Origin of the sequence: Streptomyces nanshensis, from assembly GCF_001751255.1 — a bacterium.
Classification (GTDB): Bacteria; Actinomycetota; Actinomycetes; order Streptomycetales; family Streptomycetaceae; genus Streptomyces; species Streptomyces nanshensis_A.
In genome coordinates, this window is sequence record NZ_LJGW01000111.1 from 1 (window position 1) to 115343 (window position 115343).

Annotated in this window: 90 protein-coding genes, 1 tRNA gene and 4 pseudogenes; 46 read left to right on the forward strand and 49 right to left on the reverse strand. The window is 69.3% G+C overall.

The genetic code is table 11. The annotated features are described in order from the left end of the window. Positions 1-892 (forward strand): sensor histidine kinase (locus AN218_RS06125; RefSeq protein ID WP_107421371.1); only part of this gene is annotated, 892 nt, incomplete at its 5' end. Between the two features lie 127 nt (positions 893-1019). Here AN218_RS06125 and AN218_RS06130 read toward each other — a convergent pair. Beyond that, positions 1020-2051 (reverse strand): NAD-dependent epimerase/dehydratase family protein, encoded by a 1032-nt coding sequence (locus AN218_RS06130; protein WP_070015754.1) that lies wholly within the window; start codon positions 2049-2051, stop codon positions 1020-1022. A gap of 165 nt (positions 2052-2216) precedes the next feature. Between AN218_RS06130 and AN218_RS06135 the strand changes: the two genes are divergently transcribed. Next, positions 2217-3533, forward strand: coding sequence for a 4-hydroxybenzoate 3-monooxygenase (locus tag AN218_RS06135; protein ID WP_070015595.1), 1317 nt, complete (start codon positions 2217-2219; stop codon positions 3531-3533). Between the two features lie 45 nt (positions 3534-3578). Here AN218_RS06135 and AN218_RS06140 read toward each other — a convergent pair whose 3' ends face one another. The 3 genes from AN218_RS06140 to AN218_RS06150 all read right to left on the reverse strand — a co-directional run bounded on the left by AN218_RS06140 (position 3579) and on the right by AN218_RS06150 (position 6371). Continuing rightward, on the reverse strand, positions 3579-4649 hold the full coding sequence (locus AN218_RS06140; protein WP_070015596.1) for a glycosyltransferase family 2 protein: 1071 nt from the start codon (positions 4647-4649) through the stop codon (positions 3579-3581). Continuing rightward, positions 4628-4861 (reverse strand): hypothetical protein, encoded by a 234-nt coding sequence (locus AN218_RS06145; protein ID WP_070015597.1) that lies wholly within the window; start codon positions 4859-4861, stop codon positions 4628-4630. The genes AN218_RS06140 and AN218_RS06145 overlap by 22 nt, the downstream gene beginning before the upstream one ends. A gap of 136 nt (positions 4862-4997) precedes the next feature. Further along, positions 4998-6371: an NAD(P)/FAD-dependent oxidoreductase gene (locus AN218_RS06150; protein ID WP_079131865.1), complete on the reverse strand. Its 1374-nt coding sequence runs from the start codon at positions 6369-6371 to the stop codon at positions 4998-5000. Positions 6372-6568: 197 nt separating this feature from the next. Between AN218_RS06150 and AN218_RS06155 the strand changes: the two genes are divergently transcribed. Further along, positions 6569-6642 (forward strand) — tRNA-Pro (locus tag AN218_RS06155). 221 nt (positions 6643-6863) lie between these two features. Here AN218_RS06155 and AN218_RS06160 read toward each other — a convergent pair. After that, positions 6864-8336, reverse strand: coding sequence for an alpha/beta hydrolase (locus AN218_RS06160; protein WP_070015598.1), 1473 nt, complete (start codon positions 8334-8336; stop codon positions 6864-6866). 191 nt (positions 8337-8527) lie between these two features. On the opposite strand from AN218_RS06160, the gene AN218_RS06165 reads away from it, so the two are divergent. Both AN218_RS06165 and AN218_RS06170 read left to right on the forward strand, forming a co-directional pair. Then, entirely contained in the window at positions 8528-9721 is a 1194-nt protein-coding gene (locus AN218_RS06165; RefSeq protein ID WP_070015599.1) for a sensor histidine kinase, read from the forward strand. Next, entirely contained in the window at positions 9722-10399 is a 678-nt protein-coding gene (locus AN218_RS06170) for a response regulator (protein WP_070015600.1), read from the forward strand. Positions 10400-10483: 84 nt separating this feature from the next. On the opposite strand, the gene AN218_RS36445 is transcribed toward AN218_RS06170, so the two are convergent. Next, complete coding sequence (locus tag AN218_RS36445) at positions 10484-10624, reverse strand: hypothetical protein (protein ID WP_171908615.1); 141 nt, start codon at positions 10622-10624, stop codon at positions 10484-10486. Between the two features lie 63 nt (positions 10625-10687). Next, positions 10688-11275, reverse strand: coding sequence for a GMC family oxidoreductase N-terminal domain-containing protein (locus AN218_RS06175; RefSeq protein ID WP_079131866.1), 588 nt, complete (start codon positions 11273-11275; stop codon positions 10688-10690). Positions 11276-11402: 127 nt separating this feature from the next. Here AN218_RS06175 and AN218_RS37900 point away from each other — a divergent pair, with 127 nt between their 5' ends. Both AN218_RS37900 and AN218_RS37905 read left to right on the forward strand, forming a co-directional pair. Continuing rightward, positions 11403-11729 (forward strand): GNAT family N-acetyltransferase, encoded by a 327-nt coding sequence (locus tag AN218_RS37900; RefSeq protein WP_070015602.1) that lies wholly within the window; start codon positions 11403-11405, stop codon positions 11727-11729. 77 nt (positions 11730-11806) lie between these two features. Further along, positions 11807-12283: a RipA family octameric membrane protein gene (locus AN218_RS37905; RefSeq protein WP_244900311.1), complete on the forward strand. Its 477-nt coding sequence runs from the start codon at positions 11807-11809 to the stop codon at positions 12281-12283. 424 nt (positions 12284-12707) lie between these two features. Here AN218_RS37905 and AN218_RS06190 read toward each other — a convergent pair. Then, positions 12708-12962, reverse strand: a pseudogene (locus tag AN218_RS06190) (bifunctional D-altronate/D-mannonate dehydratase); the annotation flags it as partial. 266 nt (positions 12963-13228) lie between these two features. On the opposite strand from AN218_RS06190, the gene AN218_RS06195 reads away from it, so the two are divergent. Continuing rightward, complete coding sequence (locus AN218_RS06195; protein ID WP_070015605.1) at positions 13229-14710, forward strand: MFS transporter; 1482 nt, start codon at positions 13229-13231, stop codon at positions 14708-14710. Between the two features lie 238 nt (positions 14711-14948). Here the strand turns inward: AN218_RS06195 and AN218_RS37910 are convergent. Together AN218_RS37910 and AN218_RS06200 are read right to left on the reverse strand one after the other, a co-directional pair. Further along, positions 14949-15110: pseudogene (locus tag AN218_RS37910) on the reverse strand (IS5/IS1182 family transposase); the annotation flags it as partial. A 177-nt stretch (positions 15111-15287) separates the two neighbouring features. Continuing rightward, the gene (locus AN218_RS06200) at positions 15288-16160 is read right to left on the reverse strand and encodes a LysR family transcriptional regulator (RefSeq protein ID WP_244900315.1); all 873 of its coding nucleotides are present in this window, start codon (positions 16158-16160) and stop codon (positions 15288-15290) included. 179 nt (positions 16161-16339) lie between these two features. Here AN218_RS06200 and AN218_RS06205 point away from each other — a divergent pair, with 179 nt between their 5' ends. The 8 genes from AN218_RS06205 to AN218_RS06235 all read left to right on the forward strand — a co-directional run bounded on the left by AN218_RS06205 (position 16340) and on the right by AN218_RS06235 (position 25202). Further along, on the forward strand, positions 16340-17272 hold the full coding sequence (locus AN218_RS06205; protein WP_141747489.1) for an ABC transporter substrate-binding protein: 933 nt from the start codon (positions 16340-16342) through the stop codon (positions 17270-17272). Further along, positions 17259-18197: an amino acid ABC transporter permease gene (locus AN218_RS06210; RefSeq protein ID WP_070015609.1), complete on the forward strand. Its 939-nt coding sequence runs from the start codon at positions 17259-17261 to the stop codon at positions 18195-18197. Before AN218_RS06205 ends, AN218_RS06210 begins: the two co-directional genes overlap by 14 nt. Continuing rightward, entirely contained in the window at positions 18190-18960 is a 771-nt protein-coding gene (locus tag AN218_RS06215) for an amino acid ABC transporter ATP-binding protein (protein WP_070015611.1), read from the forward strand. The genes AN218_RS06210 and AN218_RS06215 overlap by 8 nt, the downstream gene beginning before the upstream one ends. Continuing rightward, positions 18960-20144: a MalY/PatB family protein gene (locus AN218_RS06220; RefSeq protein ID WP_070015613.1), complete on the forward strand. Its 1185-nt coding sequence runs from the start codon at positions 18960-18962 to the stop codon at positions 20142-20144. The genes AN218_RS06215 and AN218_RS06220 overlap by 1 nt, the downstream gene beginning before the upstream one ends. 59 nt (positions 20145-20203) lie before the next feature. Then, on the forward strand, positions 20204-21388 hold the full coding sequence (locus AN218_RS06225) for an NAD(P)/FAD-dependent oxidoreductase (RefSeq protein ID WP_070015615.1): 1185 nt from the start codon (positions 20204-20206) through the stop codon (positions 21386-21388). 150 nt (positions 21389-21538) lie between these two features. Further along, entirely contained in the window at positions 21539-21688 is a 150-nt protein-coding gene (locus tag AN218_RS36450) for a hypothetical protein (protein WP_171908617.1), read from the forward strand. Further along, a complete protein-coding gene (locus AN218_RS06230; protein WP_141747490.1) occupies positions 21685-23475 on the forward strand; it encodes an ABC transporter ATP-binding protein in 1791 nt (596 codons plus the stop codon). The genes AN218_RS36450 and AN218_RS06230 overlap by 4 nt, the downstream gene beginning before the upstream one ends. Then, positions 23472-25202, forward strand: a complete 1731-nt coding sequence (locus tag AN218_RS06235; protein ID WP_070015616.1) for an ABC transporter ATP-binding protein — start codon at positions 23472-23474, stop codon at positions 25200-25202. Before AN218_RS06230 ends, AN218_RS06235 begins: the two co-directional genes overlap by 4 nt. A 60-nt stretch (positions 25203-25262) precedes the next feature. Here AN218_RS06235 and AN218_RS06240 read toward each other — a convergent pair whose 3' ends face one another. Genes AN218_RS06240 through AN218_RS06275 form a run of 8 tightly spaced genes read right to left on the reverse strand, consistent with a single transcriptional unit; the run spans position 25263 to position 46825 of the window. Next, positions 25263-26858 (reverse strand): (2,3-dihydroxybenzoyl)adenylate synthase, encoded by a 1596-nt coding sequence (locus tag AN218_RS06240; RefSeq protein ID WP_070015619.1) that lies wholly within the window; start codon positions 26856-26858, stop codon positions 25263-25265. Positions 26859-26860: 2 nt separating this feature from the next. Continuing rightward, positions 26861-28210, reverse strand: coding sequence for a salicylate synthase (locus AN218_RS06245; RefSeq protein WP_070015621.1), 1350 nt, complete (start codon positions 28208-28210; stop codon positions 26861-26863). Between the two features lie 21 nt (positions 28211-28231). Beyond that, a complete protein-coding gene (locus tag AN218_RS06250; protein WP_070015623.1) occupies positions 28232-33682 on the reverse strand; it encodes a non-ribosomal peptide synthetase in 5451 nt (1816 codons plus the stop codon). Then, entirely contained in the window at positions 33679-35079 is a 1401-nt protein-coding gene (locus tag AN218_RS06255) for an FAD-binding oxidoreductase (RefSeq protein ID WP_070015625.1), read from the reverse strand. The genes AN218_RS06250 and AN218_RS06255 overlap by 4 nt, the downstream gene beginning before the upstream one ends. 2 nt (positions 35080-35081) lie before the next feature. Next, entirely contained in the window at positions 35082-35786 is a 705-nt protein-coding gene (locus tag AN218_RS06260) for a VOC family protein (RefSeq protein WP_079131867.1), read from the reverse strand. A gap of 19 nt (positions 35787-35805) precedes the next feature. Beyond that, positions 35806-38097, reverse strand: coding sequence for a bifunctional Gfo/Idh/MocA family oxidoreductase/class I SAM-dependent methyltransferase (locus AN218_RS06265; protein ID WP_070015626.1), 2292 nt, complete (start codon positions 38095-38097; stop codon positions 35806-35808). Further along, positions 38094-39194, reverse strand: a complete 1101-nt coding sequence (locus AN218_RS06270) for a saccharopine dehydrogenase NADP-binding domain-containing protein (RefSeq protein WP_070015628.1) — start codon at positions 39192-39194, stop codon at positions 38094-38096. Before AN218_RS06270 ends, AN218_RS06265 begins: the two co-directional genes overlap by 4 nt. Then, entirely contained in the window at positions 39191-46825 is a 7635-nt protein-coding gene (locus AN218_RS06275; RefSeq protein ID WP_070015630.1) for a non-ribosomal peptide synthetase, read from the reverse strand. The genes AN218_RS06270 and AN218_RS06275 overlap by 4 nt, the downstream gene beginning before the upstream one ends. Positions 46826-46953: 128 nt before the next feature. On the opposite strand from AN218_RS06275, the gene AN218_RS06280 reads away from it, so the two are divergent. Further along, a complete protein-coding gene (locus AN218_RS06280) occupies positions 46954-48618 on the forward strand; it encodes an MFS transporter (protein WP_070015632.1) in 1665 nt (554 codons plus the stop codon). 170 nt (positions 48619-48788) lie between these two features. Here AN218_RS06280 and AN218_RS06285 read toward each other — a convergent pair whose 3' ends face one another. Beyond that, positions 48789-49640 carry a thioesterase II family protein gene (locus AN218_RS06285; protein ID WP_216311724.1) on the reverse strand — a complete coding sequence of 284 codons (852 nt, stop codon included), beginning with the start codon at positions 49638-49640 and terminating at the stop codon, positions 48789-48791. Between the two features lie 646 nt (positions 49641-50286). On the opposite strand from AN218_RS06285, the gene AN218_RS06290 reads away from it, so the two are divergent. From AN218_RS06290 to AN218_RS06300, 3 genes are read left to right on the forward strand one after another with little or no spacing between them, the layout of a single operon-like run. Beyond that, the gene (locus AN218_RS06290; protein WP_070015636.1) at positions 50287-51864 is read left to right on the forward strand and encodes an ABC transporter substrate-binding protein; all 1578 of its coding nucleotides are present in this window, start codon (positions 50287-50289) and stop codon (positions 51862-51864) included. Between the two features lie 56 nt (positions 51865-51920). Continuing rightward, the gene (locus AN218_RS06295; RefSeq protein ID WP_079131870.1) at positions 51921-52904 is read left to right on the forward strand and encodes an ABC transporter permease; all 984 of its coding nucleotides are present in this window, start codon (positions 51921-51923) and stop codon (positions 52902-52904) included. Next, on the forward strand, positions 52901-55477 hold the full coding sequence (locus AN218_RS06300; protein WP_079131871.1) for an ABC transporter ATP-binding protein/permease: 2577 nt from the start codon (positions 52901-52903) through the stop codon (positions 55475-55477). The genes AN218_RS06295 and AN218_RS06300 overlap by 4 nt, the downstream gene beginning before the upstream one ends. Positions 55478-55553: 76 nt before the next feature. On the opposite strand, the gene AN218_RS06305 is transcribed toward AN218_RS06300, so the two are convergent. Together AN218_RS06305 and AN218_RS06310 are read right to left on the reverse strand one after the other, a co-directional pair. Then, a complete protein-coding gene (locus AN218_RS06305) occupies positions 55554-56747 on the reverse strand; it encodes a GTP-binding protein (protein WP_244900312.1) in 1194 nt (397 codons plus the stop codon). A gap of 13 nt (positions 56748-56760) precedes the next feature. After that, positions 56761-57141 (reverse strand): hypothetical protein, encoded by a 381-nt coding sequence (locus AN218_RS06310; protein ID WP_070015638.1) that lies wholly within the window; start codon positions 57139-57141, stop codon positions 56761-56763. Positions 57142-57490: 349 nt separating this feature from the next. Here AN218_RS06310 and AN218_RS06315 point away from each other — a divergent pair, with 349 nt between their 5' ends. The 4 genes and pseudogenes from AN218_RS06315 to AN218_RS37915 all read left to right on the forward strand — a co-directional run. Then, positions 57491-57907, forward strand: coding sequence for a Fur family transcriptional regulator (locus AN218_RS06315; protein ID WP_079131872.1), 417 nt, complete (start codon positions 57491-57493; stop codon positions 57905-57907). A gap of 196 nt (positions 57908-58103) precedes the next feature. Beyond that, entirely contained in the window at positions 58104-59105 is a 1002-nt protein-coding gene (locus tag AN218_RS06320; RefSeq protein WP_070015641.1) for an ABC transporter substrate-binding protein, read from the forward strand. Next, complete coding sequence (locus tag AN218_RS06325; protein ID WP_079131873.1) at positions 59095-60267, forward strand: FecCD family ABC transporter permease; 1173 nt, start codon at positions 59095-59097, stop codon at positions 60265-60267. Before AN218_RS06320 ends, AN218_RS06325 begins: the two co-directional genes overlap by 11 nt. Beyond that, positions 60264-60704: pseudogene (locus AN218_RS37915) on the forward strand (ABC transporter ATP-binding protein); the annotation flags it as partial. The gene AN218_RS06325 and the pseudogene AN218_RS37915, both read left to right, overlap by 4 nt. A 324-nt stretch (positions 60705-61028) precedes the next feature. Here the strand turns inward: AN218_RS37915 and AN218_RS06335 are convergent. From AN218_RS06335 to AN218_RS06350, 4 genes are all read right to left on the reverse strand, one after another. Beyond that, on the reverse strand, positions 61029-61910 hold the full coding sequence (locus tag AN218_RS06335; RefSeq protein ID WP_070015643.1) for a metal ABC transporter permease: 882 nt from the start codon (positions 61908-61910) through the stop codon (positions 61029-61031). Further along, positions 61907-62713, reverse strand: a complete 807-nt coding sequence (locus AN218_RS06340) for a metal ABC transporter ATP-binding protein (protein WP_079131874.1) — start codon at positions 62711-62713, stop codon at positions 61907-61909. The genes AN218_RS06335 and AN218_RS06340 overlap by 4 nt, the downstream gene beginning before the upstream one ends. A 47-nt stretch (positions 62714-62760) precedes the next feature. Next, positions 62761-63699, reverse strand: a complete 939-nt coding sequence (locus AN218_RS06345) for a metal ABC transporter solute-binding protein, Zn/Mn family (protein WP_070015646.1) — start codon at positions 63697-63699, stop codon at positions 62761-62763. A 177-nt stretch (positions 63700-63876) separates the two neighbouring features. Next, positions 63877-65475, reverse strand: a complete 1599-nt coding sequence (locus tag AN218_RS06350; RefSeq protein WP_244900313.1) for an FAD-dependent oxidoreductase — start codon at positions 65473-65475, stop codon at positions 63877-63879. A 54-nt stretch (positions 65476-65529) separates the two neighbouring features. On the opposite strand from AN218_RS06350, the gene AN218_RS06355 reads away from it, so the two are divergent. From AN218_RS06355 to AN218_RS37920, 4 genes and pseudogenes are all read left to right on the forward strand, one after another. Further along, the gene (locus tag AN218_RS06355) at positions 65530-65991 is read left to right on the forward strand and encodes a MerR family transcriptional regulator (RefSeq protein WP_070015648.1); all 462 of its coding nucleotides are present in this window, start codon (positions 65530-65532) and stop codon (positions 65989-65991) included. A 683-nt stretch (positions 65992-66674) separates the two neighbouring features. Next, entirely contained in the window at positions 66675-67112 is a 438-nt protein-coding gene (locus AN218_RS06360; RefSeq protein ID WP_070015655.1) for an SRPBCC family protein, read from the forward strand. A 33-nt stretch (positions 67113-67145) separates the two neighbouring features. Continuing rightward, positions 67146-67343, forward strand: coding sequence for a hypothetical protein (locus AN218_RS37415; RefSeq protein ID WP_070015657.1), 198 nt, complete (start codon positions 67146-67148; stop codon positions 67341-67343). Positions 67344-67718: 375 nt separating this feature from the next. After that, positions 67719-68095, forward strand: a pseudogene (locus tag AN218_RS37920) (MmyB family transcriptional regulator). Positions 68096-68173: 78 nt separating this feature from the next. On the opposite strand, the gene AN218_RS06375 reads toward AN218_RS37920, so the two are convergent. Both AN218_RS06375 and AN218_RS06380 read right to left on the reverse strand, forming a co-directional pair. Beyond that, positions 68174-68611: a VOC family protein gene (locus tag AN218_RS06375; RefSeq protein ID WP_070015784.1), complete on the reverse strand. Its 438-nt coding sequence runs from the start codon at positions 68609-68611 to the stop codon at positions 68174-68176. A 93-nt stretch (positions 68612-68704) separates the two neighbouring features. After that, complete coding sequence (locus tag AN218_RS06380) at positions 68705-69238, reverse strand: DUF3995 domain-containing protein (RefSeq protein WP_141747491.1); 534 nt, start codon at positions 69236-69238, stop codon at positions 68705-68707. Between the two features lie 740 nt (positions 69239-69978). Here AN218_RS06380 and AN218_RS06385 point away from each other — a divergent pair. Together AN218_RS06385 and AN218_RS06390 are read left to right on the forward strand one after the other, a co-directional pair. Then, the gene (locus AN218_RS06385) at positions 69979-70926 is read left to right on the forward strand and encodes a glycoside hydrolase family 16 protein (protein WP_244900314.1); all 948 of its coding nucleotides are present in this window, start codon (positions 69979-69981) and stop codon (positions 70924-70926) included. 294 nt (positions 70927-71220) lie between these two features. Then, a complete protein-coding gene (locus AN218_RS06390) occupies positions 71221-72117 on the forward strand; it encodes a GH25 family lysozyme (RefSeq protein WP_070015660.1) in 897 nt (298 codons plus the stop codon). 137 nt (positions 72118-72254) lie between these two features. Here AN218_RS06390 and AN218_RS06395 read toward each other — a convergent pair whose 3' ends face one another. Continuing rightward, positions 72255-72443: a hypothetical protein gene (locus tag AN218_RS06395; RefSeq protein ID WP_070015662.1), complete on the reverse strand. Its 189-nt coding sequence runs from the start codon at positions 72441-72443 to the stop codon at positions 72255-72257. Between the two features lie 164 nt (positions 72444-72607). Here AN218_RS06395 and AN218_RS06400 point away from each other — a divergent pair, with 164 nt between their 5' ends. Continuing rightward, on the forward strand, positions 72608-73582 hold the full coding sequence (locus tag AN218_RS06400) for a ketopantoate reductase family protein (protein WP_070015663.1): 975 nt from the start codon (positions 72608-72610) through the stop codon (positions 73580-73582). A gap of 43 nt (positions 73583-73625) precedes the next feature. On the opposite strand, the gene AN218_RS06405 is transcribed toward AN218_RS06400, so the two are convergent. Together AN218_RS06405 and AN218_RS06410 are read right to left on the reverse strand one after the other, a co-directional pair. Next, entirely contained in the window at positions 73626-74714 is a 1089-nt protein-coding gene (locus AN218_RS06405) for an LLM class flavin-dependent oxidoreductase (protein ID WP_070015667.1), read from the reverse strand. A gap of 16 nt (positions 74715-74730) precedes the next feature. Further along, positions 74731-75786 carry an amino acid ABC transporter permease gene (locus AN218_RS06410; protein WP_079131876.1) on the reverse strand — a complete coding sequence of 352 codons (1056 nt, stop codon included), beginning with the start codon at positions 75784-75786 and terminating at the stop codon, positions 74731-74733. Positions 75787-76564: 778 nt separating this feature from the next. Between AN218_RS06410 and AN218_RS06415 the strand changes: the two genes are divergently transcribed. The 6 genes from AN218_RS06415 (at position 76565) to AN218_RS06440 (ending at position 82207) form a co-directional block, all read left to right on the forward strand. Then, positions 76565-77725, forward strand: coding sequence for an LLM class flavin-dependent oxidoreductase (locus AN218_RS06415; RefSeq protein WP_070015669.1), 1161 nt, complete (start codon positions 76565-76567; stop codon positions 77723-77725). Further along, positions 77722-78240, forward strand: coding sequence for a GNAT family N-acetyltransferase (locus AN218_RS06420; protein ID WP_070015672.1), 519 nt, complete (start codon positions 77722-77724; stop codon positions 78238-78240). The genes AN218_RS06415 and AN218_RS06420 overlap by 4 nt, the downstream gene beginning before the upstream one ends. Before the next feature lie 2 nt (positions 78241-78242). Continuing rightward, positions 78243-79259, forward strand: a complete 1017-nt coding sequence (locus tag AN218_RS06425) for an ABC transporter substrate-binding protein (RefSeq protein ID WP_079131877.1) — start codon at positions 78243-78245, stop codon at positions 79257-79259. 17 nt (positions 79260-79276) lie between these two features. Continuing rightward, positions 79277-80362 carry an amino acid ABC transporter permease gene (locus AN218_RS06430; RefSeq protein WP_070015674.1) on the forward strand — a complete coding sequence of 362 codons (1086 nt, stop codon included), beginning with the start codon at positions 79277-79279 and terminating at the stop codon, positions 80360-80362. After that, positions 80359-81132 (forward strand): amino acid ABC transporter ATP-binding protein, encoded by a 774-nt coding sequence (locus AN218_RS06435; RefSeq protein ID WP_275936957.1) that lies wholly within the window; start codon positions 80359-80361, stop codon positions 81130-81132. Before AN218_RS06430 ends, AN218_RS06435 begins: the two co-directional genes overlap by 4 nt. Before the next feature lie 82 nt (positions 81133-81214). Beyond that, positions 81215-82207 carry an ABC transporter substrate-binding protein gene (locus tag AN218_RS06440; protein ID WP_070015676.1) on the forward strand — a complete coding sequence of 331 codons (993 nt, stop codon included), beginning with the start codon at positions 81215-81217 and terminating at the stop codon, positions 82205-82207. Between the two features lie 37 nt (positions 82208-82244). Here AN218_RS06440 and AN218_RS06445 read toward each other — a convergent pair whose 3' ends face one another. Continuing rightward, positions 82245-83327 (reverse strand): FAD-dependent oxidoreductase, encoded by a 1083-nt coding sequence (locus AN218_RS06445; RefSeq protein WP_070015678.1) that lies wholly within the window; start codon positions 83325-83327, stop codon positions 82245-82247. A 95-nt stretch (positions 83328-83422) separates the two neighbouring features. Between AN218_RS06445 and AN218_RS06450 the strand changes: the two genes are divergently transcribed. After that, positions 83423-83872, forward strand: coding sequence for a MarR family winged helix-turn-helix transcriptional regulator (locus AN218_RS06450; RefSeq protein ID WP_070015681.1), 450 nt, complete (start codon positions 83423-83425; stop codon positions 83870-83872). Positions 83873-83952: 80 nt separating this feature from the next. Here the strand turns inward: AN218_RS06450 and AN218_RS06455 are convergent, their stop codons facing one another. The 6 genes from AN218_RS06455 to AN218_RS06480 form a co-directional block, all read right to left on the reverse strand. Beyond that, positions 83953-84768 (reverse strand): ABC transporter ATP-binding protein, encoded by an 816-nt coding sequence (locus AN218_RS06455; protein WP_070015684.1) that lies wholly within the window; start codon positions 84766-84768, stop codon positions 83953-83955. Continuing rightward, on the reverse strand, positions 84765-85817 hold the full coding sequence (locus AN218_RS06460) for an ABC transporter substrate-binding protein (protein WP_070015687.1): 1053 nt from the start codon (positions 85815-85817) through the stop codon (positions 84765-84767). Before AN218_RS06460 ends, AN218_RS06455 begins: the two co-directional genes overlap by 4 nt. 146 nt (positions 85818-85963) lie before the next feature. After that, entirely contained in the window at positions 85964-86860 is an 897-nt protein-coding gene (locus AN218_RS06465; RefSeq protein ID WP_216311725.1) for an ABC transporter permease, read from the reverse strand. Then, a complete protein-coding gene (locus AN218_RS06470; protein WP_070015689.1) occupies positions 86857-87768 on the reverse strand; it encodes a sulfurtransferase in 912 nt (303 codons plus the stop codon). The genes AN218_RS06465 and AN218_RS06470 overlap by 4 nt, the downstream gene beginning before the upstream one ends. An 8-nt stretch (positions 87769-87776) precedes the next feature. Further along, positions 87777-89162: an NtaA/DmoA family FMN-dependent monooxygenase gene (locus AN218_RS06475; protein ID WP_070015691.1), complete on the reverse strand. Its 1386-nt coding sequence runs from the start codon at positions 89160-89162 to the stop codon at positions 87777-87779. Positions 89163-89834: 672 nt separating this feature from the next. Beyond that, positions 89835-90533 (reverse strand): GntR family transcriptional regulator, encoded by a 699-nt coding sequence (locus tag AN218_RS06480; protein WP_216311727.1) that lies wholly within the window; start codon positions 90531-90533, stop codon positions 89835-89837. A gap of 334 nt (positions 90534-90867) precedes the next feature. Here AN218_RS06480 and AN218_RS06485 point away from each other — a divergent pair, with 334 nt between their 5' ends. Both AN218_RS06485 and AN218_RS06490 read left to right on the forward strand, forming a co-directional pair. Then, positions 90868-92109: an ATP-grasp domain-containing protein gene (locus AN218_RS06485; protein ID WP_070015693.1), complete on the forward strand. Its 1242-nt coding sequence runs from the start codon at positions 90868-90870 to the stop codon at positions 92107-92109. Positions 92110-92150: 41 nt separating this feature from the next. Next, on the forward strand, positions 92151-94205 hold the full coding sequence (locus AN218_RS06490; protein ID WP_070015696.1) for a hypothetical protein: 2055 nt from the start codon (positions 92151-92153) through the stop codon (positions 94203-94205). Between the two features lie 152 nt (positions 94206-94357). On the opposite strand, the gene AN218_RS06495 is transcribed toward AN218_RS06490, so the two are convergent. The 10 genes from AN218_RS06495 to AN218_RS06540 all read right to left on the reverse strand — a co-directional run bounded on the left by AN218_RS06495 (position 94358) and on the right by AN218_RS06540 (position 108062). Continuing rightward, positions 94358-96967, reverse strand: a complete 2610-nt coding sequence (locus AN218_RS06495) for an ABC transporter permease/substrate binding protein (protein WP_070015697.1) — start codon at positions 96965-96967, stop codon at positions 94358-94360. Then, positions 96960-98027, reverse strand: coding sequence for a quaternary amine ABC transporter ATP-binding protein (locus tag AN218_RS06500; protein WP_070015794.1), 1068 nt, complete (start codon positions 98025-98027; stop codon positions 96960-96962). The genes AN218_RS06495 and AN218_RS06500 overlap by 8 nt, the downstream gene beginning before the upstream one ends. Positions 98028-98443: 416 nt before the next feature. Further along, positions 98444-100396, reverse strand: a complete 1953-nt coding sequence (locus AN218_RS06505) for a S53 family peptidase (protein WP_070015796.1) — start codon at positions 100394-100396, stop codon at positions 98444-98446. A 282-nt stretch (positions 100397-100678) separates the two neighbouring features. Continuing rightward, the gene (locus tag AN218_RS06510) at positions 100679-101572 is read right to left on the reverse strand and encodes an N-formylglutamate amidohydrolase (RefSeq protein WP_079131879.1); all 894 of its coding nucleotides are present in this window, start codon (positions 101570-101572) and stop codon (positions 100679-100681) included. Further along, on the reverse strand, positions 101566-102564 hold the full coding sequence (locus AN218_RS06515) for an aldo/keto reductase (RefSeq protein WP_079131880.1): 999 nt from the start codon (positions 102562-102564) through the stop codon (positions 101566-101568). Before AN218_RS06515 ends, AN218_RS06510 begins: the two co-directional genes overlap by 7 nt. Before the next feature lies 1 nt (position 102565). Next, positions 102566-103720, reverse strand: coding sequence for an N-methyl-L-tryptophan oxidase (solA, locus tag AN218_RS06520; RefSeq protein ID WP_070015698.1), 1155 nt, complete (start codon positions 103718-103720; stop codon positions 102566-102568). Between the two features lie 14 nt (positions 103721-103734). After that, a complete protein-coding gene (locus AN218_RS06525; protein ID WP_070015699.1) occupies positions 103735-104502 on the reverse strand; it encodes an amino acid ABC transporter ATP-binding protein in 768 nt (255 codons plus the stop codon). Then, positions 104499-105473 carry an amino acid ABC transporter permease gene (locus AN218_RS06530; protein WP_079131881.1) on the reverse strand — a complete coding sequence of 325 codons (975 nt, stop codon included), beginning with the start codon at positions 105471-105473 and terminating at the stop codon, positions 104499-104501. The genes AN218_RS06525 and AN218_RS06530 overlap by 4 nt, the downstream gene beginning before the upstream one ends. A 3-nt stretch (positions 105474-105476) precedes the next feature. Beyond that, positions 105477-106526, reverse strand: coding sequence for an ABC transporter substrate-binding protein (locus AN218_RS06535; RefSeq protein WP_079131882.1), 1050 nt, complete (start codon positions 106524-106526; stop codon positions 105477-105479). 180 nt (positions 106527-106706) lie between these two features. After that, positions 106707-108062, reverse strand: coding sequence for a lyase family protein (locus AN218_RS06540; RefSeq protein ID WP_171908618.1), 1356 nt, complete (start codon positions 108060-108062; stop codon positions 106707-106709). A 56-nt stretch (positions 108063-108118) separates the two neighbouring features. Between AN218_RS06540 and AN218_RS06545 the strand changes: the two genes are divergently transcribed. Together AN218_RS06545 and AN218_RS06550 are read left to right on the forward strand one after the other, a co-directional pair. Next, positions 108119-108886: a FadR/GntR family transcriptional regulator gene (locus AN218_RS06545; protein WP_070015701.1), complete on the forward strand. Its 768-nt coding sequence runs from the start codon at positions 108119-108121 to the stop codon at positions 108884-108886. A 16-nt stretch (positions 108887-108902) separates the two neighbouring features. Then, entirely contained in the window at positions 108903-109724 is an 822-nt protein-coding gene (locus AN218_RS06550) for a BPL-N domain-containing protein (protein WP_079131884.1), read from the forward strand. A 99-nt stretch (positions 109725-109823) separates the two neighbouring features. Here the strand turns inward: AN218_RS06550 and AN218_RS06555 are convergent, their stop codons facing one another. Further along, positions 109824-111362: an FAD-dependent oxidoreductase gene (locus AN218_RS06555; RefSeq protein ID WP_070015705.1), complete on the reverse strand. Its 1539-nt coding sequence runs from the start codon at positions 111360-111362 to the stop codon at positions 109824-109826. A gap of 25 nt (positions 111363-111387) precedes the next feature. Next, entirely contained in the window at positions 111388-112302 is a 915-nt protein-coding gene (locus AN218_RS06560) for an AurF N-oxygenase family protein (protein ID WP_070015707.1), read from the reverse strand. Between the two features lie 362 nt (positions 112303-112664). Between AN218_RS06560 and AN218_RS06565 the strand changes: the two genes are divergently transcribed. The 4 genes from AN218_RS06565 (at position 112665) to AN218_RS06580 (ending at position 114587) form a co-directional block, all read left to right on the forward strand. Next, entirely contained in the window at positions 112665-112844 is a 180-nt protein-coding gene (locus AN218_RS06565) for a ribbon-helix-helix protein, CopG family (protein WP_070015709.1), read from the forward strand. Between the two features lies 1 nt (position 112845). Continuing rightward, positions 112846-113190, forward strand: coding sequence for a VOC family protein (locus AN218_RS06570; RefSeq protein ID WP_070015711.1), 345 nt, complete (start codon positions 112846-112848; stop codon positions 113188-113190). Between the two features lie 87 nt (positions 113191-113277). Then, positions 113278-114141, forward strand: a complete 864-nt coding sequence (locus AN218_RS06575; RefSeq protein WP_070015713.1) for a class I SAM-dependent methyltransferase — start codon at positions 113278-113280, stop codon at positions 114139-114141. A 239-nt stretch (positions 114142-114380) separates the two neighbouring features. Then, the gene (locus AN218_RS06580) at positions 114381-114587 is read left to right on the forward strand and encodes a hypothetical protein (protein WP_070015716.1); all 207 of its coding nucleotides are present in this window, start codon (positions 114381-114383) and stop codon (positions 114585-114587) included. Positions 114588-115343 lie beyond the last annotated feature (756 nt).

Consider the following 115343-nt stretch of genomic DNA (forward strand, 5'->3'; position numbering starts at 1 on the left):
AGGGCACGGCCCCGGGGACGCGGCACCGGCAGGCGCCAACGGCCGGGCGGGGAACGGGTCCGCCGCCGACGCGGAACCTCCGGGCGGCGGGCTGTCGGCCGCCGGTGGCGGCGGCTTCATAGAGCCCACGACCCCGATGCCGGCCGAACTCGCCTCGCTCTCCCGCCAGTTGGCCCGTACGAGCGAGCACCTCGCCGCCTCCCGCGAACGGGAACGGGCCCTGGAAGCCTCCCGCCGCGAACTGGTGGCCTGGATCTCGCACGATCTGCGCTCACCCCTCGCGGGGCTGCGCGCGATGGCCGAGGCGCTGGAGGACGGCATCGCCGAGGACCCGGCCCGCTACCACCGGCAGATACGCGGCGAGGTCGAACGGCTCTCCGGAATGGTCGGCGATCTCTTCGAACTCTCCCGTATCCAGGCCGGTTCCCTCGCCCTCTCCCCCACGCGCGTCTCCGCGTACGACCTCGTCAGCGACGCCATCGCCGGCGCGGACGCCCTCGCGGGCGAGCGGGGCGTGCGCCTCGCCGACGAGGGCGTGGAACAGGTGCCGGTGGAGGTCGACGGCAAGGAGATGTCACGCGTCCTGGCCAACCTCCTGGTCAACGCCATCCACCGCACACCCGCCGACGGCACGGTCGCGGTGGCCGCGACGCGGCGCGAGGACGCGGTGGTGCTCTCGGTCACCGACGGCTGCGGCGGCATCCCGGCGCAGGACCTCCCGCGGGTCTTCGACACCGGCTGGCGCGGCACCGATGCCCGTACGCCGCCTGGCGGCGCAGGACTTGGGCTCGCCATCGTGCGCGGCATCGTCGAGGCCCACCAGGGACGGGCCGCCGTACGGAACGTCCCGGGCGGCTGCCGATTCGAGGTCACACTCCCGGCTGCCCACTGAGCGACGGGACGGAACTGGGCGAGCCAGGTTCGGGACCTATGCCCAGCGAGCAGGCACCAGACGCACCGCCCGGGAGCGCTTGTCAGAAGCCCCGCAGGGCGAGAACTTCCGCACAGGAGCCCGTCGTTCAGATGACGGGGGCGCGGACGGGAGCGAGTTCGTCCTTCGCGAAGCGGGCCATCCCCTCCGCGAACGGCACCTTCGCGCTCCACCCCAGCTCACGGCGCAACCGCTCGGAGGACGCCGTGATGTGCCGTACGTCCCCGAGGCGGTACTCCCCCGTCACGACCGGCTCGGGCCCGCCGAACGCCTCGGCCAGCGCACCGGCCATCTCCCCCACGGTGTGCGGCTCGCCGCTTCCGGTGTTGTACGCGCGGAGCCCGCCGACGGGCAGCCCGTCGAGCGCCTCCAGCACGGTGACGTTGGCGGCCGCCACATCGTCGACGTGGACGAAGTCCCGCCGCTGTGCCCCGTCTTCGTACACACGGGGCGCCTCGCCCCGCTCCAGCGCGGAACGGAAGAACGAGGCCACGCCCGCGTACGGGGTGTCCCGTGGCATGCCGTCGCCGTAGACGTTGTGGTAGCGGAGGCTGACGGCCCGCCCACCGGTGGCACGTGCCCACGCGGCGGCCAGATGCTCCTGGGCGAGCTTCGTCGTGGCGTAGACGTTCCGGGGGTCGACCGGGGCGTCCTCGCCGACGAGTTCGGGTGCCAGCGCGGCGCCGCACCGGGGGCAGGGCGGCTCGAAGCGGAAGCCGTCCAGGTCCGGAACGGACCGTGGACCGGGCCGTACCTCCCCGTGGACAGGACAGCTATACCGCCCCTCGCCGTACACCACCATCGAGCCGGCCAGGGCCAGCCGGTGTACTCCGGCCTCGGCCATCTCCTCCAGCAGCGTCGCGGTGCCGAGGTCGTTGTTGCCGACGTACGAGGACGCGTCGGCGAACCCCTTGCCCAGCCCCACCATCGCGGCCTGGTGACAGACGGCGTCGGTCCCCCTGAGCGCCCCCCGTACCGCCACCGGGTCCCGTACATCGCCGCGGATTCCCCCGTCTCCGGCTGCCGTGTCGAAGACTACGGGCTCGTGTCCCGCCGCCTCCAGTCCGGTCACGATGTGAGACCCGATGAATCCCGAGCCGCCTGTCACCAGTACGCGCATGACCGCCACATTACGGCCGTGAAGTCCTCCCTCACGCCCAACCAGGACGTATGTCAGCGTTCCGTAAGGTCTGGCCAGCCGACGGCACCGTTGAGACGATCACCGCATGTGCCCCAACGCTGCGCCGACGTCCCTGCCTTGCCCCGCGTCTCACGGAGTCCGGCGGTGACCGGGGGAACCGCCGGACCGCCCGCCGGAGGCGTCCCGGAGGAGACCACCGTCGGCATCATCGGCGGCGGCCCTGCCGGGCTGCTGCTCTCCCGCCTCCTGCACCGCTCCGGCATCCCCAGCGTGGTGCTGGAGTGCCGTGACCGCTCGTACGTGGAGCAGCGGCAACGGGCAGGAATGCTGGAGCAGACCACGGTGGACGTGCTCCGCGGCTGCGGCGCCGGTGCCCGCATGGACCGCGAGGGCCTCGTGCACGACGGCATCGAGCTGCGCTTCGACGGCCGCTCGCAGCACATCGACTTCCCCGGTCTGACGGACGGCCGCCGCGTGACGATCTACGCCCAGACCGAAATCGTCAAAGACCTCATCTCCCTTCAGCTCTCCGAACTCTCCGACGGCGCACCGCTGCTCTTCGGCGCGGAGGTGCACTCCGTCTCGGGCCTCGGCCCCGCCCCGGAATCGGAACCGGCGCACGGACACGGGCACTTGCATGGGCACGGCCACGGGCCGGAACCGCTCGATCCCGAGTCGGAGCGGCCGGTGCTCCACTACACCCACGAGGGGCGTGAGCGGACACTGCGGTGCGACTTCGTCGTGGGATGCGACGGCTTCCACGGCGTCTCCCGCAGCGCTCTCCCCGCGTCCGTCGTCCGCACCTACGAGCGCGAATATCCCTACTCCTGGCTCGGCATCCTCGCCGAAGCACCTCCCTCCTGCGACGAGTTGATCTACGCGCACTCACCGCGCGGCTTCGCCCTGCACAGCATGCGGTCGCCCTCGGTCAGCCGCCTCTACCTCCAGGTGCCGAACGGAACCGACCCAGCCGAGTGGCCCGACGAACGGATCTGGGACGAACTCGACGCCCGCTTCGCCCTCCGCGACGCCCCCGGCTGGCGGGTCAACCGGGGGCCCGTCACGTCCAAGGCGGTGCTGCCCATGCGCAGCAGCGTCACCGAACCCATGCGTCACGGGCGTCTGTTCCTCGCCGGCGACGCGGCGCACATCGTGCCGCCCACCGGAGCCAAGGGCCTCAACCTCGCCGTCGCCGACGTCGCCGTCCTGGCCCGCGCGTTCGCCCGGTACCACGGCACCGGAGACACCGCGGCTCTCGACAGCTACGGCGCGGACCGGCTCCGGCGGGTGTGGCGGGCCGAGCACTTCTCCTACTTCATGACCACGACGCTGCACACCTCCCCCGACCAGTCGCCCTTCGACACCCGGCTTCAGCTCGCGCAGCTCGACCGCATCGCCACCTCCCGCACGGCGGCGACCGAACTCGCCGAGAACTACGCGGGGTTGGCCCTCCTGGACTGAGCCCCCAGGCTCCCGGCTCTGGCACGGGCCGCTGGAGCCTCCGCCTCAGACGGCCACCGCCGGCCCCCTTCCCTTCTCGTAGACGGTCAGGCCGCGGGAGAGCCGCAGCGGCACGAGCACCAGCTCGACGACGACCGCCTTCCAGGCGTAGAGCAGATTGACGATCTTCGCCGGATAGACGCAGGGGATGTTCAACAGCACGCGTCCCAGGGGCAATCGGCGTCTGCGGGCCGCGTACACCAGCGGAGGCAGCGTGAAGATCAGCTCCGCGCCCAGCCACCACAGGACGGTGGACAGCACCGGACGCCCGAGGCCGAGCGTGAGGACGAAGGGCGCGCTCCACCACAGAGGCGCGGTGAGGATCTCCAGTATCGCCAGCAGCACCCACACCGCGAGCATGGGTTTGCGCCGCAGCAACTGCCCCGTGTGCAGGCGTACGTTCTGGCAGAACCCGGCCATCCACCGCCACACCTGCTTGCGCAGGTAGAGCAGCGTCTCCGGGTCGGCGGCCCAGGCGACGGCGTCGCCGACGTACCGTGCCCGGCGCCCGGCGATCTGCTGTGACCAGGTGAAGTCCATGTCCTCGACGATCGTGCGCTCCGGGAAGCCGCCGAAGTCGACCAGGAGTCGTCTGCGGAAGACCGAGCAGCAGCCGGAGCACACCATGGGGCTGCCGGCGCGCTGCTGGATCGGCCGGTGCCAGTGGAAGCCGAAGAGATACTCCACGGAACGTCCGCGCTCCCAGACCGTCCGCGCGAAACGCGTCTGCACATTGCCCGCCGCGACGGCCACGCCGGGGTCGTCGAACGCGGGCAGGATCTGCTCGATGTAGTCGGGCGCCAGCACCGTGTCGGCGTCGACCGCGAGCACCAGCTCGGTCGAGCAGTGCGGCAGCGCGTAGTTCTGCGCACGTGCCTTGCTGCCCAGATTCCGCGGCGGACGCAGCACGGTCACCCCGTAGCCGCGGGCCACTTCGCCGGTGCGGTCGCGCGAGGCGTCGTCGACGACGATCACCTGCCGCGGCGGCACCGACTGCCCGAGCACGGACTCCAGCGTGGCCGGAAGCCCCGCCTCCTCGTCATGCGCGGGGATGATCACCGTGACGTCGGACGCCATGTCCCCACCCCCTGCCCGCTCACGACGGCAGCGGCGGCGGTCCGTGCTGCGCCGGTGCCGCCCGCGCCCGCCACGACGGGCCGTACGAGTCGCCGCCGTCCCGCGGGCCGCAGCCCGAGGCACCGCCGCGCAGCCTCGCGCGCTATGACGACCGCCCCCACGATCCCGTACACCAGCACGCTGACACCGATGAACGGCAGCCCCCCGTGCATGGGCTCCTCCTCTTCGCATTCGGCTCCGGCGCCTCTCGCCGGACACGAAGACAAGCTAGCCCGCCACCGTCACTCTCGGTATCCGAGCGCTACGCTCTGTGGATGCAGCGGCAGTTGTGGAGAAAACGCTCACTCGTCAGTGGTCACGGTCCGAGCCGTCCGAGTCGTCGGAGCGCTGCGAGGAGACCGCGCCCGCCGGCGAGTGCGCCAGCTCGGGCGACGACGACTCCAGCGGCACCGACCACGACCTGACCAGCCCCAACTGCACGCCCTGGCGCGGAAGTACGGCGTCCAGCAGCCAGTCCGCCGCGACCCGTACGCGGTTCCCGGGCAGCGCCGCCAGGTGGTAGGCACGCATCACGGCGTTCGCCAGCGGCCCGGACAACGGCACGTGCAGCGGATTCGCGGCGGCCTGCACCCCGCCGAGATCCACGGTGAACCCCAGGTCACTGTGCTTGTACGGCTGTGCCTGTCCGTACCCGTACGACGCCGCCACGTTGCGCGCCAGCGTCTTGCCCTGCCGTACCGCGTGCTGCCCGGTCATCGGCGTGTACTGGCCGGGATGCGTCAGATCGGGCACCGCGGCCGCGTCCCCGCACGAGTACACCTCGGGGTGGCCGGGGACGCGCAGATACTCGTCGACGCACAACCGGCCCTTCTCCGACCGCAGTCCGGTCTCCTGCACCAGCGGATCGGGCCGTACGCCGACGCACCAGATCAGCGACTGGGTGTCGATGAACTCCCCGTCGTCCAGGAGGACTCCGTCCTGTGTCGCCTCCTTCACGGACATGCCCGTACGCACCTCGACGCCGCGCTTGGCCAGCACCCGGTGCGCGGTCCTGGACAGGCGCTCGTCCAGTTCGGGCAGCACACGCGGTGCGATGTCCAGGAGCATCCAGCGCGGCAGACGGTCGCCGCGCAGACCGTTGCCGGCCCGCCGGTGCTGCTTGGCGAGCGCATCGGTGAACAGCTTTCCGTGCGCGGCGACTTCGGTACCGGTGTAGCCCGCGCCGACGACGACGAACGTGCAGCGCGCGTCGCTCTCGACCGGGTCCTCGCTCGACGCGGCCATCTCGATCTGCCGGGTGATGTGATCACGCAGATACAGCGCCTCGGGTATGCCGCGGAAACCGTGCGCGTGCTCGGCGACGCCGGGGATGGGCAGCAGCTTGTTGACGCTGCCCACGGTCAGCACCAGCCGGTCGTAGCTCAGCTCCCCCGCCTCGCCCTCGGGATCCACGTACGTGATCTTGCGTTCCCCGAGATCGACTCCGTCCACCTCGCCGAGCACGAGCCGTACGCCGCGCAGCGTGCCCGGCAGGGAGACGGTCACCCGGCGGGGTTCGAGGACGCCAGCGGAGACTTCGGGGAGCAGCGGCAGGTAGAGGAAGTAGTCGTTCGGGTTCACTAGCACGATCTCCGCCTCTCCGCGGAGTGTGCGTGACAGTGTCCTCGCTGCCTTGTATCCGGCGAATCCAGCTCCGACGATGACTATGCGGGACCGGCTCACGAGAAGAGCTCCAGACCTCGGGACCTTCGCGGACCCTGCCCGCAGTTCCCGCGGCTCCGGTGCCCAAACCCAGGCCACCGGGCTCGTACCGGCCCCGTACCTGCCCCGGAAGGGGTGCGCGGGCACCCTCGTACGTCATGTATTGTTCTTCGTGCGCGAGCGGCGCGGGAACACCAGTCCCGGGCCGGATCGGGCACCGGGACGTGGCGCAGTTTGGTAGCGCACTTGACTGGGGGTCAAGGGGTCGTGGGTTCAAATCCCGCCGTCCCGACAACATGGTGAAGCCCGCTGGCGGAGAGTGATTCTCCAGGCCAGCGGGCTTCTTTTCGTCGCTGCCGCTCCGTACCCGCGCGCCGCGAGCTCCTCCCCTGTGCAGACCCCGACGCAACGGACGCCCGCCCCATGTGTGTTCGGTGCCCGGCGCGGTGGCTGCGGGTGCCGCGCCGGGGCGGCACCGTCCGTGCCGCTCCGGCGATCATGGCCCGGCTGATGTCACTTGTCCGTCCCGGCCGGGCAGGAGACGTCACGGGCCGGGCGCTTCCCGGTGGTCAGGAACTTGGTCGTGGCGTCGTTGGCGCAGGTGTTGGCGTTGAACGGGTAGACGCCGTGGCCCCCTTGGTCGGCCGTCACCATCCGGACCCGCTCGCCGAGCGCCCGGCGCAGCTTCCGCGCCCCGGCGAGCGGCGTGCCCGGGTCGCGCTCGTTCTGCACCATGAGCATGGTGGACGGGCCCCGGTCGCCGATCCGCACCGGCGGCTCGATCCCCTTCCGCGGCCAGTACGCGCACGGGGTGATGCTCCCGGTGGTCCCGCCCAGCATCGGGTACCTGAACCGGTCCACCGCGGCGGCCCGTTGGTAGTCCCGTATTTTCCGCGGCCAGCGGGAGTCGGCACAGAGCACGTAGTGGCGGTCGGCGAGGGAGTTCTCGACGTCGCCCGCCGGCGGCTCGGACGGCATCGGCTCGCCCCGGCCGAGTGCCTGCCAGCCCTTGGCCAGCGTGGGCAAGCCGGCGTCGCTGTAGAGGTGTTCGAAGGTGATTCCGCGGAACGCCGTGCCGTCGACGCCGTGCACCGGTTCGGCGTCCAGCTTCTCGACGAGCCGGTCGTACGTGGCCTTCACCTGCCCCGGGGTGGTGCCGAGCCCGTACCCGGGGTGGCGTGCCGCGAACTCGGCGAAGTCCGGGAAGCGTTCCTCCATTCCGCGGGCGAGCATCCGGAAGGCGGTGACGTCGTAGCCGCCGGGGCCCAGGCTGCTGTCCAGCACGATCCGGTCGCCGCGTCGGGGGAACAACGTGGCGTACACGGCGCCGAGTTGGGTCCCGTACGAGGCGCCGAGGTAGGAGATCCGGGACTCGCCCAGGGCCGCCCGTATCCGGTCCATGTCGCGCGCGGTGTTCGCGGTCGTGGTGTGCGGCAGCATCCACGCGCTCCGGGAACCGGCGCACTGGCGGGCGACGGTCCGTGCGTACGCCGCCTCCCGCGTGACGTCGGCGCCGGTGTGCGCGTAGGGCGGGAAGTTGCCGCGCTGCTGCTGCCGTTCCGTCAGGTCACAGGTCACCGGTGCGCTCCGGCCCGCCCCGCGGGGGTCGAAGCCGATGAGGTCGTAGGAGTCGAGCACGTCCTGCGGCAGCCCGGAGGACGCGAGTACGGCGGGGTACCCGAGACCCGGGACGCCGGGGCCGCCCGGGTTGGTCAGCAGCACGCCGCGGCGCTGCGACGGCTTCTTGCTCGCCAGCCGGGAGACGGCGATCTTGATCGTGCGGCCGTCCGGTTCGCGGTAGTCCAGCGGCACCTTGAGCGTGGCGCACTGCAGACGGGGCGCGGCCCCGGCCTTCTTCGTGCACGGGCCCCAGTGCAGCGGGTCGGGCGTGGCCGCCGTCCCCGCCGTGCCGGCCGACGCCCCGGTGAGCGCCGTCGCCGCGACCGCCGTCACGGCAAGGGCGAGCGACAGGGTCCTCTTACGCATCCGATGTCCTCCTCAGCGGCGCACGGGGCGCCGGTCGATGGGACGACCGTCTCCCGTGCGCGCCGGCCCGCGCGTCGTCCCGGCGGCCGGAGCCCTGGCCGACCACGGGCGGGGCCGGGTTCGACCCTGGTCGGGGGTGCCTCGGCCTCCGGGCCGAGGCGAGGCCCCCGGACGCGCGGGACAATGACCGGGTGAAGAGTGAGCTCGCGCCGCGCCTGGCCAGTTGGCGGCAGGCATGGCAGCAGATCTGGCGGCTGGCGGCAGCCGCTGCCGTGGGCCTACCGATCTGGCTCGCCGTCGGAGTGGTGCTCCACCGGGGGCACGGGACGGAGACCGGCATCTGGTTCTTCGTCGCCGATCCGCTGGTGGCGCTCACCTGCCTGACGCTGCTGTGGTGGAGGCGGCGGTTCCCGCTGACCGTCGCCATGACGGTCGCCGTCGCCTCCACCGTCTCGGCGCTCGCCACCGGCGCCGCGCTGCTCGCCCTGGTCTCGCTCGCCACGCGGCGCCGTCCGGTGGAGACCGGGGCCGTCGCGCTGGCGTACGTCGTCGCATCCTGGGCCGCGCCCGGGATCTACGACACCTCCAGTTCGCCGGACTCCTGGTGGATCCGGCTCGCGATCCCGGCACTGACCGCGGGCATCGCCGTCGCCGCGGGCGCGGCCATCGGCGCGCGCCGCGTCGAGGTGCGCTCCCTGCGCGAGCGGGCGCTGAGCGCCGAGCGGGAACAGGCCGCCCGCGCGGCACAGGCCCGTGCCACCGAACGCAACCGGATCGCCCGCGAGATGCACGACGTGCTCGCCCACCGGATCTCCCTGGTCGCCATGCAGGCATCGGTGCTGGACCACCGCCCCGACCTCGCCGCCGAGGAGAGCCGCATGCTGGTCCGCGGCGTCGCCGACGGCTCCCACCAGGCGCTGGAGGAACTGCGCGACGTCCTCGGCGTGCTGCGCGCCGCCCCGGACCGCCCGGAGGCACCGCAGCCCTCCCTCGACGGGATTCCCGAACTGGCCGCCGACGCCCGCGCGTCCGGGCTGGACGTCACCCTCAGCACCACCGTGACCGGCACCCCGTCCGAGACCGCCGGACGGACCTGCTACCGCATCGTCCAGGAAGGGCTGACCAACGCCGCCAAGCACGCACCGGGCGCCCGCGTACGCGTCACGCTCAACGGCGAGGCGGGCCGCACCCTGGACGTCAGCGTCGTCAACTCCGCCGCCACCGCGGCCCCTACGAGACCACCGGCCTCCGGGTTCGGCCTGCTCGGCCTCGGTGAGCGCGTCACCCTGGCCGGCGGGGAACTCACCCATCACCCCACGCCCGGCGACGGCTACCGCCTCGCCGCCCAACTGCCCTGGCCGCGCGACGCCGAGAAGAGAACCTGAGTGGAGAGCAGGACGGAACCGGTACGCGTCCTCGTCGTCGACGACGAGCAACTCGTACGGATGGCGCTGCGGTTGGTCATCGACGGCGAGGAGGATCTGACCGTCGTGGCCGAGGCCGCCGACGGGGACGCCGCGATCACAGCGGTCGATCAACACCGGCCGGACGTCGTACTGATGGACGTGCGGATGCCCGGCCGTGACGGTCTCGCCGTGACCCGCGAACTCCTCGCCCGGCCGTCGCCGCCCCGGGTGCTCATGCTGACCACGTTCGACTCCGACGACCTGGTGCTCGGCGCACTGCGCGCCGGGGCGCTCGGATTCGTCCTCAAGGACACCCCGCCGCCTCAGATCTGCCACGCGGTGCGCACCGTCGCGGACGGACGGCCCGCGCTCTCCCCGGCGGCCACGGCCCGGGTGATCGCCGCGGCCACCGCTCCGGACTCCCCGCACACCCGCGACCTCTCCCGCGAGGCCGCCCGTACGAAGCTGTCCGTCCTCACCGAGCGCGAACGCGAGACGGCACGGGCCGTGGCGGACGGACTGGACAACCCGGAGATCGCGGAGCGCCTCGACATCAGCGTCGCCACCGTCAAGGCGCACACCAGCAGCCTCTTCGCCAAGCTGGCCGTCCGCAACCGGGTACAGATCGCCCTGCTGGTGCACGACGCGGAGCGGTGAGCGGCCGGGAGGTCCTTCTTGCCGACGACCCGGCGCTCCTCGGGCCGCAGGTCTGCGGCGTCGACGGGCAGTCCCTGTACGCGATCAGACCTTGACGCACTCCTCCCGCTCCTCTTCGTACGTGGCGCAGCCGGCGAGGACGGGCGCGGCGGCTGCCGCGGCGGTCAGGAGACGCAAGAGTGACGAACAGGTCTTCACCCTCGCCGAAGGCAGCATCTCCAGCACCGCGCCACTGTCACGGAGCCCGGTGAGAACCCGATGACCCGGTCCTCGCTCGGTGGCGGTGGCTCAACCGCACCTGGAACCCAACGCCAGCCGAGCCCGGTACCGGCGATCACGGTCCAGCAGGGGATCACCGCCCCCGGCGGCCGACACGTACAACGGACCGCGCGCACCGCGCAGTTCGGAGGCGCCGAGCCGGTGGTCCTCGATCGCCGTGAAGACCGGGAGCATGTCGTTCCAGCCCCTTTCCGGGTCGCCGAGACCGGCCAGCGCGTCGTAGTCGGCACGGCTGCCGCGGCTGGGCACCATGCCGTTGACCGCACTCGGCCCACCGAGGGTCTTGCCTCGCACCCAGTACTCGGTCTGCCGGGCGGGCCCGGACGGGCGGGTCGGACAGTGCCACGCGGCGGTGGGATCGAAGATCGGAGAAGCCGGGACGGCATACCGCACCTGCGTTTCTCGGCGGCCTCGCTCGATACCTGCGTCCGGTGCGCGGGCCATGGGAGCCAGTTCTGTGTGCGCCGCCAGGGGACCTGCCTCTGCCAGGTTTATCCAATCCACAACCAACTCGGAGTAGTAGTTGGGTAGTTGCGGTATCGATAGGTTGGGCCGCTCAGTTCGCGACGGCACGAGTGGGGGGAGTGGGTCGAGCATGGGGATGGAGCCACAGGACGAGCAGGTCGAAGTCGTGCGGGCGACGCCCGAGTACCTGCAGCAGATCGCCCAGCTCGCGAAGTCACGGAGCCTGAACGAGTAGGACGGAGCACATGAGTCCGCAGCGGTGGAGAGCGGCTTCCTGGTGTCCGCGTACGAGGAGGCGGACTACCGTGCCCGCCTGGACACCGCCGAACACTTCTACGTGGCTATCAAGGGCAAGGATGTGCTCGGATTTCTGCTGGCCTACACCTCGGATCAGGTTCAACGGGACGAGTGGCTGAACCGGCGGATCAAGACCACCCTCGGCGATTTCCTTGTGATCAAACAAGTCTGTGTGGCTCGAAATGCTGCACGTAGCGGCATAGGGTCCATGCTCTACTATCACTTGCTGGAGAAGTGGACGGAAAGTCCCGTGATCGCTGCAGTAGTAAACCACCCACCCGCCCAATGAGGCGTCCGCCGGTTTTCACCGCAAAGCTGGGATTCCAGGAACTGACTCGCCTCACACCTCCGGATGGCATGCCACGTGTGGTGTGGATATGGCGCAAGCCACGCGAATCGATGCTGCAGACCCAGTATTCCGTTTCGGTGGACTTATACAAGCATGAGGACAGTACCAACTGGCAGAAGCTGAACAACTTCTTCTACATCACGGTCAGTCTCACGGCTGCCGCTGCGTTCTCGGTCGGGAAGGAGGGCGCAGGAGGCAACCTGGGGGTGTCTCTGGCGCTCATCATCTCGTTCATCGGACTCTGTGTATCCGTGGGATTCTCCCAGATGCTGCACTTCGGGACCAAGTATTTACTCGCCCGCAAATCCGCGTTAGTCGAGATCGAGGAGTACATGGCCTGGCACGGCGGTCAGCCAATTGTGACCTGGCATTCCTCCAATCCCGGTGACCGTCACTTGAGGAAATCACCCACCGGACTCATCATGGTGCTGCTGCCGATTCTGGTCGCGATAGGCTGGGCAGGAATGCTCGGTGCTCTGATTTATACATTTTGACCCCTGGGCTCATCGGCTCGCCCGTCGACGCGAAAAGCGAGGCGACTTCGCTCGCCGCGAGCGGCGCGGTATTGAGGCACAGGTCGCCGTCACGAGCGGCACCGGTCCAGGGCATGCGCGTTACTCAAGCAGGAACCCAGGCTTGGCCCTCCCCGGGTCCCGCAGATGCGCAAGGTATTCCCGGCGCCGCTGGTCGGCACAGCGGTTCCGCGTCTCTGCGGTCGGCCCACGACTCGTCACGATGAGGAATGGTTCAGGCTGACGTTCACCTTGCAGGGCACACTCCCCGTGGACTGACGCCCGGTCAAGGTCGCCCTCGCGAGCGGCTGCTACGCCGGTTCCGATAGCCCACGGGCTCCAGGAACAGTGCGGTGTCGGTCGATGAGCGCAGATCGGTGAGGCTGCAATCGCGCCGAAAGTAGTCGCCGCCGGTGTGGGTGACGGCGGAGCGTACGTAGTCGATCAGCCGCTCACTGAGCAGCGTCGTGTAGTCGTGCACCGAGTTGAAGACCTCGCCGATCGCCAGCGGCGTGGTGGTGTGCTGCCGGATGAGGCGCAGCGCCGCCTGGATCAGCATCATCCGGTGATGCCCGTCGTGCAGCAGCGGCAGCTCCGGCTCGAACTCCTCGCGTACGGCCTCGAAGACGCCCGGCACATGCCGCAGATACGCCCGGGTGTCCCCCACCGGCGGGTGATTCGTTGAGGGCGCACCGCGAAGGTCGGAGGATAAATCGCTGTTGCCACAGGATTGAAGTTTGGAGTGACCGCCGATACCGCCCAGGGTTCGGTATCGATGATGGAAGGGTCCAGTGGGCACCAGTGGGTATTCACTGACTGGCCTCGATCGGGTGACTTCAGCAGCCGCGCCTGACGGGCGACTGGTGATATGGATTCACAATCGTGAATAGGCGCTCAAAATTCTGCTGACGAGGGAGAAGCCGACCTATGTTCAAGGGGCCGTTGGCTGGCCGCTACCCCGTGGTGTCGGCGATGGTTGTTTTCGCCTTGGTGCCCTATCTGGCTCTCTCCGCGGCACTGGGACCGATCACGCCGATCATCGCCGACGACCTGGACATGAGCCTTCGGACGCTCAACGTGACGACAGGCTTGGCCAACGCCGGCTACGCGGTCGGAACGATCCTGGCGGTGCAGTTCGCCCAGCACCTCCCGCAACGGCGGATGCTGATCATCTACGGCTCCCTGCTCGTGATCGGCTCGGTACTCACCGCGTCGGCGGTGAACGCTGGGATATTCGTCGTCGGGCACATCGTGCAGGGCCTGTGCACCAGTCTGCTGTTGATCGCAGCCGTACCGCCGCTGATCACTGGATATCCGCAGGCTCGGCTGCGCGAGACTGTCGTGATCTTGAACATGTGCATCTTCGGCGCCGTCGCCCTCGGCCCGGTGTTCGCCGGCATCCAAGCCAACTCCAACGGATGGCGGCCGCTGTTCTGGGTGGTCGCCGGAATCGCCACGGCGGCGCTCGTGTTGTCCGTTCTGACCTTCGAGTACACCCCGCCGGCCAGCAAGGGCACGAGTATCGACTTCGTCGCACTCGGGCTGGCCAGTGTCGGCTGTGTGGCGGGATTCTTCGGCGCCTCGCAACTGCTCACTCACAGCTTCTCCGAAGTCAGGGCATGGGCGCCGTTGATCGGCGGGCTCCTTCTGATCGTCATCCTCTTCATCCACGAGTACACGGCCAAGCATCCGCTGCTGTGTGTGCGCAGCCTCTTCAGTACGTTCCCCGTCGCCGGCATCGTCGCCGCCATGTGCGCGGCGGCGGCGTCGGTGTCTGCGACGCTACTGACCTCGACGGTGCTGGCGGAGCGCATGTCGCCTCTGCGCCTGGGACTGCTCTACCTTCCCGAGGTCGGCGGGGCCGTGATCGCCGCGGTCGCCTTCGGTCGTGTCTTCCGTACCCGCCTGCTGCACTTCTACGTCCTCGGGGGACTGACGTTCCTGAGTGTCGGCATCGCGGTGATGAACGCCGCCGAGCCGCCGACGGCCCCTCTGATCGCTGTGGGCTCGGGCCTGGTCGGCGTCGGCGTCGGCTCCTCCGTGGTCCCGGCGCTGTTCATCGCCGGCTTCTCGCTGCGCTCCAATCAGGTGCAGCGGGTGTTCGGGATCGTGGAGTTGATGCGGGCGGTGGCGGCGTTCATGATCGGCCCGATCCTGATGTATATCGCCACCACGGCCGAGAGCAACCTCGTCTCGGGCACGAGGGACGCCCTGTGGATCTGCTTCGGGCTCGGCGTAGCGGGCGCGGTGCTCGGCGCTGCCCTGTATGTGGTCGGCGGGGTACGCCACCCGCCGAAGCCGTCGGTGCAGGGATGGATGAGCGGCGAACAGCCCGGATGGGATTCCCCGCCGCTCTTCGCCGGACTCACCCGGAGCGAGGGAGGCAACGAAAAGGACGCGAACTGCTAGGAACCGCAGACTGCCGTGCCGCCGGTAGCCCGCGGGCGGCTCGCCTCTACCGCGGGCAAGGCCGTTCCAAGAGGACGCCAACAACCGCCGCATTCGGGGACCAACTCGCCGCTCCTGCCACAACGCGAACATTGACCCACGGTCACCGTCACGTAGATTTGCACCTTCCGCCACTGACGGATGTTCAGATTCCATTCGCCCCTGCTCGTCAGGCTCCACCGTGTGATCGTGATGACTCTCAGGTATTGAGTCTGCGGCAGCAGATCAGAGCGGCGTCGATCCCTGCGCAAGCCAGAAAGTGCTCGACTCTGCTTTCGCAACGGCAGTGCAGGCGGCGGCATCCGGACAGCCATGCCACCGTGCGCTTTACAGTCCAACTGTGACGGCCCGGCCAGCGCGAGTCCGCGATGTGCTGCGAATGTCCACAGCACCGAGAAAACGACTGACAACCGGCTCGTAACCCTTACCCGCCAAACATCGGAGGGTTCGTACTCGCGTTCAGCTCACTGGTGCCGGCCACAGATGCCTTAAGGAAATGGGAACGCAAGAGAACGTCGCTGGCATGCACCGGTACCGATCAGCCACACAACTCGCTCCGTAGCCAGGGGAGCGAGTCGAGCAGAGCTGCGATGCCCGGATTATCAGAGTTTGCGGCCAGGTAAACGAACCGGAGTTCCACGCTCCATCGAGGAAGCTGCACCGGCAGCAGATGGATGCGTCCGGACCGTTGGAAGTTTCTGGTGGCGAATCGGGGAACGACCGCGACGTGATCGGAGTCGATGGTGTGTGTGATGGCGGCTTCGGGCGATCCCGTCGTGTGCACGGGGGTGTCGCGACGTCGTTCCGGATGGTCGAAGATCGCCGCCAGCGGCTCGCCTTCGGCGTCCCAGCGGTAGATGACAAGGGTTGTGCCGACCAGGTCGTCCGGGGTGAGTTGAGGTGCGTCGCACAGCTGATGCCCCGATCTGCACACCGCGACCATCGGCGAGGTCCCCAGCCGCTCTGACCTCAGCGATCCGGTCGCCACCTGCGTGAGCAGGAAGCCGCCATGTGCGCTGCCGTCGCGTACCTGCTCCACTACTTCCCTGCTGTGGGCCACACGTCCGTGGGCAGCGATGTCCAGCCCGCTCAGCGCACCGAAGGCGAGCGGGAAGACCGTCGCGGCAAAGCTGTTCGGGGCGGCCAGAACGAGCCGCTCGGGCGTCCCCGTGTCCAGGCTGTGAACGGCCTCGTCCAGAAGGTCGAGGCACCGCCGCGCATACCCCATCAGTCGTTGTCCGGCAGGGGTGAGTGTGCTCCCGCGCGCCCCGCGGACGAACAGGGTCGTCCCAAGTCGGCGTTCCAGCCCGGCTATCCGGTTGCTGACGGACGGTGCGGCGAGGCGCAGCTCCGCGGCCGCGGCGTTGAAGCTGCCGAGCCGTGCGATCGCCGAGAACACTTCCAGGTCCATGATCTCCAACGAGGATGAAGGCATAGCGCAAGGCTAACGCCAGACCTAGAAGAATTCGGTCTACCGAAATACTCGGCGCTCGCCGAAGCTTTGATGACCCCGCGCAGGCGAACCACCGCTCGACCCGAGCGGAAGACAGGAGTTGGAACGAGTACGACCGGCCAGGCAGGAGGCACGTTGTGAGAACACCGCTGTGCAAGGGATCGATAACGGGGCTCACGCTCGCCGTGGTGTGCCTGAGTGCGCTGGCAGGATGCGCGAATCCTGATGACGGCGCCGAGGGAGGAGTCGGCAAGAAATCCAACGATCTTGTCGAGAAGGTGGATCGGGACCCGAAGATCGCGGGCATGGTGCCGGGACACATCCGGAAACAGGGCTCGTTCACCGCCGCGGTCAACCCGTCGTCGCCGCCGATCAAGTTCGTCGACGACGCCGGGGACATCACCGGCTTCACACCGGAACTCGTCACGGCTGCCGGGAAATTGATGGGCGTCGACGTCGTGATGAAGCAGACCTCGTTCGACGCCCTGATACCCGGCCTCGAGGCCCGCCGGTTCGACGTCGTCCTCTCCATCAACGACCTGGCCGACCGCCGGGAGAAGACCGACTTCATCGACTACCTGCAGACCGGAACCGCCATCCTCGGCGGCGCTTCCCTCCCGCAGGAGAAGATCACCCCCAAGAAGCTCTGTGGACTCTCCGTCGGCTACGTGCGGGGAAACGTGCAGAAAGACCTTGTCGCGAAGGCCGCCAAGGGATGTGCCGAGTCGGGCGCCAAGCCGGTGACAGGAACCGCGTTCCAGGACATCAACGCAGCCATTCTCGCGGTGCAGAGCGGGCAGATCGATACGGCGTGGGGTGACGCGCCGTCGATCTCCTACAACGCGGAGAAGAATCCCCGTCAGTACAAGGAGTTGTACCGGGAGATCTCCGGTCCCTACGGCGTCGGAGTCAACAAGCAGGACACCGCTCTGCGGGACGCCCTGCGGGCAGCCCTGCGCAAGTGTGTGGAGAACGGCATCTACCAGAAGCTCCTGAAGGATTATGAGCTGACGGACTATGCGCTGACGGACATGTCGCTGAACAAGGGGCCTGCCGATGACCACGCCTGAGACCCTCCGGTCCGGCCCCGTCACAGGCGAGGAACTCGAACTGCACAGCATGCCGATCCGCGATCCCAAGCGGCTTGCGCACTGGCTGAGTTACGCGCTGGGCGCTGTCGTACTCGTGCTGACATTCCGATTCGTCGTCCTCAACCCGCACTGGGACTGGCCGACGATAGGTTCTTGGCTCTTCAGCCGGCGAGTTGTGTCCGGTCTGCTGAACACCGTCCTCATCACCGTGGTATCCACGGCCGTCGGATTGGTGCTCGGTCTGGTCGTCGCTGCATTCCGGCTGTCGCGCTTTGCCGTGCTCCGCGGGATGGCCGCCGTGTATGTGTGGATCATCCGCGCTACACCCGGACTCGTACTCATTCTGTTCGTCTACTTCCTCGCCGCGCTGATGCCGACCCTCAGCCTGGGCCTGCCGTTCGCGGATCCGTTCTTCGAAGTGCCGACGAATCACGTCATCTCGCAGTTCTCGGCGGCCGTCATCGGACTCTCCGCATATCTCGGGGCCTACTCGGCTGAGATCTTCCGCGGTGGTGTGCTCTCCGTTCATCAGGGCCAGTTCGAGACCTGCCACTCACTCGGGCTCTCCGCGTGGCGGACGTACACCAAGGTGGTTGGACCGCAGATCATCCGCGTGATCACACCGTCGCTGGCCAATGAAGTCGTGACGATGTTCAAGAACACCTCACTTGTCTCGGTGATCGGGTACGTGGAACTGCTGACGACCGTTCAGCTCGTGTACTCACAGAATTTCAAGACCATTCCGATGCTCACGGTCGCGGTGATCTGGTACCTCGTCCTTACCAGTCTGGCGATGCTCGGCCAGTCGCGCCTGGAGAAGCGGTTCGGACGTGGCTTCGACCGCCGGGTCGTCAAGAACACGGTGCCCGTGGCCACCGCGGAACAGGAGGGACGGCATGACTGACCAACCACTCCTGCGACTCCACAAGGTGGAGAAGCACTTCGGGGATTTCGTCGCCCTCGACGGCGTGAGCCTCACGTTGCAGGCCGGGACCGTGACCTGTCTCGTCGGTCCGTCGGGGTCGGGCAAGAGCACGTTGCTGCGCACGGTCAATCTGCTCGAGAGGCTGGACGGCGGAGCCGTCTATCTCCGTGGCGAGATGCTCGGCTTCACCCGCAGCGGCGATCATCGCCGTCCCGTCCCGAAGAAGGTGGCACGTCGTCAGGCGGTCAACTTCGGCATGGTCTTCCAGAGCTTCAACCTCATTCCACAGATGACCGCGGCGGAGAACGTCGCGCTGGGACCGGTCGAGGTCCTGCAGGTCGGCCGCGCCGACGCACGGCGTCAGGCCCACGAACTGCTGAGCCGAGTAGGACTCGCCGACCGGGTCGACCACTATCCCGCCGAGCTCTCGGGCGGTCAGCAGCAGCGGGTCGCCATCGCGAGGGCGCTGGCGATGAAACCGAGCGTCCTGCTGTTCGACGAACCCACGAGTGCACTCGACGCCGAACTCGTCGCCGAAGTACTCGCCGTCATCAAGGAATTGGCCATGGAGGGTTTCACGATGCTGATCGTGACCCACGAACTTGCCTTCGCCCGCGATATCGCGGACGAGGTCGTCATGATGGAAGACGGCAGAATCATCGAGTCGGGACCGCCCGACCGCATCCTCCTCAACCCCACCACCGAGCGGGCGCGGAGCTTCTTCGCGAGCGTGAGCCACTGATGGCCCCGCGGACGACGGACCTGTTGGACCGGGACTGGCTGGCCTCGCTCACTCCGGAGGAACTCGCACGCCGTGGCAGTGCAAAGTGGCGTCGTGTCCCCGGCGCACTCGGTGCTTCGGTCGCGGAGATGGACTTCGGCCTGGCCGAACCCATCACCGAAGCGCTGGTGAGGGCCGGCCGGCGAGGTGACTTCGGCTACTTCCCCCCGGCTCTGGCAGAGCGGCTCAACCAGGCAACTGCCCAGTACCAGCAGACCTCGTACGGCTGGGACGTCGACCCGGGGCGGGTTCATGCCGTGGGAGACGTCATCGTGGGGCTGGAAACCACCATCGAGTGGTTCACCCCGCCAGGATCGCCGGTAGTGGTTCTCACCCCCGCCTACATGCCCTTCCTGACCGTCCCGTCCCGGATACACCGCCCCGTGATCCAAGTGGCCCTCCGGGAGGAACACGGCACGTGGAAGCTGGACTTGGAGAAGATCGCCGCCGCGCTCCAGGCGGGCGCCCGCCTGGTCGTGCTGTGCAACCCGCACAACCCGATCGGGAAGGTGTACACCGGATCAGAACTCCGCTCGCTCGCGGACATCGTGGACCGCCATGGAGCGCGCGTCTTCGCCGACGAGATTCACGCGCCTCTCATCTACCCGGGCGCCCGGCACCAGTGCTACGCCCCGCTCTGTGAACTCACCGACCGGCACACGATCACGGCCACCTCGGCCTCCAAGGCATGGAACATTCCTGGGCTCAAGTGTGCGCAGTTGATCCTCGGCAGCGGGGACCAGGCCGTCTGGGAGGAAGTCCGTCACAGCGCCTCGCGCGGAGCTTCGAACCTGGGCGCTGTCGCGACGATCACCGCGTATCAGGAAGGGGCGCCCTGGCTGGCGGAGGTCCTGCGCTACCTCGAAGGCAATCGCCGGCTGCTCAGCGATCAGATCGGCGATCAGCTCCCTGGCGTGCGCTGGGATGCACCCGACGGTACGTACCTCGCCTGGCTCGACTGCCGTGAGCTCGGCTTGGCCCCGAGTGCGGCCGCTCACTTCCTGGAGAAGGCGCGAGTCTCGGTCGCCGACGGCAAGCTCTGCGGGGTCGCCGGAGAGGGCTTCGTACGTCTCAACTTCGCCACGCCGGCCCACATCCTGGAGCAGACACTCACCGCGATGGGCACATCCCTCATCTCCTCCTGACCACCCTCATGCCTGGACACATACGTCCCGCATGCGCACACATAGAGAGCGAGCTCACTGTGAACCGACCGTCGATCGCCGTCATCGGTGCGGGTGTCATCGGACTGTCTGTCGCCCGGTCCTTGTCGTTGTCGGGCGCGCAGGTGACGATCTTCGAGCGTGACCGAATCGGCTCCGGCACCAGCTCGGGCACGTTCGCCTGGGTCAACTCGAACGGCAAGTCTCCTGAGTCCTACCATGACTTGAACTTGGCTGGCATGCGAGAGCACGAGGAGTTGCAGCGCTCGTCGTCCTCCGAGGCGCAGTGGTACATGCAGACCGGCACCTACGAATGGACGACGAAGCCGGAGGTGGCGGAGCGGCTGCAGAAGCGTGTTCAGCGCCTGACCGATGCCGGATATCCCGTTCGGAAGGCCACGGCCGACGAGCTCAGGACACGGATCCCGGAACTGCGCATTCACCCCCGCTCCTCCGAGATCGTGCACTTCCCGAGCGAGGGATACATCGCCCCCAGCGTCCTCCTCGCCCGGTTGTGGTCAGAGGCCAGGAGCAATGGCACCGAGCTGCGTGCACCTGTCGATGTCCTGGACGTCCTCGAAGACGGTAGCGGCGTCACGCTGCAACTGAGCAACGGACAGACTTGGCGCGGCGACTTCGTGGTCAGCGCCGTCGGCCGGTGGAGCGAGTCGATGATGAAGACCCTCGGCAAGCAGTTCGCCATGATCGATCCGGACCTGCCCAACAAGTTCGCCTGCGGGTTCCTCGGCTACACCGACCCTCAGTACGTGCAGTTGAGCTCGAACCTGATCACGCCGGAGATGAACGTCCGGCCCGACGGAGGCGGCCGTCTGCTGCTGCAGACTCCGGATCTGGACCACCGTGCGGACCCCGCGTACCAGGCCGATTCAACTGCGCTGATCGGCAAGGAGATGCTGGCGCGGCTGAACCGCCTTTTCGACAACACCTCCAGCGCGCGGATCGAGCAGATCACGGTCGGCCAGCGTGCGCGCCCTGCTGACGGACTGCCTGCGGTCGGCTTCGTCACCGATGCCGCGCGGGTGTACCTCGTGGCGACTCACAGCGGCATCACCCTGGCCCCGCTGCTGGGGAGGCTCATCAGCACCGAACTGCTGGAGGGCACGCGCTCGCCGCTACTCCGCGACTACGCCCCCGATCGGCTCGTGGGCAAGACCGTCGCGGACTTCCCCAAGTTCGCCACGCTGCACTTCCCCGCGGCGCAGTAGGTCGCCGGTCGCGTCCCCGATCCGGCACACGCGGCGGTGCCGTGCACGGCATCCCGAGGAACCGCGCGTCCAAGCAGTGCTGACCAGAGGCACTTGGCTATTGGAAATGATTGTCATATCCTTCAGGTCTTCTGGAAGGAAGAGGCTTTCATGACCGATACCGAAGACAGCCTCGGAGACGTGCTCGACGCCGGCGTGCACGACTTCCACGCCTGGTCGGAGCTGCTCAGGAGACCGGTCGGGCTGGTGCTTGCACCGGCGGCATCCACACATCCCGGCGGGCGACGAGGTGCGATGTGATCAGCTCGCTCATACGGCCCGTGCAGGGACGTCTCACACTGGCGGTCGGGCTCATGGCGCTGGCGTCGTTGGTCCAGCTCGTCCCCGCCCTGGCGATCGCCGAGTTGGCCCGGGAGTTCGCACCGTCCATCGTCGCCGAGGTGACTCCGGACGAGACGGCCTCGTACTGGACCATCGGCTGGGTGGCAGTCGGAGCCATTTTCGCCATGCTGGTCTTGTTCATGGCGGCGGGTCTTGTCTCGCATCTCGCCGACTCCGCCCTGTCGCTGCACGTTCGGCGGCGTCTTGTCGATCATCTGGGACGGGTGCCGCTGGGGTGGTTCGGCCGTCGCAGTTCCGGCACGGTCCGCAAGGTGGTTCAGGACGACGTCTCCGCGCTGCATCATCTGGTCGCTCACGCCACCCTGGACGTCACCGCTGCAACCGTTGTCCCGGTTGTCTCTCTCCTCTACCTCTTCGTCGTCGACTGGCGGCTGACGCTGATCATGCTGATCCCCGTAGTGATCGGCCTCGTCTCGTTCAGCCTCGCGATGCGCGGAGCCATGGCCAAGTACGCCGAGTACGACGCCTCTTTGGCCCGTCTTGGTGCCGCCTCGGTGGAACTCGTCGACGGCATCACGGTCGTCAAGGCTTTCGGTGAGACCGGCCGGGCGCACCGTGCCTTCCGCGAAGCGGGCGAACAGTTCAGCGCCTTCTTCTACGGGTGGATGCGCCAGACGGCACGCGCGAGTGTGATCTTCGAGGTCGCCATCTCGCCTTCCGCGATTCTCGCCACCGTGCTTGCCGGCGCCGGTCTGCTGGTCGGAACCGGAAGGATGGCCGCTCTCGATGTATTGCCGTTCGCGCTGTTGGCGTTGGGGATCACCGGGTCCATGGTGCGCTTCATGTACGGCACGCAGCAGGTGCGTGAGGGGAGGCAGGCCGCCGAACGCATCGGTGAAGTGCTGTCCGTGAAGGCCCTTCCGGAGCCTGCGTCCGAAGAGGCCGTCTCTCCCACGACCGGCCATGGTGCCGGCCATGTCGCCTACGAGCAGGCCGAGTTCTCCTACAACGAGGCCACGAAGGCCGTGCGCGGGGTGAGCCTCGAACTCCGTCCCGGCAGCGTCACGGCGCTCGTCGGTCCGTCGGGTTCCGGGAAGTCGACCCTCGCCAGGCTCCTCCCGCGGTTCGACGACGTCGACGCCGGTGCCGTGCGGCTCGGCGGCCTGGACATCCGGCGACTGCCCACGCGTCATCTCTACGAGCACGTGGGTTTCGTCTTCCAGGACGTCGCGCTGCTGCGCACCACGGTGCGCGACAACATCCGCCTGGGGAGGCCGGACGCCGGGGACGAAGCGGTCCGCGCGGCCGCACGAGCCGCCCAGATCCATCAGCGCGTCCTGGACACCCCGCGGGGCTATGACTCGGTCGTCGGGGACGACACGGTCTTCTCGGGCGGGGAGGCCCAGCGCATCTCCATCGCCCGCGCGCTGCTTGCCGATGCGCCCGTACTCGTCCTCGACGAGGCCACCGCCTTCGCCGACCCCGAATCCGAGGCCGCCGTCCAGGAGGCTCTCTCCCAACTCGTCGCAGGGCGGACGCTGTTGGTCATCGCGCACCGACTGCACACGATCAAGGGTGTCGACCAGATCGCCGTCATGGACAGCGGCCGCGTCGTCGAGTTGGGCACCCACGAGCAGCTTCTCTCCGCGGGCGGCCGGTACAGCCGGTTGTGGAACGCGTACGAGAACGGGCGGACAGGCAGCGAGAGCTTCCTGGCGGCCACCGGTGAGGAGACCAGCCGATGATCAAGCTTCTGACGGCCTTGTTCGAGCAGGGCGCACGCCGCCGGTTCCGGGGCTTGCTCGCCGGCCTGGTCCTGGTCGGGGTGCTGGAAGGCGTGACGTTCGTGCTGCTGGCGCCCGTGCTGTCGACCATGCTCAAGGGCGATCACGTCCGGATGTGGTGGTGGATCGGAGCCCTTGCTCTCGTCGCCGCCTTGTACGGAGCGGCTCTGGCATGGACGACTCATGTCGGCTACCGCGTCGGCACGAACGCGCTGAGTTCCATCTACGCCAAGCTCGGCGATCATCTGTCGCTCCTCCCCCTGGGCTGGTTCAACACCGAGCGGACGGGGTCGATCAGCCGGCTCGTCACCAAGGGAGCGGTGAACATCGCGGGGGCTCCGGCACATCTCCTGCGTCCCGTGGTCACCGCTGTCGTCTCTCCGCTGACGGTCATGCTCTTCATGCTCGTCATCGAGTGGCGCATCGGGCTCGCCCTGTTGCTGTCGGCGCCGGTGGCACTCGGAGCCCAGCGCATCAGCAACGCCATGATCACGCGTGCTGATGTGGCATGGGACGCTTCGGCGGCCGACGCCAACGCCCGCGTACTGGAATACGCGCGGATGCAGCCGGTGCTGCGGGCCTTCGGCAGGCACATCGACGGCAACGAGCTCCTCGACGCCTCACTCACACATGAGTCGGCGATGGGACGCAGGCTGCTCCTCCGCGGAGCCACCGGTTTCTCGCTCTATCTGGCCGCGCTGCAGGGGGTGATCGTCGTGGCGATATTCCTCGCGATCTACCTGACGCTGGAGGGCGGTCTGTCCGCTTCGTTGGCGATCGCTCTGCTGGTACTCACGGTCCGGTTCGTCGAACCGCTCGTCGCCGCCGCCGACTTGGGGTCCGCGGCGAGGCTCGCCACCGAATCCCTGAAGCGGATCAACGCGGTGCTCGACTCCCCCGTCATGCCCGAACCCTCCGTTCCCCGCCGGGCGAAGAACTCCGAAGTGGTCCTGGACGACGTCTCTTTCGGCTACGACGAGGACGCTCCTGTGCTGCGCGGCGTCAGTTTCCGCGCACCTGCCGGAGGAGTGACGGCCATCGTCGGTCCGTCCGGTTCGGGGAAGTCCACCGTGCTGCGCCTCATCTCGCGCTTCTACGACGCGGACGACGGCGCGGTGCTCATCGGCGGCGAGGACGTACGGAACCTCGGCACCGGCGAGGTCATGCGCAACGTGGCCATGGTCTTCCAGGACGTCTACCTCTTCGAGGGCAGCATCCTGGACAACATACGGATCGGGCGCCGCGACGCCTCCGACGAGGACGTGATGGAGGCGGCCCGTACGGCGCGCGTGGACGAGATCGCCGAACGGCTCCCGGACGGCTGGGAGACGCAGGTCGGCGAAGGCGGGACGGCGCTCTCCGGCGGGGAACGTCAACGTCTGTCCGTCGCCAGGGCCCTGCTGAAGAACGCACCCGTCCTGCTCCTGGACGAAGCGACGGCTGCTTTGGACCCCGAGAACGAGGCGGCCGTGCACGAGGCGATCCGGCACCTGGCACATCAGCGCACTGTCATCGTCATCGCGCACCGGATCAACACCGTGGTGGCCGCGGACCGGATCGTCGTGCTCGACCGGGGCGCGGTGGAGGACACCGGTACCCACACCGAACTGCTCGAACGAGGCGGCCGCTACGCCGAGTTCTGGTCCCAGCGTCAGCAGGCAGCCGGATGGCGTCTCGTGCACGACTGAGACGGGTCACCCAGTGCTGCTGCCCTCTCGCTGAAACCACAGCGGGATGAGGCCGCCGCTTCACGATGCCGCATCGCGGATGAGAGCCGTCTTGTCGACCTTGCCGAGGACGGTGCGCGGGAGACTCGCCAATACACGTGTCTCGTCCGGGAACTTGTAGGCCGCGAGACCGTGCGCCCCGAGGTGGGCGATGAGTTCGGAGTGGGTGGGGGTCTGGCCACGAGCGATGACGCAGGCACACGTACGTTCACCGAGCGAGGCGTCGGGCAGCCCGACGACGGCCACGTCGAGGACGGCGGGATGGCTCAGAAGATGGTTCTCCAGCTCCTCGACGGGGACCTTCTCCCCGCCCCGGTTGATGACGTCCTTGAGGCGTCCCTCCACGACGAGGTGCCCCGTCGGCAGCCGTCTGACCAGGTCGCCGCTGCGAAGGAAGCCGTCGGGAGTGAAGGCGGTGGCATTGTGCTCGGCCGCACGGTAGTAACCGCGCAGTGTGTACGGGCCGCGCACGAGCAGCTCACCGGTCTCTCCTTCGGGGACGTCACGCCCTTCGGTGTCGACGACGCGTACTTCGTCGTCCTCGGCGAGCGGGCGCCCCTGCGTGTGCAGGACCAGTTCCTCGTCGTCGTCCAGGCGCGTGTAGTTGAGCAGCCCTTCCGCCATCCCGAAGACCTGCTGGAGGCTGCAGCCGAGTTCGGGGCCGACGCGGCGAGCCGTCTCGGCCTTGAGCCGGGAACCGCCCACCTGGAGGAGTTGGAGACTGCTGAGGTCGTCGTCGAGCCACTGAGTGGCTTCGAGCCATAGCTGCGCCAGCGGCGGCACCAGTGCGGTGACGGTGACCCTGTCACGGGCGATGAGGGGGAACGCGGTGTCCGGGCTGGGGTCGGGGCACATCACGAGGGTGCCGCCCGCGTGGAGCGTTCCCAGGATGCCGGGACAGGCGAGGGGGAAGTTGTGTGCAGCAGGCAGCGCCACCAGATAGCGGGTGAGGGGGTTCAACCCGCTGACCTGGGCGCTGGCTGCCGCGTTGTAGAAGTAGTCGTCGTGGGTGCGCGGGATGAGTTTGGGTGCGCCGGTAGTGCCGCCGGACAGCAGCAGAAGCGCCACGTCGGCGGGTTCGGGCCCGTGCAGCGGTTCCGGCTCGGTCTCCAGCGTCTGCAGAGCGGTGAACTCCTGCGCGTCGCCGACCACCAGTACGTGGCGGAGCGAGGGCGCACGGTCCTTCATCGCGCGGGCGAGCGTCCGGTGGTCGAAACCGAAATGGGCGTCGGGTATGACGTACGCCGCGGCGCCGGACAGCGTGATCAAGTGCTCTATTTCCACGTGCCGTTGGGCGGGGAGCGTCATGACGGGTACGGCACCGAGGCGGAAGAGGGCGAAGATCAGTTGCACGAACTCGGCTGTGTTGGGCAGTTGCACGACGACTCGGTCTCCCGGCGCGAGGCCGAGCCGCTGCAGACCGGTCGCGAGGCAGTCGGCGCGCTGGTCCAGCTCGCGATAGGTCCAGCGTCGGTCGCGGTCGATCAAGGCGACGGCTTCGGGATGTGTCCCCGCTCGCTCACGCAGCAGGGAGCCGAGGGTGCGTCCGGTCCAGTAGCCGCATTCGCGGTAGCGGGTGGCGAAGGTCTCGGGCCAGGGCACGAATCCGTCCAGCATGCTCAGCTCTCCTTGGGGACGACGTAGGGGGCGACGCTGAGGAGCTTTTCGCAGGTCTCCTCGTACTCGCGGCTGGGGCGTGAGGCGCCGACCACACCGGCGCCCGCGCGCAGCCAGGCCCGTCCGCCGTGCTGGTACACGGCCCGCAGCACGAGTGCGGCGTCGAGCGACCCGTCGGCGCCGGCCAGCACGACGGCGCCCGCGTACATGCCGCGCGGCCGGTCCTCCAGCTCCCTGATGAGCCGGTATGCGGCCTGTTTGGGGATGCCGGAGGCCGTGACGGGTGGGAACACGGCGCTGAGAGCGTCCCAGGCGGTGCGTTCTTCGGAGAGTTCGGTGGCCACACGTGAGGCGAGGTGCTGCACGCTGCCGCGGGGCTTGACCGCGAGGAACTCCCGTATGTGCGTGGTGTGCGGGATGCCGACGGAGTCGAGTTCCTCAACGGCCAGCTTCACCGACGTCGCGTGCTCGTACACCTCTTTGGCGTCGCGCCGGAGTTCGGTGCGCAGCGCCGTGTCGGTCTCCGGCACCCCTGTCAGGGCACGGGTGCCGGCGAGAGGCTGGGTGACGGCGGTGCCCCCGGCGGACACTTCGACGACCGTCTCCGGGCTGAAGCCCGCGGCCTGCCGGCCGCCGAGATCGAGGAGGAAGGAGCGTGCGGGGGTGTTGGCCGCTCGCCCGCGAACATAGGTCGCGGTCATGTCGACGGTGAAGGGGAGTTCCACGCTGCGCGAGAGGATGACCTTGTCGAGTTCTCCCTTGCCGATCTGCCCCACGGCGTAGGCCACTTGGTCCTCGTACGCCTTTCGTGCTCCGTGAACCGTGACGGGTCTGAGGACGGGGTCAGGCGTGTGTTCGGAGCAGGCGGAGAGGACCTTGGCCAGGCGCTCGGTGATCTCCGGTTCGAGTGTCCGGACGTGAATCCTGTCTTCGGTCACCGTCAGTTCGGTACGAGGAACGATGAGGTGAGCGAGGAGTCCGTCCCCCTCTTCGCCTCCCTCGCCGGCGAGAGCGGAGGCGGGCGGGCTTTTCGTCACGTCGGCCAGTTCGAAGGCCAGCCATCCGAAGGCGTTCCAGTCGACGACGGGCAACCCGTCCAGGGCGGCACGTATCGCTTGCCAGGGACTGGCTGTCCAAGGGACCGCTGTCTCGTCGGACGCCGCGCGGGTCGTACGAACGGTGTGGGCGTCAACTCTGATCTCGGCGCTGGGGTTTCCCGCGACGTGCCAGTGGTCGTCGCGCTCGTAGACGACATAGTCGGTGAGCAGGCCCGAGTCGGCGAGACGCGCGATGAACGCCATCGGGTCGAGAGGCCCGTCGATACATGCGTGTTCGTAGTGCTGCTGTTCCATGTGGCTCTCCGGCTTCGAGGGTCAGCGCTTGGGCGACGGGAGCAGCGGAGCGGCCACGAGTTCGGCGACCCGGCCCGCGTTGGGCTCCTCGATGCAACTGAAGTGGTTTCCTTCGACGTCGGTCACCGGCAGGTTCCCGATGCACACGTCTCGCCAGAAGGCGAGCGTCGTCTCGTCCATGCCGGGTGCGAACCCCGAAGCGCCGCGCGGCCGCAGAAAGCGGATGTCGCCCGCGTACGGCGGCGGCGTGAAGCGCGCGGAGAGGAAACTCTGGCGGAACACCTTGAACAGTGCCGTGACCATGTCGGCCGGCACCGCCTCGCCGCTCTCGCGGGAAGCGGTGCGCGCATACACCTCGAACCGCTCCTCGCGTGTGAAGGAGCGCAGGTGCCGGAAGAACGCGCCTGCCTCGTCCAGTTGGGCGTCTCCCCCGACGGCGTCGAGGGCGCCCTGCGGCACCTTGCCGTCGTTGCGGTCGATGACGTGCATGAAACCGCGTACGAGTGTGTCGCCGTCGAGGTCTCCCAGGCCGGTCTGCGCGAACGAGATGTGCAGGTTCGGCAAGAAGAGGATCTCGATCATCAGGTCGTCCTCGACGTCGATGACGACGGGGTGGCTGCTGATGAGGACGAGATCGTCGACGGTGACGCCGCGTTCCTCCAGGCGCCGGGCGACCTCGGTGGCGTAGAGGCCGCCGAGGCAGTAGCCGATGAGCTGGACGCGGCCGTGGCCTTCGGCGAGGATGCGCTCCGCGTAGTCGTCGGCGGCCCGTTCGACGACGGTGGCCGGGTCGAGCGAGCAGTAGCGTTCGGTGTCGTCGATGACGATGCCGAGAACCGGGCCGAGATCCTGTTCGACGAGACGGCCGGCGAGCGGCCGGTAGCAGTCCATCGTGCCGAGCCCCGCGTGGAACATCACGCGGAGAGGGCCCTCTCCGGAGGTGCTGAAGGGCATGAGCGCGGCGTTGCCGGTCGTTGCGCGGCGCAGGGCCGGCTGGGCGGCGGTGGAGTCATCCGCGTCCAGGAACTGGGCGAGTTCGGCGACGGTGGGGCGGTTGAGCAGGTGCCGCAGCATCGTGTCGAAGGGCACGTCCGCGGCTTCGGGAATCTCCTCGCGGATGCGTCCCGCCATCCGGGCCATGATGAGCGAGTCGGCACCGTGGTCGTAGAAGTCGTCAGTGCGTCCGATCCTGCCGCTGGGCAGGGCCGCGGCCCAGAGTTCGGCAAGGCGTGCTTCGAGCGCGCCGACCGGTGCCTCGTCGGTGAGATGCTGCTGCTCCTCTGCGGGGGTTGCGGGACGCCAGTGGCGGAGAGTCGTGCGGTCGACCTTCCCGTTGCGGGTCAGCGGGAGTGCGTCGGCGATCTGTATGTGGGAGGGGATCATGTGCGCCGGGAGCCGTTCCCGTACGAATGCGGTCAGTTCGGCCTCGGTGGCACCGGCGCGGGATGTCTTGACGCGTGCGGCGAAGAGGTGCAGGTGCTGGTCGCCGAGTACGTGGCCGTGGCCGGGAAGGCACAGCACCTCCTCGGCGCCGGACTTCGCGAGGCGCTCCAGCCACTGCTCCCGGTCCAGGTAGGAAGGACCGTCGTGGGCGCGGCCGTCCTGGGGCTCGGTCATCATGAACGCCTGTGAGGCGAGGATCCAGGGGTGCTCGCGCGTGGGCTCCGTCAGCAGGAGCCAGCCGCCGGGAGCGACGAGTTCGGTGAGCCGCGCCAGTGCCGCGTCGATGTCCCGTGCGTTCTCCAGGACTCCCGCGGCGAGCACCACGTCGAAGGAGTTGGGCGCCAGGCCCTGGTCGCGGTAGCCCTCGTCGATGTCGAACACGCCGAAGCGGACGCTTGCGTGGTGACCGAAGCGGCTCCGGGCCTCCGGCAGGAAGAAGGGGGCGACGTCCGTGAACAGGTAGTCGGTGTCCCGTCCGGCGAGAGAGGCCAGCGCGTCCTCGGTGGTGCCGCCGGTGCCCGCGCCCGCTTCCAGGACTCGCAGCGGACGGTCCTCGGGATGTTCGGAGGCGATGCGGGAGAGGGCGGAGGCGACAGCCTGGTTGAGGTAGCGCGCCGCGGCGTTGTGCCGGTAGAGGGCGTGGGCGGTGTCGAACGAGCCGTCCGGGAACAGGAGTTGCACGGGGTCCTTGGTTCCGCGCAGCAGTTCGGGGAGACGGCTCGCATGTTCCCGGACATAGGCGAGGACGTCGCGGGAGGCGATCTCTTCCCTCCATGCCGCTTCGGCGTCCGACCACCGGCGCTCCACCGTGCCGTCATCGGCATGGCTGATGCCCGCTTCGCTCAGGACCGCGGCCCACCGGCGCACCAGCCAGTGATGGCGCGATGCCACTCCGGCTTCGCGCAACCGGGCCTCGGAGATCTCGCCGGCCTGTGCCGGGAGTCCCATCGTGGCCAGCGCGCCGGCCATGGAGGTCAGCACGGCGGTGTCGAACGATGCGATGTGGGCTGCCGTTTCGGCCTGTCCCACCGCCGGGAGGGTCGCGTCGGCCGCCTTGCTCACGCTCGGCCCGAGGGCGGTGGCTCCTTCCCCGGGTTCGTCCGTGGCCGTGGTCTCGACGACACCGAGAAGGCCGCGTTCCGTGCCCGTCCCGTCGGCGACCACGCATGCGGTCGCCACGGCCGGATGGTCGCAGAGGGCCGCCTCGATCTCGCCCAGTTCGATGCGGTGACCGCGCACCTTGACCTGGGTGTCCTCACGTCCCAGGAACTCGATCTCGCCTCCGGGCAGATAGCGGCCCATGTCACCGGTGCGGTAGAGGCGTTGGCCGTCCCGGGGGTGCGCGATGAACCGGTGCGCGGTGGTCTCCTCGTCGCCGAGGTAGCCCTGTGCGAGGCCGTCGCCGCTGATGTACAGCTCTCCTGTCACCCACACCGGGCAGTCGCGCAGGGCCGTGTCGAGGACGCGGAAGCCCTGGTTGGCCAGCGGGAGGCCGTAGGGGACGCTCGGCCTGCCGGCGTCAGCGGGGACGCAGGGGTGGTGGATGGACCAGATGGAGGCTTCGGTGGCGCCTCCGAGGGAGACGACGTTCAGGCCCGGCAGCCGACGGGTGATCGCGCCGGGCAGGGGGACGGGAATCCAGTCGCCGGAGAGAAGGGCGAGCCGCAACGTCGGCAGTCCGACGTCCTTCTCACCGTCCAGATACGTGGCGAGCATCTGCATCAGCGCCGGTACCGAGTTCCAGACGCTGACGCCGTGTTCGGCGATGAGCTGCGCCCAGTGGGACGGGTCGGTGCTGCGTGCGGGGTCGGGCAGGACGAGGGCGCCGCCGGTCGAGAGAGGGCCGAAGACATCGAAGACGGAGAGGTCGAATCCGAGGTTGGCAAGGCCCAGGACCCGGTCGTCCGCGCCGATCTCGAAGCGCCGGCCGATGTCCACCAGGGTGTTGAGGGCGGCGCGGTGGCTGATCACCACGCCCTTGGGGCGTCCCGTGGACCCGGAGGTGTAGATGACGTACGCGGGCTCGTCGGGGTCGCGTTCGATGTCGTCGTACGCCTCGTCCGTGGACACCGGCTCGACACTGTCGACGGCGACGACCCGGTAATTTTCTTCCCGAAGGCCGGCGTTCACCCAGGACTGTGTGAGGACATGCCGCACCCCCGCGTCGGTGAGCATGGCGGTACGGCGCCGGACCGGCTGAACCGTGTCGACCGGCAGATAGACGCAGCCGGCGAGCAACGCACCGAGCACGGCGACGACTTGCTCGGCTCCCTTGTCCATGACGACGGCGACGCGCTCTCCCGAAGCGCAGCCGGCGGAGCGCAGTTCGCGGGCCACGCCCCGGGCCCGCGCGGCGAGTTCGGCGTAGGTCAGGGTGCCGTCCGGCGTGATGAGGGCGGGCCGGTCAGGCGTGCGGAGCGCTTGGGCGAACACGCCGTGGTGCAGGAGAGCGTCGGGCAGCGGGGCCGAGGTGTCGTTCGCGCGCCGCCGTTCCTCGGCCTGCCAGCGGGGCAGAGCGATCGCGTCCTGCGCGTCCCAGGGCTCCTCACCGTCCGCGAGGTGGCGCAGCAGCCGCTCGAAGGCGTCGAACATGTCGTCCACGAGGCCGTCGGGGAACACCCCTTCCCGGACGTCCCAGTTGACCTGGAGTCCTTCCGCGTCATCCATGGCCTGGCAGTCGATGAACACCTGGGGCGTCTGTGTGATGCCGTAGCCGTCCAGCCGTCCCGACGCACGCGACTCCGTTGCGGCGTCCGCGAGTCCGATCGCGCTGGTGAACACGACGGGCATCAGCGCCGCTTCGCGACCGCGGTGGCGTGCGAGTTCTCGCAGTACCTCGACACCCGAGTACAGGCGGTGGTCGAGGTCTTCGAAGAGCTGCCCGGCCACGGCCTGGGCGCGCTCCGTGAAGGTGGAGTCCCCGCCCTCTTCGACGGCGAGGAGGTTGATGGACGTGAAGTCGCCGACGATGCGGCCGATGTCCGGATGGAGGGGAAGACGGTTCAGGACCGTGAGGTTGAGACAGAAGTCCCGGGTCCGGCTCCAGCGTCCGATCACCGCGGCATAGGCCGCGAGCACGACGGACGAGGGCGTGACGCCACGGCGCTGTGCGCGGTCCTTCAACTGCTCCCAGGCAGCAGTGTCCAGCTTGAGGAAGCGGCGACGGAACCGGGGCGCCACGGCGTCGTCGTCGACGACGGGCAGGTCGGGAGCCAGGGGCAGAGTGTCCAGACGCGCGAGCCAGTACTGCTTGTCCCTCTGGTACGCCGCGGTCTCCTGAAGTCCCCGTTCGGCCAGCAAGTAGTCCCGGAATCGCACCTGAAGCGGCTGGAGCCGGGTGCCGGGATCGCTGTGCAGCGCCTCGAACTCAGCCAGCAGAAGCCAGATGCTGGCCCAGTCCGCGATGAGGAAGTCCATCGACAGGTGGAGCACGGCCCGGGTGTCGGTGCGGGTGACTCGCAGGTCGAACAGGGGCCAGTGGGAACTGTCGTAGACACGGTGCCCCATGTCCTCGCGGGCTTGCTTGAGGGAGTTCTCCAGCCGCTCGGTGCCGGCGCCCCTCATGTCCTCCACGGGCACGGAGAGGCGGGGCACGGTCGGCAGAACACTCTGGTGCCCGGCCGGATCGATGACCGCGCGGAGCATGTCATGGCGTTCGACGAGCCGGTTCCAGGCGTCCTCGGTGCGTTCCGGGTCCAGGTCGGGGTAGGTGATCTCGAGGTAGACGTGGCACGCGACGCCCCCGTAGCCGAACGCCTCGTTACGGCCCAGCAGATAGGCGGACTGCACGTCGGTCAGGGGGAACGGTGCGTGCCTGCCGGCCGGGTCGGGCGTGAGTTCCTGGGGCTGGGCCTCACTTCGCAGGAGATCGAGTATCCGGGTCTTGCCGTCTTTGAGTTCCTGGAGCTGCTCGGGACCGAGGCTCCCTTTGGGGGCTCGGTAGCGGAGCGTCCCGTCCTGTTCCCATAGCTGCACGCCGCTGCGCCGCAGACGGGCGATGAGTTCGGCCGGGGTGGTGGTGCTGGTCATTGCTCGGACTCCTTGGCCGCGGCGGGCGGGACGTTGGCGTTGAAGCGGAAGAGGTTGTCGGGGTCCCAGGCCTGCTTGAGGCGGGCGAGACGTTCGTACGTCGCACCGCCGTACGCGGCACGCACCCACTGCGGTTCCGGGTCGGGAAGCAGGTTGACGTACGGGCCCTGGGTGACGTTCTGAAGCCCCTGCCAGGCGGTGCGTGCCGGTTCCAGGTGGGCTTCGCTGGCGGCGTCGCCGTACCACTGGGCGCAGAGTTCGACGAACCACTGCGCACCTCGGTGGGCGAACGCCGTCTGTCCGGCCGGTGCTCGGGTGATGGCTCCGCCGAGGGCTCCGAGGACGACGGAGTAGTTGGGGCCGGCGGTCTCCCAGTGGCCGATGAGCCGGTCGACGGTGGTGTCCGACAGTTCGGGAAACAGTTCACCGCGGTTGTAGACGTGCTGCTCGCGGTACCGGGGCGGAGAGGGCAGCAGCCGCTGGTACGCGACGTAGGACATCTCGCCGACCGTGTCGGAGACAGGGCGCACAGCGCCGCGGCGCAACGGCGCGAGGACGTCTGCGGCTTCTTCGGGCGGCCCGAAGAAGGTCGGAATGAGCACAGCGCAGCGCTCGAAGTGCAGCCGCTCCGGTACGAAGGGCAGGGGCGGCGCGTTCCAGAGGACGGCGACGAGGGAGGCAGCGTCGGGCGCGGTGGACAGCCAGTCCCGTGCAGCACGCAGAGCAGTGGACGCCTGATGCGCGGGATGAGTCAGCGCACCGGCGGTGACCGTCGTGACCGGGTGCAGCGCGAATCCGAAGCGGGTGACGACGCCGAAGTTTCCGCCTCCCCCGCGCAGCGCCCAGAACAGCTCCGGGTACTGCTCGGCGTCGGCTCTGATGTGGCGGCCTGTCGCCGTCACCAGGTCGAAGAAGGTGACGTTGTCGCTGGTGAGACCGTGCCGGCGGGACAGATCACCGACTCCGCCGCCGAGGGTGTGGCCGCCGACGCCGACGTCGGCGTTGCGCGGGCCGGGCACGGCCAGCCCGAACTCCTGTGTGGCGGCGTCGAGTTCGCGCCAGGTGACACCGGCACCGACGACCGCGGTGCGGCCCAGCGGATCGACGTCGATGTCTTTCATCCCGCCCATGTCGATGACCACGCCGTCGTCACAGGTGCCCCAGCCCGCGACGTGGGCTCCGCCTCCGCGGACGGCCACGGGCAGGCCGGATGCGCGGGCGTGGGCGAGCACGGCCATGACGTCTTCGGCGTCGTTGCAGCGGGCGATGAGCGCCGGACGACGGTCTATCCGGGCGTTGCGAACACGGCGTGCGCGGTCGTAGCCGGGCTTGTCCGGTGTGACGGTACGGCCCTGGAAGCCGGGCAGTTCGGCGCCGATGCCGGGAGTGGCGCCCATGGCTACTCCTCCCCCGCCGGTGCCCTCAGCACGGCACCGTGCAGCTTGGCCTCGTCCAACGGGCGGGAGAGACCGGCGACTTCGACGGACAGCACACCCGTCGCGGGTGCCTCCTGCACGGCAAGGGGCCCACGAGGTTCGACATGCGCGATGAGGGCCTCGAAGGCGGTGCGGTCCTTCTCGCTCACACCCATCCGGACGGTCGCGATGTGCTGCGCGCCGTTGGGATGCCGTACGTCGGCAGGGCGTTGGGGCGGGTCGTAGGCCGATACGACGAAGGGAAGCCCTGAAGGCCGCACGGTGAGGAACTGGTAGCGCACCGGGACGCCGTCCGGTGGCGTGCGGCGCCCTCTCATGACGCGCGAGGTCTTCACACCGCCGGACTTCAGCGTGGTGCGGACGCCGGCCAGTGCGGTGTCATCGGTCTCCAGCGCCAGATCGCGCCAGCCCTCGCCGGGGCCCGCCCAGCGGGCCAGCCGTTCTCCCGCCGCGGCGCCGTAGCCCAGGGTCGCGGGCCATTTCAACAGCCGGAAGGCGCGGGGCAGTTCGAAGAACTCGACGAAGGGACCCTGTTCGAACCAGAGCAGGGCGTTGTGTGCCCGCTCGGGGATGCTGCCCCATTGCAGGGAGAAGCCGAGTTCCCGGTAGTCCAGCACGGTCGAGTGGATGTCGTCGACCTTGCACAGGATGTGACTGCATCTCAGCACGGTGTTCCTTCGATGATCTCTAGCGGAAGCGGGCGATGAGGAGTCGTTGGCCCAGGGGGGCGAGGGGGTGCTCCTCGTGCGGCAGGGTTTCGACGGACTCCGCACCGGCGCCTGCAAGAACGTCGAGCCACTGCTGCCGGGAGAGGAAGGTGGTGTCGGCTCGGCGTCTGGCGTCCTCGGCGGCCGTCATCATGAATGCCTGGGACGCCAGGATTTCCAGATGTTCGCGGGTGGGTTCGGTGATCAGCAGCAGGCCGCCGGGCGTCAGCAGTCTGACGAGGGAGCGCACGCTCGTATCCGTGTGCTGCGCGTTGTTGAGAACACCGGCGGCGACGACGACGTCGGCGCTACCCGACCGCAGCCCTTGCGCAGCCGGATCCTGGTCGACGTCGTACAGGCCGTGCCGGATCCATCGTTGAGCCGCGAAGCGCTCCTTGGCCGCGGCGACGAAGAAGTGCGAGACGTCGGTGAAGAGGTAGTCCACGGCCGGCTCAGTCCCGTGGCTGCCGGTGAGCGCGTCGATGACAGCCTCAGTCGTCGCTCCGGTGCCGCCCCCGACCTCGAGCACACGCAGCGGGCGGTCGGTGGTGCGGCCCGCGGCCAGCGACGAAACGGTCGCCGCGACAGCCGTGTTGAGATACCGGGCGGTGACCGGGTCGCGGTAGACGGAGTCCGCGAGGTGCGTCTGTCCCTGTGGAAAGAGAAGCAGGGCGGCCTGCTGCCCGCCCGTCATCAGGTGCGGAAGCCGGTCGGCGTTGTCCCGGAGGTACGTGATGAACGCGTCAGGTCCGAGGCCCTGACACCAGCTCTCGGCGGCGGTTTCCCAGGCCCGGCGTACGTCCGCTTCCGTGCGCGACGGCGCACCGCGGAAGCCTTCGCCGTCCCGTGCGATGACCGACCGCTGGGCGAGTTGCTTCAGCCAACGGCGGATCAGCCCGTGATGCTGCGGAACCACGCCCGCGGTCTGCAGGACTTCCTCTTCCGTGTAGGTGCGTTCGGTGTCTCTCAGGGTTCCGGCGTGCTGGAGAGCTGTGATCATCGAGGCGAGCACCGCGTCGTCGAGTTGCCGTACGAAGTCGCGGACGAGCTGGGCATCGAGGTCGCCTACGCGGCGCTCTGCCGCGTCACGGGCCAGTCGGGCCAGCTCTCCGGTCTCCACCTCGCGCAGCGGGGAAGTCTGCGTGACGGCCGGTGCCGCAACACCTGGTGCGGGCGCGCTACTTGGGGCGTCCTGGGCCGTGGCGGCTGCCAGCTCCGAGGCCGGCAGCCGCCGATAACGCTGATGAGGGCGCAGAGACGGGTAGCCGAGTTCCTTGGTGAGGTCCTGCCACATACGAGCCAGGGTCAGTTGGTACTGGTGAGGCCGGCCGGCGCAGGATTCGCCGAGGACGGCGGAACGTGCCGTCCGCAGGTCGTCGCGGATGGCGAGCGGCCACTGATCACGCAGCACATGGCGGTAGTCGGAGGAGGAGGCCGCCTCCAGCACGAGCGTGCTGGGTTCGGCCAGGTGCTCAGTACCGGGAGCGTCGAAGTCGAAGCGGTTCTTCACGGATTCCGGTATGTGCAGGCGCGGGCTCCACGACACGGGGCCGTGGGTGTCGGCGAGGGTGAGGCCGCCGCTGTCAGTGCCCAGGGTGACGCGGTGCAGGAGATGCAGGTGGTTGTCCGGGTCGTCGGGGTCGACCTGGTTGTGTACGCGCAGGGTGAGCGGCACCGCCCCGAACTGCCCGGTCAGGACGGTGAAGGGCGCCTCCGGTTCGGCGGGTGCGGCACGGATGTGCCAGGGCCGGAGGCTGCCGATCGACTCCCCGAGGATGTGCAGCAGGGGAAAGGCGACCTGGGAGGCGCAGGCGGCGTCGACGTAGACGGCAGGCTGTCCGTCGAGTACATGGTGTGCCGCGTCGATGAAACGCCGGACTGCGGGGAGATGCACGTAGTGGTCACCGACGCGGTAGTCCACCTCGTGCCGCCGTGCTTCACGCAGGCACGCGACGAGGTCGTCGTGGTGTACGGGAGATTCCTGGACGACGTTGACGCCGCGGCTCAGCAGCCGCAGTGCCAGCTCGGTGCCGGCTCCCCCGAGGACTCCTGAGCGCAGCACGACGCAGGCGAGATCCACGTCCTCGGGTAGCTGCTCCACGTCGGTGTAGAGCGGAACGCCGTGGCGGGCGGCGCAGTCGGCGGAGCGCCGACTGCCGGCTGCGAGCACCCCCGCGATCTCGAATTCGTCGGGGGAAGCGGCCAGTGCGGCGAGATGGAACTGCCCGAAGGTCGTGCCGCACACGACCGTCTTGAGTCGGCCTCCCTTCACAGCGATCCTTCCTCGGTGTCGATGAGTTCGCCGATCGCCGCGTCGTGCGTCATGAGGTCGCACACGCCGGGCTCCGTGGTGAGCCGTTCGATCGCGGTGGTGGCGCCCAGAGCCGCCTCGGCCCGGTGCGCTCCGCGCGCGACCTCGCCCCGCAGCACGGCGAGGGCGGCGACTGCCGTCACGGCTCCGGTCAGTGCGGAGATCCCGGGGGCCTTGAGCACTGCGGTACGCGTCGCCGGCTGCCGGGCTGCGGTGCCGTCGAGTTGGACGAGCAGCGTGAGATAAGGCGTGCGTCCGGCCACGTCGAGTGCGGTGGCCCGGCGGAGTCCGGCCACGGCATCGGCGCGAGGCAGAGAGTGGGCGGCTTCCAGTGCGCGCGTGAGGTGTTCACCGTCGATCGCGGTGTACCAACTGCCCCGGGTCAACGAGAGGTGCCGGGCGAGTCTCTCCCCCTCGCCGTCCAGGTAGGGCCATGCCACCACCGGCCGGGGTACGTACGGGAGTTGCCGACCCGGCAGCCTGGTGAGGGCACCGGAGCGGCGGGCGCCGTCCCGCCACGCGGCGAGCGGTTCGCTCTCCTCGCCGAGCACCCCGTCCAGGTAGTCCTCGGCACCGGTCCTGGTGAAGCGGTCCAGGACGGCCGTGTAGGAGGTCAGCTCTTCCACACGGTCGAAGTGCCGCGCGGCCAGCCACCGGGGCAGCAGCCCGGTCAGTCCCGGAAGAGCGCCCGCCTCGTACAGCGCGACACGCTCTCCCACGGCGGTGCTGATGCGCTCCGGAAGCCGGCCTCCTCCGGAGTCGACGAGGTGGGCGCCCGCCATCAGCGCGGCGTAGGTGACCCGTTGCGAGGTCAGGTGCGAGGGGCCCGCGCAGTGGAGGACGAGGGAGCAGCCGCGGACGAAAGCGGTAAGAGACGCCGCATCGTCGATGTCGACGGCGACCGCCTCGGCACGGGTCGCGGGGAGGTCGTTGGCGATGAACTTCTCGGCCCGTACTGCGTCACGGCCTCCGATGCGCAGCGGTCCCGCGTCCCACCGGGCGAGCAGCCGCGCCGCGTACCCGCCCACGTCGCCGTACCCACCGAGGATTCCGATCACAGGACGCCCTCCTCGGTCTCTTCCAAGGAGCCCTGATGCGCGTCCAGTTCCCGGGAGAGGGTCTGGGCGATCTGCTCCGGGGTGGGGCCCTGGAACATACGCCGCAGCGGAAGCCGCACGCCGAAGCGCTGCGCCAGCCTGGTCAGGAACCGGGTCGCCAGAAGGCTGTCGCCGCCCAGGGCGAAGAAGTTCTGCCTGCGCCCCACAGCGGCCACGTCGAGCAGTTCGCACCAGATCCCGGCGACGGCTTCCTCCAACTCGCCCTGTGGTGGCTCGTCCGGGGTGTCGGACTGTCCGAGACCGGCGGCAGCGGCGACTGCGGAGCGGTCGACCTTGCCGTTCGCGCCGAGCGGCAGCCACGGCAGCACGGTGATCCGGTCGGGGAGCATGTGCGCCGGCAGATACGCGGCCGCGTGGTCACGCAGCGACGTGGGGTCGAGATCCGCCGCGTGAGGAGACCTGCGGGCGGTCAGCACCTCGGTGAAGGACGTGTGCACCGGCCGGTGAGTGAAGTTCCGGTAGCCGGCCGCGGACAGCAGTCCGGCCCAGCGTGCCGCAGCCAGCGTGGGTGTCCCGGCGGTTCGGCGCTCTCGGTCGAACGCGGCGTATCCGCCGTCGAGCAGGCCTGCTGTCAGCAGGGCGACAGGGGTCAGCTCGGAGCGCTCCACGGCCACGAGCAGTCCCCCGGGCCGGGTCAGCAGCGCGGCCAGCGCCGGGCCGCGGGACGGTTCCGGGCTGCGGTGGAGGACGTGGTCGAGGACGACGGCGTCGAATCGGTGACGCAACTCCTCGGGCACCGCCAGGCCGGGCAGTCGGCGGCATGCGACCTCGTGAGCGCTGCCGGTGAAGCTCCGGGCCGCCTTTTCCACCTGGTCGGGGTCGTTGTCGAGCAGCGTGCAGCGCACTTGATCCTGTGTCAGATCTTCCAACAGCCGCCCGACCGCGCCGGGTTGGCTGCCGAGTACGGCCAGCTCCAGGGGCCGGTCCGCTCCCGCCGTACTGTCGGCGACGATCGCGGCGACGTCGTCGATCGCGGTGGCGGTGCCCGGGTCGGCGGCCGACAGGCGCGAGGGCGCGAGGATGTCGTCGTCGAGAAGGACCGACGGGTCGAGGCGGCCGGCGAGGATTTCCCGGAAGTCCCCAAGCCGGTCCGTCAGGCGCCGCTGTGCCTGAGCGAGCAACTCGCCGTAAGCGTCGTGCTGTTCGAGGAGCCTCCCGACGAGCGCGGCACCGGCCTCGGGACCGGGTGCGTACCCCGTCGGCGTTGCGAGCAGGACCTTCCGTTCCGCGAGCCACTTCAACCAGAGGCGGAGAACGGGCAGATGGGGCTCGGCGGCCCGAACCCGGCCGGCCCACTGGGCGACCGTGAGGCTCTCCTGGCCGCTGAGGTCGTCGAGGTGCAGGAGCCGGGCCAGGAAGGACTCGGCAACGGCGCTCTCGCGCTCCCGTGCACGGCGGCGGAACTCCTCGGTGGAGGAGGGGGGTTGCCCCTGTTTGACGGGGTCACTGACGGGATCGCTCGCGGGAGCGGCGGCGGGGACGACCGCGGCCACCAGCCGGCGTGAGGCGCCGTCGCCCGCCACGGTGACCACGGAATGGCCCACTCCAGGCGTCTCCAGCAGCGCTGCCTCGATCTCGCCGAGTTCGATGCGGTGGCCCCTGATCTTGACCTGCTGGTCGGCACGGCCGAGGAACTCCAGCGTCCCGTCGGGCCAGTAGCGTCCCAGGTCCCCTGTGCGGTACCAGCGTTCTCCCCGGTCTTCGACGAACCGTTCTTCCGTCAGCTCCGGCGCACCCCGGTAGCCGCGGGCGAGGCCCGCGCCGCCGATCCACAACTCACCGGGGACCCGGTCCGGGCAGTCACGGCCGTGTGTGTCGACCACCCGGTAGCGCTGTCCGCGCAGCGGGTGCCCGTAGGGAATCGAGGGCCAGTCGCGCACGACTTCGGCGACCTCGAACGCGTTGGACCAGATCGCCGCTTCGGTCGCACCGCCGAGGGCGACGAAGCGCGCCCACGGACTCTGGTCGGCCAGCCGTCCGGGGAGGTCGAGGCCCACCCAGTCGCCGGAGACCAGGGCCAGCTCCAGCGAGTCCGCCGGCTGCGCCGCTTCCGCGACGACGAGCAGCATGTCCAGAAGCGCCGGCACGGTGTTCCACACGGTCACCCGGTGCTGACGGACCAGGTCCAGCCAGCGCCGTGCGTCACGTCGGTCTTCCTCGTCGATCAGGACCAGCGCTCCGCCTGCCGAGAGCAGACCGAAGATGTCGTACACCGACAGGTCGAAGTCCAGCGCCGAGACGGCGAGAACCCGGTCCCGCTCCCCCACTCCGTAGCGCTGGTTGATGTCGGTCACGGTGTTCGCCGCGGCACGGTGGGTGATCTCGACCCCCTTGGGGTCGCCGGTGGAGCCCGAGGTGAAGATGACGTAGGCCAGCGCGTCCACCGGGACGTCGACCGGCCCGTCCGCCGCTCCGCCCGACGGCACCGCGTCAACGCTCAACCGCCGTATGCCGTCCGGCGTGCTGGGACCGGACCCCGACGGTGCGGCGTCCGCGGAACCGGTCACGACCAACCGTGTGCCAGCGGTCCGGTGAATGCGCTCCTGCCGCGCGGGCGGCTGATCGACGCCGACGGGAACGTAGGCGGCTCCGGCCGCGAGCACTCCCAGGACCGCCGTGATCTGCTCCGAGCCCTTGGGCATGCTGACGGCGACGGGTTCGCCGCGGGCGACGCCGTGTTCGCTCAGCACCGCCGCCAACCGCAGTGCGCGGTGGGCGAGTTCGCCGTAGCTCATCCTCCCGTCCTCGCCCCACAGCAGGGCTGTACGGTCCGGCTGCTCGGCGGCGCGGCAGAAGAAGTCACGGTGCAGCAGACCCGGTACCCCGTCGCCGGTGTCGTTGACTCCGGTACGCACAGCGCGCTGCGCGTCGGGCAGCAGGTCGGGGACGGGCTCGTTCCAGTCGTGCTCGGCCAGCCATTCCAACAGCCGTGTGTAGGCGGCGAACATCGCCTCCACGAACCCGTCGGGGAAGAGCTCCTCGACGACGTCCCAGTTGAGGTGCACACCGTCGGCGTCCTCGGTGACCTGGTGATCCAGCCAGACCTGCGGCGTCTGGGAGATGCCCCACACGTCACGTTCGAAGGGCGCGCCGGGGGAATCGCCGCCCAGCCCGAGAGCGGAGGTGAACACCACGGGCATGGTGGTCTCAGGCGTGCCGGTACGGCGGGCCAGTTCGCGCAGCACCCACACCGCCGAGACCTCACGGTGGTCGAGCGAACGCCACAACTCCCGCTGTACACGGCGGGCTCTGGCAAGCCAGCTCTCCTCCGCACGGGGCCGGGAGGAGACAAGCATCAGCGAGGTGAAGTCGCCGAGCACATTGCCGATGTCGGGATGGACGTCACGGCGGTCGAACAGCGTGAGGTTCAGGGTGAGTTCGGGCCGGGCGCTCCAGCGCCCCAGGACCTCGGCGAAGGCCGTGAGCAGTACGCCGGAGGGGGTGAGCCCCGCATCCCGCGCACGGCCGGTGAGCGCCTGCCAGCGTTCCGGGGCGATATGTGCCGCGTGCCGTACGAAACGGGGGCGAGCGACCTCGGACGGGTCCTTCGCGAGCGGCAGGGCAGGGGGCGGCGGCAGGCGGTCGAGCTGTTCGCTCCAGTAGTCCCTCGCCGCGGCGGCGGTCTCGGGGTCGGGGCCGCAGGTGTGCACGTAGTCCCGGAACGAGACCTCCACAGGCGGCAGTTCGGCTTCCGGGTCGGTGTAGAGAGCGGACAGCTCCGCGTAGAAGACGAGGATGCTCAGGGCGTCGAGGGCGATGTTGTCGATGCCGATTCCGATGCGGGTCTGCGCGCCGGAACGCACTCCGCGGACCGCGAAGAGCGGCCACGTTCCGGGATCGAAGACCTGGTGGGAGGCGGTGTCCCGAAGGCGGGTGCAGGCCGCCTCCATGTCGGGGCCGGCTTCCTCGATCTCCACGTGAAACCGGGGCACTTGGGGAAGGACGCGCTGTTCGCCACTATCGTCGACGACCGCGCGCAGCATCTCGTGCCGGGCGACGAGCCTGTCGAGGGCCGCCTCCAGGCGCTCCACGTCCAGGTCTTCGACGTCGTACTCACGGTAGAAGTGACAGCCGATGCCGCCGAGCGTGAAGTCCTCACCGCGCCCGAGCCAGTAGGCACGCTGGACGTCGGTCAACGGGAAGGGCTCGTGGCGGCTTTCCGGATCGGAGATCAGCGGACGCGGGGCGGGCCGCCTGCCGTCGGGCGTCAGCAGTGCGGCGAAGTCCGCGAGCACCGGAGCGGCGAACAGTTCGGAGAGCTGTACTCCGCCGTGCCCGTCGCCGCGCAGGCGCGCGATCATGCGCGTCGCCAGCAGTGAGTCACCGCCGAGGGCGAAGAAGTCGTTTTCGCGGCCGATGCCGTCGAGGTGGAGGACCGAGGACCACACGTCGGCGACCTGCTGCTCCCGCTCCCCGCGCGGCGGGGTGACCGCTCTGACTTCGCTCCGCGCGTCGCATTGCGTGAGGAGGCGTCGCACGGCGCCGCGGTCGGTCTTCCCGTTGGACGTCAGAGGGAACTCGGCGGTCACCAGGCAGCGTTCGGGAACCATGGCGGCGGGCAACTGCCCCGCCGCGTGGGCACGCACCTGCGCGGGGTCGGCGACGCCGGTCACCGCCACGCCCAGTCGTCCGTCCTCATCGACGACCGCGACCGCTCTCTCCACGCCGGGGGCCGCGGCGAGTACGGCCTCGATCTCGCCGAGTTCGACGCGATGGCCGCGTATCTTGACCTGCTGGTCGGCACGGCCCAGGAACTCCAGCGTCCCGTCCGGCCAGTAGCGGACCAGGTCGCCCGTGCGGTACCAATCCGTCCCGTCGACGGCTGTGAACTTCTCGGCCGTGCGGGCCTCGTCGCCCCGGTAGCCTCGGGCGACACCGGCCCCGCCGATCCACAGTTCGCCCGGGACCCAGTCCGGGCGGTCACGACCGTGCGGATCGACGGCGCGGCATCCGACACCGCGCAGCGGGGTCCCGTACGGCACCGAGGTCCACGCGGCCGGGACCCGCTCCACCTCACAGAGAGTGGAGTGGATCGCGGTCTCGGTGGTGCCGCCCAGGGCCACGAACCGGCAGTCAGGAGCAGCACCGCGCACGCGGCCGGGCAGATCGAGCGGGATCCAGTCCCCGCCCAGCAGTGTGAGCCGGAGGTCAGGCAGGCCCTCGGGACCGGCAGCGGTGATCAGCATGTCGAGCAGCGCGGGAACGCAGTTGACGACGGTCACTCGGTGGATTCGGGCCAACTCGGCCCAGGCAACGGCGTCCCGGCGTGCCGCTTCCTCGACGCAGACCAGGGCGCCGCCCGCCGTGAGGGACCCGAAGACGTCGTACACCGACAAGTCGAAGTCCAGTGCCGACAGCGCGAGCAGGCGGTCCGAACCGCCCACGACGAACCGGTCGTTGAGGTCGGCGACGGTGTTGAGCGCGGCCTTGTGCGTGATCTCGACGCCCTTGGGCTCTCCGGTCGAGCCCGAGGTGTGGATGACGTAGGCGAGGTCCGAGGCGTCGCCGGGTACGGGTGCGGGCAGCGGCTCGGCGTTCCGGCAGACGCTGAGATCGTCGAGGACGAGGCGTGTTCCGGCAGCGGCGAGGATGCGGTCACGCCGTGCGGCGGGCTGGTCGACGCCGAGCGGCAGGTAGGCCGCGCCGGCGGCGAGGATGCCCAGCACGGCGACGATCTGATCGGTGCCCTTGGGCAGGGTCAGGGCGACGAGGTCTCCCGGCGCGACGCCGCTGGAGCGCAGGTGCCCGGCCACGCGAAGGGCCCGTTCGGCGAGTTCGCCGTACGTCATCGACAGGCCGTGCTCCCCCACCAGGGCGAGCGCTTCGGGATCCTCGGCCGCATGCGCGAAGAACGCGTCGTGCAGGCGTGCTTCGGGCGGCTGCCACCCGTCGTCGGCCTTCTCTCGCAGTCGGAGCTGTTCCTCGGGCAGCAGCGCTGGTACGGGAGCGCTCCAGGCGTCAGGGCCGGCGAGCAGACGGTCCAGCAGCCCGGTGTAGGCGTCGAACATCGCGTCCAGCACTCCGGGAGCGAAGGCGTCCTCCCGTGCGTCCCAGTTGATCAGCAGGCCGCCCGCGACTTCGGTGACTTGCGCGTCGAGCCACACCTGCGGACCTTGCGAGATGATCCAGGACGGTTCACCGAAGCTCTCCCGCACCGTGTCGGCGAACAGTTCACCGAGTCCGAGCGCGCTGGTGTAGACGACCGGTGCCAGTACCTGCTCTCCGCGCAGCCGTGAGGCGTCCCGCAAGACCTCGACACCGGAGTATCCGGCGTGGGCGACGTCCTGGTGGAACTGTTCCTGGAGCCGGGTCGCGCGCTCGGCGAACGTGCCGTGCTGCCTTCCGTGCCAGGCCAGCAGCACCGACGAGGTGAAGTCGCCCACGAGCGAGGTGACGTGATCGTGGAGTGGTTCCCGGTCGAACAGCGGCAGATTCAGCAGGAATTCGGGCTCGGCGCTGAAGGCTTCCAGTGTCTCCGCGAAGACCGCCGCGAGCGCCATCGCGGGCGTCAGCCCGTGGTCGCGGGCCGCCTGCTCCAGTCTCCGGGTGCGCTCGGCTTCCAGGTGCCGGTGACGGCGTACGACCCTGCCGACTGCTGTGCCGTCGTACTCCGCCGCGGCGGGAAGCCGTGGTGCCACGGGGAGTTCAGGCAAACGTTCCTGCCAGTACTGCCGGTCGGCCTCGCGGACTGCCGCGCGCGCCGGTGCCGTGCGTGCGGCCTCACGTTCGGCCAGGTATCGGGGGTAGCTGTAGTCGAGGGCGGGGAGCGGAGTCGCCGGGTCCGCGTAGGCGGCAGCCAGGTCGTGGAGAAGGACGCGCAGGCTCAGGGCGTCGGCGGCGATCATGTCCAGATTGACGTGCAGCCTGGTTCCGCCATGACGCAAGGCGTCTGGCAGCAGGGAGAGTTGGACGTCGAAGACCTCCCCTGCGGAGATGTCCATGTGACGGTGGGACAGCTCCCGGCGCAGGGTCTCCAGCCTCCGGCGGGCTTCGTGCGGATCGAGTCCGCGCAGATCGTGGATGCGCAGTCCGGGCCAGGGGCTGGTGGGGAGGATGCGCTGACGGCCGTCGTCCAGGATGCTCACGCGGAGCATGCCGTGGCGGGCGAGCAGCGTGCGGACGGCGCTCTCCAGACGCCCCGGCTCCACATTCGTCCCGTCGAACTCGTGGTAGAAGTGCGCCGCGACCCCGCCCAGCCGCTGTTCCCGGGAGCGTCCGACCCAGTAGGCGTGCTGCATGAGCGCGAGGTCGAAGGGTGCTGCGGCGTCGAACTCCCTCTCGTCGCTGTCGCCGGCCGCGGCGGCCTCGCCGTCTCCTTGCCGGTCGGCGACCAGCCGGTTCCAGGCTGCCAGCGTGGGTTCGGCGATCAGCTCGGCGAAGCCGACGTCCAGACCTGCGCGGCGGCACGTTCCGGCCAGCCTCATCATCGTCAAGGAATCCAGCCCGAGTTGGATCAGTGGCGTCTCCTCATGGATGTCCTCGGCGGCGATGCCGAGCGCCTCGGCGACGGCTCCGCGCAGGTCGAGCCGCGGGTGTGCGTTCGCCGTCTGCGCCGCGTGTTCCTGGGACATCCGGATGCAACCCCTCACGACAGATTTCGGTCAGCCACCGGGGACCATAATGGAAACGATTATCATTTACAACATCAAGGTTTGCGGCTAGCGTCTCGGTGCGCACGCGCCATCGAGGAAGGAAGGTCATGGCCGAGTCCGAAGCCGCCCGCCCGAACCAGGAAGCACAGGAGGTCGCGCCGGAAGCGATCGAAGAGACGCCGCCGGGAGTGCTCAGCGCCCGGCGTTGGACCACGGGCGCAACGGCCCTGGCGGCTGCGCTCATGACGCTCGACATCACTGTCGTCAACGTGGCGATGCCTCAGATCGGGGCGGATCTCGACGCTTCGCTGGACAGCCTCCAGTGGATCGTCAACGCCTACACGCTGACCTTCGCCGCCCTGCTCCTCACCGCCGGTTCCGTCTCCGACCTGATCGGACGCCGGAAGGTCTTCCTCGTCGGTGTCGCCGTCTTCACGCTCGCCTCCGCCGTGTGCGCACTCGCCCCGAACGCCGGCGTCCTGATCGGGGCCCGTGCAGTGCAGGGAGCGGGCGGCGCGATGGTGCTCGGGACGTCACTCGCCCTGATATCGGGGGTCTTCGAGGGAGCGCCGACCCGTGCACGCACGAGGGCCATCGGGCTGTTCACCGCCGGCGGTGCCGCATCGGCTGCTCTCGGCCCGCTCGTCGGCGGAGCGATCGTGGAGTGGCTGAGCTGGCCGTACCTCTTCGCCGTCAACGTCCCCCTCGGCCTGCTCATTCTCTTCGGCACCGTACGGAAGGTCCCGGAGAGCGGAGCCGGATCGGGCCCCGGGCGCATCGACTACGCGGGAGCGGTGCTCGCCGTTCTGGCGCTGTTCCTGCTCAACTACGGGCTGCTAGCGGGCGCCGAGGATGGCTGGTCCGAGCTCGATGTGGTGGTCTCGATGGCCGCCGGGGCCGTCGTCGCCGCCGTTTTCGCCGCGGTGCAGTGGCGGCTCGGTTCCAGCGCAATGCTGGATCTGCGGCTGTTCACGATTCCTACGTTCAGCGGCGCGCTGCTGCTCAGCTTCGCCGCCCGGATCTTCAGCTTCGGGATGCTGCCGTTCCTCACCCTGTGGCTCGGGGGCATGCTGCATCTCACCCCCTTCCGCATCGGCCTCGTGCTGCTCGCTCAGTCGGTGGCCATCGTGATCGGTGCACCGCTGAGCGGTGTGCTGGCGAAGTTCCTGCCCGTCTCCCGCGTCCTCGCGCTGGGCATGACGGTGGTCGGCGCAGGCGTCCTGCTCACCGTGGGCATCTCGCCCTCGGACGGCTGGACGGCGCTGCTGCCGATGCTCGTTCTGATCGGCCTGGGCGCCGGCCTGACGCTTCCCCATCTGCTGTCCCTGGCGGTGAACGTGGTGCCGGCGTCCCGGGCCGGGACCGCCTCGGGTGCCGCCAACAGCTTCTTCCCGCTCGGCACCGCCACCGGCGTCGCCGTCTTCGGCGTCATCCTCACGGCAAAGGTCGACGATGTGATGTCCGCGGAGAAGCTGGACGGACTCGTGCCCGGCTCCGCTACGGAGAGGCTGCAAAGCCTGGTGACCGCCGGTCAGTTCGACGCGGTGGGGACGGCCGTACCCGAGACCGCTCGCGAGCAGGTTCTCACCATGGCCCACACCGCGTACACGGAAGCGCTGTCACAGATCTTCCTGGTCGCCGGCATCGCCGGCCTGGTCGCGGCGGCAGCAAGTCTGGTGCTGGTACGTGAGAAAGACGTGTACCGCGACGAGCACCGGGCTCAGGACGAAGCCGAGGTACCGCGCAAGGCAGCGGAGACGACGGGCGGCTGAGCTGTCCGCCGTCCCGCCGGCCGCCCGGTTGCCGAGGGCCGCGGAAGACGACGACGGATCCGGCTGGTTCCGCTTCGTCGAGAACGAGACCCGGCCCTCGGCAACCGGGCACCGCACAACGCCAGTTGTGCCCCTCACGGAGGCTCTGCACGGAGGCGCGCGGCGCTCCCCTACGCCCGGCCCACCGGCTTCGCAGCTCCGAGTTCCCTCGTCACCAGGTCCAGCAGCGCGTCCCGCTCCGGAGTGAGGTAGAAGTGATCTCCCGGCAGTGTGTGGAGAGCGAATGCACCGCTGGTGTGTGACGCCCAGCCGGACGCCTGTACCTCATCGACCTCCGGGTCGCTGTCGCCTATCACCGCGGTGACGGGGCAGCGAAGTTCCGTTCCGGGCGTGTGACGGTACGTCTCGGCCAGTCGGAAATCACTACGGATCACGGGCAGGAAGACCGACTGCATCTCAGGATCGCGCAGCAGCACGCCGTCGGTCCCACCGAGCCTGACGAGTTCGTCCACCACGGCGTCGTCGTCCCTGAGATGGACATCACCGTGCACTGCCTGGTGCGGCGCGTGCCGCCCCGAGACGATGAGCTTCACCGGCTCCGTCTGATGGACACGCTCAATTCGCCGAGCGGTCTCGTAAGCCACTGCGGCACCCATGCTGTGCCCGAACAGGGCGAAGCGGCGGTCTCCGAGGCCGAGTACCGCCCGGGCGACGGCATCGGCCATCACGTCCATGTCGTCCGTGCACTCCTCGTCGAAGCGGTCCTCCCGCCCCGGATACTGCACTGCACGCACCTCGATGCCCTCCGGCAGCAGACGCGGCCAGTCCTTGTAGAAGCTCGCCGAGCCTCCCGCGTGCGGCAGGCAGATCAAGCACAACTCCGCCTCCGGCCGGGGCACCTGGCAGCGCAACCATGAAGCCGTCGCCCGGGCAGCGTCGTTCGGATATGCGCCCGGGCTCTTCGGGTCAGTCACGTCGGCTCCTCGATTCGGTGCGATCTTCCATGTCCGCTCGTACGGCAAGGAGTGCGACCTCGGCCGACCGTGCTCGCGGCCCGTCTTCGCCGGAGAGATACCGGGACGTGGCCGCTTCCCGGCACGGCACTGCACCGGGGCTCCACTCCCCCCTCGGCGCTGCCGGCGGCTCCGCACTTTACGTGCGCGGGAACCCCACTATAGATTTTGAAAATCATTGTCGTCTAGCCTGGTGCCGCACGACCCGTTACTCGACCCAGGAGGGCGCGTGAGCGAGCCAAGGAAGTCCGCACACCTCGGGGTCGAGTCCGGCCGCAGCTCGGGCAGCACAGCAGGACTGCCATACAGGAGCAGCCCCGCCCCCTCGGGCACCCCGTCCCCGATCGGCCGGTTCGAGCAACGCCCAGGAGACCGAACGGACTTACCGGTTCGCATCGGCCGGCGGTGATGTACGCGGCTCCGCCGGCCGACGCGGGGCCGACCGTCACCCCACGGCCACGTCATGGCGAACCGCCGCACTGCCGTCGAAGGAGAAAGGCCGGCAGTGCGGCGGCAGACGCAGCATAAATGAAAATGAATCCCATGTTAATGTGCTCGGTGCTCCGGCCTCCTCGCCACGGACACCTGCACACCGTGCGGCGCCGCCCCGGAACACGCTGCGGCCTGCCTGCACGGGGAGTCGAAGGGCAGTCACGTGAACCGATCGCAGATATCCCGCCGTTCGCTGCTGGGCGGCGTCGCCGGGGCCGCGCTGACCACGGGCGGAGGACTTCTCACGGCCTGCGGCGGCAGCGCGGGCGAACCGTCGGCGGGATCGTCCTACTCGGGCAAACCCCGCAGAGGAGGCCGGCTCCGCGCCGCCTTCCTCGGCTCGAACTCCGAGTCGACGAGCGTGGTCCGGGCAACCGCGACCGTCATCGATTACGTACGAGCACGCGTCGTCTGGGACACCTTGGGCGAATTGGAGGACGATCGCCCCGTCTGGCGCCTGGCTTCTGCCGTCGAAGCAAACAAGGACGCCTCCGAGTGGACCGTGCGGGTCCGGGACGGCGTGGTCTTCAGCGACGGCTCCGAACTCACCGCCGAAGATGTGCTGTTCAGCCTGCGCACTCTCGCCGCACACCCCGGCGGCCAAGCCGGCTTGCTCTCGGGAGTGGACTTCGGCAAGGCCCGTACACGGGACAAGCACACCCTGACACTTCCGCTCAAGCGCCCCGACGGCTTCTTCGACCTGGTGCTGGCACAGTCCATGTTCGTCTTCCCGCACGGGACGAAGAACCTCTCCAAGGCGCCGGGCAGCGGGCCTTTCAGGCTGGCCGAATGGTCCGCCGGCAAGAGCAGCCTGCTCAAGGCCAACCGGAACTACTGGGGCTCCGACGACGGCGGCCCCTACCTGGACGAGATCGAGTTGTTCTCCGTCACCGATCCGGCCGCCCGGCTCAGCGGCTTGAAGTCCGGCCAGTTCGACTACGCGGGCAGCGTCGCCCTGACCGCGGCCCGGGCCGAGAAGTCCGACGACGCGATCCGCGTCCTGCTCCCGCCCCGGAACCTGTGGAACGAACTCTCCTTCAGCATGAACCTGGAGGAGACGCCCTTCACTTCGGCCGCCGCCGTCAAGGCCGTCAAGTACGCCATCGACAGGGAGGCGATGGTCAAGGGCGTGACACTCGGCTACGGAGAAGTCGCTGACGACGCGCTCGGCAAGCACCAGCGCTGGTACGCCGGCGACCTTCCGGCACGCGATCACGACCCCGAAAGGGCCCGGGCACTGCTGAAGAAGGCCGGGCGGGCGGGAGAGCGCATCTCCCTGCGTACGAGCGCCCTGTCCTACGGCGCCGTGGAAAGCGCCACCGCATTCGTACAGCAGGCCAAGGAAGCCGGACTGAACGTCAGGGTCGACAAGGTGCCGCCCGCCGACTACTACAGCGACACCGAGAAGATGCTCCACACGCCCGTTCAGACAACCGTGTTCTCCCCGATGACGCTGCCGCTGCAACTGTCCAACTACTACGGGAGCGGCGCGAGTTACCCCTTCACCGGCCCCGCTCCCGAACGTCTAGAGAGCCTCATGCGCGCCATGCGCCGGTCGGTCAAGGACACGGACCGCGAACGCGCCGTCGCCGACGTCCAGCACTACCTCCACGACCACGGAGGGGACGCCGTCTTCGCCCGGCTGCCCGGGGCCGCCGCGGCCACTCCTCACGTACAGGATGTGAAGGCGCTGGGCTTCGCGGACTACCCCTCGCTGCGCGACGCGTTCCTGAGCCCGTGAGCACAGCAGCAGATCTCCGGCCCCCGGCACAAGCGAAGGTCCCGGGGGGCGAGTCCGTGACCGACCGCGCCGCGAGGACGCGTGGGCTTCTCTGGCTGGTGCTGCGCCGGCTGTCGGCCTCGATCACGGTGCTGTTCGTCGTGTCCGTGCTCGTCTTCGCGGCGACATCGCTGGCCCCCGGTGATGCCGCGACCGCACGGCTCTCGCAGCAGGGCGGTGCCACGCGGGAACAGGTCGAGGCGCTCCGGCACACACTCGGTCTCGACGCGCCTCTCCCCCAGCGCTACCTGGCCTGGCTCGCCCATGCCGTGCGCGGCGATCTGGGTGTGTCCTACGCCCAGGGCAGGGAGGTGTCCGGACTCATCGCCGAACGTGCCGTCAATTCCCTGCTGTTGGGGGGTGTGGCGGTCGCCGTGCTGATTCCGCTGGCGCTCCTTCTCGGCATCTGGTCGGGTCTGCGGGCCGACCGGCGCTCGGACCGCGTCATCACGGCGTCCAGCCTGACCTTGGTCAGCATCCCCGAGTTCGTCACCGGAACGCTGCTGGTGCTCTGCTTCGCGACGGGCCTGGGGTGGCTTCCGGCGGTGTCGGTCCTGTCCGCGGGAGAAAGCCCCGCGGACAGGCCCTCGGTGCTCGTCCTGCCTGTGCTGACGCTCGTGTCGGCGTGTCTGGCACAGAACGTCCGTCTGCTGCGGGCGGGAACGGTACAGGCCGCGTCCTCGGACGCAGTCGAAGCAGCCCGGCTGAGCGGCGTTCCCGAGTCCCGCGTGGTACTGCGCTGGATTCTCCCTGCCGCGATCGTCCCCTCGATACCGCTCATGGCCCGCTACGTCTCCTACCTGCTCGGTGGAACTCTGGTCGCGGAGAGCCTGTTCGGCTACCCGGGAGTGGCCGCGGCGCTGGTGGACGCGTCCGCGGCCCGGGACGCCCCCGTGGTACTGGCCGTCGCCCTGATCGCCACCTGCGTGACCGTCACGCTGAATCTGCTGGCTGACGTGCTGTCCGCCGTGTTCAATCCCGTCCGGGGAAGTGGAGTATGACCCCAGAGGCTCTGACCAAGCAGGGCAGGTCCGTTGAGGCAGCGTCCGGCGACGGCACGCCCGGTACGGGCCCGTCCGACGAAGGACGCCGCAGCTCCCGCAGACGACGCGTCGCGGCGACGGGTGCGGTACTGCTGCTGACACTGCTCACCGCGGTCCTCGGGCCGCTGCTGGCCCCGCACGACCCCGGTGAGGTCGTAGGAGTCCCGTACGCCCCCGCTGATGGCGAACTGCCGCTGGGAACCGACAAGTTGGGCGCCGATGTGCTCAGCCGGGTGCTGAGCGGCGGTCGGTCGCTGCTCCTTGCCTCCTGCGCGGTCATGGTCACCGCTTATGCCGTGGGAGCCGTGGCAGGAGCGACGGCCGCCCTGCGGCGCGGCTGGGTCGACTCCGTGATCATGCGCGCGGTCGACGTCTTGATGAGCATGCCCGCGTTCATGCTGCTGAGCGTGTTGATCGTGGCCACCGGGCGGGGATGGACGGGAGTGGCCGTCGCCGCCACGCTGATTCTGCTTCCCGACATCGCCCGCGTGGTGCGCGCCGCCACGCTTCAGGCGTTGGAGCACGACTACGTAGAAGTGGCGCAGGGACGCGGCGAGGGGCTGGGGTACGTGCTGCTGCGTGAAGTGCTCCCCAATCTGCGGCCGCTCCTGCGGGCAGACGCCGGCGTGCGTTTCGTGGGTGCGGTGTTCACGCTCGCCACAGCGGGGTTCCTGGGGTACGGAGTTCAACCACCGGCCGCCGACTGGTCGTTGATGCTGCTGGAGAATCAATCGGGGCTCGCACTGCAGCCGTTGGCCGTACTCGCTCCCGCCCTGATGCTGCTCGTTCTGTTGCTGTCCGCCAATCTCCTCGTGGACCAGCTCTCCCCGGCGGCCGACGACTGCCGGCCCCGTACGCGAAGTCCACGAGGCGGTGACGCACCCTCGGCGCCTGCCGAGGAGCCGGCCGACGACGGGACCGACGGTGCGGTCAGAGCCCGCGGCCTGCTCATCGAGTCGGCCACCGGTCCTGTTCTGTACTCTGTCGACCTCGACTTGGCGCCCCGTCAGATTCTCGCTCTGGTCGGAGAGTCGGGGAGCGGCAAGACGACACTCGCGCTCGCTGTGCTGGGCCGTGTCCGTCCGGGACTGCGGCAGACCGGAGGCACCGTCACGGTGGCCGGGAAGCCGGTCACCGGACTCGGCGAACGTGCCCTGCGGCGGCTGCGCGCACAGCACACCGCTTACGTTCCACAGGATCCGCGAACGTCGCTGTCGCCCACTCTGCGCGTCGGCAGACACCTCACGGAACTGCTCGCGGCCGGCGGCGTTCCGGCGCAGCAGCGTGAACAACGTGCCCGGGAGGCCCTGCGCCTCGTCGGACTCCCCGACGACGCGCGGTTTCTGCGCCGGAGGCCGCACCAGCTCTCCGGAGGACAACGGCAACGCGTCGCTATAGCCGGGGCGTTGGCGGGGCGCCCGGACGTCCTCGTGCTGGACGAACCGACGAGCGCCCTGGACCCGGTGACAGCCGCCGCGTTGCTGGCGGATCTGGACCGGCTGCGGCGTGAGACCGGTGTGAGCGTCCTGATGGTGACCCACGACCTCGCCGCCGCGGCCGGTGTCGCCGACACGATCGCGGTCATGGCCGGCGGCCGGATCGTGGAGACGGGACCCGCCGAACGCCTCCTTCATGAAGCGGCCAGCGACGCCGGTGCCGACTTGGTCACGGCGGCCCGTGCCGCAAGCACCCTCCTCGGGGACGAGGCGGGCGAGCGGTCTGTGAAGCGCAGGAGTCCGCATCTCCCAGACCCCCGCGGGACGAACGCCGACGACGTACTGGCCACGCGGTCGCTCGGCCTGATGCACGGACCGCGTGGAGTCCCGGTGCTGTCCGAGGTGAACCTCGCGGTGGCAGCCGGCTCCTGTCTCACGCTGGTCGGTCCGTCGGGCTGCGGCAAGACGACGTTGCTGCGCTGCCTGGCCGGACTTCACGGACGTCGGACGGGCGAAGTGCTGCTGGACGGAGCACCGTTGGCGCCACGCGTACGTGAACGCAGCCGGGAGGAGCTCCGCATGGTCCAGCTCGTCCCGCAGGATCCGTACGACTCCCTGAACCCCTCCCACACCGTGGAGGAGATCCTGGCTCGTCCGCTGAGGCTGTTCTGTACGACATCCGACGCTGCGTCCACGCGCGAAGAGGCGCGCCGTCTGCTGGACCGCGTCGGGCTGGAGGAGCGCTTCGCCCGTCGGCGCCCCAGCTCGCTCTCAGGGGGACAGCGGCAACGCGTCGCTCTGGCGCGAGCGCTCGCCGCCCGGCCGAGAGTGCTCCTGTGCGACGAGGCGACCAGCGCTCTGGATCCCACGGCAGCCGCCTCCGTGGTGGATCTGCTGGGGGACGTACGACGTGACAGCGGAACAGCGCTGATCGTGGTCACCCACGATCTGACGGTCGCCTCGCGGCTCGGCGGGGACGTGGCGGTGCTGGGCGAGGGAGGAGTCCTGGAGTACGGGCCGGTGGCCGGCGTTCTCGCCGACCCCCGTCACCCGGCTTCCCGGGAACTGATCTCCGCCGTCCCCGAGTTGCCCTGAACGATGGGCACTCGAGGGCGAGTGGTGAAGCACGACTTCGGGTCCGCCGCGTCTCGGCCACTCCCGGCTCTGCCGGTCACAGGGGATCGGCATCCCCGAGGAGGGGGTCCGGGATGGAGGCCCAGGACTCCTGCCCCCGGGACAGTTCTTCGTCGGTGAGCAGGGTCGCGTCCAGCACCGCATGGATCCGTCGGTGATCGAGATCGACGCCTGTGAAGGTGATCTCGTTGCGTCGCTCACCGTAGTAGTCGTCCCAGAACCAGGAGGCGAGTGTGCGCCGCTGCGGCGAGGCCGCCTCCCAGGCGCCTGCGGCCCCTGCCTCCAGCCAGCCGCCCGCTTCTCTCAACTCCAGGTGTGCGCCCGCGGAATGCCAGATCACGACGGAGTCGGGGCGGCTCGCCAGCCACAGATGCCCGCGGCTTCGTACGACGCCGAACATGACGTCTGCCAGCGCGCCGGAAAGCCTCTCAGCGTGTACGGGGCGGCGGGCTCGCCACAGTACGGTGCGCACTCCGTTGTCGAGGCCACGGTGCACGAGCGCTGCGGTCACCGGCTCCAGCCGCGCCCGCCGCTCGTCGGCGGCTTCGGGTGGCAGGCGCCGGACGAACGACGAGCGGAGTTCCGTCCCGGGTACGCCGTCGCGGGGGCACTGCGTCAGGAGGGCTCGTGCGTTGAGGTGTGAGGTCAACGAGGCGACGCCCGAAGCCTGGGAGTCGTCGCTGTTGTCCGTCGCGGACCGCACCACCAGGGCGTCGGCCGCCTCGACTTGACGGGCGGCGGCCTCGGCGACAGTGAGGGGATCGCCGTGCTCCGACCCGTTCCACTGCTGTACGGCCCTGTGGATACAGCCCATGTCCGCCAAGAACGAGGCCGGATCGATCCCCACGACGACAGGCGCCGGATCGAAATGGTCCGCCAACGAGCTGCCACCCGTCGGCACCCGCCACAGCTCCGCCAAGAGAGGCAGGACGTCGAGATTCTGCGGGAGGGCAAGAATGACGTGAGGGTGTCGGTCAGCGTGACGGATGGAGAGAAGCGCCTGGCGCAGGATCACCACGGGATCACCTGTAGCCCCAAGTGAAGCCGTATTCCGCAGCGTCGGGTCGACGCCGGAGAGAAGACTCTGGACCACCGGATACTTCTCGTCCCTGCTCTCGACGGAGACCGCCAGGACGACGGCGTCCGGGGCCGCGGCGAGCATCTGGTCGACGACGGCGCCCCGCGCGGCAGGGGTGTTCCCCGCCGCCACGCTCAACAGACACTTGGTCACGGTGTCGCCCTGGTCAGTTGAGGTGGGCGACATGCTGCGGTGACGGGCCGGCACGGAGGCCGGCAGGCACCGGGTCGTCGTCCGGCATGCCGGCCAGCAGCCACGCGGCGACCGCCTCCGCGTCCGCCTCGGTCGTGATCGGGCCGAGTCGCTTCACCACCCCGGTCGGCTCGCGATCCTCGCCGCACGGCTGGACGGCGGCGTGCAGTCCACGGGAGCGATGACAGCGCAGCAGTGCGCTCAGGCAGCGGGTGGCGACCATGACTCCGTGCGGACAGCGGCTGACTGCCTGGCGCAGCCGCTCCACCACCTGCTCATCGGCAGAATCCCGGCAGTCGGTGCAGACGACGAGTGTGAAGGGACGCTTCCCCGGGGCGGGTGCCGGGCCGTTCATACATCATCCTCGCGATCTTGACGGAAGTGCCGCCTGCTGGAGGCGGCAGGCCGGGCCCTCGGGCCCGGGTGCTGGTACGCATGGCGCCGGTTCATCCGTTGCTGTGGCCGAGTGGCGCTCGCCCGACGGCCGTTGTCCGCCGAGGGCCACGGGCACTATTCTACAGAAACGACATCCATTTTCATTAGGGGAGTCCGCGCCGTGGGGTCGCCTGCCTCGCGGACGGATGCGATCCGGCGGCCGCTCTCTGCGAGAACACCGCGTTCACCTGGACCCGCAGCCTTCGTCCTCCGGCTTCCTCACCGACGTCCGGCCCCCTCATCCCGACACGAGGAGGGCTGCGTCCGCCGTGAGTGAGACCCGAGGCACGACACCGCTGGGCGCGCGCCGCACCCGGCAACGTCTGGACATCCTTCAACACCTTTCAGCCGCCCCCGACTTCATCTCGGCCCAGGGTCTGCACGCACGCCTCGCGCAGACCGGGACGCTCGTGGGGCTGAGTACGGTCTACCGCGCCCTGAGAGACCTGGAGAGAGCCGAGCAGGTCGACGTCATACGGAGCGAAGCCTCCGGTGAGCGCCTCTACAGGAGACGCTCCACCTCCGAGCACCAGCACTATGTGATCTGCCGCCGGTGCGGACGCAGCGAAGCCGTCGACACGGACATCGTCGAACGCTGGGCCGCCCACCTCGACCAGCTCACCGGCTTCTCCAACGTGACGCACACGCTGGAACTCAGCGGTGAATGCATGGACTGCCACCTCTGAGATGCCGGCACGCTGACGCCGTCGGCACCCAGGAATCCCGCTCTCCGCATCTCCTCCAGCCCCGCCCCGAGACGGTTGCGAGCCGCACGCCAAGTCCCTTGCCGCAAAGGGACCTTGGAGGGCTGTAACGACAATCGTTGCCAGATACAGTTGCGTTGACTGCCCAGTTGCACCTGACAGGTGATAGAGGAGGACCATGCCCAAGGGCATAGGCATCGCGATCGTGCTCGCACTGGCCCTGGGGGTGACGGGGTGTTCGGGTGCGCCTCGCCCCTCAGCCGGCAAGCAGAAGGCGAACACGGTCGTACGGAGCTGCGGGCAGTCGCTTTCGGTGTCCGAAGCGCCGCACCGGGCCGTCACCCTCGACCAGTCCTCGACGGAGACCCTGCTCGCGCTCGGCCTTGCCGACCGTATGGCGGGGACCTCCTATCTGAAGACGAGCATCGCGCCCCGCTACCGGACCGACTACAAGAAGGTGCCGGTACTCAGCCCCAAGACCCTCACCAGCGAGCAGCTCCGAGCGGCCAACCCCGATCTGGCAGTTGCTTCCTTCGCCGAGCTGTACGGCAAGGACCGGGTCGGCACCCGCAAGGAGTTGGCGGACTCGGGTCTTCCTTCATACGTGAGCGCGGTGGACTGCCCTCACCGCAGCAAGCCGGGCATGACTCCCTTCGACCTTCTCTTCCAGGACTACGAGAACCTCGGGCGCATGTTCCACGCGGAGCGCCGCGCTCAGAAACTGATCGACAGCCAGAGGAAGAGCGTCCAACGGGCGCAGTCCGTACGGAAGAAGATCCGCAACAAGCCGTCCGTCGTCTGGATCTACTCGGTGTTCGACGGTGCCCCGTATGTCGCGGGCAAGGGAGGACTGCCGAGCGAGATGAGCAGGCTCGTGGGCGCCGAGAACGCCTTCGACGACGTCGACGAACAGTGGCCCGAGGTGTCGTGGGAGGCGGTGGCGGACCGCGACCCTGACCTGATCGTGCTCGGTGACCTTCCCGAACTGGGACAGCCTGGTGACAGCGCCCGCGACAAGCTGCGCATGCTCCGCAAGGACCCGCTGACCTCAAAGCTGTCGGCCGTACGGAAGAAGCGGGTGCTGACCGTCCCCGGTATCGAGATGGATCCGTCGGTGCGCAGCGTCCATACGCTCGGCCTGCTCGCGGAGGAGACGAAGGACCGCGGGTATGCCCGCTGACCCCGTCGAACAGGGGGCAGTCACACGGGAATCCGACGGCGCGCAGCAGAGCACGGACCTCACGGCATCGCCGCTCCACCCGTCCCACCGCGCGGCACCGGGCGCGACCGGTGCGTACCGGAAGCATCCGCCGGTACGCAGCGAGCGAGGCCCAGGGGCACTCCGGCCGGTCGTCTTCCTCGCCGGCTTCGCGCTCCTCGTCGCCTCGATGGCCGTCTCCGTACGCATCGGCATCAGCGACGTCGGATACGCCGACCTCGGCCGGGTACTGGGCAGCCGGCTCGGCCTGTCCCTCCGGCCACTGCCCCCGCTCGTCGACTCCCTCATCTGGGATCTACGCGTACCACGGGTGCTGCTCGCTGCCTTCGTCGGCGCGACGCTGGCGACCTGCGGAGCCACCCTGCAAGCGGTGACCGGCAACGCCCTGGCCGATCCCTATCTGCTGGGAGTCTCCTCGGGCGCCTCCAGCGGTGCGGTCTCCGTCGTCGTTCTGGGCGTCGGCGCCGGTTCTCTCGGGGTGACGGGCGGAGCCTTCGCCGGCGCACTCGCCTCCTTCGGACTGCTGATGCTGCTGCTACGCCGCAGCGGCCTGGACTCCGTACGGATCCTGCTGACAGGCGTCGCCGTGGGGCAGTTGTTCATGGCTCTCACCTCGCTGATCGTCATGGCGTCCGGCGATGCGGAGACGACACGGGCCGTGGCCCACTGGCTGCTCGGCTCGATGGCGTCCGCACGGTGGGAGGGCGTGGCGATCTGCGCCACCGTCACGGCAGCGGGACTGTTCGTCCTGTGGTCGTGTTCCACCGCACTCGACGGCTTCGCCTTCGGCCAGGACACTGCCGCGTCGCTCGGGATCAACGTACGGGCGGTGCAGAACGTCCTGCTCATGGTGACCGCGCTGCTCACGGCGGTGGCCGTCGCGTTCGTCGGTGCCATCGGGTTCGTGGGGCTGATCGTTCCGCACTGCGTACGGTTCGCGGTCGGACCGCTGCACCGGTCTCTGCTGCCGTTCTCGGCGCTCGGCGGGGCGGTGTTCCTGGTGGCCACGGACGCCGTGGCGAGGGTCGCGTTCGCACCCAGGGAAGTGCCGGTCGGCGTCTTCACGGCTCTCCTCGGCGCCCCGGTCTTCGCCGTCATCCTGCGGAGGCGGGGAGGACTATGAGGATCGACGTCGCACAGGTCGGCTGGACGGTCCGCGACAAGAACGTCCTCGAGGCGATCGACGTCACTGTCGCGTCCGGTGAGACGGTCGGACTCATCGGCCCCAACGGCTCAGGAAAGTCATCGCTGTTGCGGTGCGTCGCGGGGCTGCTCAAGCCGACGTACGGCGCCGTCCGGTACGACGGGCACGACATCCGCGCGTTCGGGCCGCGCCGGATCGCCCAGAACATCGCCTTCGTCGGCCAGACCTCCCACACCGCGGGAGAGTTGCGGGTCGCGGACGTGGTCGCTCTGGGACGCACGCCCTTCCGCGACCGGTGGCACGGCCTCGACGCCCGGGACAGCCTCGTGATCGACGCCGCCCTCGAACGCATGGGCCTGACCGGTCTCGCCGCCCGTACATGGCGGACGCTCTCCGGCGGAGAACAACAGCGCACCCACGTAGCCCGTGCGCTGGCCCAGCAGCCCTGGGGAATTCTGCTGGACGAACCGCTCAACCACCTGGACATCAGATACCAGTTGGAACTCATGGAGATGCTGGCCGCCACCGACCAGACCGTTCTGATCGCCGTCCACGACCTGACCGTGGCGGCCCGGTTCTGCGACCGGCTCGTCCTGCTGAGCCAGGGCAGGGTCGCTGCGGCCGGACAGCCGCAAGACGTCCTCACGGCCGAGAACATGAGGAACGTGTTCGGAACCGAAACCGAAATCACCCGCGACGACCGAGGAGGACTCACGATCAGCCACCGAAGCGTCGCGAGGTCAGCCGGGTTCGGAAACGGTCTTCCTGGCTCCCCGTCGCCGGATCCGGTAACTGCCCGCGAATCGGCAGACGACGTAGATTGCGAACGAGATGGTCGTGACGTAGGGGCTGATAGGAATGCTGCCGCCGAGAGCGAGCAGAATGCCGCCTTCGATGGAGACCGTCGCGAAGACCACGCTGAGCACGGGCAGCAGCACCGGTGACACCGTGATCCGGGTTGCTGCGGCCGCGGGGGTGACGACAAGAGTGAGGACCAGCAGCGCCCCGACGATCTGCACCGACAGCGCGACGGCTAGTCCCAGGACCACCATGAAGGCGAAGGACAGTGCTCGTACCGGCACTCCTCGGGCCTCCGCCACCTCCGGGTCGGCGCTGGCGAACGTGAGCGGCCGCCACATGACCGCCAGCGCGACGAGCACCACGGCCGAGGTGCCGAGCAGCCAGGACGTCTGCGGAGTGTCGACGGCGACGATCTGTCCGGTGAGGATGCCGAACTTGTTCGCGGCCCGGCCCTTGTACAAGGCGAGGAAGAGGACGCCCAGGCCGAGGCCGAAGGGCATGAGCGTGCCGATGACGGAATTGCCGTCCCGGGCGCGAGAGCCGAATACGCCGATCGTTCCAGCCGCGATCAACGATCCGGCGATTGAGCCCGCCACGATGTTCGTCCCCAGCAACAGGGCCGCAGAGGCGCCGGCGAAGGACAGCTCGCTGATGCCGTGCACCGCGAACGGCAGGTCTCGCCTGATCACGAAGACGCCCACCAGCCCGCCGATCAGACCGAGCGCGGCCCCGGCGATGAGAGAGTTGCGGACCAGGACGAGCAGCTCTCCGTAGTCGTCGAAGGTGAATATCTGCTGCCAGAGACCGTCGCCCGTCGTCACGACCGCGCTCCGTCCGGCAGTTCCGGATGGTGCGCGGGATCCACTACTTCGTCCGGCGCTCCGACAACCATGATCCGGTCCCGGACTCTGACCACATCGACCTGTGTTCCGTACAACTGCGACAGCGCGGCTGACGTCAGCACCTCCCCCGGTGTGCCGACCCGGTGACCGCCTCGGGCGAGATACAGCACACGGTCGGCCAGTCCCAGCACAGGGTTGATCTCGTGGGTCACGAACACCACGGCCGTGCCGTGTGACCGGCGCCGGGCATCCACCAGCTCGGTCACGGCCCTCTGGTGATGCGGGTCGAGAGAGAGCAGCGGCTCGTCGCACAACAGGATCCGCGGGTCGGTCGCCAGGGCTTGTCCGATGCGCACGCGCTGCCGCTCTCCGCCGGAGAGCAGACCGACGGGGACATCCGCATAGGGGGCGGCCCCGACCGACTGGAGGGCTTCGTTCACCCGGCTACGAACGGTGCGCGTACGCGGTCGTGGTCCGAAGACGTGCCCGTCGATACCGAGCCGGACCAAGTCCCGGGCGCGGAGCGTCGCGTGGACAGGCAATGCCGTCTGCTGCGGGATGTAGCCGATGTGCCGGCTGCCCTTGCGGGGCGTGCGGCCGAGGACCGTCAGCGTCCCGGCGGACAGTTGCCGCTGGCCCAACAGGGCTCGGACAAGGCTGGTCTTGCCGGATCCGTTGGGCCCCAGCACGGCCAGAAACTCCCCGGGCCGTACGTCGAGATCCAGCCCGCTCCACACGACGCGCTCGCCGTAGGAGAGGGCAGCGTCACGCAGACTGATCACCGCGGCTCCGGCACCGCAGTCCTCCGTCAAGGCCCTTGCCGGGTGCCTCACTTGGCCAACGCGCTCGCGAGCGCGTCGACGTTCGCGGTCATCCAGGCGACGTAGCCCTTGCCCTTCGGCAGGGTCTCGGTCACGGGGACGACGGGGATCCCCGCCTTCTTCGCCGCCTGCTCGACCTTCTCCGTCTGCGGGCCAGAGGTCTGCTCGTTGTAGACCAGGGCCTTGACCTTCTTGCCGGTGAACAGTTCCAGCGTTGACTGCAGGGTCTTCGGTGAGACGTCGTCCCCCTCCTCGATGGCCTCGCTGAAGTCGTCGGGGGTCTTGTTCTCCAGCCCGCTCGCCTCGGTGAGGTACAGGGGAACAGGCTCGGTGATGGCCACCGTCTCCCCCTCGTGGTCGGTCTTGATCTGCCCTTCCTTCGCCTCCAGCGGCTTCAGCTTCGCCTTGAAGGCCTTCGCGTTCTCGGTGAAGGTGGAGGCGTGGTCCGGATCCGCCTTGGACAGGGCGGCGGCCACGCGGTCTGCGAGCTTGCCGACCGTGGGGAGGTCGTACCAGACGTGCTCGTTCAACTCCCCGCCTGCCGGCGCCTTCTTACCGGAGACCTTGACTGCGTTGATCACCTCGGGGGACGCGTTGTCGCCGCTCTTGAGCATCCGGTCGATGAAGTCGTCGTAGCCGCCGCCGTTTTCGATGACGACCTTCGCCTTGGACAGGGCCAACTGGTTCTGGGTGCTGGCCTCGTAGGAGTGCGGATCCTGACCGGGGTCGCTGATGATCGAAGTGACCTTGACCCTTCCGGCACCTATCTGCTCGGCGATGTCGCCGTAGACGTTCGTGGAGGCCGCCACGGGGACGGTGGACGAGGAAGCGGCGCCCTTCGAGGAGCTGGAATCGCCTTCGGATTCCGACGAGTTGCCGCAACCGGCCAGCAAGGCCAAGGACGCGGCGGTGATCAGCGCGAGATGCCGGGACCGGGACGTACGCATGGTTTTCCTCCGCAACAAGACGGCATGTACGCCGAGCTGAGCCTTGCCTCGGCCTGAACAGTGAGGCTAGATGAAAACGGATTTCAAGACCATCTTTGTTGCGCTCGCGGTGAAAATCGTTGCCGGGTATTGACCTGCCGGGAGAGCTTCGGGGAGGCGGGCCAGGAACGCGGCACGTCAGATGTGTCCCCGCAGCGCACGCAAGACGGAGCGGACGGTGCCGCCCGGGTCGGCGGGCCGGCGGGCTGAGCGCCAGGCGACGAACCCGTCGGGACGGACGAGCAAGGCGCCGTCCGGCTCCGTCCCGGCCAGCTCGGCGAATGCCGCGGCGTCGTCACCGGCTGTCGCCGGGCGGCAAAGCCGTACTCGCAGTTCGTCGCTCTCGACGCCGGACGCGAACCAGCCGCTGCCGCTCGGACCCACCAGGAGGGTCCAGTCGGGCCCGACGAGGTCGAGCGTGGAGCGTCGTCGGTCGCCGTCGTCCAGCCATCGGTGCGGCAGGCGGCAGCCAGGGACCGCGTGATCGTCCAGCACCCCCGGCAGCGGGTCGTCGCCGCCGAGCACGGCGCCGGACTCGTAGCGGTAGAGGAGCATGCCGCGCAAGTAGTCGTCGGCCAGCCGCGCATAGAGCTCGTTCGTGTCCTGCTGGGTCTGATAGCCGCGGTGCATGCCGTACGACAGCGCCAGGGATGCCTCGGCGGCGGCTCGCCGCTCGGGCTCGTAAGTGTCCAGCAGCGCCTCGCCGGCTCCGCCGTGCAGTACGGCTGCGAGTTTCCAGGCGAGGTTGTGACCGTCCTGGATGCCGGTGTTCATGCCCAGCCCACCGGCCGAACTCTGTACATGGGCGGCGTCACCGGCGAGAAAGATCCGGCCACGGCGGAACGACGAGGCGATACCCAGGGCCGCCTCCCACGGGTTGCACTCGATCAGGTCGATCGGCACGGTGCCGTCGCCGATCGCCGCGTGCAGGAACCTGAGGGTCTGCTCCGGTGCCAGCGGCTCCAACTCCGTTGGTTTTCCCGGGTAGTCCATGATGTGCGAGGACCAGCGGTCGCCCGCGGCCGTCTTCGCGAACAGCGTGCAGTAGATGTGCTCGTTGCGGATGAAGCAGGAGTGTGTCGCGGACTCCGGCAGCAGTCCGCGCAGATCTGCCCGGAAGAAGGCCGTGTGAAGACGTGCAGCGACCTCCCGGTCGGGCATGCCGATCCCGGACAGTGACCGCACCCGGCTGTGGGCGCCGTCTGCCCCGATGAGGTAGCGGCTGACGACCCGCCGTTCACGCCCGGTACCGGCCTCCGACAACCGTGAACGCACCACGTCGGCGCCTGCGTCGGCGTCCTCGAACTGGACACCGAAGCGGACGTGTCCGCCGCGGAGACGCAGTTGTTCCAGAGCAAGTCGCTGCAGGGCGTCCTGCGTCATCGTCCGGCGAATGCCGATCGGGCTGCAGGACGCGAGCCGTTCTGCGTACTGCTCCGGAGGGGCCGCCCGGTGCCGTACCGCACCGATCGCGCTGTCCTTGATCACCGACTGCAGTGGCGCCGGGCCGTCCCAGCACGCTTCTTCCAGGTCCGCCCCGAGCCCGACCGTCCGGAACAGCTCCAGGGTGCGCACGCTCGTACCGGCACGCGGCGGACTGGAGAGGGGGTCGCGTTTGTCCAGCACCAGCACCCGCACTCCCCGGTCCGCCAGGAACAACGCGGTCGACAGGCCCACCGGCCCGGCACCGACCACGACCACCTCGTACTGCTCCACGCTGTCCGTCTCACTGACCATGCCGCTCACCCTGCTCGCTCAAGTCGGCTTGAGCGCAAGCTGCATCATGGTGACGTGGAATACACGATCAGGGAGGTGGCGCAGCACTTCGGCATCGCCGTCTCCGCACTGCGCTACTACGACGAGGCCGGTCTGCTGCGTCCGGCCGGGCGGCGTGGGACGGTCCGCGTCTACGGAAGGGACGAGTTGCGCCGGCTCGTCCTCATCCGACTCCTCCACAGCGACGGGATGATGAGCCTGACCGACACCGCCGTCACGCTCTCCGACCCGGTCACGGACGACCACGTCGCCGCCAGGAACGTCATCGAGAAATCCGTCGAGGTGATGCAGCACAAAATCCAGCAACTCCAGGAAGCACAGCGCCTCCTGGAACACCTGCTCACCTGCCCCCGTGACAACCCCGTCCGTAACTGCCCGTACCTCCAAGAAGAGCTGGAGCGGTCCATCGATGCCGCGCTCGCCCACGGCCCCGGGGCGGATCCGGCTCCGGGACCCGGCAGTACGCCGGGCGATTGAGGCCCGGCCGAAACTCCGGCCCGGCGTACTCAAGTGCGGCGTCGGTACAGAAGGTTCGACGGATCAGAGATCCGTTCCAGTTTCGTCAGCTTAGGTTCGCGCCGTCAGAGAGCCCCGTCCGGCCATCTGGGCGGCGGGGCAGCTCATTTCGGAACGGAGTGTTCTCCGATATGCCCGCACAGGCGGCGAGTTCGTCGAGCGCCGGGCCCGGGCATCCCGTGCGAAGGAGGACTCCCGTACGTTCCAGTCCCTCGGACATGAAGCCTCCTCTGTCTTGCCAAGGCGGCAAGTTCTTTTGGCGACGGTCTCATTCTGCCGATGCACTTGCCGGTGTGAACGAAGAGTGGGACGTGCTAATGGCCGGTGGCAGCGTGGCGGATCTGAGTGCCGCTCTGTTGCCGTCGGCGATGTCGTCGCCCCGGCTGCGAACGTCCCGATGTCCCCGGGACCGGCGCCGCGGCCGGCGGTGCGGTCAACGCGCTACTGGTCACCCGCGACTTCGACGCCGCACCGCCTCGAGGACATCTCGCGGCATCGACTCGCGTCGAAGGACAGCGCCACGACGCTTCTCCAACCTGCGGCAGACCTTGTGAACGGAACAAAGGAATACATCACGGAACTCACGAAAGTACCGTAAGCCGCTTTTGGGCCCGGCTCCTTCGCCTGGCACGGAGGGAATCGATATGAGCACCACGACTCTCACGACCGAACTGCCTATCGGAGCGCACGTCGCCGCCGGACTGGCACGCAAACCCGAGGTGATGGCCTTCGTGATGAGGCCAGTGCTGCGGTTGTACCGGATGGATGTGCCGGACCGCATCGAGGCGGGCACGCACGGCAAAGCACGGCTGTGGTGGTTCGGGATATTCCCCGCATGGACCCACCACATCACGATCGAGAGGCTCGACCCGCTGGAGATCCACACCGACGAGTACGGCGGACCGGTACGCACATGGCGGCACCACCTCGTGTTCGTCCCGCTCGGGGAGCATCGGTGCCGCTACACCGATGAGATCGAGACCGAAGACGGGTGGCGCGGGGCGCCGACCCGCCTCTTCGTCCGGCTCATGTTCCGCCACCGGCACCGCCGCTGGCAGCTACTCGCACGCATGCTGCACTGACCGCCGCTGACAGCTCTCAGGAGAACAGATGGAGTGCCCGACATCGCCGAACGGGCTCTGAAGGAGCAGATGAGCCAGCGCGGCCTCCTCGCCGAGTCACTGATGACCGAATGCGGCGACAGCTCGCCGACGTTCGGCGGCTCAGCCGCGATGACGCGCTCAGGATTCGATGAACGACGCCGAAGGGGACTGCACTTCAGTCTTCGTCTGCGCTCGACAGAGCTTGGGTGATCACGCGCGTGGCGAAGTCGCCTCGCCCCTGCCGGCGGCCCCGCGTCCGGTTCCAACCACCCTGCCACGCACGGCAGTCGAGGCCGCGGGAGAACGGAGGTCACCGAGCGGCGCCCCGTGACAGACGCGGCCGGTGACGCCTCGCGACGGCCGCCGGCGACGTCCAGCCGGACCGTGACGATCGAGTCCCGCTCGCCGCACAGCCGTAGACGTACGCCGCCAACTCCCGTGCCCGCCTTGACGGTGAGCCCGGAAACGTCACGCCGTGCGAACGCGGCAAGAGACGGCCGCGAGGCTTGACGGAGTCCTGGCGCCGAGCTCGCCGCGAACCCCGTCGCCGACGCGCTGCTGTCGCCGTTCGGCGACGAACGGAACATGACCCGCATCCTCTTCACCCACCCGGAAGCGAAGTCCGTGTTCGCGGAGTGGGACCGGCTGCGCCGCAGCACGGTCGAGGCGCTTCGCCTCAACCAGGGGCGGATGCCGGACGATCCGGACATCGACGCTCCGTGAACGAACTCGCCGCCGTATCACCGGAGTTCCAGGAGCTGTGGGCAGAACACCGCGTGGGCGGTCTCTCCCGTGCCTTCAAGGTGTTCGTGCACCCCCGCGCCGGCCGCATCGAGCTGACGTATCAGACCTTCGACGTCCACGACGCTCCCGGCAGGGCCCCACTCCACACGCGTTCAGCACCACACACGTTCGTGGCCCATTCCCGTCCGCGTGTGCGCGCTTCCCGTCAAGAGAAGTGAGCATGCCGGGATCTGCTTTCTCGGCCCGGCAGGAAAACCCGCCTCGTGAAAGCGCGAGGCCGGCTGACCGCTCAGCCGTCAGTGCTTCTTCAGCTCCTCGGCGAGCATCACAAGGATGCCGCTGGGACCGCGGACGTACGTGAGCTTGTAGACGCCCTCATAATTCGCGACGCCGCGAAGCGGACGGCATCCGTGCCGTGCGGCTGTCTCAAGGGCTTCGTCGAGGTCGTCGACGGAGAAGGCGACGCGATGCATGCCGATCTCGTTGGGAAGAGTGGGCTCCGACTCGATCGCCTCGGGGTGGATGTACTCGAAGAGTTCAAGGCGACCGTGGCCGTCCGGGGTCTGGAGCATCGCGATGTCGGCGTGATTGCCGTCAAGGCCGACGGCGGTGTCGGTCCATTCGCCGCTGACCGTGTCACGGCCGACGACCGTGAGGCCGAGGTCGGTGAAAAAGGAGATCGCTGCTTCGAGATCGCGAACGGCGATGCCGACGTTCTCAAGTCTGACGGCCATGCGCTGCATGCTACCGAGCCGGACCAGTTCGGGCGCTTCCGGCGGCGCCCGGAGTGTGCCCGGCGGCAAGGGCGTCGATCGGGCAAGCGGTGGTCAGTAGACCGCGATGTGCATACCACCGAGCGAGAGCAGCGTGCCGAACGCAGCGATCAGTACGGTCCCGACGATCACCGACGTCAGCCAAATGCGACGGCGAGCGGAGGTGCGGACGAATTGCCAGGCGGCAAGCGCGACCAATGCACCCTGCAGCACGAAGCACGGTTCGAACACCACCAGGTCCTGTATTGCGGACAGTTGGTGTCTCCCGGCTGCGGTGGCCGCGCTGACTCCGGGCACGCTGGGGAAGTCGACCGCACCGTGCCACCCGCTCAGATAAAGCCCCTTGGTGACGAATCCGTAGACGCCGTGGGAGAGGCACACGACGGCTGCGATCCAGAGTGGCACCAGCAGCGTCCAGGCCGGAACCCGCCGACCGACCGGGTGATTGAGCGCGAGAATGAAGAACGCACCGATCAACTCGACGGCGCACACGACCCAGTTGGCCGCCTGAACCGCGGACCTGTTGCGCGTCTCCATGAGCGGCAGACCCCAGGTGCCGCCGACCGCCCAATACAGGTGCAGCAGCATGAAGACGAGCGTGAAAGCGAAAGCCACGTACACCAAGACCGGCCGCGGCGGCTGAACAGCCCCCGGCTCACGGTCGCTTGAGCCCCTGTCGTTTCCGGTTGCCAACGATCTTTCGTGCACCGTTCGGAATCCCTTCCCCCGAGCAAAATCAGCCCATCCTAGGTCGCCGGACGGGACCAAGTCCTGCGATATTTCGTGGAGAAGGCGGCCAGGCCGGACATCATGCGGAGGGACCGGGCCGCTCGGTCTCGCTGAGGGGACCCCCCGCTGGCGTCTGCCGCGTCCGGTGCCCCGTACCCGCGCCTCCGGTTGTTGCGCGGCCTCCCCCCGTACGGAGGCTGCGGCGTCCCGGAGTTCACACAACGAAGACGGCGTCGGGCGGATGCCCGACCTGACGGCGGCTCATCGTCGGAGTTGACACACCGCCTCAGCCGGTGAGTTGGGCTGCGGCGTGGATTCGACAAGTGAACTCATCCTCGCCTCTTGACGGTTCGGTGACGCTACATGACAGTGACTTGTGAATGAGAGCGCTCTCAGGCGACCGCTCCGATCGGCCGTGCCGAGCGTGCCCATCCACCTTGTACGTGCTTTTCCCGCTCTGTCGGGCTCGCGTGTCCGTACGTCACCGACCGACGTTCCTCCGAGTGAAAGCAGCCCCCATGTACAAGCTCACTCCCCCACGCAGGACGGCGCACATCCAACTCCGGCCCGGGCGACGCTTCTTGGCCCTCGTGGCCGCGGTGTCGCTCCCCCTGAGCGCGTTCCTGGGTCTCACCGCGTCCACCAGTACGGCCGCCGCCGGCGAACCCGCCGGACCCGCGGCTGCGAGCAAGGCGGCGGCCGAGAGGACGGCAGACGACGCCGCTCCCGCAGCGGACTGGACCACCGTCTTCAAGGACGACTTCGACGGCGCGGCCGGCACCGGACTCAACCGCGACGACTGGCTCTACGACATCGGCACCAACTACCCCGGCGGCGCCGCGAACTGGGGCACGGGCGAGATCGAGACGTCCACGGACTCGACCGAGAACGTCTACCAGGACGGCGAAGGTCACATGGTGATCAAGCCGATCCGCGACGACGCCGGGAACTGGACCTCGGGCCGAGTGGAGACCCAGCGCACCGACTTCGGCGCACCGGCCGGCGGCCAGATGGAGATGAGCGCCTCCATCAAGCAGCCCAACCCGGAGAAGGCGCTCGGCTATTGGCCCGCGTTCTGGGCCATGGGCGCCGACGCGCGCCCCGTCGGAGCCACCAACTGGCCGAGCATCGGCGAGATCGACATCATGGAGGCCGTCAACGGTCTCAGTCAGCACTCGACCACGTTCCACTGCGGCGAATGGGCCGGAGAGTGCCACGACCCGGACGGCATCACCAGCGAACTACAGCCCTGCGACGGCTGCCAGACCGGGTATCACACCTACTCCGTCATCGTGGACCGTACCGACGCCTCCGCCGAGCAACTGCGCTTCTACCTCGACGGCGAGGAGACCTTCGCCGTGAACCAGGACCAGGTGTCGGCGGAGACCTGGCAGAAGGCGGTGGACCACGGGTTCTTCGCCATCTTCGACGTCGCGATCGGCGGCTCCTACCCGGACAAGGTCTGCGGCTGCACCTCGCCGGCGGCGGACATCACGTCGGGCGCGGGAATGAGCGTCGACTGGTTCGCGGTGAACGTGAGCGAGTAACGGCGGAGCCCCTGACTCCCGCCTGAGCACGCTCTCTTGGCAGACCGCAGGGAGACCCCGTCGCACCACGTGGGACGGGGTCTCTTTGGCGCCGTTCCTCCGGTCTTACGGCTGCCCGTCCGCGCGGCTGCGGCAGACAGCCGCCCGACGTGAACCTCTCCGTTCACCGAATTCGCCAGTGGGCTAGACCACAGGCGCTTCGGACGCACCCTTCCACGGAGCCCCCGCGTCGCGTATTTATGACATGTCCGCATCATGCGCACTACCACCACCACCGACTCCCAGGAGACACCCATGCAAAGACCCAGCCCCCACCCCGGCTTCTACGCGCGTAAGGTCGCCATGGCAGCCACCGTCGTCGGCGCGACGATGGCCCTCACGCTCCCCACCGTCGCGACCTCCCACGCCGCCCCCTTAAACGGTGAGAAGGACAGCTACCGGCTCGGCGAGGGCCACATGGGCATCAGCGCCGAGAAGGAGACGGCCGGCAAGGAGCGCCGCACGGTCGGCCCGCAGGACACCAGCGGCGTCCAGGGCATCGACGTGTCCCACTATCAGGGCGCCATCAACTGGGGCTCGGTGAAGGGTGCCGGCATCGAGTTCGCCTGGATCAAGGCCACCGAGGGCACCTCGTACAAGGACCCGCAGTTCAGCGCCAACTACCTCGGCGCTCACGACAACGGCGTCATCCGCGGCGCTTACCACTTCGCCCGTCCCGACGCATCGAGCGGCGCGGCGCAGGCCGACTTCTTCGCCAAGAGCGGCGGCGCCTGGTCCGCGGACAACCTCACACTTCCCGGCGTGCTGGACATCGAGAACGGCCCCAGCTCCCAGTGCCACGGACTGAGCCAGGCCGCCATGCGCACCTGGATCAGCGACTTCTACGACACCTACAAGGCCCGGACCTCCCGCGACGTGGTCATCTACACCACGGCCAACTGGTGGAACACCTGCACCGGCAACTGGACGGGCATGAGCGCCAAGACACCGCTCTGGGTCGCGCATTGGACCAACGGCAGCCCCACCATCCCCACCGGTTTCCCGTCCTGGACGGTCTGGCAGTACACGGACCAGGGGAACATCGGCGGCATCAACCCGGTCGACCGCGACAAGTTCAACGGCTCGCGGGACAGGCTGCTGGCCCTGGCGAACAACACCACGCTGGCCAAGCCCCGCGTGGACGTGCCGTAACCGGAATGCCACGCCACAGGGGCAGTTGACGCCTGTGGCACACGAGGCCGCGGTGAACTGGCCCGTGAGCGGGAGCGCCCTTCCCTCTCATGGGCCGGCGGCCCAGCGGCTCGGCCCGCGCTGGTCGAAGAACGCGGTCACTCCCGGTCTCGCGCCGTGGCCCCGGTCGTCCGGGCCAGCGCCTCGGCGAAGGCCGGTGAGGTGTTCGGATCGCCGTGGCCGTCGACCATCAGACAGAGCAGGGCGGGCAGGTGCAGGACCCGGAACTCGCCTCGCTTCGCCCGGTAGCCGTCGAAGGTCTTCTTGAAGTCGGTCTTGTCAGTCATCGGGTACCTGGGCTCGGGCGGTGAGCCGCGTCCTCTCTGCTTCTTGCCTCTTCTGCCGCTTCTGCTCTTCTGCCTCCACGAGGCTCAGTGCGTACGCCCCACCGCAGCCGGACCGGCGGCATCCGCCCCGCCGCGATCACCGAGTGCGTGAAAGGATGCAGCGCATGCGCTACATCGTCATCGGGGCGGGAGCGGTCGGCGGCTCGATCGGCGGGCGGCTGCACGAAAGCGGACACGAGGTGATCCTCGTGGCTCGCGGTACGAATCGTGAAGCGCTGCGCGCCGACGGCCTGCGGCTGACGACTCCGGAAGGCACCCGGACCCTCGACATCCCGGTGGCCGCGGGCCCGGACGAGGTCGAACCCCGGGACGGCGACGTGCTGATGGTCGCGGTGAAGACACAGCACGCCGTCGCCGCCCTGGACGCCTGGGCCGCGCGCCACTCCCGGTCGCCCGTCGTCTGCGCGCAGAACGGTGTGAGCGGCGAGCGGCTCGCGCTGCGCCGCTTCCCCGAGGTGTACGGCATGTGCGTCTGGCTGCCGGCCGCCCATCTGGAACCCGGCCAAGTCGTCGCGGCCTGCGGCCCGTTGACCGGGATCCTGCACATGGGCCGCTATCCCGCCGGCACCTCCGACACCCTCCGCGCGATCGCCGCCGATCTGGAGACGTCGCACTTCGCCGCCCCGGTCGTGCCGGACGTGATGCGCTGGAAGTACGCGAAGCTGCTCGCCAACCTCGGCAACGCCCTCGACGCGACGCTCGGCCCGCAGGCCGTCGGCTCTCCCGAGGGGCGCGAGCTGCGCGAGCGCGCCATGGCAGAGGGCCGCGCCGCCCTGGCCGCTGCGGGCATCGCCCACGTGAGCGAGGAGGAGCAGCGCCGCCGACGCGGAAACCACATGGTTCCGCAGGCCGTTGAGGGCGTGGAACAGGTCGGCAGCTCGTCCTGGCAGAGCCTCGCCCGAGGCACGGGCTCAGTCGAGGCCGACTATCTCAACGGCGAAATCGTCCTGCTCGGGCGGCAGTTCGGGGTGCCGACCCCGGTCAACGAGCTCCTCCAGCGCACCGCCAACGCCTTCGCCCGCGAAGGCCGCGCACCGGGGTCGCTGACCCCGTCCGAACTGGCGGCGGCAGCCGGCTGAGACCGGCCGGGCCCGGCCGGCTCCCGCGCGAGGGGGATCTCGGTCAGGGGGCGGACTCCCCCGTGGCCGGTGGCCCCGCAAGCACAGGGCCCCAGGCGAACGGCGGGTCGGGGATGTCGCGACGCAGCACCGGAGCGACCTCGGACTGGAAGAGTTCCAACGAGTCCCGGTGCCGGCTCTCCGTCAATCCGCCCGCGTCGGCGTGGAGATGCAGCACCGTATGGCCGAACTGGTCGTGGTAGCGGTGCACTTTGTCGATGATCTGCTGCGGGCTGCCGATCAGTGCCGAGCTGCGCTCGACGAAGTCCTCGACCGTCGGGAAGACCGGCTCCAGACCGAGCTGCTTCTGGAAGGCCAGATTGCCTTCGAACACGGGCCGGTAGGCGGCGATCGCCTCCTGGGACGTACGGGCCACGTACATGCCCGCGGTTCCCGCACCGACGGCGATCGCAGCCGGGTCGTGGCCGTGGTGCTCCCAGCGTTCGCGGTAGTGGCGGATCAACTCGGCGTACGGCTCGATCGAGTTGGTGACGTTCGCCGAGAACAGCGGGTCGCCGTAGCGGGCCGCCAGTTCGACGGACTCCCTGCTGGTCGCGCTGCCGTGCCAGACGCGGACCGGCTGCTGCAGCGGCCTCGGCCACACCTCGGCGTCCGTCAGCGGAGGGCGGAAGCGCGTCCCGGCGGTGACCTTGTCCTGCCGCCAGATGCGCCGGAAGACCTCGTAGCTCTCGGCGTTGCGCTCCCACTGGTCCTCGGGTGAGACGTCGAACAGCTCGCGCTGCGCCGTGCCGTTGCCCTTGCCGATGATCAACTCAAGGCGTCCGCCGGAGAGATGGTCCAGCGTCGCGTAGTCCTCGTAGGCGCGCACGGGGTCCAGAAGACTGAGCGTGGTGACGGCCGTGAACAGACGGATGCGTTTCGTCAGTGCGGCGATGTGGCTGAGCACGACGGGCGGTGAGGAGGAGATGAAGGGCCGCTCGTGCCGCTCGCCGACGCCGAATCCGTCGAAGCCCAACTCCTCGGCGAGCAGGGCGTTGTCGAGGACTTCGCGGAACCGTTCGGCGGTCGAGGTGCGTACGCCGGTCACGGGGTGGGGTGCGTGCACGATCAGCGTGATCGCGAGGAACTTCACGATGCCGCCTCCTCACTCATCGCCGGCCCTTCACAAGAGGGGGTGCTCCGGCGGCGCTCGAGGTGCGCAGCCGCTCGCGCAGCGTGGCGGCACGGCGACACAGCCGCTGCACAGGGGTCGGGGGCAGTTCGCGGGCGGCGCCGCGCGCGTAGTACCGCTCCAGATAGAACTGGCCGACGCTCAGCAGGGTGGTCACGGCGATGTACCAGAGCGTGGCGACCATCAGCAGCGGGATGACCTGGTAGGTGCGGTTGTAGACCAACTGCACGGAGTACAGGAGGTCTTGCACCGCCAGGACGCTGACGATGCTGGTGCCCTTCAGCGTGCCGATGAGCATGTTCCCCGCGGTGGGGACGATGGAGCGCATCGCCTGCGGTACGACGATCCGTTGCAGCACGCGCCGCCTGCCCAGTCCCAGCGCCTGTGCCGCCTCGGTCTGTCCGGCGTCGACGGTGAGGATCCCGCCCCGTACGACTTCGGCGGCGTAGGCGGCCTCGTGGAGTGTCAGCCCGATCAGGGCGGTGGCGGCGGCACCGAGCAGGTTGGCGGTCTTGAACGTGACGAACTCGGGGCCGAAGGGGATGCCGATGCCCAGCCGTGGATAGAGGGCGCCGATGTTGAACCAGAACAGCAACTGCACCAGGAGCGGAGTGGAGCGGAAGATCCATACGTACCCCCAACTGAGCGTCCGCAGAACCGGGTTGGCGGACAGCCGCATCACGGCGAGCAGGGTGCCGAGCACGAAGCCCAGCACCATCACGGCGGCCGTCAGCCAGAGGGTGAGCACAAGCCCGTCGAGGACGGCGGGCGTGGTGAAGTAGCCGCTGACCACGTTCCACTGGAACGCCCGGTTGCGGACGACGGAGTTGAGCACCATGGCGAAGACCAGGAGTGCGGCGCAGGCCGCGAGCCATCGCCCCGGATGCCGCCGCGCGACGATCTGCGGCAGGGCGTCGGCGGTGTCGCCGGACGGTCTGTCCGCGCCGCCGGGGTCACCGTCCGGGGCGCCGAAGTCGCCGGAGGGCGGGCCGGCTTGAGGGGACGTGGGCAGGGCATGAGGGGTTGCGGCCATGTCAGGGTTCTCCGGGAAGAGACGTGGCGGGCTACGGAAGCCCGGCTCTGCGCGGCGCAGAGCATCACTGGGTGCACGAAGCGGTTCGCGACAGGTCGTCCCGCACCTCGGGTACGAACCGGCGGACCGCAGGACGCCACGCGAGCCGTGTCCCTCAACACGGCCGGGGCACCGGCCGCCCGACAGGCAGGAGCCCACAACGGCCATGAGAGCAATGGCCGTTCGCAGCCGGTGATTCCCTCTACGAGGGTATGGCGAGCCGCCGCGAAACTGTCAAGAGGGACAAGAATTCGGCCCATCATGCGGACAACAGTTGACGCGGCGAAGAATGCGGTGCTCAATTGTGTCCGTGAAGAACAGGCTGCCGCTGGTCACCCGCGACCACATCGACTTCGGTCGAGTGTGGTCGGCGTCGTGTTTCTGCTGACCTTCCGGCAGCGGGCCGTCTGACCGGCCCATCCCTCCCCGGTGGATCCGCGGGGACCGGTCTTTCCGCAGCCTTTCCGCAGCGCACCGCCCGGCCGTGTGCTGCGCCGTATGGCTCCGGGCGCCGCTGCCGACATCCGGCCACCCTCCGCCGCGCGTCACCTCGTACCTGAGCTGCGCACGTCCCGCTTCCCTGCTCCGCGTCCCGAGTGTTTCCCCGCGTTGCCCCGCGTTTCCAGGCGCTTTCGCGTCGTTTCGCTCTCGTTGCACGCTGCCATTACGGCGGCGCCGGGAGCCGATTTCGGCCTGCCCGAAAGCACCGCACGACGTTTCTTCTTGAAAGGCCGCCTCCATGCCAGTGGAGTTTCTCGGTATTGCCGCCACACACGACGGTTCGGAGACACATCCGCGCTCCGGTCCCTCATTCGACAAGGACTACACACTCAGACTCGCGCGGGCCCACGAGGATCACGGCTGGGACCGTGTCCTGTTCGCGTACGGCTCCGGTTCTCCCGACCCGTCCCCGGCGGCCGCCTTCATCGCGAGCCGTCTGGAGAAGCTCCAGATCCTCCTCGCGCACCGGCCGAACGTCTCCTACCCCACCTATGCGGCGAAGACCTTCGCCACTCTCGACCGCATCAGCGACGGCCGTCTCACGGTCCACTTCATCACCGGCGGCAACGACCACGAGCAGCGGCGTGAGGGCGACACCCTCACCAAGGACGAGCGCTACGCGCGCACTCGCGAGTACATCCGGATCGTCAAGAAGATCTGGACCACTCACGAGCCCTTCGACCACGAAGGCGAGCACTACCGCTTCCACGACTTCGTCAGCGACACCTTCCCCGTCCAACAGCCGCGCCCCGGCGTCTCGTTCGGCGGCTCCTCCCCCGCCGCGCTGGAGACCGGAGGCGCCGAGGCGGACGTCTACTGCCTGTGGGGCGAGCCGCTGGAGAGGACGGCGGAGCAGATCGAGTCCGTACGGGCCGCCGCGGCCGCCGCCGGACGCGCTCGGCCTCCGCGCATCCAGGTCGCGTTCCGGCCGATCATCGCGCCCACGGAGGAGCTGGCCTGGGACAAGGCGCACCGCACCGTGGCCGCCATCCGCGACCGCAGGGAGAAGGGCGAGGCCACGACGGTGCGTCACCACCGGCGGGGCGCCCCGGAGAACACCGGCTCGCAGCGGCTGATCGCCATCGCCGCGGAGGGCGAGCGCTACGACCGCGCGCTGTGGACGCCGACCGCGGCCGCCACCGGAGGCGCCGGCAACTCCAATGCCCTGGTGGGCACTCCGGAGACGGTCGCCCAGGCGCTGCTGGACTACTACGACCTCGGCGTGGACATCCTCTCCGCCCGCGGCTACGACCTGCTGGGCGACGCCATCGACTTCGGCAGGCACGTCATTCCGCTGGTCCGCGCCGAAGTCGCCAGGCGTGACGCGGAACGGGCCCGCCGCGAGGCGCGGCCGGCAGCGGTCGCGGAGCCGGACGCCCTCGCGGCGGGCCGGAGATGACGCCGGTCGCCGAGCCGTACGGGCAGACCGCGCTGACCGTGGTGCGTACCCGGGTCACGGACCCTCTGGTACGGCCGCTGCTGCGGGAGTTGGGAGAGGAGTACTCCACCCGCTACGGCAAGGACGCACACGGAGAGCTGAGCCGCTACCCCGCCGAGGAGTTCACACCGCCGCACGGCGTGCTGCTCCTGCTGTTGCGCGCCGGGGCCGCGGTAGCCGGTGGTGCGTACCGCCGGCTCGACGCCGGCACCGCCGAACTCAAGCGGATCTGGACCCACTCGGCACACCGCCGCAGGGGTCTGGCCCGCCGTGTCGTCGCGGAGCTGGAACGCGAGGCCGCGCTGCGCGGCTACCGGCGGATCTACCTCACGACCGGGCCCCGCCAGCCGGAAGCCAGAAGTCTGTATCTGGCGACCGGTTACACGCCTCTGTTCGACACTTCGGCCGATCCGGAGAGCATCGGCCCCCTTCCCTTCGAGAAGCACATCGCCGCCCCGGACACCGGAGAGACGTGACCATGCACCGTGTTCCCGCCCGCGCCCCTGTCCCCGCCCCTGCTTCGGCTGGCCCTGTCCCTGCCCCCGACCCCGCTTCGACCCCTCACCGCCCGCCGCGCGGCAGGGCGTTCGCGACGGTCGCCGCGCTGCTGCCGATCACCCTGACCGCATGCGGCGGCTCCGCCGAACCGGCGGCGCAGAACGGCGCCTCGCCCGCGCCCTCCCAGAACGTCCTCCGCTCGGTGCACAAGGACGAAGCGGCCGCGAAGCTGCTGCCACGGGCCGTACGGGAGAGGGGCAGTCTGCGGCTGGCGACGTCGGTGGGCTCACCGCCCAGCGCGTACCACCCGGACACCGCCACGAAGAAACCGGTGGGCCAGGACGTCGACATCGGCGACGCCGTCGGCAAGGTGCTCGGGCTGAAGGTGCGGCGCGACGAGGCGAGCTTCGAGACGATCCTCCCCGCCCTCACCAGCGGCAAGTACGACGCGGGCACCGGCAACTTCGGCGTCACCGACGAGCGCCGCCGCACGATCGACTTCGTCACCTACATCAACGACGGGCAGGGCTTCGCCGTCCGCAAGGACGACAAGAGTCTCCGCAAGGTCACCCGGCTCAGCCAGTTGTGCGGCAAGACCATCGGCACCGGTGCGGGCACCACCTTCGAGAAGACCCTCGACACCCACAGGGACGTCTGCAAGAAGAGCGGCGAGAAGCCCTACACGGTGCGGGTCTTCTCCGACGACGGGGCCGAGCTCACCAGCCTCCAGCAGGGCCGGGTCGACGTGACGATGTCGACCATCAACGGCCTGCGCCACCAGGCCGCGCAGCCCGAGGCCGGCATCCGCTTCCTGGGCGAGTTCCAGCGCCTCGACGTCGGCTTCGCCTTCGCCAAGGGCTCCCCGCTGACCAAGGCGTTCCAGACCGCCGTCAACCGGCTGATCAAGGACGGCACGTACGACCGGATCCTGCGCAAGTGGGGCACGGAGAAGTCCGCCATCCCCGCCTCCCGCATCAGCCCGCCCGAGAAGAAGTGACCCCGAGGAGCCCCACGATGGACCCCGCTGCCGCCACCGGCACCGCCCCGCCGGGCACGGCGCACTCACCGCCCGCCGCGCCGCCGAACCGTCCGGCTTCCGACGCGGCGTCCCCGGCGCCCCCGCCGGGCGCGGATCTGACGTCGCTCCGGGTGGTGCCCGCCCGGCACTACTGGCGCTGGATCGCCGGTGCCGCGGCGCTCGTCGTCGTCGCCCAGTTCGCACACGGCCTGCTCACCAACCCCGCCTGGGACTGGGGCACGTTCTTCGCGTATCTCTCCACCGGCACCGTCCTCAAGGCGGTCTGGCTGACCGTCCAACTCACCGTGTACGGAACGGTGCTGGGCTTCGCCCTGGGCGTCGTCCTCGCCTTCATGCGGCTCTCGCGCAGCCCGGTCCTCCAGACGGTCGCGTGGACCTACATCTGGGCCTTCCGCTCGATCCCGCTCATCGTCCAACTGCTGTTCTGGTTCAACCTGGCCTATCTCTACAGGGAGTTGGGGGTGGGCATCCCCTTCGGGCCGGTCTTCTGGCGCTTCGAGACCATGAACCTCGTCGGCGCCATCACGGCCGCCGTGATCGGTCTCGCGCTGCACCAGGCCGCCTACGCCGCCGAGATCGTCCGCGCGGGCGTCATCTCTGTGGATCCGGGGCAGTTGGAGTCCGCCGCGGCGCTGGGCATCCCCCGGCTGCGTCAACTGCGCCGCGTCGTACTGCCGCAGGCGATGCGCTCCATCCTGCCCAACGCCGCCAACGAGGTCGTCTCCCTCTTCAAGGGCACCTCGATCGTCTCGGTGATGGCCATCGGCGAACTCTTCTACCAGGTCCAGGTGATCTACGGGCGCAACGGCCGGGTGGTCCCCCTGCTGATGGTCGCCACGGTCTGGTACATCGTCCTGACCACCGTGCTCTCCGTCGTCCAGTACTACGTGGAGCGGCACTTCGCCCGCGGCGCCGAGCGCACTCCCCCGCCCACTCCGCTCCAGCGCGCCCGCGGCTTCGTCCGTGCGCTGCGTGCGCAGGCGGCCCGTCCGGAGATTCCCGTGACGCCGGGCGGCGGCGCCCTGCCCCGTACGGCTGCCGCCGAGAGGAGCGAGCGATGAGCACCGAGCGCGGTCCCATGGTCGACATCCGCGGCGTCCACAAGAGCTTCGGCCCGCTGGAGGTGCTGCGCGGAGTGGATCTCCAGGTCCGCGCCGGCGAGGTCACCGTCATCCTCGGGCCCTCCGGTTCGGGCAAGTCCACGCTGCTGCGCAGCATCAACCATCTGGAGCGGCTCAACCGGGGCTACGTCAGCATCGACGGCGAACTGATCGGCTACCGCCGCTCGGGGAACAAGCTGCACGAGCTGAAGGAGAGGGACGTACTCAAGCAGCGCACCCATATCGGCTTCGTCTTCCAGAACTTCAACCTCTTCCCGCACCTCACGGTGGTCGAGAACGTCATCGAGGCCCCGGTCTCCGCACTGGGCCGCACACGCCGTGCCGCCCTGGAACAGGCCGACGTGCTGCTGACGAGGGTGGGCCTCGCGGACAAGGCGGACGCCTACCCCCGGCAGCTCTCCGGAGGGCAGCAGCAACGCGTCGCCATCGCCCGGGCGCTCGCCCTGGAACCGAAGGTGCTGCTGTTCGACGAGCCGACCTCCGCCCTCGACCCGGAGCTTGTCGGAGAGGTCCTCGACGTCCTCAAGGATCTGGCCCGTACGGGCACCACCATGATCGTGGTGACCCACGAGGTCGGCTTCGCCCGTGAGGTCGCCGACACCGTGGTCTTCATGGACGACGGTCTCGTCGTGGAAGCGGGCCGGCCCTCCGACGTGCTCGACGCACCGCGGCACGAACGCACCAGGGCCTTTCTCTCCAAGGTGCTCTGACGCCCGCCCCGCAAGCGCCTCTGCTCCCCCGGACCGCTCCCCGTACAGCCGCCCACCGCCCAGCACACTCCAGGAGACCGCCGTGCCCAGCCGCCCAGCCCGCCGCCCCGCCACCGCCGCCGTCCTCGGCCTCACCGCCGTCCTGGTCCTGTCCGCCTGCGGCGGCTCCACGGGCGGCGCCGACGAGGCCGCGCCAGGCGGGGCGCCCCGGAAGGGCACCGCCAAGGTCGATCTGAGCCCCGACCAGAAGAGGATCAGGACGCCGAAGGTCACGTCCATCGCCGCCCTCGTGCCACGGAAGATACGGGAGAGCGGCACCCTCGACATCGCCAATTCGGCAGGCGCCGCACCGCCGTTGACCTTCTACGCCACGGACGACACGACCGTCATCGGCGTCGAGCCGGACATCGCCTCGCTGATCGCCGACGTCCTGGGCCTCAAGCTGCGCTCGCACACGGTCGACTGGGCGAACATCTTCGTCGGCCTGGACAGCGGCAAGTACGACGCGGGCGTCAGCAACATCACCGTCACCGAGGAGCGCAAGGAGAAGTACGACTTCGCCACGTACCGGCTCGACAACCTGGCGTTCGAGGCGAAGAAGGGAAGCGGCTGGACGGTACGCGGCCCCAAGGACGTGGCCGGGAGGACCATCGGCGTCAGCTCCGGCACCAACCAGGAGAAGCTGCTGGTCACTTGGAGCAAGCGGAACGTACGGAAGGGCCTTGAGGCAACGGACATCAAGTACTACGACAAGCCGACCGACTACTACCTCGCCCTCGGCTCCGGCCGCCTGGACGCCTACCTCGGCCCCAACCCCGTCGCCGCGTACCACTCGGCCACCACCGGCCAGAGCGAGATCATCGGCACCTACTCGGGCGGCGGCGCGAGTCTCCAGGGCAAGATCGCGGCCACGACGAAGAAGGACAACGGACTCGTCGAGGCACTTCACCAGGCCCTCAACACCGTGATCCGGAACGGCACTTACGCCAAGGTCCTCAAGCGCTGGGGCCTGTCCGACGAGGCCGTCGAGACCTCCGAGCTGAACCCGAAGGGCCTGCCGAAGACCAACTCGTAGCCTCTCGCCCCGGACGGCGCCGGCCGCTGGGTTTCGTTCAGTCGAGGCCGAAGAGCTCGGTGTAGGAGCCGACTCTGAGGTCCGCGCCCTTGAGCCGCGAGGTGGCCTCCGCGCCCAGGACACCCCTGCCGGGGGCGTACGAGGCACCGCCGTGCGGGCCGAGCGGGAGCGAGATGGCAGGCGGAGCGGGGGTGTACGTGGTCAGGTCGCCGCTGCCGCGGATCAGTGCGCCGATGTTGTGGGCGACGACGGCCGCGTGTTCGCCCGCGGCCTTGGCCAGCTTGGCTTCCGGCAGGGCGGTCACGTCGCCCACGGCGAAGACGTTCCGCTGTCCGGGCAGGCGCAGCTCGCCGGTGACCTCGACGTGCCCGTCCCGGCGCCGCGCGGGGGCCAGTTCGCCGGTCAGACAGTCGCTGACGGGTACGACCCCGAAGCAGCGGAACCAGAGGTCGGCGGTGATCTCCCGTCCCGAGCGGGTGGTCACGGTGAACGTCCGGGTCTCGCCCGGCTCGGAGGGCGGCTCCTCGCGCAGCGCGGTGCCCAGCACCAATTCGACGTCCAGCGCGGCGAGTTGAGCGCGCAGCTCGGCGCGGAAATCGTCCACGAAGCCGCCGGCCAGGATGTCCTCGGCGGGATCGACGACGGTCACCCTCTTCCCGGGCCAGGCCGCCTTGATCTCACCGGCGAGTTCGAGACCCGCCGGACCCGCGCCGAGAAGCAGAACGCCGTCGGCCCGGGTCAACGCCCCGTGTGCGGCCCGGAATCTGGCCCGCGCGGCCGTGCTGTCGTCGAGGTCCGGCTTCGCCGGGAACGGATACCGGGAGCCGGTCGCCAGGACCAGGTAATCCGCCACGATCCGCTCGTCGGAGGCGAGTTCGACGCCAGAGCCGTCCACGCGCACCGCACGGTCCCGGACGATCCGGCCACGGCTCAGGAGCCGGCCGTAGGGAAAGAACAACCGCCCGGACCAGTCCGGGTCCACCAGCTCGCGCAGGGCGGCGATGTTGTGCACGAACGCGTCGCGCGGCTCGACGAGGACCACGTCGGCGACGTCGTCGAGCGCCTTCGCCACGGCGACTCCGCCGTATCCCCCGCCGATGACGAGCACCGTGGCAGCCATGAGACACCTGATTCGTTGTACGGACTATTCGTAGTGCGAACTAAAGTAATTCGTGATACGAACTACTGTCAACCGCACTCGGTCCAGGAGGTGCCATGGCCGATCCGGCCCGTACGAGGACGGCGAAGGAGACGGAGTTCGGCTTCGCCGACGCACTGGTGCGTCTGACGCACCTGGTGCAGCGGGTGTTCGCCGACGTCAGCCGCGCCCACGACCTCACCCCTCAACAGGCCCAACTGCTCTGCGTCCTCACGCGCGGCCCGGCGGGGATGACGGAGCTGAGTCATGTGCTGTACCTGGAGAAGTCCAGCCTGACGGGCCTGGTGGACCGCATCGAGCGCCGCGGCCTCGTCGTACGGCAGCGCAGCTCCCACGACCGCCGTGCGTGCCAGGTCGCCCTGACGGACAAGGGGACGCGGCTGGCTCACGAGACCCACGACGCCATCACCGCACGGCTGGAGTCCCTGGCCGGGGATCTCTCGCGCACCGACAGGGAGCGGGTGACGTCGGTCGTCGTCCGACTCCTCGGCGGCGCAGTGTCCTGAGCGGCGAGGAGGGGGACCGCCGCGGTGTCACGGCCTCGGCGACCGCGGCCCGGCGGCCGTCGGGGACCGCCGGCCGCCAGTCATGCCGTGGGCTCCGCCCGGTGGTGGAGCGCCCGGGCGATGCGTCCCCTGAGCCGCCGGAAGGCGTCGGAGAAGCGCACGTCCTCCACGGCTCTGGGCCGGGGAATGTCCACGTCGTACTCGCCGATGACGCGGCCGGGACGTGCGGACATCACCACGACGCGGTCGGCCAGGGTGACGGCCTCGTCGATGTCGTGCGTCACGAACAGGACCGTCTTGCCCACGCGTTCCCACAGCGCGAGGAAGTCGGCGCTGATGCGTTCCCTGGTCAGGGCGTCCAGCGGTCCGAAGGGCTCGTCCATGAGGAAGACGCCGGGGTCGGCGGCCAGCACACGGGCCAGAGCCACACGCTTGCGCATCCCGCCGGAGAGCTGGCGCGGATAGTGCCCGCCGAAACCGGTGAGGCCGACCGCGGAGATCAACTCGGCGATGCGGCGCCGCTGTTCCGCCTGGGCAACGCCGGCGACCGCGAGGGGGAAGCGGATGTTGTCCTCCGCAGTGCGCCACGGCAGCAGCGCGTCGTTCTGGAAGAGCAGGCCGACGCCCTCGGGAACCCCCTCCAGCCTCTCGCCGTCGAGGACGACGCTGCCGGCGGTCTTCTCCACCAGCCCCGAGACCGCCTTGAGCAGGGTGGACTTGCCGCAGCCGCTGGGGCCGACCAACGCGACGAACTCGCCCTCGTGGACGTCGAGATCGAGGTCGTGCAGCGCGGTGGTACGGCCGCCGTCCGCGGCGTACTCCAGCCGCAGCCCCCGTACGGACAGCTTCGGCTCGCCCCGTGCGGTGCGTCCGGCCGCGGGCGTGGCGGCGGTCATGATCCCGAACTCCGCGTGCTCTTCGGGCCGTTCGAGCCGGCCTGTCCCTCCGCCTGGTCCAGGAGCCCGAAGTCGAAGGCGTCGGAGAAGGACGGTGTCCTGCCCGCCTTGGCGCGGCCGACGTCGACCAGCAGACCGGTCGTGTCGCGGTAGACGGACTCGTCGACCGCCAGGCCCTTCGGTGTGATGCCGAGGGTCTGGTGCACGGCCCGCCGCAGCACGCGGTCGCTCACCTCGAACTTCTCCTTCTTCAGGGCCCGTACGGCGAAGGACTCGTCGGCGCGCGACTTCTTCTCCGCCGTGCGCAGCCCCTGGAGGAACCCGGTCATGGCCTTGCGGTGCTCCTTGACCCAGGTGGTCTTGGCCAGCGGCACCAGCGCGGCGTAGTCGAAGTCCGGGGTCCAGATCTCCTTGTACTCGCCGGTGCGCAGCAGTTGGGAGAGCTGCGGCTCGCTGACCATGCCCGCGGCCGCCTTGCCCTTCGAGATGGCGGCGAGCATGCTCGCGCCGCTGCCCGCGCCGATGACCTTCAGGCTCTTGTACGGGACGCCGGAGTCCGAGGCGGCCTTCTCCAGCTCGGTGTCCGAGAGGCTGCCGGGCGAGGTGACCGCGACGGTCTTGCCGCGCAGATCCCGTACGGAGCCGGCGCCCGAACCGTTCGCGGAGACAAGGGAGTAGGGCACGCGGCTGGTCAGCGCCGCGTACGCCGTCACGGGCAGCCCTTTGCCCCGGGTGGAGACGACGTGTTCCGTGGAGCCGATGAAGACGTCGACGCCTCCGCCGAGCAGGGCCTGCACCGCTTCGGCTCCGCCGTCGAAGCAGACCTTCTTCACCTGGACGTCGTCGGGGAAGGTGTCCGCGTCCATGGCGACGGTGGCGACGTTGATGCCGCCGCAGACGTTTCCCACGCGGATGGTCTGCCGCTCGGCGCCGCCGGTGCCGCTGCCGGTTCCGGTGGAGCAGGACGCGGTCAGGGCCAGGAGCAGGGGGACGACGGCGGCGAGGAGCACGGTGCGCCTGCGGCGTGCTCCGGTACGTATGTGAGACATGAGGGCTGCTTCCTGATCAGAGATGGCGGCGGTTCACGGATGCGGGGGTGGCGGGGAGACGGGGACGGTCGGTGGCGGAGAGACCGGGGCGTCGGTCGACCGGCCGGTCGGAGCGGGCGCCGAACGGGGCCCGGTGCGGGGCCCGTTCAGCGGTAGCGGAGCAGATACCGGCTCAGCGCGCCGACGAGCGTGTCGAAGGTCATGGCGACGGCGGTGATCACGGCGAGGCCCGCGAAGACGCCGGTGATGTCGAGCAGGTTGGAGGAGTTCTTGATGTAGTAGCCGAGACCGGCGCTGGAGCCGACGAGTTCAGCGATCACGGCTCCGATGAGCGCCAGCCCCACCCCCAGCCGCAGCGCCGTCAACAGCCATGGAGTGAGCGCCGGGAAGACGATCCAGCGCAGCGTCCGGAGGAAAGACGCCCGGTGTGCGCGGGCCATGTCCAGCAGGTCCGGGTCGATGCTGCGGATGCCCTCGTACACGTTGTAGAAGACGGCGAAGATCACCATCGTGGCGACCATGGTGACCTTCGAGGTCAGGCCGATGCCGAACCAGACGATGAACAGCGGGGCCAGGGCCACCCTGGGCAGGCTGTAGAGCGCCATGACGTACGGGTGGAACCACTGCCCGACGAGTCCGGAGAAGGCGATGGCGAGACCCAGCGCGATGCCGCCGGCCGTGCCGATGCCCAGCCCGGCGCCGAACTCGGCCAGGGTCGTGAGCAGATGGGGCCACAGTTCGCCGCTGCGTACCAGCGCGGCGAGGCGGGCGGCCACGTCCGAGGGCGAGCTGACGAAGAACGGGTCGACCCACCGGCCGGACGCGAACTGCCAGAGCAGCAGCGTCAGTCCGCCGACGGCGACACGTCCCGCGTAGAGCAGAACGCGATGCCGCCGTCCGTACCGGCCCCGTCCTCTGCCCTGTCCCCGGCCCTGTCTCCTGCCCGGCGGCACCGTACGGGCATCGTCCATGTCGGCGTCGGGAGCGGCGAGTTCACGGCCGCCCGTGGCCAGGCGCTCCGACGGCGTACGCAGCGACGTCATGGTCTACGGCCCTCCTCGGCACGGGGCTCGGCCCGGGTGGTGGCGTCGTGGTGCGGGAGCGGTGCGAGCGGACGGGGATCGGCGCCGGTCTCCACCGGCTGCGTACCGTCGGCGGCCCACTCCGACCAGGAGCCCGGATAGAGGGCGACGGGAATGCCGAGGTCCGTCAGGACGGCGGCCTGGAAGGCCGCGGACACTCCGCTTCCGCAGTAGACGCCCACCGTCTCGTCCCCGTCCGGCACGGGGTCGCGAAGCAGCGCGGCGTACCGGCGGCGCAGCACGTCGGCCGGCCGCAGGACACCGCCGTCCGCGGTGTTCTCCGCGGCGGGGGCGCTGCGTGCTCCGGGGATGTGCCCGGACTCGTAGGCCGTCGCCGCACGGGCGTCCAACAGGCGCCCGTCGCGCCCCAGTTCGGCGGCGGCGGCGGCGTCGAGCACGGGCAGTCGGCCGCCGGGCAGTACGACGTCGCCGGGCGGCGGTTCGGACGGCTCGGTGCTCAGCGCGTGACCGGCGGCCAGCCAGGCGGGGAGGCCGCCTTCGAGGATGCGGACGCTGCGCAGTCCGCCCCAGCGCAGCAGCCACCAGGCCCGTGCGGCCGACAGTCCCGACCTGGCGTCGTAGACGACGACGTCGCTGTCCTGACCGATGCCCCACCGGCGCGCGGCTTCCTGCAACTCCGCCCGTCCGGGCAGCGGATGACGGCCCTCCCCGGGGCGCGGCGGCCGGGACAGCTCGGCCGGCAGATCGACGTGGACGGCACCGTCGATGTGGCCCTGTGCCCACTCCTCGCGGCCCGTGCCGGCGGCGGGGTCGTAGCGGACGTCGAGGAGCCGCAGGGAACCGCCGCCGGTACGGGCGCCGTCCAGCAGCTCGGCGAGTTCGGCCACCGTGATGGTCACCTCGGACACGGCGGCGCTCACTCCCCGCCCACGACGGCGGCGGTGTCACTCGGGACCCCGGCGTCCGCGAACTGATTGCCAGGCCGGGCGAGTCCGAGGTGGTCGCGCAGCGTCCGGCCCGCGTACTCGGTGCGGAACAGGCCCCGGCGCTGGAGCTCGGGGACGACGAGATCGACGAACGCCTCCAGACCGTCCGGCATATGGGGCGGGAAGATCATGAAGCCGTCGGCGGCGCCCTGTTCGAACCACTCCTGGAGGACGTCCGCGACCTGCGCGGGCGAGCCGACGACCTCCTTGAACCAACCGCGGCGCAGATACGAGGAGTTGACCTCGCGCAGCGTGACCGCGTTCTTGCCGTGGAGCTCGCGCGCCTCCCCGATGATCAGGGCTCCCTCCGCGGAGGCGTCCGCGGGGTCGGCGACGTCGTCGAGCACCGCGTCCGGGTGGTGACCGGTCAGGGCGAGCCCGAGGGCGGCGGAGAGCCCGGCCAGGTCCACGTCCTGTCTGCCGAGGGCCTGAAGACGCGAGTACAGCTCGTGCGCCTCCCGGCTGGTCGGCGCCGTGTAGACCGCGACCCCGGGGATGACGAGCTGTTCCCGCGGTGCGCGGCCGTGCGCGGGCAGACGGCGCTTGAGGTCGTCGTAGTACGCCCGTGCCCCGGCGAGGCCCAGCACGGAGGAGTTGGTGAAGCGCACGTCGGAGTAGCGGGCACCCAGTTGGCGCGAACGTTCCGACGAGCCCGCGTTGACGAGCGGGATCTGGCCCTGGACGGGCCGTTCGACGTTCAGCGGGCCGTCGACGGAGAAGAACTCCCCGCGGAAGTCGATCCGGTGCACCCGCGCCTCGTCGACGAACCTGCCCGTCTCCGGGTCGGCGATCCGCGCGCCGTCCTCCCAGCTATCCCACAGCAGCCGCAGCACCTGGACGAACTCGGTGGCCCAGTCGTAGCGCCGGTCGTTCTCCCAGTGCTCGTTGCGGCTGAAGTTGCGGGCGGCCTCGGCGTTCTTGCCGGTGACGATGTTCAGTCCCGTCCGCCCGTTGCTGAGGTGGTCGATGGTCGCCAGCGAACGCGCGACGTTGAACGGCTCCGCGTAGGTGGAGTTGACGGTCGTGATCAGACCGATCCGTTCGGTGACTGCGGCGATGTGCGCGGCCAGCGTCAGCGCTTCCGGCCGCAGGACCTCGTTCGGCGCGGCGAACTGTGAGGCGGGAAGGCCCACCACGCGGTCGCCGATGAAGAAGAAGTCGAACTTGCCGCGTTCCGCGGTACGCGCGGCGCTCTGGAGCAGCGCCGGGCTGGAGTTGCCGTTCGTCGGTGCGCCCGGCAGCCGCCACGCACCGGGGTGGAAGCCGGTGGGCCAGATCGTGAATCCGAGGTGCATCGGGCGGGGTGACGCGGGCATAGCGGATCGCCTTCCCAGGAGGGCAGAGAGAGTCGGCCGGAGCCGTACGGGACGCACGTAGGCGACGTACGGACAGGGCGTAGACCGGGACGTACGGACAGGACGTACGACAGCCGCGCCGGCACGCGTGCGGAACGGTGAAGAGCACACGCACACGTACGGAACGGCAGAGAGTCGGAAGAGAGCAGAGCAGGCGGAGGGTGCGATACCCGGCGTGGCCGGCGTCAGCCCCGCACGTTCCCGCGCGATGAGCGCGTCCGGTGCGCCGCTCGCCCGGGCTGCGCCCCGAACGCGCGGGCGGGAGCGGGACGAACAGGAAAGGGCTGCGCCTCGGCGGGTGCCGTGCCGGCGAGCGCCAAGACGGTCAACAGAGGCTGGACTTGACGCTCATCTGGTCGACGTACCTGCGGGCCACGGCGTACAGGGTGACGGCGCAGAGATCCGGACGGGGAATCCCGGCGAGGGGCGTCGTCACGGGAAGGCGCTGTCCGCCTGCCGTACTGCCTCGCATCCGAGCCCCCTCGGTTCCCGCGATCCGCTGTGCGCGATCCCGTGCTGTGTATACGCACTGTATCCACTGCGCGGGCCGCAGTGTCAAGGGCCGTCTCATGTGGTGTGCGCTGCGACGCGCGGCGCGGTGTGCGGCGCGGAGGCCGACGGTGCCCGGCCGGTTCAGGATCCTTCCTGCGCGAGGCCCTGGATGCGCAAGTCCCGCATTCTGCCGAGGTGTTCGGCCATGGCCGTACGGGCGCGCGGGGCGTCGCCGTCGCGCACCGCGTCGAAGATCGCGGCGTGCTCCTCGACGGTGCGGTCCTCGTCGGCCGTCGTCGCGAAGGCGGGGCGGTAGATCGCCAGCAGGCTGTCCAGCCGGTCGAGGAATCCGGCGATGATGTCGTTGTGCCCCGCCACTCGCAGGGCCCGGTGCCAGTCCTCGTTCGCGGCGGTGCGCTCCGCCGAGTCGCGTGCCTCGCGCCGCAGTTCGGCGAGGTGCTCCAGCCTGCTGAGGTCGAAGGCCGTGCGCCGCTCGGCGGCGAGCCCGGCACCGGTCGACTCCAGCGAGATGCGCGCCTCGTAGATCGAGAGGATCTCCTCGGGCGTGCGCCGCCGTACCAGGAAACCGCGGGAGGTGCGCTCGATGAACCCGTCCTGCTGGAGCCTGCCCAGCGCCTCCCGTACCGGGGTCCGGGACACCCCGTACCGCTCGCTCAGCGCGGTCTCCAGCAGCACGGTGCCCGGCGGGTACGTGCCGCCGATCAAGTCCTCCTTGATCCTGGCGTAGTGCATGTCCACACGGTTGCCGGTGCGTCCGCGCGGCGTCGACCCGCCACGGCCGCCGGGGGCCGAACTCCCGCCCGCGCTCTGCGTGTTCACGCGGCGCGGTCCCGCACGCCCGTCACGCCGCGTCCCCGCGTCCGTCCTGCCCCGGCCATGCACACGCTCCCTCGCCTTGCGAAAACCCCGTGCATCATAGGGCGGCCCGTACGAGGAGACGGAGACGGACCGTGAGTCCCGCCGGCGCCCGACTCGTCTGCCACGTACTGCCGTCGGAGACCGACCGCGGCCGGCCTGGCGACGCCGGCTTCGCCACGGGCACGTGCGTACGGGAGCGAGGTGCTTGCCCGGCAGATCGCCGGGTAAGCGCCGGAAGGTACGGTCATGTCGGCCACGTAGTCGATGCGTTCACGCGCCGAAGGAGAAACGGTCTATGCCACAGGGCGAACCCGCCACCAAAAACCCGGACAAAGGCTATGTAGCGCTTCTTGGCTGGAGTATCAACGCGGTGGAAGCCCTCGACCGGTTCGACCGGCGATATGTCGTCGTGGCGCCGGAGTGGGCCGAGGAGTACTGCGTCGAACACGACATCCCCTATGTGCCGTGGAATTTCGAGCGGCTCAACGACCGCTCCATGGAGATCGCCGAGACACTCCAGAAGAAGGGTGTCGACGTCGCGATCCCGCTGTTCGAGGAAACCGTGGAATGGGCGGGGGCGATCAACTCCGTTCTGCTGGACAACCCGCGTCTGTACGGGCAGTCCCTGCTGCTGCGGGACAAGGCGCTGATGAAGCGCCGCGCCCAACTCGGCGGCATCCGGGTCGGGATATTCGAGGAGGCCCACGACCGGGACGACGTCATCCGCTTCCTCAAGCGCGTCAATCAGACTCTGCTCAAGCTGGACGGCGACCCGAACGACCCGATCCATCTCAAGGCGTTCGACAAAGCAGGCTGCCTCGGGCACCGCGTCATCCGCACCCCGGACGAGATCGACACGATTCCGGAGGAGGAGTTCCCGGTCCTCATGGAATCCCATCTCGACGGCTGGGAGTTCGCCGTCGAGGCGTGGATACACAACGGGAAGATCAAGTTCCTCAACATCTCCGAATACGTCACGCTGGGATATTCGGTGTTCGTCCCCGCGACTCCGGAACTGGAGCGGTACCGCCCGCAGATCACGGCGCAGATCGAGAAGCTCATCAAGACGTTCGACATCGAGTTCGGCTTCGTGCACCCGGAGTATTTCGTCACCAGCGACGGCGAGATGTACTTCGGCGAGGTCGCCTACCGGCCGCCGGGCTTCAAGGTGTTCGAACTCCTGGAGCGCGCCTACGGGTTCAACGCCTACCATGGGCTCGTGCTGGCCTTCGACCCGAAGACGACCGAGGAGGAGATCGACGCCTTCTTCCCGCGCGAGGTCGTCGACGCGTCGGGAGTCGCCGGCTGCTTCGGCGTCTACCCGCGCCGCCGCGTCGTCAGCGACCTGGAGATCCCGGAGGAGACCGAGGACGACGACTACTACGAGTCGCACGACCTCTCCACGCCGCTCGAGGAGACCGTCACCAAGAGGACCGCGTTCGGCACCCACTGGGGTCTGGTGTACTTCTTCGGCGATGACCCGTACCGGATGCGCGACCTGTTGAAGAAGCAGGAAGAGCTCGACTTCTACGTCTGATCGATCCCGTGGACGCAGGAGACCAACCCGAGGGAAACCCTTTGAAACCGACCGCCGACGTCAGCGGTGAGGCCACGACGCTGGACAAGCGCGTGGCCTCGCTCGACGACGCCATCCGGGCCATGGCCGAAACCCGCGACTTCGGCAAGCACACGAAGCTGCGGCGGCTCCTGGAAGCACTGCGTCGGGTGCTCATGCAGCCGGGCGGCGCCGCGGCCGTCCAGGCCAGGGCGCAGGCCCTCGAGGAGGCCGGGCTCTTCCGGGAGACGGACTGGGCGTCACCGGAGATCCTCATCCCGTCGCTGGTCAGTCCGGGTCTGCGCAGTGCCGACGCGGACACCGTCGTCATGGAGGCCACCAGCGAGCTGCGGATGCTCGCCGTCGCCCTCGGCGAGTTCGCGCATCCGACGCTGCCCGCCGAGGACGCCCGCCAGTTCCTGTCCCAGGTGCTGGCGACCAATCTGGAGCTGCTGTTCACCGCGCCCAGCGAGGCGGAGCGCACCCAGCAGGGCCGTATCGCACAGCTCGTGCGGAGCCTGTTCCGCCATCTCGCCGACGAGATCGGCTACGACAGCGTCCTGGACGACCTGGTCGACGAGATCTGGCGGATCCTGCGCCAGCGTCCGATCCAGGTCGAGACGGTGCAGTCCCTGATCACCCGGATCGCGGCCTACCGCGACGACCCGGACGTCGCTCTCGGGGCGTCGTCGGGGCAGGGCGTCGACCGGCTCATCACGAGCCTGTACGGGACCACCGAGGCGTGCCGGGAGGATCCGGGCATCGACGTCTTCCGCTCCCGGCTCGAGGTGATGGACGCGGGCGGTCTGCAGAACGAGGCGTCGGGGTTCGCGCGGGCGATGCACGACACCGGCCTGGTGTCGCCGTACCACGCGGAACTGCTCCGGTTCCTTCTGCACGAGAGCGACTACCTCATCGGTGAGGCGCTCGGGCTGTCCGACACCGGCCGCAACTGCCTGCTGCGCTACAGCCAGTTGGTGCACCGGCTGATCGACGTGGCCGTGCATCCGCAGACCGCGCAGAGCGTCTACGGGCTGGCGCTGCTGCTCGACCGCGGCATCCTCTACGAGCCGCCGATCGTGCCCGGCCTGTGGCGGCAACTGGCGCTCGAACTCTCCCCGGTCGCACGGGAGCGGCTGACGACGGTCTTCGGCGAGGTGCCGGGGCCGCAGGCGCGGCTGGTCGCGGGGGTGCTCTCGATGCTGGGCCAGCCGCTCGGCGTCGGCCAGGGCGACAACCCCACCTGCCAGTCGGCACGCGCGCTGTCGATGTGGTCCTACAACGACCCGGACTATCTGCTGCAGATGGTGGTCTGGGCGGCCCGCGACGACGAGGTCCTCATGCACTTCGAGGGCCAGCCGATCTCGTCGAAGGACAGCACGGCCGGAGTCGCGAGCACGCTGCCGATGGACCTGGACCCCGTATCGCTGCTCGTGGTGCCTCATCTGGACCGGATCTACGCCGAGATGGGGCGGCGCTGCGTGGCGCGGCCGGGGGACCCGCACCGGTGGGTCAACCCCGAGTTCCACGGCTGGTGGGCATCCCGCGGGTTCCACATCAACGTCGACGTCGCGACCGGGAACCTGGTCGATCTGGACGGGTTCCTGCGGCAGTTCCACGCCGGCTACCACCCGTCCTACAACGGCGGGCAGCCGCTGATCCATCCGCAGCCGGCCGGCGTCGCCGTCACCGACAGCGCGGCCCGGTATGTCGGCTGGCACGCGATCACGATCCTTCGGGCGGCGCCGGACCCCCAGGACGTCATGCGGGTCTACTTCTTCAACCCGAACAACGACAGCGGCCAGGACTGGGGCGACGGCGTCGTCGTCTCCACCGCGGGCAACGGCGAGCGGTTCGGCGAAGCCTCGCTGCCGTTCGACCAGTTCGCCTCGCGGCTCTACATCTTCCACGCCGACCCGCTGGAGCGCGGCGAACCGGAGCGGGTGCCCGCCGAGGACGTCACGCGGATCATCGGCTACATCGAGCGCAGTTGGGGCAACGACCGGCTGCCCGCGGGGACGCTGCAAGCCGTCGAAGAGCCCCGCGAACCTGTGAGCCCGCCGCGTAACCGGTCCTGAGACACGGCGGGTCGGAGGGGCTGAGGCTTCGAACGACCGCCGCCCTCTCCGGGTGTACGGCGACGCCGAAGGCCCCGCTCCGGCCGTGCGGTCACGGCCGGAGCGGGGCCTGTCGTCGGACGGGACGGCGCGGCGTCAGCCGCGGCCGGCGGTCACTTGACCGGTGCCAGCTTGTCCACGAGGCCCGGGTGGGCGTCCATCCACTTGCGGGCGGACTCCTTCTCCTTGCCCTGGCCGCCCTTCTGGATCTCGGCCTCCAGTGAGGCGAGGTCCTTCTCGGACATCTTGAACTTCTTCAGCCACGAGTTCAGTTCGGGCAAGTCCTTGCCGAAGGTCTTCTTCCCGGTGATGTGGATGTCGTCGCCCTTGCCCCAGGCGCCCTTCGGGTCCTTGAGCTTGGTCAGGTCGTACTTGGCGTACGCCCAGTGCGGCGTCCACAGCGTGACCACGACCGGCTCCTTCTTCTTGATGGAGCGGTCGAGTTCGGACATCATCGACGCGGTCGAGGACGAGACGATCTTCCAGTCCTCCAAGCCGTACTCCTTGACGACCTTGTCCTTGAGGATGCCCATCTCACCGGCGGACGCCTCGATGCCGATGATCTTGCCCTTGAACTCGCCCTTGTGCTTCTTCAGATCGTCGAGCGACTTCACGTCCTTCATGTACGACGGCACGGACAGCTCCAGGGACGTGGGGCCGTACCACTTGCCCACGTCCGTGAGCTTGTCCCCGTACTTGTCCATGTACTGCTTGTGCGTCGTCGGCAGCCAGGCGTCGAACTGGACGTCCATGTCGCCCTTGGACAGGGCCGTGTAGAGCGGACCCGGGTCGAGCTGCTGGACCTTCGGCTTGTAGCCGCGGTCCTCGAGGATGTTCTCCCACAGATACGTCGTGGCGATCGCCTCGTCCCACGGGAAGTAGCCGAGGTTGACGGCCTTGCCGGCGTCCTTGCCCTTGGCGTTGCCGCCGCCCGAGACCGGAGCCATCTTGTCGACGAGGCCGGGGTGCTTCTTCAGCCACTTCTTGACCGCGTCCTGCTCCTTGCCCTTACCGGCGTCGGTGATCATGCCCTCGAGCTCGGTGAGGTCCTTCTCGTTCATCTTGAAGTTCTTCAGCCAGGACGCGACCCTCGGGTCGTCGTTGCTGAATCCCTTCCGCGCCACGGTGTGGATCTTGTCGCCCTTGCCCCAGGCGCCCTTCGGGTCCTTGAGCTTGGTCATGTCGTACTTGCTGTACGCCCAGTGCGGCGACCACAGCGTCGTGACGATGGGCTTCTTGCTCTTGTACGAGCGGTCCAGCTCGGAGAGCATCGACGCCGTCGAGGAGGAGACGATCTTCCAGTCGGAGAGGCCGTACTCCTTGACGATCTTGTCCTTGAGGATGCCCATCTCACCGGACGAGGCCTCGATGCCGATGATCTTCTTGCCGAACTTGTCCTCGTTGGCCTTCAGATCGTCCAGGGACTTCACGCCCTTCACATACGAGGGCACCGACAGCTCCAGCGAGGTGGGGCCGTACCACTGGCCGAAGTCCTCGAGCTTCTTGCCGTACTTCTTCCAGTACTGCTCATGGGTGGTCGGCAGCCAGGTGTCGGTCTGGAAGTCCAGGTCGCCCTTGGACAGGGCGGTGAACATCGGGCCGGGGTCGAGCTGTTGCAGGGTCGGCTTGTAGCCGCGCTGCTCCAGGACCTCCTTCCACAGGTACGAGGAGGCGATGCCCTCGTCCCACGGGATGTAGCCCATCTTGATCTGCTTGCCCTTGCCGACGTTCGTGCCGCCCGCCTGACTGGTGCCGTCGCCGCCGGCCATGTTCATACCGCCCGCGACGAGCGCGAGAACGATGATGCCGACGCCCGCCACGGCGGTGTTGGGACGGTAGTGCACCAGCTTCCAGCCGCTCGCCATGGCGGCGGCCTTGGCCAGCGCACGGCGCCCGAGCGGAGAGACGCGCTGGTTCAGCGCGGCGGTCATACGGTCCAGGTACATCGCCAGGATGACGACCGCGAGGCCCGCCTCGAAACCGGCGCCGATCTCGACGCGCGTCACCGCGTTGTAGACGTCTTCGCCCAGGCCCGAGGCACCGGCCATACCGGCGATCACGACCATGGACAGCGCGAGCATGATGACCTGGTTGACGCCGGCCATGATGGTCGGCAGCGCGAGCGGCAACTGGACGCGGCGCAGGGTGTTGCCCGGCGTGGTCCCGAACGCCTCGGCGGCCTCGACCAGTTCGGAGTCGACCTGCCGGATGCCCAGCTCGGTCATGCGTACGGCCGGCGGCATCGAGAAGATGACGGTGGCCAGCAGACCCGGCGTGACGCCGACTCCGAAGAAGACGACGCCCGGCAGCAGATAGATCATCGCCGGCATGGTCTGCATGAAGTCCAGGACCGGGCGCACCGTCGTCGAGACGGCCTTGCTGCGCGAGGCCCAGATGCCCACGGGCACGGCGATGATCAGTGTGATCACGGCGCAGACGAGCACCATGGACAACGTCATCATCGCGTTGTCCCACAGCTCGACCGAATCGATGATCATGAAGCCGAGCATCGCGAGGAGAGCGGGCAGCAGGCCGCGCAGCCAGAAGGTGACGACGGCGAGGATGCCGCCCATGAGCAGCGGCTCAGGGGCGCCGAGCACGGCGTTGACGCCGTCGAAGCAGTTGGTCAGTACGGCGCTGATCGCGTCGAACAGCCATGTCAGATGGGTCTGGAGCCAGTCGATGAGCGATTCGACCTTGGACCCGAAGTCGAATCTAGGCACCGGCGCTCACCTTTTCGCTCTTGCCGTCGTCGGCTTCGTCGTCGCCGACCGCTTCACCCAGTACCGACAGCAGCCTGTCCCGCTCGACGCGGCCGACCAGGTCGCCGTCGTCGCCCGTGACGCCGACCGCCTCGTCGCCGCCCGCGAAGGGCGCGAACAGCTCGGCGACCGGGGTGTCCTCCGGCACGCTGATCGCGGCGGAGAAGCTCTTGGCCAGGGCGTCTTCCATGATCGACCCGGCGGTGAGCACACGGGTGCGGTCGACGTCCTCGACGAAGCGGCGCACGTAGTCGTTCGCCGGACGGACGAGGATGTCCTCGGGGGCGCCGATCTGCACTATTCGGCCGTCCCGCATGACCGCGATGCGATCGCCGAGGCGCATCGCCTCGTTGAGGTCGTGGGTGATGAAGACGATGGTCTTCTTGAGCTTCTCCTGAAGCTCCAGGAGCTGGTCCTGCATGTCGCGGCGGATCAGCGGGTCCAGCGCGGAGAAGGACTCGTCCATCAGCAGCAGGTCGGCGTCGGTGGCCAGCGCGCGGGCCAGGCCGACGCGCTGCTGCATGCCGCCGGAGAGCTCGTCGGGCCAGGACTTCTCCCAGCCTTCGAGCCCGGTGAGCGCCAGCGCCTCCGTGGCGCGCTCCTCGCGCTCCTTCTTCTCCACGCCCTGGACTTCCAGGCCGTACGCGGCGTTCTCCAGGACGCTGCGGTGCGGGAAGAGCGCGAAGTGCTGGAAGACCATGCTGATCTTCCTGGCCCGGACCGCGCGGAGGGCGGCGGGGCTCAGCTTCGTCACGTCCTCGCCGTCGAACTTCACGGCGCCCGCCGTCGGCTCGAGCAGTCCGTTCAGCAGCCGCAGCAGCGTGGACTTGCCGGATCCGGACAGGCCCATCACGACGAAGATCTCGCCGGACTCGACCTCGAAGCTGGCGTCGATGACGGCAGCCGTGGTCCCGCTCTTGCGCAATTCGTCGCGGTCGACGCCGGATTCGAGCCGGCTCACTGCCTGTTCCGCTTGTTTGCCGAACACCTTGTACAGGTGCTCGGCCTGCAATCTGCTCACATACACCCCATGAGTCGTACGCAAAACGACCCGCCTCCCCCGCCGGCGGGTCGCAGAGCGGCGTGGCATCTGCCCGGTTTGCACCGTTCTGCGCAGAGGGAGATCGGATCGACTCCGCATGCGCCGCTGCCCAGACTTATGTGTCTCAAACACATCCGATGACGCACGCCACGGCCGACTCACGGTGAACGCTCGGCATATCGGCACCGCCGGACGGCGGGCGAACCGGTCATCTCACGGTTGGTCATTGGTAGTTACACCCAAGTTATACACCCTTCAGCCACCACCGGGACCGTCCGCGCAGCGCACGGAGCCCGTGCGGGCCGCCGCGTCCGCGGTGGAAGCGTGACGGATCCCGCACCGGTCGCTCCCGGTACGGGATCCGTCACGGCGTGCTCACGACCGCCGGTCGGCTGCTAGTGACGCTTGAAGGACTTCAGGTAGCGCGCCGTGGGCGAGCCGACGCCGGTGACGTCGTCGTAGCCCCGTACGGCCTTGAGCGAGCTGTCCTTGCCCAGCGTGCGCAGCGTGGTCTTCAGACCCTCGGAGTCGTCGGCGCCGTTGGCGAAGTCGACGCGGGCCACCGCGAGATCGGTCGTCGGACCGCGCGGGTGGTCGGTGACGTCGTGGTACGCCTTGGTGCCGAACCGGGCGTAGATCGCCGGGTTGGCGAAGCCGATCGGCTTGCCGTGCCCGGCCTGCTGCGCCAGTGCCTGTACGCCGGCGACGACCGGTGCCGCCAGCGACGTGCCGCCGATGCGGTATTCGCTGTACTTCTCCGAGCCGTCGGTCTGCTGCTGCGTCTGCCCCACGAGGAAGCCGGTGTTGGGGTCGGCCACCGCCGCGATGTCGGGCAGGACGCGCTGCCGGGTCGGGCCGTTGGCCTTGGCGAGCGCGTCCGGTACGACGCCGCGCTGGTAGAACGGCTGGTCGTAGGTCTTGCTCGTACCGCCGCCCGCGCCGGAGGTGAACGGGCCGGGCAGGCCCTTCCAGCTCTTGCCGTTCTTCGACAGCGGGGCCTGATCGGTGCCCCAACCGGTCTCGAACGTATAGCGGTCGCCCTTGCCGACGGCGAGGCTGGTGCCCCCGACCGCCGTCACCCAGGGCGAGTTGGCGGGGGTGTCGACCTGCTTGGTGCCGGTGCTGGCGACGTTGTCGCCGTCGTCGCCGGAGGAGAAGTAGAAGCCGATGCCCTCGATGGCGCCGAGCTGGAAGACGTGGTCGTAGGCGGCTGCCACGTCCGGTGTCTCGTTCTCCTCCACATCGCCCCAGGAGTTGGAGACGACGTCGGCGAGCCGGTTGTCGACGATCTTGCTGAGCGAGTCGAGCAGGTCGGCGTCCTGGCAGGAGGCGCCGCCGACATAGGTGATGTCCGCGGCGGGCGCGAGCGCGTGCACGGCCTCCACGTCCAGGGTCTCCTCGCCGTACCAGCCGGCCGCGTCGCAGTCCTTGGTGTGGTTGTAGTCATCGGGCAGCACCTGGCTCAACTGCCCCTTCCGGTACGCCTTGTCGCCGTTGCGGCGCGCGTACTCGGAGGCGTCCTCGGCGATGGACGGCGAGGCGTAGGCGTCGGTGATCGCGACGGTCACGCCCTTGCCGGTCAGCCCCGAACCGGCGGCGCCGTAGGCCGCGCGCAACTGCTTGCCGGTGTAGCCCTTGACGGCGTAAGGCACGTGCTTTCCGTACGCCTTGGGAAGGCCGGTCGCCGTCTTCGAGCCGTGATAGCTGGAGAACGGGCCGGAGTTGCGGAAGACCGGTCCGGGCGGCGGCAGTTCCTCGTCGTGCTCGGCGAGCTTGGGCGCGTTGTCCAGGCCGACGACGGTCAGCACCGCTCCGTGCAGCGAGGACGGCACGGACGCGGCGGTCTGCGGCGCGCGGTACGTCTTGCCGTCCTTGGAGTAGTCGTGCAGCTTCGTGGCGAAGGCCTTCTCCGTCGCCGCGGTGTCACCCGTGACCGAGACATAGTGCTCGTCGGTGCCGGTCACCTTCATCCCGGCGGACTTCAACCAGGCGGTGACGGCGGACTTCTGGGCCTTGGTCGGGCCGTAGCGTGCGCGTGCCTGCCGCGCGGACAGGTACTTGTGGTACGAGGCGGAGCCGGGCTCGGAGACGGACCTGGCGTAGTCCGCGAGCCCGGCGGCGTCACGTCCGGCGAGGTAGACCCGGGCGGTCACCTTCGCGGATCCGGTGGTGCTGCCGCGGTCGGCCTTCGTGGTCGCCCACTGCGGCTTGGTGGTCTTCAGCACGTGCCGACCGTGCTGTGCGCCGTCGGCATGGGCCGGTATGCCCAGGGCGAACGCGCCGGCGATCAGCGGCAGCGTGACGGCCACGGCTACGCCGGCGCGCGTTCTCGGACGGGCGATTTTCATGGAACCCCCTTCGAAATCGGCCGCGATCTTGGTCGCGAACCGACGGTGTCCGGTGGGAGACACCGTGCTGCGCCAATATTTCGCTGATCTGGACATGCCAGGGAATGGCGTGCCTCAAGAACAAGCCAAGGAACGGCAATGGAAGCCGTGTTCGCGGTCCGGAGTGCCGCTTCGGGGACGCAGGCAGGGGGTGCTATGGAGGCGTACTAGCGTCAGGCCCGCGCCGGATCAGGCCGGGGCCGCGTGGCCGGAAACCGCTGAACGGTGCCCGGCCACACCGCCTCAGCCCATGTTCCGGACCGCGTCCGCGAGGGCGACGAAGCAGTCCTGGAGCGCGGGCAGTCCGTCGTGGAGCTGCCGGGTCTTCTCGTCCAGGTACAGATCGCGGCGCAGTTCGACCTGGAGGCTCTCGATTCCCGTTCCGGGTGACGCGTGCCGTCGGAGGAGTTCGTTGCCGGGGAAGGGCGTGTTCAGGGCGACCTCGAATCCCGCGTCGCGGAAGACCCCGGCGACGGTCTCGGCGTAACCCGGCGACGCCGTCGTGCCGTTGAGGTCGCCGAGGCAGATCTGCGGTCGTCGCAGGCCGTCCCTCGGACCCACGGACGACATGCTGTGGCAGCTCAGTTGGAACGCCCTGCCGAACGCGTCCCGTCGGCGCTCCAGCAGTTCCGCGAGGGCGCTGTGGTACGGGAGGTAGTACACGGCGATGCGGCGCTCGACCTCCGCGACCGCCAACTTCCCCTCGTAGAGCGGCGAGTAGTCCGCGCCCAGCGTGTGGATCAGTCCCGATCCGGACCGCAGCGAACCCTTCAGCGGACGCAGGGCGACAGGCCAGGCGCCGTCCAGCGCCTCGGGATCGATGTCGTCCACCGGCCTGTTGGGGTCGACGAGGGACGGCGGGAAGTCCGCGATCAGAAGTGTCGCTCCCGCCCGGGCACTTGGCCGCACGACGCGGTCGACGTGCGGGGCGGTCTTGTCGTGTACGGCGGTGAACGACGCGGACGGGCGGAACTCCGGCGGATACCGCGTACCGCTCCGTGAGACGTCCACGACGAGCGGGCCGTCCGTCTCGCCGGTGACGATACGGAACGGGGCTGCCGTGTCCGGGTCATCAGCCGCGTCGGGCGCCGCCGTTCGCGGCCGGTCGGGCCGGTCGGGTTCGCCGGGCGTCACCATGCGTACGCCTCGGGTGCGGCGCCCGGGCCGGGGAAGATCGCGTCGAGTTCCGCGAGTTCGCTCTCCGAGAGGCTCAAGCCGGCCGCCTGGAGGCCGTCTTGGAGGTGGCGCATCGTGCGTACCCCGACGACGGGCGCCGTCACGCCCGGCTGGTGCAGCAGCCACGACTGTGCAACCACGGCCGGCGCCCGTCCGAGGTCACGGCAGAACTGCTCGTAGCGTTCGAGCTGTTGGCGGCTGTGGGAGAGACCGTCGGCGGCCCGCTTGCTGGCCGTACGTGCCGCGGTCTCGCCCTTGGACAGGACGCCGCCCAACAGGCCGGAGTTCAGGGGGCTGTAGGGCATGAGCCCGATGCCGTAGGCGCGGCAGGCCGGCAGCACTTCGAGTTCGACGGTGCGCTCCATGAGGTTGTAGATGCTCTCCTCGACGACGATGCCGAGCAGATTCCGCCGGAGTGCCGCCTCCTGTCCCCGTGTCAGGTGCCAGCCCGCGAAGTTGCTCGTACCGGCGTAGCGGATCTTCCCCTCGCGCCGCAGATCGTCCAGCACCTCCCAGATCTCGTCCCAGCTTGTGGCGCGGTCGACGTGGTGCAGCATGAACACATCGAGCACGTCGGTCTGCAGCCGCTGGAGCGAGGCTTCGCAGGCCCTGCGCAGATGCCGGGCCGAGAGGTACATGTCGTTGGCGCCCTCGCCCATCCGCCCGTACGCCTTCGTCACCAGGACGATCCGGTCCCGGCGTCCCGGGTCGCGGGCGAGCCAGCGGCCGATGATGCGTTCCGTCTCGCCCTTCGCCTCCGAGTGGTCGGAGACCGTACGGTTCGCGTCCGCTCCGTAGACGTCGGCGGTGTCCAGCAGATTGACCCCGGCGTCCAGGGCGGCGCTCATGACGGTGTGGGCGTCGGGCTCCGGTGTCACGGGCCCGAAGTTCATGGTGCCCAGTGCCACGGGGGCGACCCGCAGGCCCGTCCGTCCCAGCGTCCGGTGGTGCACGTCAGATCTCCTTGTCGCGGAAGCGGTCGGGTGAGAAGTGGTCGAGCGGCACGGAACTGGCCCCGTCCAGCGCGAGGTCGACGCATACGTCGCCGCTGGCGCTCGCGTGCTTGAAACCGTGTCCGGAGAAGCCCCCGGCGAGGACGAGCGACGGCGCCAGTGCGGAGGTGCCGATGACGAAGTCGCGGTCGGGCGTCGCCGAGTTCATGCAGGGACGCGCGGCGGAGTGCTTCGGGTTCAACCCCGGGAAGGCGCGGCGGCAGAAGGCCTCGACCGGATCGGTGTCCCGGGCGTCGATGGGATAGGTGTTGTCGTCCGCGTGTTCCAGGCGCGGTTTCGGGGCGGACGGCCCGGCGCCGATCTTCACCCCCGCTCCGTCGACGTCGGTGATGCCCCAGCCGTCGAGGTCGCCGCTCTTGCGGACGAACACGGGGAACCTCTCGGGGCCGTAGAGCTCGGGCTGCGGGCCGGTGAACCACACCAGCGGCGAGCGGACGATCCGAAGAGGCAGCTCCAGATCGGGAATCAGATCGGTGAACCAGGCGCCGGTGGCGACGATCGCCCGCCGTGCGCGCACCTGTTCCGTACCGAGGTCGATGCGGACGCCGTCGGCGTCGTGGCGGATCGCGGAGACGGGCGTCTCCAGCCGGATGTCGGCGCCGTGTCTGCGGGCCATGGTGAGGGCGGCGGCCACGCACCGTTCGGGGTTGAGCACCCCGGCTCCCGGCTCGTGGACGGCGACGTCGTCGGCGATCGTGGCGTGCTGCGGGAAGCGACGGGCGAACTCGTCCGGTTCCAGCAGCCGGTGCTCGAAGCCTCCTTCGCGTGCGGACTCCAGTGCGCGTGCGATGACGCCGCTGTCCGGCGGTCCGATGCACAGGCCGCCCGTGCGCTGGAACAGCACGGACGAGGACGCCGATTCGAGTTCACGCCAGAGCGTGCGTGCCCGCCGGACGAGCGGAACGTACGCGGTTCCTTCGAAGAGGGTCTGCCGGAAGATCCTCGATCCGCCGTGTGAGGACCCTCGTGCGTGTGCTTCACCGAACTGTTCGATCCCGATGGTGCGGGCGCCGCGTGCCGCGGCGCGCCAGGCGGCCATGGAGCCGACGCCGCCGAGGCCGAGCACCGCGACGTCGTATGTGCGGGGGCTTGTCACTCCGTACTCCTGGGCTAGAGGACCTTGGACAGAAATGCCTGGGTGCGGGGGTGTTGGGGAGCGTCGATCACGTCGGCGGGCCGCCCGGACTCGACGACGACGCCGGCGTCCATGAAGGCCAGCGAGTCCGCGACGCGGCGTGCGAAGCCGATCTCATGGGTGACGATGATCATGGTGAGCCCCTCGTCCGCGAGGTCGCCGATGACGTCGAGCACCTCGCCGACGAGTTCGGGGTCGAGCGCGGAGGTCGGTTCGTCGAAGAGCATCACTTTGGGGCGCATCGCCAACGCCCGTGCGATGGCGACGCGTTGCTGCTGTCCGCCGGAGAGCCGGCGGGGGTAGGCGTGCAACTTGTCGCCGAGGCCCACCCGTTCGAGGAGCGCGGTGGCCCGCTCCACGGCCGCGGCCCGGGACTCACCGCGGACGATCATGGGGGCGGCGATGACGTTCTCGAGCGCCGTGTAGTGGCTGAAGAGGTTGAAGTCCTGGAAGACCATGCCGATGTCGGCCCGCTGCCGGCTCTGCTCCTTCTCCGACAGCTCGTGCAGGGTGTCGCCGCGCTGGCGGTAGCCGAGCAGTTCGCCGTCGACCCAGAGCCGGCCGTGCTGGATCTGCTCCAGGAGGTTGATGCACCGCAGGAACGTGCTCTTGCCCGATCCCGAGGGCCCGATCAGACACATCACCTCGCCCCGCCGCACCTCCAGGTCCACGCCCTTGAGGACTTCGTTGCGCTGATAGCTCTTGTGGACCTGCTCGGCCCGTACGAGCACCTCCGGTGTCATGGCAGCCTCCGGTCGAGTGCGGTGGTGCGGGCGCCGGTTCGCGGCCGTCGCTCCCGGGCGCCGTCGGGCGAGAACTTCCGCTCGATCCAGGACTGGACGAGGGTGAGCACCGAGACGGTCACCAGGTAGAGCACGGTCGCCACGATCAGCAGCGGGATCGTCTGGAAGTTGCGGGAGTAGACGATCTGCGCGCTGTAGAGCAGGTCCGGGATGGCCAGGACGCTGACGAGCGACGTCGTCTTGAGCATGGAGATCGTCTGGTTCCCGGTCGGCGGGACGATGACGCGCATCGCCTGCGGGAGCACGATCTTCCGCATCGTCTGCAGCCGCGTCATGCCCAGTGCGCTCGCCGCGCGGATCTGCCCCTGGGGTACGGAGAGGATCCCGGCCCTGACGATCTCGGCCATGTAGGCGCTCTCGTGCAGGGCAAGTCCGAGGAAGGCGGCCGTCATCGGGGTGATGACGTGGTTGGCGTTGAAGGCCGCCAACTCGGGGCCGCCGAACGGCAGACCGACGACGATGCGCGGATAGACCGCGCTCATGTTGAACCAGAACAGAAGCTGGACGAGGAGCGGCGTCCCGCGGAAGAACCAGACGTACGCGGCCGCCGCACCGGACAGCAGCCGGTTCTTCGAACTGCTCATCACCGCGAGCACGATGCCGATGGCGACGCCGGCCGCCATGGACAGCGCGGTGAGCCACAGGGTGAGCAGCAGGCCCTCCATGATGGTCCGCGCCGTGAGCCACTGTCCGACCACGTCCCACTGGAAGCGCGGATTGGTCACCACGGACCACGCGGCGGCGGCCAGTGCGAGACCGACGAGGGCTGCTGCGAACGCCCGTCCGGTGTGCCGCTTGGGAACCAGCCGGATGCGCAGATCGGGCGGTGCTTCCCCGTCCGCGGCACGGGACGGGTCCGGGGCGTCGGACTCCTCGGTGTGCTCTGGGAGTTGGCGTGTCCTGTGGGCCATGGCTCACGCACACCCCTTGCGCAGAGGCTGGTAGTAGTAGGTGTGCCCCGGCTTGATCTCCTTCGGGTCCTTGAAGATCTTCGACTCGACGATCCGTCCGTCGGAGCCGACGCCCCAGGGTCCGGCGATCTTCTGGTACTTCTTCGAGAGTTCGGTGCCGGCCTTGGTGACGTTGGTGCCCCACTTGTCGCTGATGCGCTCGTACTCGCCCGACTTCAGCAGCGAATTGACCGCCGCCTGAAGGGGCTTAGCCAGGGACGAGTTCTTGGGCACGGCGATGCCGGCGATGCTGTGGCTGGTCTGGTAGACGCTGGTCACGCAGAGCTGACCGTTCGACCGGTCGGCGGCGTACAGGACTTGGGGCTTGTCGTTGACGGCGACGTCCGCCCGTCCGGACTGCAGGGTGAGCACCGCGGCGTTGGAGTCGGGGACTTGAAGGATCTTGACGGGTTTCCTGCCGTGGCTGCGACAGTACGTACTTGCGTCGCCGAGGGCCTCGACCTGGCTGACGCCCTTCTTCACGGAGACGCGGTAACCGCACAGATCGTCGAACGAGTTGACCTTGATCCCCGAGCCCTTCTTGATCAGGAACCCGCCGCCGGACAGGTAGTACGACACGAAGTCCGCGGTGGGCAGACGCTCGTGCTCGATGCTGAAGGAGGACATCGCCGCGTCGTACCGGCCTGCGGCCAGGCCCGGGAGGATGGAGTCGAACGATATGTTCTTCCATTCGACCTTCAGTCCCAGCTTGGCGCCGATGGCGTTGCCGAGATCGATGGTGTAGCCGGTCAGCGTCTTGTTGTCCCCCTTGAAGAACACGATCGGTGCGTTGGGACCGTTGGTGGCGAACACGACCTTGCCCTTCTTCTTGAAGCTGCCGGGTACGAGCCCGGCGGCGTCGGGGTCGGTCGTCACCTTGGGGACCGGCCGGCTCTTCGGTGCGTCCTTGCCGGATCCGGCCGACGACGGATCGGCGCAGGACGCCAGCATCAGCAGGCTGAGACCGGCGGCCACGAGCACGGCCGTACGGGGTGGGCGGACAGGGAATGACATGGCTGCTCCTGGTATCGGTGCTCCTGGGCCGGGGTCGGGGGTGCGCTGTACGTGAGTCGGGGGCCGGGTCCTGAAGTACGGGGAGGGAGACCGGCGTTGGGGGTTGCCGGCGGTGCCGGCGGGCTGTCGGGTGTCGGGCGCCGGGGCTTCGGAACGGCCGCCCCGGCCTGACCGAGGGCGTCAGGAGAGCTCGTCGGCTCCCGCGTACGTGGTGTGCGGGGCGGTGTGCGCCCGGCGTGCGATCGCGTCGTAGCCCTCCGAACCGGCGGCCACGACGGCCTGGGTGAGCGAACCCGCGAGGTTCGCCCTGACGGCGTCCGCGTTCCAGCGCAGGCCCGCTATGCAGCGGTCGGCGAAGATACGGGCGCCGGAGTCGAGCCGTTCCAGTCCGCCCAGCAGACCGAGGGTCACGACGGGAGCCATGGCGGACACCTCCAACTCGCCGACGGCTGCGGCCGCCCGCGCGCTCGCGGCCTCGCCCGCGATCTGGAACGACATCTGCATCATGAGCTCCGGAATGACCGGATTCACCTTCCCCGGCATGATCGAACTTCCGGCCTGTACCGCGGGCAGTTCGATCTCGCCGATCCCGCCGACCGGCCCGGACGCCAGCAGCCGCAGGTCCGTGGCGATGCGCGCGGCCGAGCGCGCACAGCGGTCGACCGCCTCGCTCACCGCGACGAAAGGTTCCAGGGACGCCAGCGCCCAGTAGGGATCCTCGGCCGCCTCGACCGGACATCCGGACACCTCGGCGAGTTCGGCCACCGCCGCCGCGGAGAATCCCGGCGCGGCTCCGAGCCCCGTGCCCACGGCCGTCGCGCCGAGCGGGACCTTGAGCAACGCCCGTACCGTGGTACGGAGTTCGTCGGCGGCCTGTCCGATCCCGTAGGCGTGAGACCGGTGCAGAGAGGCGACCGGAAGCGCCACCGCATCCTGCAGACAGGTGCGGCCCAGGCGCTCGGTCTCCGGGTACTCCCCCGCCTTCGCGCGGCATGCGTCCGCGAGACGGTCCAGGCTCTCGACGGTCCGTGTGCTCGCCGAGTGCACCGCCAGGGCGATGGCGGTCGGCATCACGTCGTTGGTCGACTGCCCGCGGTTGACATGGTTGTTGGGGTGTACGGCGCTCTCGGAGCCGCGCCCGCGCAGCAGTTGGGTCGCGCGCCGTGCCACCACCTCGTTGACGTTCATGTTCGTCGAGGTGCCCCCGCCTCCCTGGAGGACGGGCAGCGGGAACTGACCGTCGTGCGACCCCTGTTGGACCTCGCGGGCCGCGGCGATCACCGCGTCGGCGACCTCGGGGGCGAGGCTGCCCAGCCGCCGGTTCGCCCGTGCCGCCGCGATCTTGACCAGGGCGAGGGCGCGGATGAGGTCGGGATGGTCGTGAAGCCTGGGCCCGCGGAAGTCGAAGTTCGCCAGTGCCCTGCGGGTTTGACCGCCGTACAGCGCTTCTCGGCCGTCGCCGTCCTTCCCGGCCGGCTCTTCGCGCTCGTCGACGGTGCCCCAGTTATTTGCCAGGTGGTCAGGCCAATTAGTCACGCGGCTCACGCTCACATTGGCCAGGCCACCTGTCAAGTGGTCTATAGTGGGTTTCTGTGACGGCAGACTCAGAAGGAACCGCATCCATCGACGTGTTCGCCGCCCCCGTGGTGGTCCGCAGCGCCGCGGCGCAGGTGGCCGACAAGATCGTCGCCGCGATCCAGAGCGGCCGGATCAAGCGGCACGAACGGCTGCCGCCCGAGCGTGAGTTGGCCAAACAGTTGCAGGTCAGCCGTCCGACGCTGCGCGAGGCGTTCGCCGCGCTGGAACTGGCGGGCGTGCTCGAATCCCATCAGGGCCGGGGCTCCGTGGTGGTCGCCGCACCGTCGCAGGTCGCGAACTGGGGCATAGAGGTGCTGCCCACCCAGGTCTTCGAGGCACGCCTCGCCATCGAGCCCCACCTCGCCGAACTGGCCGCGGCCAAGCGCTATCCCGAGGACATCGCGCATCTGCGGGAGGCCGGCGCGGACCTCGACGAGGAGTACGAGCGGACGGGCGCGTACCGCAGCGACCTCGCCGTGCACCGCGCCATCGCCCGCGCCGCACGCAACCCCGTACTCGCCGACGCGCTGGAGTCCGCGCTGAAGTACACGGAGTCCTCGCGATGGACCGACCTGCGGGCGCAGGCGCTCGCGGAACCCCGCGCCCGCGAGGGCCACGTCGACGAAGTGCGCCGCGTGATCGAACACATCGCGGCCGGTGAAGGAGTTGAAGCGGCGTCGGTCTGGCGGGCTCATCTGACGTACTACCGCGACGAGATGCTCGACGGTCTGAAGAAGGAGTCGGACCGCAAGCCCGCGGGGACGACCGGATCCGCGTCGTAGGGGCGGGAGTTCACCGATGGCTCGCCTTCCGGATCCACGCGGCGACGGCGGTTCCGCTGTGCCCGGCGTGAACCGGCGACGGCTGCTCACCCGGGCCGTGCCCGCGGCCGCCGCGACGCTGCTGAGTGCCGCGGCATGCTCCCGGGCGGACGAACCCCCGCGCCGGACCGCCCCGTTGGCCGCGCTCGTCTACCGCGGTCCGGCCGCCCTCGACGGATGCCCGGAGGCGGTGGCCTCCCTGCTGCGGCGGGCCCCGCGTCCGTTCACGGTCAAGTACGTCGGCCCCGACGAGGAGTTGCCGCTGACCGCGGACACTCTGGCGGACGCCGACCTGTACGCCCAGCCCGGCGGCAACGACGATGTCGAGGGAACCTGGGAGGAGTTGAGGGGCGCCGCCGGTACGGTCCGCGACTGGATCCATGACGGCGGCCGCTACCTCGGCTTCTGCATGGGCGGCTATCTCGCCGCGGGCGACCCGGGCTTCGATCTGCTGCCGGGCGGCACCGACGCGTACATCTCCTCCCCCGACGCCTCGGTCCACGACGGACGGGACACCGTCGTGGCGGTGACATGGCGCGACAAGCCGCGCCACATGTACTTCCAGGACGGGCCGGCCTTCTTCCTGGACGAGGGCGCCGAGGCGTCCGTACTCGCCACGTACGACAACGGCACGGTGGCCGCCGCCGTCTCTCCGTACGGAAAGGGCCGCGTCGGCGTGGTCGGACCCCACCCGGAGGCCGACGCCTCCTGGTACGCGGACGAGGGGCTGCGCAATCCCGACGGGGTGCGGTTCGACCTCGGCCACGACCTGGTCGATCAGACGGTCCGGGGGCTGTAACGCCCATGTGGTGCACGGGAGTTGGACGAACGGACCGATCCCCCACGCTGCGCAGCCCGACTGACCGGCCCGCGCACGGCGTCCGGCCCGCGGCGGGCGTCATCGGCGGCGTCTGCGGCGGGCCAGGCGGTGGAAGGCCCGCGGGCCGCCGGTCGGCGGGGGCAGGGTGCCCGCGACCGCGTCGGAGAGCAGGGTGCCGACCGTTTCGGAGGCGCAGGCGCGGTTGGCGCCGATGCCTCCTGAGGGGCCGCGTTTGATCCAACCCACCACGTACGTACCGGACGTGCCGGTCACCCGGCCGTTCTCGTGCCGGACCGTGCCGGTCGTCTCGTCGAACGGCAGCCCCGCCTGGGGCACTCCGCGGTAGCCGATCGCCCGCAGTGCCATGCCGGCGGGGATGTCCGACTCGCCGCTGCCGCCGGTGGTGCGCACCGCGCGGACGTGTGCGTCCCCACGTATCTCCACCGGTGCGGAGAGGAAGCGGAAGACGATGCGGCGCCGTCGTCCGGCCGCGCCCGGTGAGACGGACCAGTCGACGGTCTCCCGCGTCACGTCCCGCAGCACCGCCGCCTTGTCCTGGGGCCCGGCGGCGTCGATCGCCGCACCGATGCGCGGATCGTGGTCGTCCACGATCAGGTCCACCTCGGGGAGGTGCTTGAGGGCGAGCAGTTCGGACCGGGTGTAGGCCGCGTGGTCCGGGCCGCGGCGTCCGAGCAGCACCACCTCGCGTACCTTGCTGCGGCGCAGTTCCGCGAGGGCGTGCGGCGCGATTCCGGTATCGGCCAGGGTCTCCGGGTCGGAGACCAGGATGCGGGCGACGTCGAGAGCGACGTTGCCGTTGCCGATCACGACGACGCGTTCCGCCGAGAGGTCGACGGCGTCCGGTGCGACCTCGGGGTGTGCGTTGTACCAGGCGACGACGGTGGTCGCGGCGACGCTGCCCGTCCGCTCCTCGCCCGGGATGCCCAGCCGCCGGTCGGCGGCGGCGCCCACCGCGTAGATCACCGCGTCGTGGTGGGCGGCGAGTTCCTCGGGTGAGACGTCCCCGCCCACGTCGAGGCCGAGGTGCATCTGTACGCGGGGGTGCGTGTGGAAGCGGGCGAAGGTGTCGCCGGCCTTCTTGGTCGCCGGGTGGTCGGGCGCGACTCCGTAGCGGAGCAGACCTCCGGCGAGCGGAAGCCGGTCGACGAGCGTCACGTCGGCCCGGGTGTGCAGCAGCAGATCCTCCGCCGCGTACATGCCCGCCGGTCCGGTGCCGACGATCGCGACCCGCAGCGGCCCGAAGTCCGGCGGCAGGACGCGTTCGAAGGCGGGCGCGCCCCAGTCGTGAAAGTTCGGTCCGGGAACGGCCGTCGGGGACTCCTCCGGCTGCGGCTCCTCCTCGGTCCGCTCGAAGTAGGCCGCGTTGATGTCGGCGTACTCGCGCTGCCCGGCGGTGAGGCTGTCGACGGGGAAGACCGCGTCCACCGGGCAGGCGTCGGCGCAGGCGCCGCAGTCGATGCAGGTCGCCGGGTCGATGTGCAGCATCTCGGTGCTGCCGAAGTCGCGTTCGCCGGGCGTGGGGCGAATGCAGTTGACCGGGCAGACGGACACACACGTGGCGTCGTTGCAGCAGGTCTGGGTGATCGCGTAGGCCATGTCGTCCGCTCGCCTAACGTCGTCGTCAGATCAGGTCGGCGCGCTTGTAGAAGATCAGCGCGGGCTTGGTGAGCAGCCCCACCGACGCCAGGAACTCCATCAGGCCCGAACAGCTCGAGCGCATCATCGACTTGTGGTGCTCGTTGGCCTTCGCCTCGCGGACGGCTCGCTTCTCCTCCAGCCCGGCGTTCGCATAGACCTTCCGGTTCACCATGCTGGTGGTGATGACGTAGGCGGCCACGGCGATCAGTACGGAGTGGATGTGCCGGCGCACCCGTCCGGCGCGGGCGAGGCGCTTGCGCGTCTCGTCGCGGGCGAACTTCATGTGCCGTGATTCCTCGACGACATGGATGTTGTTGATGGTGCGGACGAACGGCACGACCCGCTCGTCGCGCATCCAGTCGCGCTGCATGACGTCGAGGACCTCCTCGGCGACCAGGATCGCGGCGTACGCCGCCTCGCCGAACGCGACGGTCTTGAAGAACCGGCCGAGTTCGACCGCGATCCGGTGCGGGCGGTAGGCCGGGGCCTGAAGCTTCTTGGCGCCGCGGGCGAACATGATCGAGTGGCGGCACTCGTCGGCGATCTCGGTGAGCGCCCACTGAAAGGTGTCGGCGGTCGGGTCCTTGGCGTAGATGTCCCGGAGCACCATCTGCTGGAGGATCATCTCGAACCAGATGCCGGTGCTGGCGACCGACGCGGCCTCCTGCCGGGTCAGCTCCTTGCGCTGTGCGTCGGTCAGTTCGTTCCAGTACGCCGTGCCGTAGAGGGTGCTCCACTCCGGGCTGGCCCCGTGGAAGTCCTTGTCGAGCGGGGTCTCCCAGTCGACTTCGGTGAGCGGGTCGTAGGAGAGCTGTGCCGATGAGTCGAGCAGCCGCCGCGCGACGTCGTCCTCGGGCGTAGGGCTCGTGGTCTCCGGTCGCGAGATGCTGACGTCCATGGTGGGACTCCTCAAGTCGGGTCCGTGAAGTGCCTCATCCCCTGCTGCTATTACTAGCGGTAACAGCATCTTGTTGACAGACCTTATAACAGGAGTCGATGCCTGCCTACCCCCGCGTAACCCACGAGGTCCGGGCGGCCCGCGATCGGCACAGGTCCTGAACACCGCCCACAACTCGACGGCACGAGTGCGGCGTTCGGGGCCGGCGTTCGGGGGCGCCGGTTCGCCGCCCGTCGCGGCCTCGCCCCGTACCGCTCCCGCGGCATCGCCCACACACCCCCGACTCGGCCGACGGACAAGGGAGTTGCACTCGGCACCCGGGGCCCGTTCACCTAGCTTGCTAGGATGCTAGCATCGCGGTCGTGGGTGATGACGACGTCAAACAGTTCAACGTGTATCTGCCGATCGGCCTGATCAAGCAGGTCAAGTACCGCGCCATCGAGTCCGGTACGTCGTTGTCGGCGCTGGTGGCCGAGGCGCTGCGCGCCTACCTCGACGACACCCATGGCAGCGGGCGGCGACCGACCGAGGAGGAGACCTGACATGGCGACCGAGGGCATCGAGGCCGTCTTTCTGACGACCCACAACTGGGGCAGGGCGGCGAAGTTCTTCCAAGCACTGGGCTACGAGCTGGAGTTCGCGACGGACCACAACTCCGGGCAGCTCCGCAACGGCGACGGTCCGTACGTCTTCATCGCCGAGGTCCCCGAGGACCGGGAGCCGCAGACGCGGATCGTGCTGAAGGTGCCCGACGCGGACGCATTCCGCGCCGACCCCTCCGTCGAGGTCGTCACCGACTTCGAGGACACCCACTACGGGACCAGGGAGATGACCGTCCGCGACCCCGACGGACGTGTGTGGAGTCTCCAAGCCCCCGGCGGTAACTGAGAGTTCGGGCCACGACCGGGGACAGCGGGAACCGGGCACAGCGGGAACCGGGCACGACGCGCACCGACCACCACGAGAGGCGGCACCATGGCACAGGAGCAGACCGAGGCCGGGGCACCGGACAGCACCGCCGTACGGACCGCGCTGTGGCGGGCCCTGCACCTGGAGGTCGATCCGCCGCCCCATGTGCTCGCGGACGAGATCGGTCTGCGGCTGGCGGCGCCCGGCGACGGTTGGCGCGACCGCCCGGACATGGATCCGCGGGCCACCAGTGCGTTCCGGGCGGCCATGGTGGCCCGTGCCCGCTTCATCGAGGATCTCGTCGCCGAGCAGGCCGCGTCCGGTGTCACGCAGTACGTGATCCTGGGCGCCGGTCTGGACACCTTCGCCCAGCGCGAGCCCGAACTCGCCGCCCGGCTGCGGATCTTCGAGGTCGACCGGCACGAGCCGCAGCTCTGGAAGCGCCGCCGACTGCTGGAACTCGGCTACGGCCTTCCGGACCGGCTGCACTTGGTGCCCGTCGACTTCGAGGCGGGCGAGGACTGGCTCGACCGGCTGACCGACGCCGGATTCGACCCCGGACAGCCGGCGGTCATCGCCTCCACCGGCGTCACGATGTACCTCACCAAGGAGGCCACCGTCGCCACCCTGCGCCAGACCGCCGGGCTCGCGCCCGGGTCGACGCTCGCGATGACGTTCCTGCTGCCGGCCGAGCTCGTCGACGCCGCCGACCGTCACGGTCTGCGGAGGAGCGAGGAGGGCGCCCGCGCGTCCGGAACGCCGTTCATCAGCTTCTACAGCCCGCAGGAGATGCTGGCGACGGGCCGCGAAGCCGGCTTCGCGGACGTCCGGCACATCTCCGGGGCCGCGCTCGGCGAGCGCTACTTCGCGTCCCGCGCCGACGGCCTCCGCCCCTCGACCGGGGAGGACTTCCTCGTCGCCACCGTCTGAGCGCCGGTCCGACCGCCGACTGAACACCGTACGAGCACCGCCGCACGGCACGGCCGCGCACCCCGCCCTGGTTGCTCTCCGTGAACTCGCGGTCCACCCAGCGTCATGGTGGACTGAGCCCAGTGCCGCCCCGGTGCCGGTCATGGCGGGCGCCGGCCGGGCCCGTCGTATGCCGCCGGTCCGGCACCGAGCACGGCTGGGCGGTCGCAAGGCGTGACGACGAGGATGCGGAGGCGCCGGTGGCGGAGCCGGGAGACGACGAGCGGCGCACCGGGCGGCTTGCGGCCCTGGCGGCGCTGACGCTCGTGCTGATCGTCCCGCCGCTGCTCTCGCAGTTCGACCGGATGGAGAGAGTCTTCGACGTCCCGGTGATCTGGGTCTACCTCTACCTCGTCTGGGCGGTGGTGATCGGCCTGATCGCCGTCATCGGCGGCAGACCGAGGTAGTGCCGTGCTGCTCCAGACCTGGGTGATCGTCGCCGTCTCGGTGGTGTACCTGGGGCTGCTGTTCGCCGTGGCCTTCTTCGCCGACCGGCGGGCCGACGCCGGCCGCAGCATGGTCAACAAGGCCAGCGTCTACGCACTTTCCCTCGCGGTGTACGAGACCGCCTGGGGCTTCTACGGCAACGTCGGCACGGCCGCCAGCAGCGGCGTGGGCTTCCTGTCGGTCTATCTCGGGCCGCTGCTGATGTTCTCGCTGGGCTGGCTGCTGCTGCGCAGGATCATCCGCGTCAGCCGACGGCACCGCATCACCTCGCTCGCCGACTTCGTCTCCGCCCGCTACGGCAAGAGCGCCGCGCTGGGCGGGCTGGTGACGATCATCGCCGTGATCGGGATCGTTCCGTACATCTCGTTGCAGCTCAAGGCGATCTCCAACACCTTCGAGGTCATCCGGCGGCACCCGGACACGACGGGCGCCGCGGATCTCAGTCACGTCCCGCTGTTCCAGGACACCGGGTTCTATGTGGCGCTGCTGCTGGCCGCGTTCACGATCCTCTTCGGTACGCGCCATCTGGACGCCACCGAGCGGCACGAGGGTGTGGTCGCGGCCATCGCGTTCGAGTCCGTGGTCAAGCTCGTGATGTTCCTGTCGGTCGGGGTCTTCGTGACCTTCTGGATCTTCGACGGGTTCGGCGACCTGTTCTCCCAGGCGCACGGCGCCGGTCTCTCGCAGCTTTTCTCGCTGCGGGACCACACCAGTAC

Bases quoted from the DNA above. Each gene is read 5' to 3' on its own strand.
- AN218_RS06130 (WP_070015754.1), bottom strand. From the start codon at position 2,051: ATGCGCGTACTGGTGACAGGCGGCTCGGGATTCATCGGGTCTCACATC.
- AN218_RS06240 (WP_070015619.1), bottom strand. From the start codon at position 26,858: ATGCTGGACGGATTCGTGCCCTGGCCCGAGACCTTCGCCACCCGCTAC.
- AN218_RS06345 (WP_070015646.1), bottom strand. From the start codon at position 63,699: ATGCGTACGTCCCGGTCCCGGCATCTCGCGCTGATCACCGCCGCGTCC.
- AN218_RS06410 (WP_079131876.1), bottom strand. From the start codon at position 75,786: ATGGCCGCAACCCCTCATGCCCTGCCCACGTCCCCTCAAGCCGGCCCG.
- AN218_RS06310 (WP_070015638.1), bottom strand. From the start codon at position 57,141: ATGAACGGCCCGGCACCCGCCCCGGGGAAGCGTCCCTTCACACTCGTC.
- AN218_RS06435 (WP_275936957.1), top strand. From the start codon at position 80,359: ATGAGCACCGAGCGCGGTCCCATGGTCGACATCCGCGGCGTCCACAAG.
- AN218_RS06360 (WP_070015655.1), top strand. From the start codon at position 66,675: ATGAGCACCACGACTCTCACGACCGAACTGCCTATCGGAGCGCACGTC.
- AN218_RS06380 (WP_141747491.1), bottom strand. From the start codon at position 69,238: ATGCTGCTGCACCTGTATTGGGCGGTCGGCGGCACCTGGGGTCTGCCG.
- AN218_RS06530 (WP_079131881.1), bottom strand. From the start codon at position 105,473: ATGGCCCACAGGACACGCCAACTCCCAGAGCACACCGAGGAGTCCGAC.
- AN218_RS06195 (WP_070015605.1), top strand. From the start codon at position 13,229: ATGTTCAAGGGGCCGTTGGCTGGCCGCTACCCCGTGGTGTCGGCGATG.
- AN218_RS06210 (WP_070015609.1), top strand. From the start codon at position 17,259: ATGACCACGCCTGAGACCCTCCGGTCCGGCCCCGTCACAGGCGAGGAA.
- AN218_RS06275 (WP_070015630.1), bottom strand. From the start codon at position 46,825: ATGTCCCAGGAACACGCGGCGCAGACGGCGAACGCACACCCGCGGCTC.
- AN218_RS06140 (WP_070015596.1), bottom strand. From the start codon at position 4,649: ATGGCGTCCGACGTCACGGTGATCATCCCCGCGCATGACGAGGAGGCG.
- AN218_RS06485 (WP_070015693.1), top strand. From the start codon at position 90,868: ATGCCACAGGGCGAACCCGCCACCAAAAACCCGGACAAAGGCTATGTA.
- AN218_RS06455 (WP_070015684.1), bottom strand. From the start codon at position 84,768: ATGACCGCCGCCACGCCCGCGGCCGGACGCACCGCACGGGGCGAGCCG.
- AN218_RS06550 (WP_079131884.1), top strand. From the start codon at position 108,903: ATGGCTCGCCTTCCGGATCCACGCGGCGACGGCGGTTCCGCTGTGCCC.
- AN218_RS06400 (WP_070015663.1), top strand. From the start codon at position 72,608: ATGCGCTACATCGTCATCGGGGCGGGAGCGGTCGGCGGCTCGATCGGC.
- AN218_RS06250 (WP_070015623.1), bottom strand. From the start codon at position 33,682: ATGACCAGCACCACCACCCCGGCCGAACTCATCGCCCGTCTGCGGCGC.
- AN218_RS36450 (WP_171908617.1), top strand. From the start codon at position 21,539: ATGACCGATACCGAAGACAGCCTCGGAGACGTGCTCGACGCCGGCGTG.
- AN218_RS06460 (WP_070015687.1), bottom strand. From the start codon at position 85,817: ATGTCTCACATACGTACCGGAGCACGCCGCAGGCGCACCGTGCTCCTC.
- AN218_RS06325 (WP_079131873.1), top strand. From the start codon at position 59,095: ATGCCCGCTGACCCCGTCGAACAGGGGGCAGTCACACGGGAATCCGAC.
- AN218_RS06555 (WP_070015705.1), bottom strand. From the start codon at position 111,362: ATGGCCTACGCGATCACCCAGACCTGCTGCAACGACGCCACGTGTGTG.
- AN218_RS06570 (WP_070015711.1), top strand. From the start codon at position 112,846: ATGGCGACCGAGGGCATCGAGGCCGTCTTTCTGACGACCCACAACTGG.
- AN218_RS06220 (WP_070015613.1), top strand. From the start codon at position 18,960: ATGGCCCCGCGGACGACGGACCTGTTGGACCGGGACTGGCTGGCCTCG.
- AN218_RS06160 (WP_070015598.1), bottom strand. From the start codon at position 8,336: ATGCGTAAGAGGACCCTGTCGCTCGCCCTTGCCGTGACGGCGGTCGCG.
- AN218_RS06375 (WP_070015784.1), bottom strand. From the start codon at position 68,611: ATGGCCGTCAGACTTGAGAACGTCGGCATCGCCGTTCGCGATCTCGAA.
- AN218_RS06320 (WP_070015641.1), top strand. From the start codon at position 58,104: ATGCCCAAGGGCATAGGCATCGCGATCGTGCTCGCACTGGCCCTGGGG.
- AN218_RS06300 (WP_079131871.1), top strand. From the start codon at position 52,901: ATGACCCCAGAGGCTCTGACCAAGCAGGGCAGGTCCGTTGAGGCAGCG.
- AN218_RS06280 (WP_070015632.1), top strand. From the start codon at position 46,954: ATGGCCGAGTCCGAAGCCGCCCGCCCGAACCAGGAAGCACAGGAGGTC.
- AN218_RS06525 (WP_070015699.1), bottom strand. From the start codon at position 104,502: ATGACACCGGAGGTGCTCGTACGGGCCGAGCAGGTCCACAAGAGCTAT.
- AN218_RS06575 (WP_070015713.1), top strand. From the start codon at position 113,278: ATGGCACAGGAGCAGACCGAGGCCGGGGCACCGGACAGCACCGCCGTA.
- AN218_RS06395 (WP_070015662.1), bottom strand. From the start codon at position 72,443: ATGACTGACAAGACCGACTTCAAGAAGACCTTCGACGGCTACCGGGCG.
- AN218_RS06215 (WP_070015611.1), top strand. From the start codon at position 18,190: ATGACTGACCAACCACTCCTGCGACTCCACAAGGTGGAGAAGCACTTC.
- AN218_RS06430 (WP_070015674.1), top strand. From the start codon at position 79,277: ATGGACCCCGCTGCCGCCACCGGCACCGCCCCGCCGGGCACGGCGCAC.
- AN218_RS06390 (WP_070015660.1), top strand. From the start codon at position 71,221: ATGCAAAGACCCAGCCCCCACCCCGGCTTCTACGCGCGTAAGGTCGCC.
- AN218_RS06560 (WP_070015707.1), bottom strand. From the start codon at position 112,302: ATGGACGTCAGCATCTCGCGACCGGAGACCACGAGCCCTACGCCCGAG.
- AN218_RS06475 (WP_070015691.1), bottom strand. From the start codon at position 89,162: ATGCCCGCGTCACCCCGCCCGATGCACCTCGGATTCACGATCTGGCCC.
- AN218_RS06200 (WP_244900315.1), bottom strand. From the start codon at position 16,160: ATGGACCTGGAAGTGTTCTCGGCGATCGCACGGCTCGGCAGCTTCAAC.
- AN218_RS06420 (WP_070015672.1), top strand. From the start codon at position 77,722: ATGACGCCGGTCGCCGAGCCGTACGGGCAGACCGCGCTGACCGTGGTG.
- AN218_RS06450 (WP_070015681.1), top strand. From the start codon at position 83,423: ATGGCCGATCCGGCCCGTACGAGGACGGCGAAGGAGACGGAGTTCGGC.
- AN218_RS06505 (WP_070015796.1), bottom strand. From the start codon at position 100,396: ATGAAAATCGCCCGTCCGAGAACGCGCGCCGGCGTAGCCGTGGCCGTC.
- AN218_RS06245 (WP_070015621.1), bottom strand. From the start codon at position 28,210: ATGGAACAGCAGCACTACGAACACGCATGTATCGACGGGCCTCTCGAC.
- AN218_RS06465 (WP_216311725.1), bottom strand. From the start codon at position 86,860: ATGACGTCGCTGCGTACGCCGTCGGAGCGCCTGGCCACGGGCGGCCGT.
- AN218_RS06425 (WP_079131877.1), top strand. From the start codon at position 78,243: ATGCACCGTGTTCCCGCCCGCGCCCCTGTCCCCGCCCCTGCTTCGGCT.
- AN218_RS06445 (WP_070015678.1), bottom strand. From the start codon at position 83,327: ATGGCTGCCACGGTGCTCGTCATCGGCGGGGGATACGGCGGAGTCGCC.
- AN218_RS06235 (WP_070015616.1), top strand. From the start codon at position 23,472: ATGATCAAGCTTCTGACGGCCTTGTTCGAGCAGGGCGCACGCCGCCGG.
- AN218_RS06175 (WP_079131866.1), bottom strand. From the start codon at position 11,275: ATGCTCGACCCACTCCCCCCACTCGTGCCGTCGCGAACTGAGCGGCCC.
- AN218_RS06350 (WP_244900313.1), bottom strand. From the start codon at position 65,475: ATGGTCAGTGAGACGGACAGCGTGGAGCAGTACGAGGTGGTCGTGGTC.
- AN218_RS06535 (WP_079131882.1), bottom strand. From the start codon at position 106,526: ATGTCATTCCCTGTCCGCCCACCCCGTACGGCCGTGCTCGTGGCCGCC.
- AN218_RS06255 (WP_070015625.1), bottom strand. From the start codon at position 35,079: ATGGGCGCCACTCCCGGCATCGGCGCCGAACTGCCCGGCTTCCAGGGC.
- AN218_RS06510 (WP_079131879.1), bottom strand. From the start codon at position 101,572: ATGGTGACGCCCGGCGAACCCGACCGGCCCGACCGGCCGCGAACGGCG.
- AN218_RS06145 (WP_070015597.1), bottom strand. From the start codon at position 4,861: ATGCACGGGGGGCTGCCGTTCATCGGTGTCAGCGTGCTGGTGTACGGG.
- AN218_RS06415 (WP_070015669.1), top strand. From the start codon at position 76,565: ATGCCAGTGGAGTTTCTCGGTATTGCCGCCACACACGACGGTTCGGAG.